Raw genomic sequence first — 115,343 nt, 5'->3', positions numbered from 1 at the left:
CAGACTCTCGACTACGCAATGATCTACTGGGTGAACCACAATATTATGAGGCATGTGGTGCATTTGCTGCATATAAGGCGAGTTAGCCATATGATGCATCATTGGATAATTATTCAAAGTAAAACCTCCCAAATCATTTATAGGGCATTCTATGCGATGGCCTACCCAAATGACTGGGCGTTTGACCTGAAATCTGTTCATTTGGTAAATCTGAATGAGGCAGAACACATGTCAATAGGTCACCTTGTAAAATCATTTCTTCCATTTGTCTTACAAATGGTGTGATACGTTCTCACAATCAGTCTGCCGGAGCTGTTGAATTTTGATGTTCTTTTCATCTCCATTTCAGATTTCATTAAGGTAGCAGGGGTAAGATAAGTCTTGTAAACCCCTTCTCGTGTTAAATAGATGTGTGACTAGCCCCGTCGGATCCTCCGGCGGGGTACTTTTTTTCTCAGTTTACCGGTTGATGGTATGATAGATGAATACATAATGCTAATAACGGAGGGATGGTTCGTGGACCTGAGTCTGCATCCGCTGTTCAGACCCATTCAGATGAATGGGACAGGTAGGCACACGTATTACATGGAGCAAATACCTTCTGCACCCCTGATGGCTCATATAGCTTGTTATTGGGAATCCGGTTTGATTCTACAGTCTTCTAAGAAACCTGATATCGATGGAGGTATAGTTCAGCCTGATATGTCTGTACCTGCCCGGGTATTGCCGGATGGCTGCACGGACATGCTGATTACATACGACTCGGTCAGTTTGTTGCATTCTTATGGTTACTGTGGCAACTATACGCATCCGTTTGCTGTACCAGGGCCGTCTGATGCGCCTGCTTCTGCCGATTACACATTTGGGGTGCGCTTTTTCCCAGGTGGAGCATATGTCTTTCACGGTTTGCCGTTGGAGGAATTTACAGATAGACGAATTCCGCTTCATGAATGTTGGCCAGTCGAGCTGAGTGAGCTTCAGGAGCGGATGGCTGGAACGAAAAGCTTTAATGAACGAGTACAGGTGATGAATACCTATCTGAGTCCGCTATCCTTGCAACCCAATACATATGAGCATGATTTGATGAAAAACGTGCTTCACCGCATTTTTAAGGATGGGGGCCGCATGAGCGTCAGTGAGTTGGCGATGCGAGAGGTTGTCAGTGAACGCCAGCTGCATCGGAAGTTTGCAGAATGGGTTGGAGTCAGTCCAAAGAGATTCAGCGAGGTTGTTCGTTTTCACCGTGTCCTGGAAAGTATTCATCAGGGGCACACGGCAGATGGGGTAGCGCTGGCCCTGAATCATGGTTTCTATGACCAAGCCCATTTGATTCGTCAATTTCGTAAGTTCTATGGAGAAACCCCGCTCACTGCTGCCAAAGAATATCAACAAATGTTGTCCGATTTGTACAATAACTCGGTTGTCCCTTCCGTTATACTGAATGGTGAGAATGAATAGTAAAGGAGATATCATATATGAATGGAACATTGCAAATCAGAGATCATCTGCTAAGTGAATTGGAGACGGGCGTGCGAACGGGGGCTAGCCTGATCCGCTTGATTCGTCCGGAGGACTGGGCTTACCGCCCGCAGGACAATATGCGTTCACTGGTGGAACTGGTCCATCATTTTATTCAGATTACGGCTTCGGACCTTGCGATTATGCAGGAGGAAGGCGAAGCAGAGGTAGGCGTGGTGGAGAATAGTCTGTCAGGGATCGAAGATATTGAAAAACTGGAGTCAACCCTCTGGGCCAATTTGGAGGCCTACAAAGCGTATATCCTTTCATTAAGCGAAGAAGATCTGCTGAACCGCTCAACTAAAGCATTCTATATGGAGCATGGTCATTTACAAGTCCAATGGCAGATTGAAACGCTAACGCATGTGTTCCATCACCGTTCACAGCTTTATAATTATCTCAAACAGCAGGGACATGAGTTGAACTTTTTCATGCTTTATGCGTAAGAATCTTAGAAAATGAGTTTGTGTGTCATTGGCTCCGCCGGATGATCTGGTGGGGCTTTTTGGTTTGTAAATCTAGCACCTCTATCAAAATGTACGTTATCACACGGTCACTTCACCGTTACATTCATAGATTTCATACATAGAATACGGTATCCAAGCCAAAAGGAGGTGATTTCCATGGCCATCCTTTTACCGCAACAATTTTATGCCTTAGGGGCTAGTGTGGGTAAATCGTATTATGAAAACCTTGCTGGAGGCACGAATGCCAGCATCACAGTGAACAATTTTGGTCCTTTTCCGGTAGACCTGGTTGTAACTCGTGTTAACGCTCCAGTGATTACGTATATGATCCCTACTGGCAACAGCCTTACGTTGTCTGTTGACTTGCTGCTCGTAGCTGCTCTGCTGACTACTCCCGCAGGTGCTTCAACAGGCACAATTCAAATCGCAACATCTGATTTCTAATGAAATCAGGGTGCTTTGAGAACCTCTGTCGGACATGTTGTCCGCAGAGGTTTTTTTCTTTTTTTATGGCTGCATCTGGGGTGGTAGTGATATTATATTAGGGTCTTTATAAATTTAATTAGTTGTTATAGGAATGTTTGATATTCTTATTTCAAACGAAAGGGAGATTATAATTTTGAAAAAGATGTTGTTGTACGTTTTGGGGTTGACCTTGTGTTTATTGTTTTTCATGCCTTTACACACTTCAGATGCAGCCTCTTCAATGAGGACCTTGGAGTTTGGGAATGGAGTAACTTATTATGGTGAAACCAAGAATGGCAAGCCTCATGGCTATGGAACGATGACCTGGAGTAAGAGCAAAACTTATAAGGGAAATTGGGTATCAGGCGAACGTTCGGGGTATGGTATCTACAAAGCTGTGACGAGTGACGACGACCGTGTTACAGACCTCAAGTATGATGGCTTTTGGAAGAATGACAAAAGGGAGGGAAAAGGAGAATTGGAGATCAGAGAAATATCCTACGAAGCGGTTATGCTTGAAAATCGTATTCAGAAAGGGACATTTTCCAAGGATCAGTGGATTTCAGGATATGATGTTCGTCATGGAGAATATGACCCACCTTATTATTTTGCGTATAAGGATTCAAATATAAGTCTTAAAATACTGGGCGATGCCGGAAATATTTTAGACGGATTGAAGAGCGGTTATTTCTCCTCATTTACATACCAAAAAGGAAAAGTATATAGAAATGTTGGCGTTGGGGGTGAATTCAGCCAGAAGCAGTTTAATTCTTTTATCAAAAGTGTAGAAAAAGAAATTAAGCCTTATATCAATCAATTTGAGAAACTGGCACAGAAATTATAGCTATTAATCTTGAGTGATGTAACTTGTGCAATCATATTTTTGTTTACAAAGGCTGCAATTCGAGTAATTTATTGTAGAAGTAGTAGTATACTGATGTTGTGAAACAGGAGGTTATTGGATTATGGATAGAACAAATGAAACCGATAGAATGGAAAGAACAACGTTTCTTGAAACGGAGCGGCTTGTATTCTCGATTTGGAATGAAGAAGACCGTGCCCTGGCATTTGCTCTATGGGGAGATCATGAGGTAACGAAGTGGATCAGCAGCAAGGGATTTTTGAGTGAGGATGAAGTAGAAGCTCGGCTGACGCAAGAAATAAAAAGGCAGGAGGAAGTGGAGGTGCAATACTGGCCTTTCTTTGAAAAGGAATCGGGAGTGTTTGTCGGTTGCTGTGGCTTGCGCCCGTATTCTCCGGAAGAAAACATATATGAACTGGGATTTCATCTTACCAGAGACTACTGGGGCAAGGGTTATGCGATGGAGGCTTCACGAGCGGTGATTGATTATGCATTCGAAGAATTGAAGGTTAAAGCGCTGTTTGCCGGGCATCATCCGGACAATGAGGCATCCCGTCACATGCTGTCCAAGCTGGGTTTCCAATATGTACGCGACGAGCGCTATGAACCGACAGGATTGATGCACCCGTCCTATTTGCTGAAAAGGGAGTAGAATCCTTTGCACATTCAGGCCAGCTCAAAGTCTTTAAATGTATAGCCTGAATGGATGGATAGAAGCGGTGACCGGAATTATTTGGTAAATGGGCTTTTCATCGTTTTTTTATTTCATTTTCAGCTTCTATTAAGGTAGCAGAGGTAAGATTATTCTTGTAAACCCCTTCTCGTGTTAGATAGATGTGTGACTGACCTCGCCGGACGCCGGTGAGGTATTTTTTTGTTTTATTTTATAAAAAATACATAAAACAAACACAAACAAAAATAAATGAGTTTATATATCTGTGTATCATTGACTTATAAAGATAAACAAAGGTATAATGAATGTGAAAAAAGGAACTTACTATGTACGTGACAGCCATTCTATTTTTAACCTAAGGAGAGAATGATGATGAACGTGACCCTTACCAAAGAAACTACGCAGGCTGCTGGATTCCATATCCCATTTGTCCGTGAGATGGCGGAGATTACTCAACATATGTGGAAAAATGGATGGGATGAACGCAATGGCGGCAATGTCAGCTATTTGCTGGAGGAAGAGGACGTTGCCCAATATATTGATATCAACCATGTGATCCGCAAGATCAAACCTGCCTTTTCGACGCAGGAGCTGGCAGGCAAGTATGTTATCGTGACCGCTTCGGGCAAATATTTCAAAAATGTGCTGGCTGATCCGGAGAGCAATCTGGGATTGCTGCGTGTCTCGAAGGATGGACAGGAGCTTGAGGTGCTGTGGGGTCTGAAGTCGGGAGCGAGCCCGACGAGTGAATTGCCTACGCATTTTATGAGTCATATCGAACGTTTGAAAGTGGACCCGAACCATCGGGTTGTCATGCATAACCATGCGACTCATGTGCTGGCAATGACCTTTATCCATGATCTGGATGAGATGAAGTTCACAAAGACGCTGTGGCAGATGTGTACGGAGTGTGTAGTCGTTTTCCCGGATGGCGTTGGCATTATTCCGTGGATGGTGCCTGGATCGAATGAAATCGGACGAAAAACGGCTGAAAAAATGAAGCAATATCACGCGGTCATTTGGCCGCAGCATGGGATATTTGGAACGGGCACAACGGTCGATGAAGCTTTTGGCCTGATTGAGACCATTGAGAAGGCAGCCCAGGTATATATGCTGGTTGCAGGTCATGAGATCAGACAGCGAATTACGGATCAGCAGCTAGCTACATTAGCTCAGGCTTTCGGTGTCACTCCACGTCCTGGTATATTGGGCACGGAGGTTTAACAAATCGAGATCGTATAAAAGAAAGAGTTCCAACACAGCCTAATATGAATGGTCTTTGGTTTATTAAACCGAAGGCCATTTCCTTTTTTTCGGCGAACAAACGCCGTTTTGGTTCAAAAAAGTTCAAAAATCTAATAAAGCGCGGCTTTGTTATCGATTATTGAATCGTAGAATGCATTATCACACGCTGGCGAAATTCAGGTGAAATGACTTATTGTCAATGCCTCAGCGATTTTGCATAATAACAATGCTTCACAGATGATTGATGGAAGGAAGTTATGATCATGCTTGGCAAAATGAAGAGAATCTTAATAGGCAAGCCTATGAAATCGGCTGAATTGGATGCAGAAAAATTGGGGAAATGGAAGGCACTCGCCATCCTGTCCTCCGATGCCCTATCGTCCGTTGCCTACGGTACGGAACAGATCTTACTGGTGCTCATTGCGGCCGGAGTCGCGGCCTTGTGGTACTCTGTTCCAATCTCCATCGCCGTGTTGGGATTACTCGTCATTTTAATTTTTTCCTACCGCCAGACGATTTTTGCTTATCCAACAGGAGGCGGCGCGTATATCGTTGCCAAGGATAATCTCGGTACGGCTCCGAGCCTGATTGCCGGAGGATCTTTGCTGGTCGATTATATTCTGACGGTTGCGGTAAGCTCGTCTGCAGGGACCGATGCGATTACATCTGCCTTTCCGATGCTTCATGATTACAGCATAATCATTGCATTGATTATGATTGTGTTTCTGACGATTATGAATTTGCGGGGAGTGACGGAATCTGCTTCCGTGCTGGCGATCCCTATATATCTGTTTATCTTTTCCATTGCGATTCTGATTATATCCGGGGGCATCAAATTTCTCGTTGGTGGCATGGAGGCTGCGGCCCCTGAATTCGGAACGACGATGTCTCATGTGAGTCTGTTTCTGTTGCTGAAGGCATTCAGCTCGGGATGTTCCGCTTTGACCGGGGTTGAGGCAGTGAGTAACGCGATTCCAAACTTTAAGCAGCCTGCCGAGAAAAATGCAGCAGGAACCTTGATGCTGATGGGATGTATACTGGGAGCCATGTTTATCGGTATCACGTTACTTGCTTATGGTTACGGGGTAAAGCCTGATCCCAAAGCCACAGTCATTTCCCAGATTGCCGAAGCTACGTTTGGCAGGGGTACAATGTATTTTATTATTCAGGGTGTAACGGCACTGATCCTGTTTCTGGCAGCCAATACGGCGTATTCCGCTTTTCCGCTGCTGTCCTTCATGATGGCAAAAGATAAATATATGCCGCATATGTTTATGGTTAGAGGAGACCGCCTCGGCTTCTCGAACGGTATTATTTTTCTCAGTGTAATGTCTGCCCTGCTGGTTGTCGGATTCAAAGGAAACACGGAAAGCCTGATACCGCTCTACGCAGTGGGTGTGTTCATTCCATTCACGCTGTCGCAGCTGGGCATGATGATTCGCTGGATCAAAGTCAAACCGTCCGGCTGGGGTGTGAAGCTGCTCGTCAATACAATTGGTATGCTGACCACTTTGTCGATTACATTGATTTTTATTTTCACCAAGTTCACGCAAACATGGGTTATCTTTATTTTCCTGCCGCTCGTCGTCTATGTATTCATGCGCATTCACCGTCATTATTGCAACATCGCAGATGAATTGCGGATTGATATCAAGCTGGAGAAACCGGTGAGAAAGGGCAATACCATCGTTATTCCGGTGGCTGGCATTACACGAGTCGTGATGAACACGATCAGTTACGCGCAGACGATGTCTGACCAGGTGGTTGCCTTGTATATCGGGTTTGATGATGAAGCGATTCGTAAAATGGAGCAGAAGTGGGAGGAGTGGAATCCTGGCGTTCGTCTGGTTGTGATTAAATCGAGATACCGCAGCATTATGGGGCCGCTCAAGAAATTCATTGATACCGTGGAATGGAAAACCGCCGAGACGGACCATATCACCATTCTGATTCCACAGTTCATCACCAAGCATTGGTGGCAAAATGTACTGCATAACCAGACCAGCTTCATGATTCGTGCCTATCTGATCAACTATAAAGATGTGATTGTGACGACTGTACCGTATCATCTCAATCGTTAAAAGGCTTCATCTACAATAGGCAATGGCATGAGAAAAGTATGTGATTTTCTTACTATTCATCCATTTTATTATAAAATTTAAACTGAACATTTTGCGTTTACATTAAATATCCAGTTTTATGTAAAATTTATTGAGTTTATATCAAATTTTTGTTCATCTTCTCTTTACAGACAAAACTGCAGGAACATTCCCGAACCAAGGGAGTTCTTGCGGTTTTTTGCTGTTCACTGACCCTGGTTTGAAGTCTATTTAAAGTCCTTTGTTTGGTAAAGCCACTTGTCCACGATTAACGCTGCGTTGATTCAGAACGGATGCTGCTGTGACAGTTGGCTTTTACACTAGATAACGTGGGTGATAAGTTCACACACCGAATGCGTAGATCAAGGGGGAAGAAAATCCGATGAGTGAGCTTGACAACCGGATCGGCTTGCCTGCTGCCAGACGGCGCGTAACCAATACGAGTCAGCGCCGGACAGCTTCGCTGCGTGTGCAGCGGATACGGGAGAACATGCTGGCCTATGGTTTCCTGGCACCATCGCTGCTTTTATTCGCAGTGTTCCTGTTTTATCCGATGTTTAAATCGGTGTACCTAAGTATGCATTCCACGGACCCTACCGGACAGATTGCAGCTTATGTGGGGCTAGACAATTTTAAGGCGGTATTCCAGTCCGGATTGTTCCTGCAGGGGATGAAAGTAACGCTGTTGTTCGTTCTGTTTACCGTGCCAACGGGCATGCTCGCTGCTCTGATTCTGGCGGCACTGACCCACAACCGATTCAAGGGGATGCGCGTGTTTCAGTTTGTATTCTCTCTGCCTGTGGTGTTATCTGTTGGTTCTTCGGCGGTCATCTGGAAGTTTCTGTTCCATCCGACCTTGGGCATGCTGAATTATTTATTAGGAAAAGTAGGAATTGACCCGATTCCCTGGCTAACCAGCCCGGATTGGGCGTTAATATCGATTTCCATCATGACGATTTGGATGAATCTCGGATTCAATTATATTATTTTGTCCAGTGGATTACAGGGCATCCCGGAAGAAATTTATGAGAGCGCAAAGATTGATGGCGCAGGTCCTTTGCTTACTTTTCGCAAAATCTCGATGCCACTGCTGTCGCCAACCCTGTTTTTCGTGACCGTAGTATCGATCATTGGTGCGTTCCAATCATTTGGTCAGATCAACATTCTTACCCGGGGCGGCCCGATGGACAGTACCAATGTATTCGTCTATTCCATCTATCAGGAAGCATTCGTTAATTTCCGATTCGGGACGGGCAGTGCGCAGGCACTTATCCTGTTCGCGGTGATTATGCTGCTGACCCTGATTCAGTTCAAATGGGTGGAAAGGAAAGTGCATTACCAATGAGAACACCATGGACGAAAACATTGCTGTATGTGTTGCTTACAATTTGTGCGGCGCTTGTGCTGTATCCGGTGCTGTACACCTTTTTCATGGCCGTGATGACGCCGGAGGATGCCAGTGCGTATCCGCCGCACATCATACCGCGGTCCATAGACCTGTCCAATTTCGCTGAAGTATTCGATATCGTCCCGATTGGTTCATTTATCGGTAATACGTTCCTCGTTGCAGGACTGACGATGTTAGGTCAGCTTGTTACGGCGAGCATGGCGGCCTATGCATTCGCGAAAATGGAGTTTAAGGGCAAGAACATCATCTTCAGCATGTTTGTAGCCACGATGATGATTCCTTGGGAAGTCACCATGATCCCAAACTACTTGACGGTGCGCAGTTGGGGCTGGCTTGATACGTATCAAGGGCTGACCATACCGTTCCTGGCAACGGCGTTTGGTACATTCCTGCTGAGACAATTCTTCATGCAGCTTCCGAAAGAGTTGTTTGAAGCGGCGAAGATCGATGGCTGCGGACACATCCGCTACTTCGTATCCCATGTTCTGCCACTGTCCCGTCCGGCACTTGGAACACTGGCGATCTATTCATTCCTGAGTATGTACAACTCATATCTGTGGCCATTGCTCGTCACGAATACGCCGGAGATGAGGACGGTACAGATCGGGATCTCGATGCTGGAGTTCCAGGAATCCACCGCATGGAATCTGGTGTTTGCCGGTACGGCTATGGTGATTCTGCCATCGCTTCTGCTTCTGGTTTTCGGTTTGAAACAGCTTGTCCGCGGTATGGCAGCAGGCGCGCTGAAGGGATAGTAGGAGTAAGGTTTGTTTTAAGGATTTAAAAGGTTGGCGGTTTGGATACCAGGAGCGAATAAACAAGGCTCACTCTTGAAATAAGATGTTGAGAAGATATACCACGGTAGTAGTGGAGGGGACGAAATCGATTCTGAAGAAGCGAAGCGTTCGCCTTTATCTCCGGATTTTCCCCTTTGAAGGGGAATGAAAAAAAATCCGGAGATAACAGCGATCGAAAGAACGATTCGTAACCGTAACGGCCACTCCGTGTCATCTCCAAGATTTTATTTTGAAGTGAGTCCCAAAAAAGGAGAGCGATTATGATCGGGTTTCGTTTGAAAAAAAGAGGTACATTTGCACTGATGCTGGCTGCACTGATGTTGGTACTGGCCGCTTGCGGCGGAAAAACCGAAACGACAAGCACAACGAGCGGAGCGCAGGCGGATGCCGCAGCTGCTGAACCGGTACAACTGACATGGTGGCATTCGATGTCGGGCGCAGGGGAGAAAGCCATTAACCAACTCGCTTCCGATTTCAACGCAAGTCACCCGGACATTCAGGTAAAGCCGATCTATCAGGGGAAATACGATGAGAGCCTGAACAAACTCAAAGCTTCCATGGGCTCGGACAGCGGCCCGGACATTATCCAGGTATATGAGATTGGCAGCAAGTTCATGATCGACTCGGGCATGATTACGCCAGTACAGCAATTTATTGATAAAGACAAGTTTGACTTGTCCCAACTGGAACCAAACATCATCCGTTATTACACCATTGACGGCAAATTGAATGCAATGCCTTTTAACACATCGAACCCGATTTTGTACTATAACAAGGACATGTTCAAAGCAGCCGGTTTGGACCCGGAGAACCCGCCTAAGACATACGAGGAGTTTGAGCAAGCAGCCAAAGCACTGGCGAAAGACGGTAAACCCGGCGCATCCATGGCGATCTATGGCTGGTTTATGGAACAATTCTTCGCGAACCAGAATGCAGATTATGTAAACAATGGTAACGGTAGAACCGGCGCAGCGACTGAATCCTTGCTGAACTCCGAAGCTGGCGTGAAGACTTTGACATGGTGGAAAAAGATGATGGACGAGAAGACCGTCTCCAATCTGGGACGTAGCACAGACGATACGACCGCTGCATTTACTGCGCAACAAATCGGCATGACGCTGGATTCTACCGCTGGATTGCGCAAAATTGTAGAGGGTGCTGGTGGCAAGTTTGAGCTGGGAACAGGCTTCCTGCCTCGTCCTGCTGATGCCAAAGAAGGTGGCGTCGTGGTTGGTGGCGCAAGCTTGTATATCATGAACAACAAATCCGATGCTCAACAGCAAGCCGCTTGGGAATTCATCAAGTATCTGGCAACACCTGCGGTACAAGCCAACTGGAGCGTTGCGACAGGATACTTCCCTATTACGACAGCAGCCTACGATGAGCAAGTATTAAAGGATAATATGGCGAAGTACCCGCAATTCCAGACAGCAGTCGACCAATTGCACGCTTCCGCGGATTCGACAGCAACATCCGGGGCCGTTATGGGTGTATTCCCCGAAGCCCGTCAAATTGTCGAAGGAGCGATCGAGACGGTTCTGAATGGACAAGGAACTCCACAAGACGCATTGGATGCAGCAGCGAAGCAAATTACAGACAAGATTGCACAGTATAACAGCACGGTGAAGAAGTAACTTATTGCTTGAAAGAGGATAAACTTCAAGCTGGGTTTAGCAAAATTGAAATGTATAGCTTAACTTAGGGTGTTATAACGAAGTGAGATGTATGCGATGGTCAATCCTGACTGTCGCATCGTTTTGCTGTGAAAAGATCTAAGAGCAGAATCGCTTAAAGGCGAATTGTAGATAGGGATATCTATCTATAAATGTCGAATACAGAGATTTGAATCTTTTATATGTTAGTTAAAGTTACTCAATATAGGCTGTTATACACAGATTTTTGATGTAAAAGTGATGGAAGTGAAATTAGATAGTTGTTATGTACTACTTTTTTACGTTTTTTTATTTCTACTTATATTCTTTTGTGATGTATATGTTCTATTTTATATCATATGAAAAGAATATTGTTTACACGTAATAATACTTCAGTTATCTTATATTCGAACTAATGTCCAAGCTTAATGAACAAATGATTACGAATTTAAAACATGGAGGTAGGTAAAAGATGCATGTTCTGCAAATAAAGAGGTGGCTCAGGTTGTTTCTGGCTATGGTCCTGCTCATCACAGGTGCCATTCCGGCTGGATTGTTCAGCAGTAAGGCAGCCGCCGCGGATGAGCCGTTAACGGTTGCTCAGGCAATTGCTCGCAGCAATGATGGATTACCGGCGACGGTAGAAGGGTACGTGATCGGATATTTTAACAATAATTCCAAAAACCAACTTCAATCCTCACCCCCGTTCAGTGGAGGAAGTAACTTTGGATTGGCGGACAATCCAGGTGAAACAGACTTAAATAAGATCATGTCTGTTCAAATCCCTAGTGCTACTTCAATACGAAATACGTTTGGATTGGATAGTAACCCCGATCTTCTTGGCAAGAAAGTTAGGGTAACGAATGGAACACTAGCTTCCTATCTCGCTCTTCCTGGCCTCAAATATGACTCCACTTCAACAACCTTCCAACTAATCGATGAGACTCCTGTAACCAAAGTGGAAAATGTAACAGCCAATCCTACTTCAGGCGCAGTTCCAACAGGGACCAAGGTGGCCTTGGAAACATCTACTGTCGGTGCAACTGTATACTACAAGCAGAATACGGACGCTAATTATCTTCCCTACACCGTGCCCATCACGGTAAATGAGGCAACGCACATTGAAACCTACGCGGCTAAAGAGGGGATAGACAATAGTGATGTTACAAGTTTCGATTACACCCTCGTCGACACAACTCCTATTCCAATCTCTGAGGCAAGAAAAGCAACTGAAAACAGCACCGTTACCGTTCAAGGTATTGTAACCTATAGTGAATTATCTGGTGTATTCAATCTGTATATTCAGGATAACGATGCCGGGATCGTTGTGCGCGGCAATGCTTCTGGTGTGGAAGTTGGAGACCGGATAGAAGCCTACGGCCCAATTACGATCTACAACGGCCTAGTCCAAGTTGAAGCAAGCAAATCCGGATTTCAGGGTGGCTATATTCGGACTGTCGAAAAGTCACAGGATCTACCTTCACCTGTATCGCTCAACTCATCCCATTTTGCTCCGGGTGCGGGGGGGAGTAAGGGTTCTGGAGGGCAGTATGAAGGGATGCTTGTCGAAGTAAACAATATTCAAGTGACAAAAAGCAACACGCCCACTTACACGGCGACAGATGAACAAGGCGGGGAAATGCTGATTTATGCTAAAAACAGCCCGTCTGCTCTCTCCGTTGGCAAATCGTATCATAAAGTGACAGGAGTCTTGACTTACCATTCCACTTACGGTCTGGAGTTGATTCCTCGAACGGCGTCGGATATTCTGGAAGATCTGCTCTCCGTAACAGCGAGCACACCTTCCGGTGGCATTGTGAAAGGAACGGAAGTTACGTTGACTTCTCCATATGTTGGTGCCCAAATTTTCTATACACTGGACGGTTCCGAACCAACTGTGAATTCCATGAAATACACACAGCCTATTACGATTAATCAAGATCAAATCATTAAAGCTGTTGCCACTGCTGATAGCAGAGTAAGCACCATTTTTTCTTTTGAGTATACTGCGGTGGATCGGGTGGATGGTGTACGTATTCACGAAATTCAGGGGGCAGGCCATTATTCCATCTATGATGGATTGAATGTACAGAATGTAGATGGGATTGTTACATCTCTAGTTAACGCAGATTCATTCTATATTCAATCCATTCCTGGTCAGGAAGATGGAGATCTTGCAACTTCTGAGGGGATTTTAATCTATAAGAAAGATCATGGAATGAAAGTCAAGGACCAGGTAAAGGTTGCCGGCAAGGTGAAAGAGTATGCAGCAAGCGCAACAGACCTGCCAACCACTGAAATTGTAGCTTCTGAGATCACGTTGGAACAACCAAATGTTGAATTGCCACAACCCGTAATCATTGGAAAAGGTGGCCGCGTAATACCGAATGTCATTGATTCGGATGGATTGAGCGAATTCAACCCGGACGTGGATGCCATTGATTTCTATGAAAGTCTGGAAGGCATGCGTATTCAGTTAGATAATGCTACTATTCTTGGACCTTACTCCTACAATCCTGGATTAGCAGTGACGGTAGACAACGAACCTAATAATCCATTGAAGACTCCGGCAGGAGGATTAATCTTACGTGGAGACGGAACAGGAGAGTTTGAAAGTTCACTTAATCCTCAACGCTTGTTCATTAATAAAAAACCTTCTCAAGCTGTGACCACGGGTGATAAATTTACAGGTCCGATTAATGGTGTGCTTTCTTATTCGAGTAGTAATTATAAGGTCACGTTGGAAGGCGACTTGCCTCCGATTACGTCCAGTGGTTTACAACAGGCAACAACCTCAATTGAACCGCAACAAGACAAGCTGACCATTGCGACGTTCAATGTAGAGAACTTCAGTAAAAAGGATGCAACACGTGGAAATAAAATCGGCAAGATTATCGTTAACAATCTAAAAAGCCCTGATATTATAGGGATCATGGAAGTTCAGGATAACGATGGCGATACAAATAGCGGAAACACAGATGCGAGTGAAAGCTTCAAAACGCTTCTGGATGCAATTAAAAGTAATAATGGACCAAGCTATCAGTATACCGATATTGCGCCGCTAAATAATATGGATGGTGGAGCAACCGGAGGCAATATTCGTGTAGGTTTCCTGTACAATCCTGAGCGGGTATCCTTAAAAGCAGGTACCAAAGGAGATGCAACAACAGCATTGGCCCTTGATGCAAGTGGAGATCTGTCTCTGAATCCAGGACGAATTAAACCGAATAATGCTGCATTTGAAACTTCAAGAAAACCGCTCGCGGCAGAGTTTGATTTTAATGGTGAACGTGTAGTTGTTATCGCTAACCATTTCAACTCCAAAGGTGGGGATTTAGCTCCAGTTGGTAATGTCCAGCCTGCAACCCGCAAAAGTGAAGTGCAACGTGCGCAGCAAGCGACAATCGTCAATGAATTTGTAACTGAATTAATCGAAAAAGACCCTGAGGTGAATGTCGCTGTGCTTGGAGACTTCAATGACTTCCAGTTCTCCAAAACATTGAACATTGTTGAAGGCAATGAGCTGGACAATCTGGTAAACAAACTGCCAGAGGACAAACGTTATTCTTACATCTATGACGGAAACTCTCAGACACTGGATCACATTCTGGTGAGTAAAAATTTGTCCCAAACTGCTGCTATCGAAGCTGTTCATGTAAATGCTGATTTCGAAGACTCGCATGGACGCGTCAGTGACCATGATCCGCTGCTCGCGCAGCTAAGTATTGGAAGCACGGCAGAAGAGGGCGACTTTAACCTGCGAGTATTGCACACCAATGATACCCATGCGCATTTGGATAACATTCCGCGCCGTGTAACAGCGATTAAAGAAACACGCAATGATAACACCCTGGTGCTGGATGCAGGGGACGTCTTCTCGGGTACATTGTATTTCAATCTCTTTAACGGTCTGGCGGATCTGGAGTTTATGAACATGATCGGATACGATGCCATGACCTTCGGAAATCATGAGTTTGATAAAGGTCCTAGTGTGCTCAAGGATTTCGTTGAACAAGCGAACTTCCCATTCGTGAGTGCTAATATTGACTATACGAAGGATGCGAATTTGGGTGGCCTGTACAACAGTAACATCGGAAATCCAGGCGAGAATTCCCAAATCTATCCGGCTATTATTACAGAAGTAAACGGCGAAAAGGTCGGAATCTTTGGTTTGACGACACCGGATACCGTATCCCTGTCATCGCCGGGAGATGATCTGACGTTTAAGGATTACAAGACAAGTGCTCAAGCGACAGTGAAGATGCTGCAAGATGAAGGTATCAATAAAATTATTGCGCTGACGCATCTGGGTTACTCGGAAGACCTGAAGCTGGCAGAAGCGGTGGAAGGCATCGACATCGTGGTCGGTGGTCATTCACACACCATTTTGAACAAACCGGTGGTTGTAGATACTCACACTGATCCGACGCTTGTGGTACAGACAGGTGAGTATGATGTTTCATTGGGTCAACTGGATGTCGCATTTGATGAAGCAGGCGTATTGAAAACATGGAACGGCAAGTTGCTGAACCTGGATGCGAAGGATGCCTCTGGTGCATACGTCTACGCCAATGATCCGGAAGCAGCGGAGAAACTGGCAAGCTATGCCGAACCTCTGGCCGAGTTCAAAAAAGAAGTGATCGGTAAAACGAATGTACTTCTGGATGGAGAACGCGGCACTGTGCGCAAGCAGGAAACCAACCTCGGGAACCTGATGACAGACGGCATGTTGGAGAAAGTGAAATCCATCGTGAAAGAAAACGATGTTAAAGGATATGTTGCGATCCAAAACGGTGGAGGCATTCGAGCTTCATTCCAAGCAGGAGATATCACGTTGGGTGATCTGCTAACTGTAATGCCATTTGGCAACAACCTATCTGCGGTGAAAATGACAGGTAAGGAAATTACGGCTGCGCTAGAAAATGGCGTGAGTGGTGTGGAAACAGGAGAAGGACGCTTCCCGCAAGTTTCAGGTATGCGTTTCTACTACGATTCCACGAAGCCAGGCGAAAAAATTGATGCGACAACGAATACGGTGACCCAAGTAGGTCAACGCGTGGTCAAAGTACAGATTAAGAATGCGGACGGCACTTACACAGATATCGATCCAAACGGATACTACATCGTAGCGACGAACTCGTTTATGGCGAATGGCGGAGACTTCTACCGCGCCATGAGAGCGGCGAAGGATGACAACCGTTATTATGAGCTGAATCTGGTCGACTATGAAGTCTTCCATGAACATCTGGACCGTATAGGTACAGTAAATCAGACAACAGAAGGACGCATTACCGATCTGAAGGGTTCCCCTCTTCCGGGTAATGGAAATGGAAGTACCCCTGGTAACGGTGGTGGAAATAATGGAAGTAATCCGGGCAGTGGTAATAGTGGTGGAGGTACAACGACACCGACTACACCTGTAACACCAACGGATCCTACAACTCCGACCACTCCTACAACACCATCCGTTCCAGGTAATGGGAACGGTGGAGGTACTACACCAACGAATCCGGGTGTGATTTTGAAAGATATCGGCAACCACTGGGCGGCAGCTGCCATTGAGCAGGCCATTTCCCGGGGAATTGTGAATGGGTATCAGGACGGTAACTTCCGTCCGAATGCTCCGGCAACACGCGCCGAGTTCATTGTGATGCTGGCAAGAGCATTTGAACTTCCAGCCAGCACAAAGGCGTTGACGTTCAAGGATGCTTCCAAAATTCCGGCATGGGCACAGTCCTTTATTGCTCAGGCTGTGGACCAAGGAATCATCAGTGGATATACGGATGAGACGTTCCGTGCATCCGGCAAAGTATCGCGTGTGGAAATGACCGTTATGCTTGTAAGAGCATTGGGTCTTCCCGTTGATTCGAAATCCACATTAACCTTTGCAGATGCGAATAAAGTACCTGCATGGGCCGTACCTTACATCGCGGCTGCATATGATGCAGGACTGGTGAAGGGCACAGGCAAGAACTTGTTTAATCCGCTCGCTGAAGCAACTCGTGCTGAAGTTGTGACATTACTGATGTCAGCAAGTGAGCTACAGTCCAAGCAATAAGATCGAATCATGTGCCACCGGAGCAGAGCAAAAACGCAGTTTTATACTGCATGGCTAACTCCGATATTCAAACGAAAACGGCTTGCAGACTCTCATCTGCAAGCCGTTTTTTTACTAATTAATGACTGTTCATTTTCACTAGAGGAAGGTATAGTAGACAGGATTATAATGAAGGAGTGTTGACATGCAAGATCAACCGGTTTTAATCGCACTACTGGCTATCGCCGCAGGTATTTTCAGTTTGTTGGGTGGGATCAACAATTGGGATTGGTTTATGAGGAGTTTTCGAGCAGGTCTCTTTGTAAAAACGATTGGACGCCAGGGTGCAAGAGTGGTGTACGGTATTCTGGGAATTGTGCTGATAACCATTGGCGTATTATTGTTGCTGATTGGGTAAGCGTAGAAAAAGAAAAGAATTTGCAAAGCCTGAGTACATAATTCAGTTTCACAGCATTTAAGATGATAGGTAAAAGAAACAAAAAAGTATGTTCAGCTTATCCTTGAGATTTTCGAAGTTAGTTAGGGTGTGTCCTCAAATTCATTTAGGTAAGCTATATGATGATCTAGGTTAGCGTTTTAAAAAGTCTTGAAGCCCAAGTCGACTTATCCTGGGTAATGGGTAGACGGTTTTCTAAGGAACTCAGGACGCGTTATTTTGCCTGAAGGTCCTCTCTTTATAAAGTAAGGAACATCAGACACGTTATTTGCTAAAATCCATGAGGAAAACACTGCAAACGACTATTTTATTCTGACATAACGTGTCTCAGATTCCTTAGATTTCTGCAATCACTTCAAATTCTCGAATAAGACGTCTCCGATTCGTTAGCGCTCGCACCATGCTCTGCTCCAACAGAGAGAGAGAAGCTGACCCCGAATCCCATCTGGAGCGAAGCTTTTCATTTGGTTTCAGGTACACTTCGGCTTTTAGCATGTTTGAAGGCACGCCCTAGTAAAAGTTACACTAAAAAAAGCCCACCGAAAAAATTTCGGTGGGCTTTTTACCAAATTCAGGTTTATCCATCTCAATCTGGTTTAATTATCTTTTAAATCTTCTATGGAATTGATGTCCATATAGGTTGGTACAACCAGACCTGTTTTGGCACCGTCCATATTTGGACCGAGATCATCGATCTGATCCTTATACTTGTTGAAATAATCGGCAGAGGTGAGTGGCAACCATGCGGCTGGAGTTGCATCCACATCACCGTTGGCAATACCAGTCCACATTGGACCAATCTCTACCTGCAGGGAGGTTACTTTGTAACCCAGTTTTTCTTTCAGAATGTACTCCAGCAAGTTGGTACTTGCAATCTCGGAGTCCCAGGCTACGTAACTCAGTTTAATGGAATCTCCATTCACGGGGGTCAGCCCTTTGGTCCATTCAGCCACTTTGTCGCTATGTTTCTCGGCAAAAGCTGCTGCGGCTTTTTGGGGGTCTTCGCCATCCTGAATGGCAACCATGATTTCACCCATGTCCTCAGGTGTCCAAGAGAAGCGATCCAGGAATTCATATGCGACAGGTTTGTCTTCCTTTAACCCTTTGCGGGCAATGGTATGAATTTGTTCTGCTTCACCGTAGACACCTTCTGGATCGTCCAGATATTTCAGGTCATATGCGTTGAACATCCAATGCGGTGTCCAACCGGTAACAATAATCGGTTCTTTATTTTTAACGGCTTTATCCAGCGTAGCTGTCATTGCCGCTCCTGAACCTTCAACCAGCTTCCAGTCAGACAAACCGTATTTCTCAATAGCACTTGCAGTGGACTTCATAATTCCGGCACCTGGATCGATACCGATAATTTGGTGATCCACTTCATTACCCACATTGGCATTCGCTGATGGAGTAGAGGAAGCAGCTCCTGTTTCCAAGTCTGCAATCGAATTAACATCTGTCATGTACGCAGGAACAACGAGCCCTGTGCGTACACCGGTCATGTTGGCCCCCAGGTCATCCACCTGGTCTTTGTAACGTTCCCAGTAGTCAGCGTGAGTCAATGGCAGCCAGGCTGCTGGTGAGGCATCTACGTCGCCTGTGGCGACACCCGTCCACATTGGTCCAGCTTCAACTTGCAGGGCGTTAACTTTATAGCCAAGTTTGCTTTCCATGACATATTTCAACAGGTTGGTACTTGCGATCTCGGAATCCCAGGCTACATAGCCAAGTTTAAATGCATCACCGTTAACGGGTGTCAGACCTTTGGTCCATTCGTCAATCTGGTCTGCATGTTTCTCAGCGTAGTCTTTAGCAGCTTCTTCTGGTGATGTACCATTTTGGATGGCACTCATCATTTCGCCCATTTGATCTGATGTCCATTGGAATCGGGACAGGAATTCATAAGCAACCGGGTGATCCTCTTTCAAGCCTTTACGGGCAATGGTGTGAATTTCTTCTGCATCACCAAAAGATTTTTGCGGATCTTCCAGATATTTCAGATCATATTTGTTGAACATCCAGTGTGGAGTCCAGCCTGTAATAATGATCGGTTGTTCTGCTTTAATCGCTTTGTCCAGTGTGGCAGTCATCGCTGCACCAGATCCTTCAATCAGGGTCCAGTCTGTCAGATGATAATCTTCGATGGCTTTGGCAGTGGACTTCATAATGCCTGCACCCGGGTCAATACCAATGATCTGATAATTGACTTCTTCACCTACAGCACTAGCTGGTGTGTTGTTACCTCCGGCAGAAGAACTATTTCCACCAATGAAGTATTGTGAGAACCCTGCTACGAGTACAACCAATACTGCTGCGGCAGTAATCCAGGCTGTTTGCTTCGTTGAGAACCGGGAGCTCTTTTTGCGGCCTGGCATAAACAGATTTTGAGTGAAGCGGTCAAGCACGATTGCCAGTACCACGACAGCCAAACCTGCTTCAAAACCTTTACCAATCTGCAGCTGTGTTACAGCACGATAGACTTCCGCACCAATACCCTGTGCACCGATCATGGAAGCTATAACAACCATGGACAGCGACAGCATGATGGTTTGGTTAATCCCTGACATTACGGTAGGCAATGCAAGTGGAAGCTGTACTTTAAACAACTTTTGCATGGATGTGGAACCAAAAGCATCCGCTGCTTCAACCAGTTCGCCAGATACCTGCTTAATTCCGAGGTGAGTCAGACGAATTGTAGGCGGAATCGCGAATATAACGGATGCGATAACACCTGGAACCACACCAAGACTGAAGAAGGTTACCGCGGGCAGCAAGTAGACAAATGCAGGCATGGTCTGCATAAAGTCAAGCAATGGTGTGATAATCTGGGCTGCAGTTTTGCTGTATGCGAGCCAGATACCAACAGGCACACCGAGCAGGATGGATATCAATCCTGATGTAATAACGAGGCCAAGTGTGTCCATTGATTGGGACCAGTATCCGAGGTTATCTACGAGCAAGAAACCGATAACCGTAAACAGGGTCAGTGGTAATCGGCCAACAAGATATGCGAGTACACCGAGTATTACGATAAACAGGAGCGGATGGGGGAGCATGAACAGCCCGGAGAAAAATCCGACAACCTCCTGAATGACAACGGAAATGACTTTAAATAATCCGGAGAGCGAGGAGCTCATCCAGTCAACTATCGATTCAATCCACGATGCTAGTGGTATTTTGGGAATCATTCGCAAGTTCCTCCTTTACTGCAACTTCACCGCTTAGTGCGCCAAGCAGGGCACCGCGGACGATAACACCTTGCAGACGGCCAGTTTCGCCAACAACAGCGAGTGGCACATGGGCTGAACTTACAATTTCGAACAATTCATGAATCAGGGTATCCGGTGACACAGTTGGTCCATCCGTGATCAGAATGTCGTTCAACACTTTGTTTTCGCGCATCGCACGGGTTGCATCTTCAGCTGTAATGACACCAAGCAGTTTGATCGAACGGTCAATGACAAACAGGTTGGAAATACCACGTTCGCGCATTAATTCGAGGGCAACACGAGGACCACGGTCTAGCGTAATCGTTTCAGGACGTCTCATAACATGAGCTGCGGTAAGGACCTTGGACAAGTCCACGTCTTCGACGAAGCGGGCCACATATGAGTTGGCCGGTTGAATCATGATTTCTTCCGGAGTACCGATCTGCACGACTGCGCCGTCCTTCATGAGGGCAATACGATCGCCGATGCGCAGCGCTTCGTCCAAGTCATGGGTAATGAAAATAATGGTCTTTTTCATTTTATCCTGAAGCTCAATCAGTTCGTCCTGCATATCACGGCGAATCAGTGGATCTAGTGCACTGAATGCTTCGTCCATTAACAGGACTTCCGGGTCATTAGCCAGCGCACGGGCCAAACCTACACGCTGCTGCATACCGCCACTTAACTCATCCGGCATTTTATCTTCCCATCCCTTGAGGCCAACCAGTTCAAGCGACGTTTTTGCTTTTTCCCGACGTTCATTTTTATCTACCTTTTGAACTTCGAGTCCATACTCCACATTATCAAGAACGGTACGGTGCGGGAATAACGCAAACTTCTGGAATACCATGCTGATCGTTTTCCGACGCACTTCGCGCAATTGTTCTTTGTTCATTTTGCGTAAATCTTTACCATGGACAAGAATCTCTCCGGATGTCGGTTCAATCAGACGATTAAACATCCGAACAAGCGTCGACTTACCACTTCCGGACAGCCCCATGATGACGAAAATTTCACCTTCCTGAATCTCCATGTTGACCCGGTTGACACCAACCGTTATCTGTTTTTCTTTGGCCAACTTTTCTTTGCCCCAACCTTGCTCCAGTAATTGCAGACCTTGCTCGGTTTGGGGGCCAAACAGTTTACTTACATTCTTTACTTCAAGTATGGTCATGTTTTCACCCCTTCTGATGTGTTGTGCACTTCGAACGGCTTTCAGCATCCACAAGCCCATACACTTGTGCGCCCAGCCACGAAATCCGGTAATTGTTGCTTCGCTTCCCGTCTTTCTGGGTAACGTTTTGTATTCTAACAATACTTAACCTGTATAGCAACTGAATAAACAGTACATAATGTTCGTACAGTAAAAACTGTACAAAGTTTTCCGTCCATATGCTCTGTCATTCTCCTTATTCTGGCTAAGAAGACACCTTTACTTTTGATATCGCTTTTTCTACAATAGAAAATGTGCTGAATCTAAGCAGTTTTTTTTGGTTAAAAGATAGTCGTAGGCGTTTGCAACTTGGTAAAGCTCCCATGATATACATTGGGTAACCTAAAGCCTGTTGGCATATAGGATGTCCTGCCGGATACGTTCCCATGTAAGCAGGATCTTAAACAGTTGCAATTATTTTGCCGAGACTGGGAATGTTCAGAATGGAGGTTGCAAGCATGAGCTTGGACCATTTACAAGAGGAACAGCAGGCCACCGTTCTTAGAATCCGTAAACGCGTCATTGAAGCCATTGGGCGTAATATGGATCTCTACGGCGTTACGCTGTCCACGGGACACTTATATGGATTGCTTTTTTTTGCAGATAAACCTATGACCCTTGACGATATGGGCCGGGAAATGGAAATGAGCAAAACGAGCATGAGTACCGGCGTACGTACACTGCTGGATCTAAAAATGGTAAATAAAGTATGGAGCAAAGGCTCCCGGAAAGACCTATATGAAGTGGAGTATGACTGGCATCAGACGTTTACGGATTATTTTGTGATTAAATGGAGAAAAGCCGTGGAGAGTAACCTTCAGGTACTGCGCAAATCCATTGAAGAAATGAATCGTTTGATTTCTGATCTGGATGAACAAGCAGATGCTGAACTTCTTCATATCCTTAAGGAAGACAAGCATAAGGTGCTTCAAGCAGAGGCCTACTACAAATGGCTGGACCGCTTGATTGATACTATGGAAGATGAGGAAATATACAAATTGGTTCCAAAAGAAGAAATCAAGGAACATTAATAACAGCAAAGCAAAGGGCCCTTTCCAAATCGGAGAGGGCCTCTTTTGTCTTGGTTAGTTATGCACTTGTACATTTCTAATGAAGAAATACGCACGCATTAATCTTAGTTTATGCTTTGCAATTGTCCAATTAATCCCACATGGGATAAGGTCACAAGTTGCTGAACGATCTGTTCCAGTTCATCCATGATCTGATGACGTCCGATTGGAGTCCAGGATCGTGCGGACCAATCGGATATATCGTGCACGCTGCCTCTCAACACGGCCGGAGAGCGATTCCAGGCGGTAGTTTGTTTCATGCGCCGAAGCAGTTTCTCACTCACAGGAGAAGTGGAGACGCGATGTATGAACAGATGATCCGTGTCCAGCATGGGGATGCTCTCTGCCGCATACTCGTCTGACATTAAATCTGTTGATATGATCTGTGCAGGCTTTAGTCCCAGTTCACCGTAAACAAAGTGATGTAATGGATGCTCGGCATTTTCCTGGATCCGAATAGACTGATTCGTCACTTGCATAAGCATAATACGTTCTTGCCCGAAGTGGTGCTTCAAACGAAGTCCGATGTCCAAGCTGCGAAGCTCCAGCTGCTTGAAATTCTGCAAGGCCTGCTGCTCCCGTCCGACCAATTCAGCCAAGCGTAAGTGATTTTCTTTCCAGTCATGGGCCTGATCCAGGATGACAGTAGGTGCAATACTTTTGAGCTTATCGTAAAAGGGTTTATGATAGAAGTCACCGATAATCAGGTCCGGCTTGGCCTGACGTAATTTCTCCAATTGTGCGACTAGCCGCTGCTGCTGCTCGACTTCATCAAGCTCCCGATCAGGGAATCCATCCATTATTGCTACGGGGTGCAATCCGAGTGAAGAAAGGTTCTCATGAAGTCCCATCAAGGAGGCCGTAGCGACGCGAATTTGGTCTTTTTTCATATATAGGCTGGGTGCGATCCCCAAGCTTTGTTTGAATTTGCGGCTAAAATAATATTCATTGCCATAGCCAACAGATACGGCGACGTCTTTAAGTACGCACGATTCCTGTTTGAGCTGTTTTTTGGCTTCGTCAATCCGTAAGCGATTTAGATAATCGGTAGGAGACATGCCTTTGGCTTTTTTGAAACTGCGAGAATATGAGCTTGGCGTCAATCCGGCAATTTTGGCTAGTTGATCCATGCTGATGCCTTCACTTATGCACCGTCGCATATACATAATACTGCGTTCAAGTGCTGGGTCGACCTTCTCATCATTTTCCTCAAGCCGATTCTCCGAGAGATACTGCAAAAGCTCGTGGAGCTGGCTATGTATACTGATAAAGTGATCGGGCTGAATGCCGCGATAGGCTTCAACCAATTGTTCAAATCGTGCTCTGGCTTGTTGGGCATGGCGAACCCTCAGTCTGCCTGTCTCCCAATCCAGCGGGAAACCAGAGGAGGAGGTCATTTTCCATTGGCCGCGCACTTGCTGCAAACAGACCGTATCCATACTAAGGAGTATGAACTCCGTAACAGCCGAGCGTGCAGCTGCCTCAATCGTTGTTCCTGGCTTCAGAACGTACAGTTGATTGGCTTCGGCGGTATAGACCGTATCGTTCAGGACCAGGACACCGTCTCCTTGTAAAATAAGACAGAGCATGGGCCGGGACACCGTCTTGCCTTGCACACGGAAATGCTCCCCGCGCCGTAGACGGCACATGGAAGAGAGGAGCGGTAGAGATGAGGTTTCAGAAATGAAGGGAAGCTGTTCAGTCATACGGACCATCCTTTTGTCTTATTTTCTTAATGATAACAATTATCATTCTCATATGGAAGATGTTTTTGAAAAATAGTTTTGCACATGACAAAAAGAGGATAACCAGAGCCGTGATGGCTTAGGGTTACCCTCTTTCTTTGTTTTGGACAAGAATATTGAGATGGCTATGAGCCATCATTAACATGCGTGGGTTAGTTTGGCACGACCAACAGGATATCATCCAGGAAAACGTCGCTTAACACCTTTTTGCCTGTGCCATTGGCCTGAACATGATATAGACGGTAGAGATCATTTGCGTTGATATAGAACATGCCCGGAACATCGTCATGAAGCTGGAACGTTGCCCATTCCTCTCCGGCAAGCTTGGTTACTTTGAGAGCTGTGCTCACGGAATAAAGACCGTTGGTACCGGATAGATATGCAAGCGTTGATGTTCCGTTGGTCAACTGTGTTGTTACGAAAGTGACGTTGTTCAAATTCAGATTGGCAGATTTGGATACCTTGTTTCCGGCGATGGTTTTGGCATACGCCTTTTTGTCTGCATCCACAACGACAACCTTATCCGTACCCAGTGAACCAACTTCCCGGATGCTCTTGCTATGAATCTGAAGTGTTTTGCCGGAAGTAGTTAATGCAAAGGCTTTACCTGTTGAATAATCATAATCCTTGTTGCTGTCCAGCTTGATGCCTTTGTTATACACATAAAGATTGTTGCCCCAGCCGCCGGCATAAACAGCGTTCACATCGAGCTTTGCTTTTGGATTAACGGCTGTACCCTTGCCTGTATTGTAGTTTACCTTGTACATGAGAATGGCGTTGGTAGAGTAAAACTGCTCGTACGGGTCAGTGTTCACCATAAGTTGCAGTTCGTTTTTGGCAATATTCATAAAATAACGACTTTCTACTGCACCAGCAGCAATCCGCTCTACGGCTCCGCTGCCGTTGGAAGCTTTGGATACAATCCAGGGCTTTCCATTAACAAGCCCGTTATAATATACACGGCCTTTCGTTACGGCGAGCAGGGGGAAATCAGTATCCGCTTTGTCCGCAATTTTGGTGGCAGCCGAAGCTTCGCTATTGCCATTCCCACGATAGATTGCGCCTTTGGAATCCATATAATAAATGAACTCACTATCCGTAAAGTAGCTCAACACATCTGTCGCATACGTTTCAGCCGAATCGCTGGAACCGTCATTGGGAAAACGAAGCAGCGTTGTGGAGGAATCGGAACGGGTGTAATAGAGATAAGATCCCGCCGCAGCAAGGCCATCTCCTTCGAAATCAAGCAATACTTCCGTGGTTCCACTACCGTCACCAGATACTTTGTACAATACACCGTCGGAATCATAATATACCGTAGTTTGGCTGAGGGAAGCTGCATGAGCACCGGCTCCGCCTCCAAGCATTGCCGCAGCGACCAGTGTAGACAGCAGCAGGGTGCAAACCGTGCGTTGCATGCGTGTAAACCAATTGTTCATAAATCAATCGTCACCCTTCTTCTTTATGTATGTAATAAATACCTTAACACCTTAAGTTATATCGGTAAACTATGGAAAATATGTTATACATCTTAGCCTTCGTAATCAACGTTTAAGATGCGGCAAAAAATTAAAACACCGCGCGCAAGAAGATGCACACGGTGCGAAACTTAAATCTGACTTTCAGCGAGCTGCTGACGGCTGTTCCACAAGGTGACCAGACGAAGCAGAGCGAAACTGATGAGTAGAAGCACGGCTCCAACTAAAATCAACATGAGTGGACTGATAAGAAGCATGCCGCTCGCCTGTCCACCTATCAGGGCGAGCAATGGAATCACCACCAATCCTCCCAGTTGATAGGCCTCCTGAAATCCACGTACCTTCGCCGAGATCAGGACATTCAACAGAATGACCACAAGACTGCACGCTGGAACAACCCACAGAACCAGAATGATCCAGTTCAGATTGGGGAACATCCATGCTCCGAACATCGGGTACATCAGGATATTGGCAATGATTCCGTAGATGATGAATGTAGTCCAGGATAATATCAGAGAAGGAATAAGAGCTGCTAACACCTTGCCTTTAAACAAAGTATCCATACTCATCGGAGTGAAGAGAAGGCCTTCCAGTGTCTTGCGTTCCTTCTCGCCTGCAAAGCTGTTGGCCGTGAGAATGCTGGATGCCATCACCGGAATGATGAGAAACAGCGGTGCGAACATGTACAACGCCAGGTAATAGACAATACGATGATTATCCGTAGGCATCGAAGCAAGCTGTGGAATCCGCCCGGCATGGGTTAGGCTATCCAGCGTATCAAGCAGGAAGCTCATATTGCCGAGGGAAGCAAGCTCCATCCTTGAGGCTGCCCAAATGAGTATCCCAGGCATGATGATCCCGATAACCAGCGGAACGATCAACATGGGCAGCCAGAGCTGTACGCTGGCTGTAATGGCTCGAATATCTTTACGAACAAGTGCACGTATGGCTTGTCGGTTATTCATATTGGTGTGCCTCCCTAATGGCAAAATAAATGCTCTCCAGATCATTGCCCATAATTCGAGCCTGATAGACTTGTCCATGCTCGGTCAGTTGTCGAAGTAGCAATGGAATATCTTCACGGGCTTGAAGCTGGAATACCGCCTTGTTTGCGGAGATCATCTCCGGTGTATATTCAGTTACCGTTTGCCAGCCATTCGGCATGATCGCTTCAACTTCAAGCCGGGGTGAGGTTAGGTAACGGTTGATGATCTCCTGCTCCGTACCTTCCTCAACCTTGCGCCCCTTTTCCATAAAAATATACCGATCACACACGGCCGATAGCTGGGATAGGACATGAGACGAAACGAGAATCGTCATTTGTTCCTCTTGATTTAACCGGCGAATGATACGAAGTACCATCTGAATCCCGTCCGGATCAAGCCCATTGGTCGGCTCATCCAGAAAGAGAATGGAAGGGCGATGCAGCAGCACTCGTGCCAGACCTACGCGTTTCTTCATACCTGTGCTGTAGGTGCCCACTTTTCGATACTGATAATCCTGCATTTCGAACAGATCCACGAGCTCGTCTATCCGGGCTTTGGCATGTTGTACACCGAATGCTTCAGCGAAAAATATCAGGTTGTCCCGTCCGCTCATATTTTCATACAATCCGCTCTGCTCCGTTAATGTTCCGCATATAGCCAGTACGTTCTCCGTCTCACGAAAGGGGTCCAGGCCGTTAATGCTTACTTGCCCACCCGAAGCGCCGAGAACGCCATTCATAATGCGAATCAGGGTGGTTTTGCCTGAACCGTTAGGCCCAATTAACCCGGTAACGCTGCCTTGTTCAACCGTGAAGCTGACATCGTTCAGTGCCTGATGTACTTTAAATTGCTTGGAAATGTTACGAACTTCAATCATGTTCCTTCACCGTCCGATCTGAGTTTGGAGATTATACGTTCAGATGAGTCATATCGTTCAAATGATGGACCGAAAATTAAAATTTCTCCGTCTTTAGTCCCAAACACAGCAAGCAACTTTACCCTAAAGTCCGGCGAAATCGGGTCTCAGGTTTGTTTTCACCCTGGTCTTTACCATGTATTCTGATAAAAAGGGATGCACTATCCCGTTTCATTGCCATCCATAACGTGGTAATTAGATTTAAGGCCTCTTACATATTATGAACGCCTGAATATTCATCTAACGCCGGTCTTGGTTAGCCAAGGCCGGTTTGACGTCGTCACTTGGTGATTCCATTGATGGATCGCCGCATTTATTGCGATTACATAATTGATTTCGTCTAACACATCATATGCACACACATCTTTTGGAGCATGTGATGTGTTTGGACCCAGAGGAAGGTGAGCAAAATGACAGCATCCAATGAGTATCGCTTTCAGGTGAATCTGAGCGGCATGATTCAGATTTTATCAAACCATCTATACAGCAGCCCCAAAGTCTTTTTACGTGAACTAATGCAGAACGCGACTGATGCCATTACAGCTCGAACAGAGGCGGAACCAGGATATCAGGGTGAAGTACGTGTGGAACTGACCGGAACAGGTGATCAACGTACGATGATGGTGGAGGACAACGGTATTGGCTTGACGGAAGCGGATATCCATGAGTTTCTGGCGATGATTGGTCAATCTTCAAAGCGTGGTCAGCAGGCGTTGCTGGATGGAGAGACTTCGTTTATCGGACGATTCGGGATCGGATTATTGTCTTGTTTCATGGTAAGCCATGAAATCGTCATGCTCACACAATCCGCGAAGGGTGGACCTTCGATGGAGTGGCGGGGTAAGCCGGATGGTACCTATACGATTCGGCAATTGGAGACACAGCTGTCTCCGGGAACGAAAGTATATCTTCGCTGTACGCCGGATGCAGCCCATTATTTCGAAACGGAATATGTGAAGGAAGCCTTGTTCTTTTATGGAGCGCTACTGCCTTATCCAGTCATCCTGCATAGTGACGGTGTTCAACATATTGTAAATAGCGAGTCACCGATCTGGTTGATGGAGCCTGAGCTTGCACGTGGACGCAGAGCGGAAGTGTTGGCTTTTGGTGAACGATTACTTGGAGAGAAGTTTCAGGATTTTATTCCACTGACGACGGCTTCGGGGCGTACAGGGGGCATTGCTTTTGTTCTACCGCATGCTGTCAATCTGAATGCCAAGCGTTCCCATCGAGTGTATCTGAAGAGAATGCTGATATCGGAGAAGGCGGAAAATATATTGCCGGACTGGGCGTTCTTCGTGAAATGCCTGATCTGGACAGACGAGCTTCAACCAACGGCTTCGCGGGAACACTTTTATGAAAATGAAAAGCTGGAAGATGTACGCTTTGAACTCGGTGATGCCCTGCGTAAGGGATTGGCCGACATGGCTGAGAGCCAGACGGAACGGCTGCAGAAGCTGATTCGCCTGCATGCACTGTCGATGAAGGCACTGGCTGTGCAGGATCAGGAGTTCTATGCCATGATTCACCGCTGGCTGCCGTTTGAGAGCACCCGTGGTCATCGGGAACTGGGCGAGCTGATGAGTGAGGGAGAGACGTTGTACTTCACTACCACGGTGGATGAGTATCGTCAGATTCATCATGTCGCCTCAGCCCAATCCTTGCTGGTCATTAACGGAGGATACATCTACGACAGTGATTTGATGGCCATGCTGCCATTGGCGGTGCAGGATGCACAGACGGAACGATTACAGCCGGATGAAGTATCCATGAGTTTCACCGACGTGCCGCCGGCTGAACGGAATCAGTATTATGATGCCTTGCGCCTAGCTGATTCTGCTTTGCAACGTTTCCGCTGCCGTGCAGAGGTCAAGGGGTTCAAGCCGGCCGATTTGCCGGTGCTGTTCACGCTCTCGCAGGAATCTTCTACGCTGCGTGCATTGGAAAAAGCAAGTGAGGAGAGTACAGAGTTGTTCTCTTCTGTCCTTGGATCATTGTCATCCGGCATTAGTTCCGCAGGTTATTCGACCCTGTACCTAAACATCAGCAATCCAATTATTCAGCGGGTGCTGACTTCACCAGATGCCCAAATGACGCCAATTGCCATTGAAATGTTGTATGTCAACGCGTTGATGATGGGGCATTATGCCATGAATCGGCAGGAGCTCGAGGTGCTGAATCAGGGCATCGTTCGTTTTATTGATTGGGGTTTGCGTGCGAATACAGATCGTAAGGGGGATGCCTGATGCAGACCGAAATGGATTTTGAGGATTTGATGGATGAGGCCTATGGCCTGCCTAATGGAACAGCAAAGCTGGGCATGCTGGAGGAAGCGGCAAGAGTCGCCGATGTGAATGGCATGGAGGAAGAGGCGTACGAAGCACGTTCAGAGATCGTGGAGACAGCGACATTTTGCGGTTATCCGATGAAGGCACTGATTGCTTTTTCCTGGCAGCTGGGCAAGTTTGATCAACAGCCTGAACGCTATGACGAAGAAACGTTAATGTGGTCGTATAAATGGATTTTGGGCGAACTATCCAGCTTCCCGGAAGTGTCACGCGACAAAATGATGGAGCTGCTGGAGGACTTCGGACGTCGCTTTAAGTCATTTGGGTACAGCGAGCGTTCGTATTGGTATTATCGGTTCCGCATATCCATGGATCTTGGGGATCTGGAGGAGGCTGGAAACAGCTACACGAAGTTCAGAAGCTTGGATCGTGACTTTATGAGTGATTGCGAAGCCTGTGAGCAGGACGAGATTATGCGTTACTGGATACTTGTTGGAGATGATGAGAAGGTGCTGGAAGCGGCGAAGCCCATCTTGAAAGGGCGGATGAGCTGTGCCGAAATTCCGCACCTGACCTTATCGGAGATTTTGATGCCACTATACCGACTTGGGAAGACGGATGAAGCTGACAAATATCAGCCCAAAGGCTACCGCCTGATCAAAGGACATAATGACTTTGTGCAGAGCTTTGCCGAGCAGATGGATTACCTTGCACGTACCAACCCGGCCAAGGGTATTGATGTACTGGAAGAATGTCTGGTTCTCGCCATGGATCATGAAGATCCGTTTGCCAAAATGATGTTTTATGCCAGAGCTGCCCAGCTACTGCGCCGCTGGGCTGATGAGTCTCCAGAATACCGATTGCGGCTTCCTGCTTCATTCCCTTATGAAGGAGATCCGGGAGATTTGCATAAACTGGCCGATTATTTTGCGGCGTATGCCAAATCAGCCGCAGACAAGTATGACCAGCGGAATGGCAATCAACATGTTTCGTCGATGTTGGGCGAGGTATAGTTAGAATATTTCACTAAAGCAGTAACGAACTCATCCACCTTAATAGGCAGTATTATGTAATGGCCACCGCCCCGAACCAAAACAGGCTTGTTCAGAAGGAGGGTTTCCTCCTTCGAACAAGCCTGTTTATCTTTTTTTATAACGTGAATATGAGGTGGTTATTCAAGTTATTCAGGAGTCACGGTTGCAGGCGCCGGTGTATCTTCGGCCGGATCCTCATCTACGGAGGTTTCGGGCTTCGGCTGCTTTGCCAACAGGTCAGCTACAATCTTGTCGGTTGGCTGTGTAAACAATTGGTACATAATTGAGGCTTCTTCCTGACGGATCAGTGGTTTGCGAGAGAGGAAGTCAACCGATCCATCCTCCAGCACCTTCACTTCAGGACCGTGGATACCAAGCTTAACCATCATTTGAATTGCAGGCACAGCCCAGGCATCTGTCTGCCCAGCCAGCTTCACATCCTCGAACAGTTCATTTGGGTATTGAAGCTGGAGAGATCTCCAGATCATCACCATGGCTTCCTGACGGGTAATGACCTGATCCGGCTTGAACTGTTTCTCATCCGCACCCGTGATCATGCCAGATTCATAACCAAGCTGAATGTAACCCGCAGCAGGATGAGTAGCCCAGTCGGTATCCGCAGGTGGTGTCGTTTTGCTGGCTTTCAGTCCGCTCATTTTAAGGACGTCCTCAATGAATTCAGCCCGTGTAACGGCATTTTTGGGTTGAAAAGCTTCACTTGCATCATTGGTATAGTATCCAAGCGATTGTAATCCATAGATGGCTTCAGCATAAGGGCTGTTCTCACGAACATCCCGGAAACCTTGAGGCTTTTGCCCTTTTTTCTCATAGCCCATTGGGTTGAGATAAGGCTCTTTCATATAGATGGTTCCATCAGCATTTTCCTTGAAAGCCGTGAACTGACCTGTTAACTCATCCTTGAAGAGATTTTCTTCAACCTGAATCAGTGTACGTGGGCCGAGGAAGACGTCGGAAATGCTTAATTGTCCGGGTTCTGTGCCGCCATCTTTCAGGGAGCTGACAATGGTGCTCAGCCGCAGATCCGCGTAAAGCCCAGCGAAGCGTTGCAGCTCATCCGCAGATTGAAATGTATGTTCCTTGAACTTGACTGGTTCCGCATATTGCGGGAAGAACGTCTGAATAAAGGCCGGATAGAACAGATTACGAAGTGCTCCTGTCTGGTTGTAGGTAAGGAAGACGCCCGTGTTTTGCTCAGGAATTAGGAACAGATAAGAGCTGAATCCGATCAGGTCGCCAGCTTTGGTCATAATTTTGGAACTGCTGCCTGCACCCGGAAGCTGAAAAGCAGCTTCGAATCCATAAGTCGTATCTGGTAGCAGCGGATGAATGGAAGAACGGTATTGTTCCATGCTTTTTACCGTAGATTCCTTCAAAATACGTTCGTTATCCTTCACACCATCATTTAGGAAAGCAATCATGAAATTCCCGATATCCTCTGCCGTTGAGAGCATGCCGCCTTGAGGCATAGGTGTTGGGGAAAGGGTATACAAGCCAAGTGGATTATGAGCCGCATCATAGGCTGTTGCGAGTTGGTTCTTGAACTTGCCGTTCAGCATAAAACTGCTGTTATCCATACCCAGAGGTTTAAAGATATGTTGCTGCATATACGTTTCGAACGGTTCGCCGCTGACATTCTCCACAATCATGCCAAGCAGCAGGAAGGAGAAGTTGTCGTACATGTAGGCGCTACCAGGTTCTCGAACGACAGGTGGCATATGTAACTTGGCATAATCCTCCATCGATACAATTTTGTCGAAGTCATTATGGATGTCTTCCTGCTGTGGGTCGCGAATCTCGAACCCGGTGGTGTGTGTGAGCAGATTCTCCACTGTTACAGGTTTGTCAAAAGGGTTATCGAATTCCAGTCCTTTTACATAGGTCTGAAAGTCGGCTTTTAAATCGACTTTGCCTTGCTCCACGAGCTGCATGACAGCGGCTGACGTAAATGTTTTGGAGACCGAGGCGATACGAAAGGTGGTACTTTTTGGATCAACCGGTGTTTTGCTCTCCAAATCGGAATATCCATAGCCTTTCTCTGCTACGACTTTTCCATCTTTGACAACGACTACGGAAGCGCCAACATATTGGGCCTTCGCTTCAGGGGAATCGAAAAATGTATCGAGAAAAGCTGCAGCGGAATCAGTAGTCAGCGCTGTTGCCTTCCCCTTTTCATTGACCGCAGCGGGTGCGGTTTCCGCCTGAACGGCGGGTGCCCATAGACTGAGGGACAGGACAAACGCCATGAACGCCCCGGTTATGGAGGTGAGCCTGAAGCGGGTGCTTCGATTGGATAAATGCATGCAAACACTCCTTCTAAAGAAAATTTTGTAAAAAGAACTCTCCTGTTTATTACTGCTTACGGACACGATCGGTTTCAAGATCGTAGATTAAGATGTGTACATCACAATAGAATTGAGAAACAATGAGCCAAATACAGCCAGAAGAGGCGGGTATTCAGGATGCATCTGCACATAGTCGTGGTTCACCTTGACCCGCTGATGGAGGAGTACAGCGGACATAATAAGCAGCCAGGCCCAATTGCTAATTAGGGAAGAACATACACACCACGTTTCGCTTCAGGATTATCGTGTAGTTTCATTCGGCATGCCAGATCTGCGTCGACTATGGGTGAAGAGAAGTCCGAATACAGAAGAAGAGAATGCGAGTTATCCGGCATATATCCCATTGTGGTAAAGAGTGTAACTTCACAATGGGATAGGCCGGTAGGGGGTGTTTTTAGACGGATGGTGTCTTTATAAATTCAATTGGATTCGTGCCCGGTTCAAGCAGCAGCGGAATGGATAGAGAGCTTACGCTATCGTGTTCATCCATCTTAAATGTAAATGTGACCTTCAGGCCAAACAGGGTAAGTTCTACGGAAAAAGTATCATTTCCTGTGTATTCCATAGGCATGTCAATGGCATTCAAGGTGGCTTGTAGCCCATCATTCGACTGTTGAATAACGATTTCGCCGTAACCCGGATGTGTATAGCTGCCCGCATAAGCATGGATAGGACGATCATGGGGGTGAACCTGGGTTTCGTCTGGTTTTTCCTCAACAGAGGTTTCTGAAGTAGTTGGTGTTTCTATGGTATCTGTGGCTGCTTCAGATTCATTCGATTCTCCAGCCACTAATTTGGCTAATCTCCCGCTCCAATCCACAGGTTCCACTTCAAGCAAACGATCAATAACGTTAAAAGAAATCGTGTAGGGAAGAATGCTCCCATTGGTATTGCAAAGGACCACAACACCGATCTGTTCCTCTGGTAAAAAGGCGACCTGTGAAGCGAATCCATCGATTGCTCCGCCGTGATGAATCATGGCGTGTCCGCGATAAGAATCAATCATCCAGCCCAGACCGTACGTGCTAACAGGCAGCTCTTTGCTGTGGAATGGTGAAGTACAAGCCATTTGCGGGCTGTGCATAACAGCCAACTGTTCTTTGGAGATCAGTTGAGCCCCATCCTGTTGCCCTTGATTCAATTGAAATTGCACCCAGGCGATCATATCGACCAGATTGCTGTTAATGGAGCCAGCGGGGCCTACGGCATCTATTTTTCGAAAAGGTATTCGTGTACTCTCTCCGTTTTGATCCATATAAGGGAAGGCGAAGTCAGGTTGATTCTGCATCTCATCGACAGAGAGGACACTTGAATTCATACCGAGCGGATTAAACAGAGACTCCTGAACAACATTCTCCCATGAAGTTCCTTTGAGTTGCCCCACCAGATAACCAGCCGCCATATACATCAGATTCTGGTATTGCCACTTGTTCCGAAAGTCTTCATTTGGCTCCAGATACTGAAGCGCGTTTACGAGTTCTTCTCTGCTCCGTGATGAGTTGTACCACATCATATCGTGCCTTGGAAGTCCGGAGCGATGACAGAGCATATCACGGATGGTCAGACGTTCTGTGGTTACGGGATCGAACATTTTGAAGTCTTTCAAATACGTTCGAACAGGCGTGTCCCACTTCAGAACGTCCTGATCGACGAGCAGGGCAGCTGTTGATGCTGTAAAGGCTTTGGTACTGGAACCGATCGCAAATAGTGTATTGGGCGTAACTTCGAGCTTGGACTCCAGGTCGCGATAACCGTATCCTTTTTGCAAAATAACTTCATCCTTATGGATGACCGCTACTGCCACACCTACGCCTTTCCAGCGTTGAAGCTGCTCTTCCACAAGATCATCCAATCCATTCAGCAATGAGTGATGATAGGTTGTATTCATTATTTTCCTCCAATTTGAAATAGAGTTGTACCTCAATTAAGCTACATCATAGCGGTATGTAATTGCATTGGTTGAGTTGTTATCTGTATTTACTATGAAGAATCTGGTTGAATTTAACATCCTACCCGAGACCGATTTTGTTACCAAATAGAGTATTGTGGCATTTGAAAAAAGGGAATGCTTGTCAAACTAGTCCGCATATATCGAACAAGTCCCTCATAACATGTACTAATCAAGTAGGGGTTCTGCTGTACGCACAATCCTGAAGTGAAAACATGTGCTAAAGGGGATGATGTCATGCGCCGAATATCATGGATGCTTGCCATGGTATTGGTCTTATCGACCTTACTTGCCGCCTGCGGGAAGAAGGATGCGGCAGCCGTGGTCAAAGATCTGAACGAAGTCGTAGGAGAAATGGAAAGTTATCAGGGGGCAGGCGTCATGACGCTGCATACCGGAGATACGCCGCAGCAGTACAAGGTCGAGGTATGGCATCAAAAGCCTTCGTATTATCGTATCGCGTTAACGAATGCCAAAAAGGATGTAACGCAAATTGTACTGCGTAATGATGAAGGCGTATTTGTCCTGACGCCGAGCCAGAACAAAAGCTTCCGTTTCCAGAGTAACTGGCCGGATAATCAAGGCCAGGTTTACCTCTACGAGACGCTGATCCGCAGTATAACAGGTGATTCGACCCGCCAGTTTGCCGATGAGAAGGAAAGCTATGTATTCGATGTAGCTGCCAACTACAATACACATGCATTGGTCAGACAGAAAATATGGTTAAACAAAAGCGATTACGCACCGAAGCAGGTAGAAGTATCTGATTCGAATGCCAATGTGGTCGTGGATGTGAAGTTCGATAGCTTCAAATTTGGTACCGAATTTGAGAAAGACGCGTTTGACATGCAACGTAATATGACGGCTGCTTCAGAAAATGGTGGCAAGGCCGGTACGGACTCAGGCGCGGCTCCTGCTGGGGATGGCAAAGAGGCTACCAATCCTCAAGCTGCAACAGAGGAAGGTTCTGCATCGAATCCAAGCGGAACCGTTAGTGATGGACAGACCGGTGTGAGCGATAACGCCGAGCAGCAAGGTTCGGAAGATCCAGCCAGCGGGCAAGGCACGGAAGAACCGACATCGGCAGAGCCGGACGGCACAGGCAGCTTCGGGGTTATTCAGCCGACCTACGCCCCAGAAGGAGTCAAGCTGAAAGACGATCAGATCGTGGAAGGATCAGGAGACTATTCGGTTATGCTCCGCTATGAAGGAACGTATAATTACACGATCTTTGAGGCACGGCCGCAGGACAGAGCCGTATCGCTTGCCCCATCCCGTGTTCTGGATCTTGGATTCACCCTTGGAATGATAAGCGGAGATGCGTTGCAGACACTCACATGGATGTCAGATGGAGTGGAGTACAGGATTACAAGCGCAGATTTGCCAGATAACGAGATGATTCAGATTGCGACCTCCATGCAGGAAGAGTCAGGGAAATGATTTGGAAAGTATAGTCGTCCTAACATAAGGAATGCTAAGAAGCATCGGAGATGATTTCTCCGGTGCTTTGCTGCATACACAGGTCAATGTTCCTGTTTTATTTCCGTAATTTGCAGGATTTGATTTCGGTTGAAGTGATTAGTATCAACAGGCTATGATCCTGCGTAAGATAAGCAAGGAATAGGTCCGGTGCATTCAATAATGCAAAACACGCTTCTACGCGGGAGGAACCGGGTAAATAATACGATATAAGCAGATAAGTAAGTTATGGAGAGATGAATATCTCATTCATGGTCTCGCTTATAGGTCTTATTCTGCGTTTGCTCCCGACTCGAGGATAGTACTCCTGTATGTGTTTTGGTCTGCAGATCTTTCGTTCATTTGACAGTCACATGCTTGAGCATTACGATGGAGTCTGACGTGAGCCGGATTAAGATGATTAGAGAAGGTGACTTAGCGTGCAAGAACAATATCGGCCGACCCAAGCGGAAATCAATTTGGATCATTTGCGCAACAACGTAGAAGCTTTCCGTGAAGCATTGCCGCAAGGCAAGAAACTGCTCGCCTGTGTGAAGGCTAACGCCTATGGACATGGGGCAGTGGAGACGGCCAGGGAACTGGAACGAGTTGGTGTGGATTACTTAAGTGTAGCTTTTCTTGACGAAGCGCTTGAATTGCGACAACACGGAATTACCCTTCCGATTCTGGTATTGGGCTACACGCCGCCAGAAGGCATCGCTGAAGCATGGAAACATGATGTAACCATTACGCTGTTCAGTAAGGAAGTGCTCGACGCCATTCAACATTTGGAGACGGGAATTTCCTCTCGTAAGCTAAAGGTGCATATCAAAATTGACAGCGGCATGGGCAGGCTTGGCCTGCTGCCTGGCGACGAGGCACTTGCTTTCATTCAGGAAGCAGCCAAGCTGAAGCAGGTCATGCTGGAAGGTATGTTTACTCATTTTGCCAAGGCGGATGAAAAAGACAAGACCTATACACTGGAGCAGTATCGACGGTTCCAAGGCGTGGTTGATGCGTTGCGGGATCAGGGATGTGTCATCCCGATTATACATACGGCGAACAGCGCCGCTACCATTGATACACCGGAATTGTCGGATGATATGGTTCGTGTAGGAATCAGCCTGTACGGATTATACCCGTCGGCAGAGGTGAATCATCAGGTAGTGAAGCTTTCCCCGGTATTGACACTGAAGACGAAGGCGGTTCTGGTCAAAACGCTGCCGCCCCACTGGGGTGTCAGCTACGGAACCCGTTATGTAACACAAGGGAACGAACGAATAGCGACCCTGCCTATCGGCTATGCAGACGGATTTTCAAGAATGCTGTCAGGTAAAGCACAAGTGCTTGTACGCGGCCGTCGTGTTCCCGTCGTCGGTACGATCTGCATGGATCAGTGTATGGTGTCGCTACAATCTTTTGCTGCAGAAGCAGAAGAAATTCAAGTCGGCGAAGAGGTTGTTCTCATCGGTCACCAATCAGGTGCAGTTATAACTGCAGAAGAGGTGGCATCTCAGCTCGGTACAATTTCCTACGAAGTGATCTGCATGATGGCGCATCGAATCCCTCGGGTCTATACCCGTAATGGAGCAGTAATCGCCAGAATCAACCCTCTTTTGACATCCTGACAGCTCGACTGGACGCTATTTCCAATAAACTTTTTTTCAGAACAGAAGGAAAACTGTCGGAGCATCTCGAATTATGAATGATGACTGGGATGAAAAATCCTGAAAAGAGATGTTTGGTCTGTACGAATAATGTTCCCCGTGTTTATAATGGAGTACAGCATACTTGATATACTCGGGGCATATATATTCCTTTGTATAAAAGTTCTGGAAAAACGTAATACTGGTTCACAATGGCGAAAGGTTTGTGGGGGTGGAAGAAAGGTGGCCAACTTGCAGAACACCAAGCGGATCATGATCAGTTTGCCTGATTATCTTTTGCAGGAAGTGGATGGCATCGTAGCGCTGGAGAATTCCAACCGCAGCGAATTGATTAGGCAGGCCATGAAGCTGTATTTGACGGAGCGTAAGAAACGTTACATCCGTGAATCGATGCAGCGAGGGTACATGGAGATGGCGAAGATTAACCTCACCATGGCATCCGAGGCCTTTCACGCGGAGGAAGATGCGGACAGCACTCTGGACCGCTTAGTTAGCGGGGTGTAGACATTGATCGTAAAACGCGGTGACGTTTTTTTTGCGGATCTTTCTCCCGTTGTCGGTTCCGAGCAAGGTGGAGTCAGGCCGGTTCTGGTTATCCAGAATGACATCGGCAACCGGTTTAGTCCTACTTGTATTGTGGCGGCGATCACCGCCCAGATCCAAAAGGCAAAGCTGCCGACGCATGTGGAAATTGATGCGGCGGCACACGGCTTTGACCGGGACTCGGTTATTTTGCTCGAACAAATACGGACGATTGATAAGCAGAGGCTGACCGACAAGATTACCCATCTGGACGAGGAGACCATGAAACTGGTCAACGAAGCCTTACAGATCAGCCTGGGTTTAATCGATTTTTAAGGCATCAGGCAGTTGTTTCTTTGTTCTGCCGTGCCGCCCGTAGACAATGGATGTTCCTTGCAGGAACACACAATTTCAGACAGCAATCAAAAGAGCGTACAACAGCCTAACGGCTGGGGTACGCTTCTTTTGATTAAAGCTTCATGAAAGCGTAGAACATTTAGAGTCTTTTCGTTATAATGATACCTGAGAAACCGTTTACGTTAATTAACATATATAGAGGTGGAGGAGACATATGAGCATTTATATTGACCAGGAGAAACTTCAATTTCATCTACAGACTCAAAAGGCAAGCTACGTATTCCAGGTGCTGCCTTCGGGATATTTGGTACATTTGTATTATGGCAAAAGACTGCGTGATACCGATCTGAGCTGGCTTCATGTGCGTACGGAGCGGGCCTCATTCAGCCCGAATCCGGTACCGGATGATCGGACGATCTCCTTCGACACGTTGGCGCAAGAGTTGCCAGTATACGGTACGAGTGATTTCCGTAATCCGGCAATCCAATTGCAGCTTGAGAACGGTTCAACCGTTTCGGAATTTACGTATACAGGCCATCGACTGATCAAAGGAAAGGCAGCACTTACCGGGCTGCCGGCAACTTATGTTGAATCTGACGATGAAGCGGAGACACTCATCGTTGAACTGGAAGACCGTGTTGCAGGGATCAAGATTGAACTTAGCTACACGGCCTTTACGGCATTTAATGCGATTACGCGTTCCATGCGTATCGTTAATGAGAGCGCTGCCTCGGTGAATATTGCACGTGCGCACAGTTCTTCCGTTGATTTCCCGCATGCCGATTACGAATTACTGCAGCTGTCAGGAGCATGGACGCGTGAACGGGACATCGTTCGCAGACCGCTGGCTTCCGGCCTGCAAGGCATCGAGAGCCGTCGCGGCTCAAGCAGTCACCAGCAGAACCCGTTCATTGCTCTGATGACACCGGGTACAGACGAAGATCAGGGTGAAGTCTACGGGTTCAGCCTTGTATATAGCGGCAGCTTCACTGCACAGGCGGAAGTGGATCAGTTCCACACCACTCGTGTATCGCTGGGAATCAATCCGTTTGAGTTCGGCTGGAAGCTGGATTCGCAGGAGTCATTCCAGACGCCTGAGACGGTCATGGTTTATTCGGATGCAGGTCTGGATGGGATGTCTCAGTCGTATCATCAACTGTATCGCGAGCGCCTTGCACGTGGCAAGTTCCGTAATGCAGAGCGTCCGGTTCTGGTCAACAACTGGGAAGCGACCTATTTCGGCTTCAACGCTGATAAGATTGAGCAGATCGCACAGGCAGGGAAGAAGCTTGGTATTGAACTGTTCGTACTGGATGATGGATGGTTCGGACATCGGGACAGTGATAATTCCTCACTCGGTGACTGGATTGTGGACAAGAACAAACTGCCACAAGGCCTGGATGATTTGGCCAACCGGGTAACCAGTCTGGACATGCAGTTCGGACTATGGTTCGAGCCTGAGATGATTTCGCCGGACAGTGAATTGTACCGTGCTCATCCGGACTGGTGTCTGCATGTGCCGGATCGCCGCCGTACGGAAGGGCGCCAACAGTTGGTACTCGATTTCTCCCGTCAGGATGTGCGAGATGAGATTGTACGCATGCTAAGCGATGTGCTTGGATCTGCCCCGATCACTTATGTGAAATGGGACATGAACCGGAATATGACGGAGGTAGGTTCTGCATTGCTGCCAGCAGACAGACAGCGTGAGACTGCGCACCGGTATATGCTTGGATTGTATGAAGTCATGGAACGGATTACTTCAGCGTTTCCGGATATCCTGTTCGAGAGCTGTTCAGGTGGTGGCGGCCGTTTTGATCCAGGTATGCTGTATTACATGCCGCAAACGTGGACCAGCGATAATACGGACGCGATATCCCGTCTTCGTATTCAGTATGGTACAAGCCTGGTATATCCGGTAAGTTCAATGGGGTCACATATCTCAGCGGTTCCCAATCACCAGGTTAATCGAATTACTTCTCTAGAGATTCGTGGACATGTCGCCATGTCCGGTAACTTTGGATACGAATTGGATTTGACTCGATTCACAGAGGAAGAGAATGCCATTGTGAAGGCTCAGGTTGAGCTGTACAAGGAAATTCGGGGAACCATTCAATACGGAACGTTCCGGCGCTTGCTAAGTCCGTTTGAAGGAAATGAAACGGCATGGATGTTTATTTCACCAGATGGCAGTGAAGCCGTTGTATTCTACTTCCGTGTGCTGTCTGAACCCAATGCACCGCTCCAACGTCTGAAGTTGAAGGGCCTGGATCCTAACGCGGATTATCGCCTCAAAGGCGGCTCCGAGACGTTTACCGGGGATGCGCTGATGTATGGCGGGATCTCCGTAGGTCGTGCATCGGGAGACTATCTGAGTGAAATGTTCCGATTCGAACGGGTCTAAATAAGTTGAACTACAGATTATTTACACGGATACTACGATGACAGAACAACCTTCCAATCGCTGTTATCCCCAGATTTTTTTCGATTCCCTTTTCTTAAGGGGAAAATCCGGGGATAAAGGCGAACGCTTCGCCTTTTCAGGTTTTTTTCTGTCCTCTCCGTCATCGTGTAAATGAGTAGTTTCACTTATTTAGAGTTCAATTGCATATAAAGTCCTAATGAGGAAGACCGAACAGCGTCGCGTTGACGTTTTTCGGTCTTTTTTTGACGTAATGGGGAAGGCTGGAGGAAGACGTAATTCTGTCAGAACTTGTAACCTGGACGAATGCTGGAAATCTGAACGGGATTTTGTGATAATATAGGGGAGAGGAATCTGCATGAATGCAGGTTCGATACTGTGATTACAGCAGCAAAGCTGCCCTGAACAAGCTTCAACTGAACGATTCAGGAAGGAAAGAGGGATTTATTTGTCTGAACAGGAAACGGTTCTGGAACCCAATGAAGAAACAATAAAGGCAGAACGCCATGAACGAATCATCAAACAGGTAGCCAAGGAACTGTCACTGTCCTTGAAGCAGGTCCGCACAACGTCGGAGCTTCTGGACGAAGGCAATACGATTCCATTTATCGCCCGCTACCGTAAGGAAATGACTGGAGAGCTGGATGAGAACGAGCTGCGGCTCATTGAAGAACGCATCGTATACTTGCGTAATCTCGAAGACCGCAAAGTGGAAGTCATCCGTATTATAGAGGAACAAGGCAAGCTGACCGGAGAACTGAAACAGTCCATCACCCAGGCAGTTAAGCTACAGGAAGTGGAGGATTTGTACCGTCCGTTTCGTCAGAAGCGGAAAACCCGTGCCAGTGTAGCGAAGGAAAAAGGTCTCGAGCCACTCGCTGTATGGATCTGGGGTCAACCTAAGCAAGGGAATGTCCTGGAGGAAGCTGCGCGTTATATCAATGCTGAACTTGGGGTAGACGATGCAGAGGTCGCACTTCAAGGGGCCAAGGACATCTTGGCTGAAAATATCGCAGATGATGCTGCTATTCGTGCCTGGATTCGTCGATATACACTCGATCATGGCATGCTGACTTCGGAAGCGAAGGATGCGGAGCAGGAGTCTGTATATGAGAACTACTATGATTATCGTGAGTTAGCCAAAAAAATGCCTCCTCACCGCATTCTCGCCATTAACCGCGGTGAACGTGAGAACATTTTGAAAGTGGGTCTGGACGTACAGCCTGAACCGGCTCATCGTCATATGGAAGGGCAGATCATCAAGGGTGCATCTGCGGTTCAGGACATTTTGCGTGCTGTGATTGAAGATGCTTACAAACGATTGATTGCCCCTTCGATTGAGCGTGAGGTTCGGGCAGAACTGACGGAAAAAGGTGAAAACCAAGCGATATCCGTATTCTCGGCTAATCTTCGGAATTTGCTGCTTCAGCCACCAATTCATTGCAAACGTGTGCTTGGTGTCGATCCTGCCTATCGTACCGGCTGTAAGCTGGCCGTGGTTGACGATACGGGCAAGCTGCTTGAAGTGGCTGTTACGTACCCAACGCCACCACACAACAAGAAGCGTGAAGCTGCCGAGGTCTTCCATCGGATGATCAAGCAGTATGATATCGGATTGATTGTTATCGGTAATGGTACAGGGTCACGTGAGACGGAACAGTTTGTTGCCGAGATCATTCAGGAGAACGGGGACGAAAGTCTCGTGTATCTAATCGTCAATGAAGCTGGAGCGAGTGTGTATTCTGCATCCAAGCTGGCCCAGGAAGAATTTCCGGATCTTGACGTTGCTGAGCGTAGTGCTGCTTCGATTGCCCGTCGGGTGCAAGACCCACTGGCTGAGCTGGTCAAAATCGATCCAAAAGCCATTGGTGTAGGTCAATACCAACATGATGTATCCCAAAAAATATTGGAAGAAAGCTTGAAGGCTGTTGTGGAATCCGCAGTTAACCACGTAGGTGTGGATGTGAACACGGCTTCACCTTCACTGCTGTCATATGTGGCTGGTGTAAATGCCACTATTGCCAAAAATATCGTGAAATACCGCGAAGAGAACGGCCGATTCACGAATCGTCGCCAGCTGCAGAAGGTGCCGCGTCTGGGTGCCAAAACCTATGAGCAATGCGTAGGCTTTATGCGGATTGGCGAAGGGGAGAACCCGCTGGATCGTACACCGATTCACCCTGAATCGTATAAAGTGGTTGATCAGCTCTTTAAAGAGCTTCAGGTTGAGCTGGACAAGCTTGGTAGCAAGGAACTGTCTGTTCTTCTGTCTGAGCAACAACCGGAACAGCTGGCTGTGAAGCTGGATGTGGGTGTACCTACACTGCGTGACATTCTGGACAGCTTGCAGCGTCCGGGTCGTGACCCGCGTGAGGAAATGCCGCTACCGATCTTCCGCACCGATGTACTCAAAATTGAGGATTTGGTGGAAGGCATGGAGCTGCAAGGCACGGTTCGCAACGTAATTGATTTTGGTGCATTTGTCGACATCGGCATCAAGAGTGACGGGCTTGTCCATATCTCACAGCTGAGCAACGGTTACGTCAAACATCCGATGGATGTGGTATCTGTCGGGGATAATGTAACGGTTTGGGTGATGAATGTGGATACCAAAAAAGGCCGTGTCGGCCTCACGATGAAGAAGCCTGCTTCTTCTCAGCAGTCTTCCTAATCCAGCACAATGCTCGGAGAACAGCCTTCCCTGTAAGGGGAAGGCTGTTTGTTGTCAGCTATAATACTACTATTGCCCGTACTGTATTCTTCGAAGGGATTTTATGAAAGAAGTGAGAGCTTGAAGTGGACGAAAGAGAGTGGTGTCAGATGCTTAAAGTTCGCTGTCCGCGCTGCGCGGGGTGCCACTTGTCGGTTTGTTTCGGTAAAAGAACCAACATTCGTTCAGCAGCTTGATCTGTCTGCTGTCCTTTTTATGAAATGCACGCATCAGTTGATTGCAAAGCCATTGAGGCAAGGGTATCTCCTCCTCTTGCATAATTCATCTGTACGTTAGCATATGTGGCAATAGCCTGGACTGTGCGGATTAACCAGTGAGGAACACGGAAAATTCAATTTCTATACGGATATGGATTATAGGGCGAAAAAAAAGCACAACTCCCGCTTTTAGGAGATGCGCTTTTGGTTCCATCCTGCATGAAAAATAAGTCTATAAGTGGATTAGAGTGATTCCATCTCTTCTTCATACCATTGCTCTAATTGAGCCTGAAGCGCCCGGATTTCAGTGAGCAGGGAAATCAGAGGATATTCACTCTCTCTAAGTGTTGCGAAGCTTTGTTCAAGGGCATTGATATAATCAAGGCCTCCAATAATGGAGAGTTGCTCGTCCAGAAGGTCAAGATTGTCACATTCAGCGATTGCCCAAGGCAGAACAGGTACATCTGCTGCGGTAAGTTTGTCAATTTCTTTGTGCAGGCGCAGGTTGAGCGCACTGAGTTGGTAAGCGTAATCGGCGGGCATTTCCACAAACTGCAAGTGCTGTTCCTGCTGCAGGATGACGTAGCGCATTGTAGGCATAACGAGTAATAATCTCCCCTCATACATTCTACTTGACAGTGTAGCCTACGAAACGGTTAAAATTCAAGTATTATGGCGGAAAAACAAACGGCCCAAGGGGAATGAAAGGAGGGAAAACCGATGGAAAATGAGGAATTGCAGCAATGGATTGAGCAGGTGTCGCTGGATCATTTCGGGGTTCCGTTCACTCACGAGGCGCTGTTTAACCATCGTCTGACCACGACTGGTGGGCGTTATATGCTCAAAAGTCACCGAATAGAGATTAATCCTCATCAGCTCGAAGCCTATGGGCGGGAAGAGGTTGAGAAAATCATCAAGCATGAGCTGTGTCACTATCATCTGCACATCCGTGGACGCGGCTACCAACACCGGGACCCGGAATTCAAAGCCTTGTTGCAGAAGGTGGGCGGTTCGAGGTTCTGTCAGTCCCTTCCGGATGGAAAGGGCAGAAAGCCACTACCGTACCGTTACAAGCTGGTGTGCAAGAGCTGTGGCACGGAATATTTGCGTAAACGCAAAGTGGATCCGAAGAGGTATCGCTGTGGTCGATGTGCGGGCAAGTTAGGAATTCAGAGTATCTAAAGCTTATTAAGAAAGTCATCGGAGGCATGTTGACTTGGAATATTAATCATGATAAATTTAGGATATTCAAGATCAATATTCCCTGATAGCTCAGTTGGTAGAGCACTCGACTGTTAATCGAGTTGTCACAGGTTCGAGCCCTGTTCGGGGAGCCATTCTTGGAGAGATACCCAAGTGGCTATAAGGGGACCCTCTGCTAAGGGGTTAGACTGCGTAAGCGGTGCGAGGGTTCGAATCCCTCTCTCTCCGTTCTGATTTACTTCTCTGTATAAGGGATGAGAACCCTAAAGGTTCGTCGAAGCATACGCTTCGTAAGGAATACATCGCAGTCTCGAATGAAGTGAGAGTATCCCTCTCTCTCCGTTCTGAACAAAACATAATCCCCCTTCTCAAGAACCATCAACGGTTTGTGAGAAGGGGGATTTTTGATGTATCGTCATTTTACTAATGTACACGAATGCCTAATTGCCACCCTACAATGAAATGCCTAATACCTCGTACAAACCCTTCTTGCCGGCTTCCGTGACTTCAACCGAACGGCTGCCTGCCTTCTGACGGGTCCAATCCAGTTCAGACAAGCGGCGCCCGAGTTCGTCTCCCAATACACCGGAGATATGATGACGACGTTCACTCCAGTCCAGACATTTGCGAGCCATAGCGCGACGCGATCCGGCTTTAACTTCAAGTATGATGCCAAAAGAAGTGAACCATTGAATTCCTTTCTCTGTAATGTGGTAATCCTTGGCCTGCTCATCCTCAGGTTCTTCGAGATAACCATCCCGCAATAAAGCTTCGCACAACGATATCCCCAATTTTCCGGCCAGATGCCCATAACAGGTTCGAGCAAAGCTCAAATGTTGAAGCTGATCAGATTGTTTGAGGGACCTCACTTGAACTGGTGCAGCGATACTACCCATTGTCTCAATCAGAAAAGCAACCTCCTTGCCTGCAAGTCGATAGTATCGATGTCTTCCTTGCTGTTCAACGACGAGCAGCCCGCCTTCGACCAGCTTCGCGAGATGACTGCTTGCCGTTTGGGGGGTAACACCCGCCATGTAAGCAAGTTCGCCTGCAGGAAGTGCACGACCATCCAACAAAGCTTCCAAAAAATTAGCACGACTGGGATCTGCAACTAACGACGCAACAGCGGATATATTCGGATATGCATTCATACTTCGATGATACCTGAACTATTGGTGTATTACAATTCAATGTGTATGAATGACGATCCACGACACCCATTGGATGGATTGAAGAATGGAGGAAGAAGCAATGTATACAAATGACATAACGAAAGAAGGTCCTGAACCAGAGAGTCACCGAGGCTCAAACCGAGAGTTGATGCAGCATGAGGTGATAACTCCAAGTATTTTGTACTATGGCACACCTGTATTGTTACTGAGCACGTTAAACGAAGAGGGGACAACAAATCTATCTCCACTTTCCTCATCCTGGGCACTCGGCGACTGCTTGGTACTTGGAATCGGTATTCAGGGCAAAGCCTTTGAGAACCTGAACCGACGCCCTGAATGTGTAATTAATTTGCCCGATGCATCCATCTGGGAGCAGGTTGAGATACTGGGACGTTATACGGGGAAATATCCCGTTCCTGAAGAGAAAAGAAGTATGGGGTTTGAATTTTGTGATGATAAATTTGCTGCTTCTGGACTGACACCTCAAAATTCAGTTCTGGTTGAGCCGAATAAAATAGCGGAGTGTCCACTCCAGATTGAAGCCGCGGTACAACACATACGTATTCCCGAACACACGCCATTCATGGCGATTGTGGAGGTAAAAGCGTTGAAGGTACATGCTCATCACCGCCTGCTATCAGATTTGAACAAGATTAACCCAGAGAAATGGAATCCTTTAATTTATAATTTCCGACATTATTATGGACTTGGAGAGCGGCATGGGGAGAGCTTTCGGGCAGAGAAGTGATGTATTAGGATACTAAATTAGCATACGCAATCCATAAGTGATACAAAATATACGAAGTGGGGCCAGTTGGGGCACCGCTTCTTTCGGCCTACATTGAGAATTATTTAGGAGTTCGTCCGGTGAATGTATAAGTGCGGCTATTTTATTAGTCAAGGATTGGGTAAATAGTAAAGAAAGATACATGTAAGCATATACATAAGAGAGGTGATGAGCATGGAAACGGAATACTTGATGCGTGTACTCATAGCTGGCATATGCGGCGTGTTGATCGGATATGAGCGCAAGAACCGAATGAAGGAAGCGGGAATACGTACTCACTTTGTTGTTGCTGTGGGTGCAGCATTAATGATGATTGTATCCAAGTATGGCTTTCAGGATCAGGCAGGCTGGGTGAATCTCTCGCTTGACCCATCCAGGATTGCAGCACAGGTGGTCAGTGGGGTCGGCTTCATTGGAGCCGGGATGATCTTCACACAGCGTCATACGGTCCGAGGATTGACGACAGCGGCGGGAATTTGGGCGACTGCAGGAATGGGACTGGCTGTTGGTTCGGGATTGTATTGGACAGGTGCGGGGGTAACGCTGCTTATTGTTCTGGCCCAGATGCTGCTGCATCGGCCGACACGCTGGTTGGTATCCGCGAGAACAGAGACGTTGACCATTCGACTGCTAAAGGAAGGGGACACCCTCAAAACCGTTTTGGCTTTGCTGGGACAGGAAAAAATCTCGGTAATCGGATTCAAAACAGAACAGCAAACAAGCACAGACTCCGGAGAGGAGACAGTGCTTGAATTCACTCTGCAACTGCCCGGTTCATATCGGGCCGAGCAATTGATTATTTTATTGCAGGATGTGCCTCACGTTCGATCCGTTGATATGAGGTGAGCCAGGCCATCGCTAGATCGCTAGCTCCTCGTACCGAACATGACGAAAAACGATTACTGACCGCCTTCAATGACGGACTCCGGCTGGGAAACAGGCGTGCCTTCAAGAACACAATGAATGGCATGTGCGACACCATGCTCTACATTAGTCAACGACACAGCTTTGGCAAGCGCCTTAATCTCCGGTTCAGCATTGCCCATGGCAATACCGAGTCCTGCCATTTTTAGCATGGATACATCGTTGAAATTATCACCAATGGCAGCTGTATCTTCCATGGAGATGTTCAAATGCGCAGCCAGTTTGGTTAAGGCATTACCTTTGGATACATCAGGATGCTGCATTTCGAAGTTGTGTTCAGAGGATACCACCATGGCTACATCGGAGCGAGAAGCAAAGTATTCGCGTCCCTGCTGCAATTGAGCGGGGTCCAATGAAAAGGCCATAATATTGTAAATAAAAGCTTCGGAAGGGATTTCTTGATGGGAATTAACGCGATGGTAATCTTTCTTGTCATAGTGCTTCTTAACAGCTCGAATGAGGCGTTCAATATCCTCCCCTGGACTCGAACCCAGAATGCGATCCATTTCAGCGAGCATCGCCTCATGACTGCTTATAGGGGCGTAGATTCCCTGTTGTGTGGAGGCCTCGTAGTAGCAATGATGATCTTCCAGCCACTGCATGACGGATGCGGCCGTTTCACGCTCAAGTGGAAGATGGAACAGGCGCTTACCGTTGGCATCATGGATGGTAGCTCCGTTGGAGCCGATGACTGGTGTGTTAATTCCGCCTTCGCTGCTTATCATTAATACGTCGGAATAAACCCGTCCTGTAGCGATCGTAACCTTCAATCCTTCTTGTTGCGCCTTATGGATTGCAGCTGCGTTTTCCGGGCTGATCTGACTGTCTCTGTTCAATAGGGTTCCATCTAAATCGGTAGCAAATAATTTCATATGTTACAACTCCTTTTCAATTGTAGGTTCAGGGATGAGAATCTCCACTTGCTGTTCGGTCAAAAAGGTTCGCCAATCCTGGGAAGGCCATTGATCTGTAATTAACATATCAACGAGTGACCAGTCCGCAAAACGATAACCATAACGCTTATCAAACTTGGAATGGTCAGCGAGTACAATAACCTGTTTCGCAGCTTGCATCATTTTGTGCTTGATCTTTCCTTCTTCTTCGGAAGCGCTGAAGCCGTCCATCGTAATTCCGCCAATGCCGATAAATGCTTTGTCTACATAATAGTGGGAAAGAGTTTCGATTACGGAAGTGCCATAGACATAACGCTGCTCTTTATCGACTTTACCGCCAAGCAAACGTATCTCGACAGCCGTATGATTGGAGAGAAGTTCAGCTGAGTAAATGGAATTGGTAATGACGGTACAGGATTTGCCGTTCAGATTTTCGGCACAAGTCTGCACTGTAGTGGAAGAATCCAGAATAATGTGTTCGCCTTGGCGGACGATCGCAGCGGCTAGTTTGCCAATAGCTCTTTTTTCATCGGAAATGTGGAGCAGACGATCTTTATAAGATCGGTGCTCAACTGGTGGAACGGGGAGAATTGCACCGCCGCGTGTTCGGATGATGGCATCCTGTTCTTCGAGCTTGATCAGATCCCTTCGAGCCGTGTCCCGGGAAACGTCAAACAGGGATACAATATCCTCAGCTGAAATGCGATTGTGTTTACGTAAGTGCTCAATAATCAGCTGCATTCGTTCTTCCTGAAACAAACGTGCCGCCTCCTTATACGTAGCTGACCGTGTTTATAACTGATAGGTTAATTATAAGTACTAATAATGATATTTGCAATATTATAAGTGAATGTAAGTGTATTTAAGTTTTTTGATATTAATTTTACAAATTACGATGATTACGGTGATAAATATGTGAAAGAGATTTTGGAGTGAGTAGGCTCTTAAGCTCATGAAGAGGGGTAAAAAGGAGAGGATAAAAAAATCAAAAAAAAGTGTTGCACATTTTATTTAGCCTGTGATATACTCATTCTTGTCGCCAAGAAAGACAACTTGTTAATAAGGCCCGTTGGTCAAGGGGTTAAGACACCTCCCTTTCACGGAGGTAACAGGGGTTCGAATCCCCTACGGGTCATTATCTTCACCACCTCAGGGATGTACAATCCTGATGAGGAATCCTCATAAAGTCATAGCTCCTGAACAAAAGAGTTACGCATGGCACATCCGGTGAAGTTACAGCAAGAGCCATTAGCTCAGTTGGTAGAGCACCTGACTTTTAATCAGGGTGTCGAAGGTTCGAGCCCTTCATGGCTCACCATTTTTACAATTAAATATGCGGTCGTGGTGGAATGGCAGACACGCTATCTTGAGGGGGTAGTGGGTGTATACCCGTGGAGGTTCGAGTCCTCTCGACCGCATCACAGCAACAGACGTTATAAGATAGACTCTCATGATTATTCATGGGAGTCTATCTTTGTGTTATGAGAAATACCAGAACGTATTCCTGGGATTAAAAGGCTGAGGATTCAGGAAGGTTGTGGTATAATTTAGGTACATGTATTGATTATTACGGTTGGAAGGCGGTTCTGTATGCAGTCGATCTATGAGCGAATTGAACACCTGATTGCCGAACGAGGAATGACCAAGAAGGCTTTCTGCCAACAGCTGAAGATCAGCACGGGCAATCTGGGTGACTGGAAACGCGGTAAATCTATTCCGAGTACGAATAAACTAATCGAGATTGCTTCGTTTTTTGATGTGAGCCTGGACTGGCTCATGATTGGCCGTCCATCCAAGGAGGCGATGGTGCGGGAAAAACGGGAGGATTATTTTTTTGACGTGTTGCGGCAATTGAATTGCCAAGAAAGCGAATTATCGACTGTGGAACAGTCTTTTATCAGTGAATATATTGAGTTTACCCGTTATCGCAAATCCAAGGAAAGCAAAAATTCAGGCGACTTTCGTTACAATGGAGAAGATAAGCCGGTAGCGGATGAATCGGTGCACCGGAAAGATTAAGCACTTCTCTTCATTACAATTTTTATGTAATATAATGCCATAATTGGGTTTGATCATTTGTTCGGCAATGAATTGGAGAGACGTAAAATTTTTAAGTGATTCGGATAGGAGGAAGTTCTGTATGCAGTCGATCTATGAGCGAATTGAACATCTAATTGCCGAGCGAGGGATGACCAAGAAAGAGTTCTGTAAACAACTGAAGATTAGCACAGGTAATCTGGGTGACTGGAAACGAGGCAAATCTGTCCCGAGTACGAATAAACTCATTGAAATTGCTGCGTTTTTTAATGTGAGCCTGGACTGGCTCATGATTGGCCGTCCATCCAAGGAGGCGATGGTGCGGGAAAAACGGGAGGATTATTTTTTTGGCGTGTTACGGCAATTAGATTGCCAGGAAAGCGAATTATCGACTGTGGAACAGTCTTTTATCAGTGAATATATTGAATTTACCCGTTACCGCAAATCCAAGGAAGGCAAAGATTCAGATGACTTTCGCTACAAGAGAGTAGATACGCCCGAAGACGATGGCACGATATAGCTCCAATTGCGATGTGATCGGCTAGCTCGGATAAGCTTAAAAACCTCTGAACAGATCCGAATCCATTCGGTAAGCTGTCCAGAGGTTTTTGGTTTTTTAGAACAGTGTCATTATGAGTTTTCGAATGGCTCATCGGACCGAATTAAAACCGTTATTTGCGGAAAGCCAGCATTTCTTTGCCCAAAAGATCGGGTCGAAGAGTGTTCCAAATCTGTAGGCACTGCTCCTGAAGTTCCCAGGCTGCCATTCCGAGCAAACGAACACCAATCCCGCCTGTAGCGAGCAAGCTGGCCCCGGCAAGCATGCGACCATCTGGGGGAAGAATGGACCGTACGGACTCCAGCTGTGCTGCACCCAAACCAGGGGCAATCATCCATAAAGCCGCAGTGTGGGTGTAGTCTAACAACGCTGCGGATGATTTCGGATCATCGGATTCTGGTTCGAGCCCAAAGCGATCCCAGACGGCCAATTGCTTCCCTTGCCAAATTTCTGTCAGACTGCGATATCGCTTGAACTGAAAGGCTTCCCCTCGATGAATTCGCCCAGCGGACCAGATATCCGCATACGCAAGTACTGCTTGTTCACCCAGCTCGAAGGTCGTGGTGAGTGAGGATGAGCTGCCTTTAAACGGAATAACACATTCAGGAAAGTACTCCAGCACCGCTCCTTGTTCCAGTCGGAAGTGATGGTTCACAGATGACGGAACAGTAGGTGTGGGATGAAGCCTCGTGGCTGATGTGCTGCTTAGCATTACGTGAGTGTTCTGGCACAACTGCCACTCGGATCGATAATGATCACCGTTCAGCACGCCTGGAGAGACGTCTGAAGTGTATATACATAATTCATCTCCGCCACCCGGAGGTCGAAAGGATCGACTGAACCGGAGAGGGGCGCTATAATACCGATCAGTCATGACGGTGCGCCCGCCTTGAAGAACGAAAGTGGCCCGAAGCTCGCTGCGGCGTATCACGGCCTCTCCGGCACTGCAATTCAGTCCGTGTTCAACTCCATGTAGAGAGGAGGATGAATTAGTGGCTGTGTGTCGTACCGTGCTCATGGGTGTGCGTATGCAGATGCGCAGCGGAAGCATCGTCATCCATATATTGATGTTCAAGCCAATGGACAATTTCGGATACCCCTTCACCGCTCATCAGGTTTGACATCACATATGGCCTTCCTTCACGTACCCGTTCGGTATCATCCTTCATCACTTGCAGACTTGCGCCAACATAAGGAGCAAGGTCGGTCTTGTTAATCAGCAGCAGGTCTGAGCGTGTGATACCCGGACCGCCTTTGCGAGGCAGTTTTTCACCCTGAGCCACGTCAATAATATAAATGAATACGTCCGCCAGTTCCGGGCTAAATGCAGCAGAGAGGTTGTCGCCACCGCTTTCGATAAAGATCAGCTGCAGGTCAGGAAAGCGTTCAATCAATTCATCAACGGCTTCGAAATTCATTGAGGCATCCTCTCGAATAGCGGTATGCGGACAGCCCCCTGTTTCTACACCGATAATACGTTCCGGTGCGAGCGCGTTCTGACGCAGCAAAATCTCGGCATCCTCTTTCGTGTAAATATCATTGGTAATAACGGCCAGGCTGTAGCGTGTGCGCAATGCCTTGGACAGCTTCTCCACGAGGGCTGTTTTTCCTGAACCTACCGGTCCGCCGATTCCGATTCGCATCGGGCGACTCCGATCAAATACCTTACGTTCCCATCCTGCATGATGCGTATGATTAGCTCCTCCACACATAACAAATTCCTCCTTGGTTTTGAATTAAATATAGTCAGGACATGAATAGACGGGCTGGCAGACTCTCATGCCTCATGGCATAGATTTCCTGGGCAATACCGAAGCTGTGCATATCTTCCGGGTCGTTATCCCGGATTTGAGACCATTCTGAATCAATATCGTTCAAAAGTTTCTGAATAAGCATCTGTGCCTCGGTTTGCCCGATGGGTAGAAGGCGCAGAGCACTATTAACATAAGCGTTAACAGAGGTGTACAGATGTCCAGTGACGGCTTCGTCCAGTCCGATTTCCAGTTGATAATTGATGTAGCCGTGAATCGTTGTGATGCCGCAAAAGGCACCATGATCCTTTATGGCTTCATCAATTAGTGTGAAATCCATCCATGGGTAAAGTGACCTCGCGAGCTTGAGTAATCGCTTCCCCATCTTGTGTCCGCTTTCCCGCAGCTCCCTGGGGGTCCGCTGTGCGTGTACGCGTTTGTCATAAAGGGCCAGAAGGGCGGCGTCCTGTTGCTCGATGGCTTGGTAGACACCTTTAATGGCGAGACCATCGATCCGCACGAGGCTGGAATGAAGCTGGCCGCGAATGAATTGTTCAAGCTGGGCGGTGGTCCGTATCCTGCCATCATGAGTGTATGCCTCCAGACCGAACGAGTGGGAGAACCCGCCAATGGGCAGGGCTGAATCCAGCAGTTGAACATAACGGAGCAGTTTCGTGCCGCTGTGCATCATCATGCGTGTCCCCTTCTTATGTGTGTAAATTACAATCCAAATCTAATATAAATTTTTTAAAAATATAAGATGAACAAGCGGTTTACACGAGAACGTAGAGGGCAGAAAAAACCTGGAGAAGCGTAGCGCTCGCCTAAAAGATTTCTAAAAGAAAGCTACGTCGAAAGCATACGCTATCACAAGATTTCTCCCTTTCAAAAGGGATCAAAGAAATCTGGGGATAACAGCGATCGGAAGGTTGTTCTGCCAGCGGAGTGATCAAGTGTAAGCGGAACAGTTCTACTTATATTTTGCTTTTTTATATTAGATGTCAAAACATGAAATAGCGTTGAGCCATTGGCAATTCATCCGCAGGTTCACAGGTGAGGAGTTCACCATCGGCCCGAACCTCATAGGTTTCGGGATCGACTTCGATGACGGGTGTGACGTCGTTATGGATCATGTCCTTTTTGCTTACTGAGCGGCAGCCTTTGACAGGTTCTACGCGTTTGTTCAAGCCCAATGTCTCCTTGATTCCTGCATCTGCTGCGGCTTGGGAGACAAAAGTGATCGACCCTTTGGCAATTGCGCCGCCGTAGGCACCGAACATTGGTCTACCGAATACGGGCTGCGGCGTAGGGATCGAGGCGTTGGGGTCACCCATCTGGGCAAAGGTGATCATGCCGCCCTTGATGACCATCTCGGGCTTTACTCCGAAATAGGCCGGGTTCCAGACGATCAGGTCTGCGAGCTTGCCTACCTCTACGGAACCGACGAGATGGCCTATACCGTGAGCAATTGCCGGATTGATCGTATATTTGGCAACATACCTTTTGATCCGATCGTTATCGGAGGGGGAGCCTGAGGTCAGTTCAAGCTTGCCTCGCTGCTTTTTCATCTTGTCGGCGGTTTGCCAGGTACGAATAATCACTTCGCCAACCCGGCCCATCGCCTGCGAATCCGAACTGATGATGCTGAATACACCAAGATCATGCAAAATGTCTTCGGCCGCGATCGTTTCGGGACGAATCCGTGAATCAGCAAAGGCAACATCCTCAGGGATGGACGGGTCCAGATGGTGACAAACCATCAGCATATCGAGATGTTCTTCTACGGTATTGCGTGTGTAAGGACGTGTTGGATTGGTTGAAGAGGGGATGACGTATGACTCTCCGGCAGCGCGAATAATATCCGGCGCGTGTCCGCCGCCAGCACCTTCCGTATGGTAGGTATGGATCGTGCGTCCGTTAATGGCTGCCAGTGTATTTTCTAGAAATCCGGTCTCGTTCAGCGTATCGGTATGAATGGCTACTTGAACATCATGCTCTCCGGCTGCGGTCAGACAGGCATCAATAGCGCTTGGCGTTGTGCCCCAATCTTCATGCAGCTTCAGTCCAATGACACCGGCTTCAATCTGTTCAATTAATGGGGCGGTGCTGGAACTGTTGCCTTTGCCGAGATAACCGATATTCATGGGAAATGCCTCTGCGGACTCCAGCATGCGGTGGATATGCCACGCTCCGGGTGTACAAGTTGTGGCTTTAGTTCCGGTTGCAGGTCCTGTACCGCCGCCGATCATGGTTGTTACTCCTGAAGATAATGCCGTTTGAATCTGTTGTGGACAAATAAAATGAATATGGGTATCAATACCTCCCGCGGTCACAATCATGCCTTCTCCGGCAATGATTTCGGTCGATGCGCCAATAACCAGCGCGGGATCAACTCCGTCCATCGTATCGGGGTTACCGGATTTGCCGATTGCGCAGATGAGGCCATCGCGGATGCCGATGTCTGCTTTTACAATCCCCCAATGATCAATGATGACGGCGTTGGTGATGACTGTATCAGGCGTACCATCACTGCGAAGGGCAGATGTGGACTGACCCATTCCATCACGAATAACCTTGCCCCCGCCGAATTTGCTTTCATCCCCATAGACCGCATAATCATGCTCAATCTCCGCCCATAGTTCCGTATCTGCCAATCTGACGGCATCCCCGGTCGTCGGCCCGAACATGGACGCGTATTGTTCCCGGCTCATTCGTTTCATATAGGGTCCCCTCCGTTCTGCACAGGGGGTGCGAAGGCCTTCAGAAATGCTTCCAGTTTCTGTGGATCAGGTGGCTGATCTGCCGAACCCTCAGTTAATCCGTTAAATCCATAAATCTGACGTTTGCCGCCAAATGTGGTGAGTTCGACCGGTTTTTCTTCACCGGGTTCAAACCGGACAGCAGTGCCTGCCGGAATATGCAGGCGGTGGCCGAAAGAGGAAGGGCGATCGAAGTCCAACGCAGCATTGACTTCATAGAAGTGAACGTGAGAACCGACCTGAACGGGACGGTCGCCGCGGTTCAGTACAATCAGACGCACGGTTGAGCGATCGGGATGACAGACGATCTCATCATCCTGTTTTAAGCGATATTCACCAGGGATCATGGAGTTCTCCTGCCTTTCTCAGCGTATAGGTTCATGGACCGTGACCAGTTTTGTTCCGTCAGGAAAAGTGGCTTCCACCTGTACCTCAGGGATCATATCGGGCACACCATCCATGCAGTCTTCACGTGTCAGGATCGTGCCGCCGTATCTCATCAACTCTGCGACACTCATGCCATCGCGTGCGCGTTCCATAAGTTCGGAGGTCAATAATGCGATTGCTTCGGGAACATTCAGTTTAAGTCCGCGTCCTCTGCGTTCGCGGGCGAGGTTAGCGGCCACGGTAATCAGGAGTTTTTCTTTTTCCTGTTCAGTCCAGTGCAAGGCAATCCGACCTTTCCCTTAGATAGTCTATATCGTCATGGATCATGTTATATGTTAAATATACTCACACAGGGTGGACCCTTTGTCAATATGGTTCTAATTATATTAGCAGTATGCATGAAACGAGTATGCAAGAAATAAAATTGTGTAAGCATTATTGACACGGTGAGTGTGACCCTCCATAATTTGGATCAACGAACATTTCGGACGTATATGACCTTAATGTTCGTCAATAGACTAAAAAAAGGGAGTGTAGGCTATTGAAGAAGAGGTCGATCAAGTTATGGAGTGTTTTGCTCGGTGCAGTCATTGCGTTGACAGGGTGTGTGGAAGGTGGCTCGCCGCCTGAGGCATCGGGTTCCAGTGGGACGGGAGAACCTGCTTCGTCCGGAGATACGATTAAAGTAGGTGTTCTTCACTCCCTGAGTGGAACGATGGCGATCAGTGAAGTGTCGGTTAAGGATGCGGAGATGCTTGCCATTGAAGAGATCAATGCAGCGGGCGGAGTTCTGGGTAAACAGATCGAGCCTGTGGTCGAGGACGGCGCTTCCGATTGGCCTACATTTGCGGAGAAAGCAGGGAAGCTGCTTCAGCAGGACAAAGTAGCCGCTGTATTTGGCGGATGGACCTCTGCGAGTAGGAAAGCGATGCTTCCGGTGTTTGAACAGAACAAGGGTCTGTTGTTTTATCCGGTGCAATATGAAGGATTGGAATCATCACCCAACATTTTTTATACAGGAGCCACAACGAATCAACAGATCGTACCGTCTGTAACCTGGTTGCTGGAGAACAGGGGCAAGAAGTTCTACCTGCTGGGTTCAGATTATGTGTTCCCGAAAACGGCCAATCAGGTCATTAAAGCCCAGCTGGCAGCTGAAGGTGGCGAAGTGGTAGGCGAAGAATATACACCGCTGGGGCATACGGATTACAGTACGATTATTAGCAAAATCAAGGCTGCCAAGCCGGATATTGTATACAACACGCTGAACGGGGACAGCAATGTCGCCTTTTTCAAACAATTGAAGGATGCCGGGATCTCTTCGGAGCAGTTGACCACTCTGTCAGTAAGTGTGGCGGAGGAAGAAATCCGAGGGATTGGTGCGGATGTGCTGAAAGGGCATCTGGCTTCGTGGAACTATTATCAGACAACAGATACTCCTGAAAATAAAACATTTGTAGAGAAATATAAAGAAAAATATGGAGCTGATCGGGTGACGGCCGATCCGATTGAAGCGGGATATGTGGCGGTTTATCTGTGGAAAGCAGCTGTGGAGAAAGCTGGATCAACTGATGTTGAAAAGGTGAAGGAGGCCGCCAAAGGTTTAGAATTCGATGCGCCGGAAGGAAAAGTGACGGTGGATGGAGAGAACCAGCATATCTACAAAACGGTGCGGATTGGCGAAGTGCAGGAAGATGGACAGTTCAAGGAGTTGTGGAACTCGGGCGCTCCAGTCAAACCTGATCCGTATCTGAAAACGTACGAATGGGGTGCTTCCCTTAGTAATAAATAGCAAAGGCATCTCACGTCAAAACTGCTAAAAAACCGACGAGGGTGAGACAACACACCCTCATACAACATTACGGTAAAGCGTTGATGTGGAATGGAAATGGTGTCTTGTACCCATTTTTAATTCAGATGTTCACAGCATGAGGAGGGAAAGGCGATGGATATGTTTGTCCTGCAACTGTTCAATGGGTTAAGCATCAGTTCCATCCTGCTGCTGATTGCTTTAGGCCTCGCAGTTACGTTTGGACTGATGAATGTCATTAACATGGCTCATGGTGAATTGATCATGATCGGCGCTTATGCTACGTATGTGACGCAGAACCTGTTCATTTCGTACGCTCCGCCAGCGTGGTTTGATGTCTACTTTATTGTAGCTTTGCCTATCGCCTTTGGTGTGGCGGCTCTTATAGGCTGGTTGCTGGAAGTGGTGCTGATCAGACATCTGTATGGGAGGCCGCTCGACAGTCTGCTTGCGACATGGGGCGTAGGTATGATGCTGCAACAATTGGCCCGAACGATATTTGGAGCACCAAATGTAGGAGTATCCAGTCCGGCTTGGCTTAATGGAGGTCTGACCATCGCGGACGGCATTGTGTTTCCGTACAAACGGATTTTCATTATTGTGCTGGTTGCGATTGTGTTGTTGTGTATGTACTTGTACATTTATCGGACTTCTTCCGGGAGACGGATGAGGGCGGTGATGCAGAATCGAAGTATGGCGGGCTGTCTTGGGATTTCCACCAGACGAGTGGATGGCATGACCTTTGCCATTGGTTCGGGCATTGCCGGGATCGCTGGATGTGCCTTGACGCTCATTGGCCCGATTGGCCCTTCACTGGGTACGTATTATATCGTGGATGCATTCATGGTGGTTGTGCTGGGCGGTGTCGGGAAACTGGTAGGGACCGTGTGTGGTGCCCTCGGGATTGGCATGTTCAATACGTTATTCGAAACGTATACCTCCGCCTCCATCGGTAAGGTGTTGGTATTTGTCTGTATTGTAGCTTTTCTCCAATGGAAGCCGCGCGGGCTCGTTGCCATACGGACCCGGAGTCTGGATTAATGCGAAAAAGGGGGTTATGTAATGTCTGCACTTCTCAAGACGGGTAGTCTGAAAATGAAGATCATCTGGGCCGTTGTCCTGATCATGATGTGTCTGGCTCCGCTTATTTCCACGGAATTCCGGCTTAGTTTGTTGGCGAAATTCCTGGCCCTGGCCATTCTGGCGATTGGTCTGGATCTAATCTGGGGATATGGAGGGGTGCTTAGTCTGGGGCATGGCGTATTCTTCGGACTTGGCGGGTACGCCATGGCAATGTATCTGAAGCTGCAGGCCAGTGGTACAACACTTCCGGACTTTATGGGATGGAGTGGTCTTAGTGGTCTGCCGTGGTTTTGGGAGCCATTTAGGTCATTTCCGGTGGCGCTATTGCTGGGCATTGCTCTTCCGGCATTACTGGCCTTTGCCTTGGGGTGGTTCACGTTCCGTAACCGGATCACCGGTGTGTATTTTACAATCCTGACCCAAGCTCTAGTCCTCATTACAGTGACGTTATTCGTTGGCAAACAGGAATGGACGGGAGGGACCAATGGTATAACGGGATATAACGCCATCTTTGGTTTTACCCTACATTCGGCAGGGACAACGATTGCTCTCTACTATATAACGCTTGTCGTACTGGTGCTCGCCTATCTGCTTTGTCGCCGGGTGGTGAACAGCAGGTTCGGTCAGGTGCTTGAAGCTGCGCGCGATGGGGAGAATCGGGTTCGCTTTCTTGGATATGACCCGGCAGGTTTCAAAACGCTGGTCTTTGCCCTTTCCGGAGCGCTGGCAGGAATTGCTGGTATGTTATTTGTGCTCCAGGTAGGGATCATCTCGCCTTCGATGATGGGAATCGTGCCTTCAATTGAGATGGTGTTATGGGTTGCATTGGGCGGTCGGGGGACGCTGATTGGTGCGGTGATCGGAGCTGTGGTGCTGAACGCGGCCAAAACGGGTATCAGTGAAGCTTATCCGGAAGGTTGGTTGTTTGTCATTGGAGGGCTCTTTGTAACCGTGGTCTTGTTCATGCCGAATGGACTTGTTGGTGTGTACCGTCATGTCGTGCGCTTGCTGAAACGGAGAGGAGAGGTTGTGCATGTTCCAGTCAGTCAGGAGAAACCAAAAGTCTACTGAGGTTCCGGTAGTGCTGGTTGCTGAGGAAATTACGGTGGCATTTGGCGGTTTTGTTGCAGTCAAAGGCATGAATCTGAAGCTGTATGAACATGATCTGCATTTTCTGATCGGACCGAACGGTGCGGGGAAAACGACAATGCTGGATGTCATTTGTGGCAAAACCAAGCCTGTGTCCGGTACGGTGAAGATGGCGGATGGTGCGGATCTGACACGCCTGAAGGAGCACCAGATTGTTCGGAAAGGGGTAGGGCGCAAGTTCCAGGCCCCATCGATCTTTGCTGGGCTGACCGTGCAGGAGAACCTGACGCTGGCTGCGGAAACTCGTCGTTCTCCTTTACAGGCGCTAGGCATTCAGCGGTATTCGAAAATAAGTCCTGCGATGGAGCGGATTACGCACCAAATTGGTTTGAAGGAACGTGTGGATGCACGTGCAGGGGCCTTATCCCATGGGGAGAAGCAGTGGCTCGAGATTGGCATGCTGCTGCTGCAGGAACCCCGTGTATTGCTGCTGGATGAGCCGGCAGCGGGAATGACGGATGAAGAGACACATAAAACAGGCCGCCTATTGCAGGAGATTGCACGAGAACGGTCTGTTGTGGTGGTGGAGCATGATATGGAGTTTGTGCGCGAGTTTGCAGCCAAAGTGACGGTGATGCATGAAGGCAAGCTGCTAAAGGAAGGTACGATGGCGGAAGTGCAGGAAGATCCGAGAGTGGCTGAAGTGTATCTGGGCAAAAGGAGGGATGAGCATGCTGTCGCTGCAACGAATTGAATCTGGTTATGGGGAAAGCAATGTGCTGCGCGGCGTAAATCTGGATGTCCGGCCGGGTCGGGTGGTATGCCTAATGGGGCGCAATGGTGTAGGGAAAACCACCTTGATGAAAACATTGATGGGTCTTCTTAAAACGCGGAAGGGAAGTGTTCAGTGGAAAGGTCAGGAACTATCCACCCACGACCCGGCCAGGCGGGCCAGGGCGGGAATTGGATATGTGCCACAGGGACGAGAAATCTTCCCGCAGCTTACGGTAAAAGAAAATCTGTTGCTGGGTCTGGAGACAAGCAGCTCAGGAGTGAAGACGTTCCCGGAGGATGTGCTGGCCATGTTTCCGGTGCTTGCCACAATGTATGGAAGGCAGGGTGGTGATCTGAGTGGCGGTCAGCAGCAGCAGTTGGCCTTTGCCCGCGCGCTGGCTTCAAGGCCTGGTCTGCTGCTTCTGGATGAGCCGACAGAAGGCATCCAGCCTTCCATCGTAGAGGATATCCGGCAGGTTATTTTGCAAATTAAAGCAAAAGGTGAGATCTCCATCTTGCTGGTAGAGCAGAGTATTGATTTTGTACGCGGTGCTGCAGATTATATCTATGTAATGGACAAAGGGGCAATTGCACTGCAAGGAACACCGCAGGAACTGGATATGTCGCAGTTTGAGCACCATCTGTCTGTGTAGCTAAGGTTCGTGGTGGTAGGGAGAGTTCAGGCGTGCTTGTCCAGAATGTTGGAGTACTTCGGATATAGTCTTCGGATGCAATCCGGGCAGATATCATGGGTGAATTCAGCATGAGTATGCTTCTCCAGATAACTCTCAACTGAATTCCAGCTGTCCTGTTCATCCTTAATCTGTTTGCAGACAGCACAAATGGGAAGCAGTCCGCGCAACGTGCGCACTTCGGACAGAGCTTTCTTCAATTGGCGTTCTGTCTGTTTCTGTTCGGTAACATCCGTGTGTGCAATCAGTGCGAGATCAGACAGCAGGGATGGGTCGGCCTGAATCAATGGGGTGAGTTCGAGACGGAACCACCGTTGTTCGTTGTGGGCCGTTTGAACGAAGATGTCATATGTATGACTGTCTTTAAAAGGTGCAGTGATACTTTTCAACTCCTGAACGATCTTCGCATTCTTTGCTTGTTCCTCGCGTAATGTCCACCCCTCTATTAAACGAAGGTAATAAGATGTTTCGGGTATGGTGCTGGAGTGGCTGGATACGCCCGGTTTGGGAAGCAGTTGCCCGAGTCCTTGTTGCCAAGCCGTATTGCAGCTGCGGATGATCCAGTTATGGTCTACGATGATGAGCTGGTGTTGCATGGACTGGAACGATAATCTCTCCAGATCGGATATTAAGTACCTCATGAAATGAGCTCCTCCTTGGCAGAAAACTTATCTTAAATCATCTGGAATTTCCAAAATATCGGCGACCTGGTTCCTGAACCGGGTTGCTTTGCGTGTACCGTGGATGAGATTGGACAGACGGTATGGCGGGATGTCGTACTGTTCACAAAATGTCTTTTGGTCGACCTGGAGCTCGGTTAGTCTTCGTTTGATGGCCCATCCGAAAGGAGTCACAGGTTTCTTTTTGTTCAAAAGGGTTCACCCCTCAGTGGAATATAGTATTCAGCCGGTTATTCTTGATGTAGAATATATAGATATGCGAGCTGTATAATTTATTATATACGTATTTGCGTCATCTAACAATTAAAAAAGACGGAAATAAGTGTATTTTATTATGTAAAATGGCGTAATTACGTTAAATAGACAAAATAAATGACATGAAAAACACGCCAGCGATGAGGTGCGGCGTGTTTTTCATGTTTTACTGTATGAGGAGGTGAGTTGTATGGGGGTGAAGGGGTAGAGATCAGGCCCTATAGGCGTGAAGTCCTGCTCCAAGCATATGGAAGCTGGGGAATAATGTTTTCATGGACATTGAGGCTGGTTGTACCAGTCCATCCGCAGCGGAGGCGCTGACGGTATGCCATTCATGCTCCAGGTCTGCGGCGAGGCGAACCAACAGGTTCTGGGTTGTATCGGGAGTGAGGGGAATCACCTTGGAGGCTTCGGTTATGCAGGCACTCATGGCTGAATACAGATAACCAAGGACTGCCTCCTCGACAGGGATTTCGAGGTGGTGGTTAATCCAGGCGTGAACAGTGGAAAGGCAGCCAACGGATTCATACTTAGCCAGAGTCTGTTCAAGCTCGCTAAAATCAATCCAGGGGTGGAGTGCACGAGCCAGCTTAATCAATCGTTTTCCCATTGTAGAGGCATGTTCTCTGAGGCTTGCTGGGGTGCGCTGGACATGAACGAGTTTGTCGATAAGGGCTGTACGCCACGCGTCATTATGATCTGTGGCGGTGTATATGCCTTTAATCGCCATACCTTCCAGACGCACGATACTGGGGTGCAATTGACAGCGCATGAATGATTCTAGATCTTCAGCACTGCGAATGGTTCCTTCAGTAATATGGGTATCCATACCAAAAGAATGGGTGAACCCTCCGACCTGGATAGAGGAATCAAGCAGTTTGACGTAATCGAGCAGCTTATTCCCACGGTTCACAATCTTTCGCCTCCTACGTTCGTTAAATGTAATGTAAAATAACATTTATACTCTGTTTTAGTTCGTTTTAAGTTCGTAAATCCGAATTATATGATATATATGTTCACATAAATATCCGCTTTTTGTCAATAGTTTCTGGGTTTTAAATTTAAAAATCTTTATTATGTTAATTTATATTACAATTTAAGTTATCTTGTTTAAGGTGAATGGAGTAATTGTTCCTTATAAAGGAAGTAGAGTGATCCGCCTGCTCGGATATAAAAACGGGATCAATTTTAATCATATGTGCTTTTTAGGAGAAAATGACGAGATTATACGATTTTTGGAAGGGAAAGCGCAGTTAAAATGATAATATTAAAAATGCTTTACATTTAAACTTGAAGCGGGTATAATCAATTCTGTTGCCGATTATTTACGACATGCGGTCGTGGTGGAATGGCAGACACGCTATCTTGAGGGGGTAGTGGGTGTATACCCGTGGAGGTTCGAGTCCTCTCGACCGCATCATAAGAACGATTAAGAAGAAGCTTCCCATACGGGGAGCTTCTTTTTTATGTTTTTTTACAGTAAAGATGAGTCCAGACAAAAAAAGGTCACCCGTTTCCCTGAATGCATGCTCATTCTGTCTGCAGGGTTCGGATGGCCTTGAATTGTTATTTAAGCAATTCTTTGATGTCTGCTTCAATTTTATCAGGTGTTGTTTTGGGAGCATACCGTTTCAAAACACGTCCGTTCTGATCCACAAGGAATTTGGTGAAGTTCCATTTGATGGCTTTGGAGCCGAGTACGCCAGGTGCTTCTTTGGTTAGATGCTGGAATAGAGGATGAGCGCTTGAACCATTCACATCGATCTTCTCAAACATGGGGAAGCTGACACCATAGTTCATCTGGCAGAACTCGGCAATATCATCAGAAGAGCCTTTTTCCTGTGCAAACTGGTTGCTTGGAAAACCAAGAACTTCAAATGGGGAATCTTTGAACTTATCCTGGAGTTCTTGCAGACCTTTGAATTGAGGTGTAAGGCCGCATTGGCTTGCTGTATTCACGATAAGCAGTACTTTGTCACGATAGTTGGACATCTCAACTTCCTGACCGCGAAGGGTGTTTACTTTGTAGTCGTAGACTGACATGAAAATCGCCTCCATTTCATATTCTTCTATCATTTATTATATTGATTGCAATTAAATATTGCAAAATTAATATTGTTTTTTTAACGCTATTTGGACCTCTCGTGTATGAACTGTGAATGTTTTGCTACCTGAATTTCGCTAAAGAGAGAATTAGAGAGCTTTGAAGAGATGGGTGGAGAATGGATGTGTTGTAAGCGCTATTATTGATGTGAAATGGCAAAAATCCGTCGATTCGGTGATCTGCGCAGACTTTACACCGATATGGCACGGGTGTATGATTCATATCGTAATTCCAATTTCAATTAAATTTTACATGAAAAACGAAACAAACGATAATATCGCTCTGATTAAGGAACATAATGGAACGATGTTTTAATCGCTGAGTTTCCATTCATTCATGGGTGGGAAACGGGGGAACCAACAGGATGAACTGTCCAGGACAGTAGGCATCCATGGGGTGAATTTTCCGGTGACAGCCGGAAATAGGGCGACTCTCGCGCCCGAATCCGTCAGCTAACCTCGTAAGCGTTAAAGGGAGAGGCAACAAGCCGTACGCTGGTTCATAGTGTCTTTTTGCTATGGATTATTGAAGAAGCGTCCGGGAGGCCTTGGTCCCCCACGCTTCTTTTTTGTTGTCTTTTCACGCCAAGGGAGGAACGAATGATGGATAAAGAGATGATCTTAGTGACTGCTCCAAATGAAGCAGGACGTAAATTTATCAAATTGCTGATGTACAAAAAAATGCCGTTTGCCGTTCTGACCAACAGTGCAGGGGAAGAGCGCAGGCTCCGGAGAATTGGTGTGGAGCATGTCATTCGCATGAACACGGCTGCAGCTCAGAAATGGTTTTTGCCGCAAGGCAGTGTAGGCAATGTTTTTATTTTTGAAAATAGCCTAAACCTGACCTGCCGATATTTGCAGATCTGCCGCTCCTGGACATCCAAGTCCCTGTGTGTCATTACAGAACAAAGCCACCCCAAAGGGATCTATCGGGGAATGGGAGCAGACCGTATCGTATATTCCTTGAATGGGGAAGTTGGGTTTCTGCTTAATGGTTAGTGGTACTATTCCTGTGATTGATCCAGTGTCAGCTGCCTGTTATAATTGAAATCATAAATATACGGAATATTGAGGAGACTCATGCATGATGGTGGGTCTTCTTTTTTATGGTTTGGGAAATGGGGAAATGAATTTCCTGTGGCTAACGAGGAGGAATAGGCGTGCCGGATGTACGTGGAATACAATGGTTGTTCTTTGATGTGGGGGATACGCTTGTGGACGAGTGGGAGCCGGTGGATGATATTATTGGTCAGTTCGTTCGAGAAGCTTGTGCGCTTGGTTATCAGGTGGAGATGCAGACAGTACGAGAACTATTTGCCGCCTCCTACCGAAATTACGAGCAATGGCCGATGAAACTGGCTATTCGTACCCTGATCAGCGATGAGCGGCACCGGGAACAGATACAGGAGAAGCTGAAGTTCCGCAAAGAGCTTGAACGCCCCTTCGCGTCAGCCGACGCTGTTCTCCAGACGTTGTCGCAACACTATAAGATTGGCATCATTGCCAATCAGAGCCCGGGGACGGAAAATCGGCTGGATAGCTATGGTTTGCGTAAGTACGTGGATGTGCTGGCCTGTTCCGCTGAAGAAGGAGTGTCCAAGCCTGATCCTGAATTGTATGCTGTAGCTCTGAAACAAGCGGGATGTAAACCGGAGGAAGCGGTCATGATCGGCGACCGGATTGATAATGATATTATTCCGGCTAAGAAGCTGGGTATGCACACGATCCGAATTTTGCAGGGGTATGGCAGGTTCCAGCCGGAGCTAGCAGATGCAGACCGTCCAGACTGGACGGTTGAATCACTGGATGAACTACTTCCCTTGTTGATGGTAACTCAAAATTGATAAATAAACTAAAAGCGGTATTTAGAGCTGATCTCTAATCGGTATGGATCAGGTTGGATTAGGCTGCTGCTAAAAAATATAAAAGGCTGATCATCTCAAGGGATACGTTACTTGAGTTGATCAGCCTTTTTGAGTTAGACAAAATACGGATTAGTTTTCTTTAACCTAGAACAACCGAATGGTCTGGATGATCAGATACACATTCAGGATAACGATAACTCCGGCAATGATCCAGGAGATGATTTTGAGCCACAGCTTGTTAGCAAAATCCCCCATGCTTTTTTTGTCACTCGTAAACATGATCAGTGGAATAACGGCAAAGGGGAGCTGCAGCGACAACAGAACCTGGCTCAGAATCAGCAGTTCTTCTGTTCCGTGCTCTCCGGCAATAGCTGTTACGATAACGGCCGGGATGATTGCAATCAGACGTGTTACCAGCCGACGAAGCCACGCCGGAATACGAATGTTCAGGAAGCCTTCCATTACAATCTGACCGGACAGTGTGCCGGTGAGTGTTGAGTTCTGGCCTGAAGCCAGCAGGGCTACACCGAACAGGATGCTGGCGATGGTGGTTCCCAGCAAAGGTGTCAGCAGATGGTAAGCATCCGTAATTTCCGCAACCTGGGTCATGCCTGCACTATGGAACACGGCAGCAGACACAATCAGGATGGCTGCATTGATGAACAGGGCCAGTGTTAAAGCGATTGTTGAATCCATGGTGGTATACAGAATCGCTTCTTTTTTACCCTTAGTTGTCTTTTCAATCTGACGGGTCTGTACGATAGAAGAATGCAGATACAGATTATGGGGCATCACGGTTGCGCCAATAATGCCGATGGCGATGTAGAGCATGGCTGGATTTTGCAAAATTTCGGCACTGGGTACAAAGCCGTGCATGACGCCGCCCATATCCGGTTTGGCGAGAAAAAGGTCAATCCCGAAGCAGAGGGCGATGGTAGCCATCAGCACAATAACGAGCGATTCCAATGCGCGGAAGCCTTTATTTTGCAGCAAAAGAATGACCAGTACATCGACAGCGGTAATAATGACGCCATATAACATGGGAATGTTGAACAACAGTTTGAGCGCGATGGCTGAACCAATAACCTCGGCAAGGTCGGTGGCTGCAATTGCAAGCTCACACAATATCCATAACACCATCACGACAGGCATGCTGAATCGTTCGCGGCAGGCTTGCGCCAAATCCCGTCCTGTGACAATCCCGAGCTTACCAGCGAGAGACTGTAACACAACAGCCATCAGGTTTGAAATCAGAATAACGGACAATAGGGTGTAGCCGAATTGTGAACCACCTGCAATATCAGTTGCCCAGTTCCCGGGATCCATATATCCAACGGCAACCAGGTAACCCGGTCCAACAAAAGCTAGGAACTTTTTCCACCAAGCAGCGTTCTGAGGCACCTTCATGGAGCTATGGGCTTCCCCGAGAGAGGGGGCCATACCCGCAGCCAATGGTTCATTGGAAGGAGCGTTGAACGGATTTTTTTTACTCATAATATAATCACCCGACTTTGAAGTATTGATATTCTATATGAAGAGGAACGATGTCATTCCTTTGATTAAATTTGAACATTGAAATCAAAATGAAATCAAAATCAAAAAACGTAATTAAACTACTTTCGATATGTCTAAACGTTTATGTTGATACTTACATTGTACTCCTTCAATTATTTTTGTCTAGTGCAACTTTTGTGTAGAAGGACAAGATTTACCGGAGAAGGAGTTGTGCCTTAGTATATTACCCAACCCTTAATAAATAACCAATGTGCATCTCACGTGCATGAAAATAATAAAGATGTAAAAGCTGAATAAGGAACAACATGCGTTTCAAAATAAGCCAGAAGTTTAAATTGAATAGTAGGCATTAAAAAATTTGAAGGTGAAGGAGAGATTTTTAATGGAAGCTTTATATACAGCAACAGCGACAGTTAAAGGTGGACGTACAGGTTCGGTGGCTTCTTCGGATGGTGTGCTCAAGCATGATCTGAAAATGCCAAAAGAGCTTGGAGGCCCTGGTGGTGAAGGTACCAACCCTGAACAGCTCTTTGCAGCTGGATACGGTGCATGTTATGAGAGTGCCCTCGCCAATGTGGCGCGCAAAGCAGGCGTGAAGTTGGAGAATGTGGTGGTAACCAGCAATGTATCCATTGGCAAAGACCCTGCGGATGACGGTTTCCAGCTGTCGGTACGTTTGGATGTGAGCATGCCTGGTGTGGATCACAGTCAAGCCGAAGATCTGGCGCGCAAGGCACATGATTTCTGTCCTTACTCCAAAGCAACACGCGGCAATATTGATGTGGTACTTAATGTAGTTTAAGACCTGACTCCTAGGAGTAGAGGGAACATATAGAGCAGGGTATCTTTGGATACCTGACGTTCGATTACAAGACCCTGCTGGCCATCGGCAGGGTTTTGTATTGTATAATCCCGTTGGAATGCAGGAGATTGCATGGTGGACAGCGTACTATTTTACATAATCTACTCTTGCTTGATGTCATACATTCGAATGAGGGGGGAACAATATTGAGTATTGAAGAGATGATAGAACGACGATTTGTATGTACCAAATGCAGGGGGACGGACTGCAATATTAAGGAAGTGTCCATGTCAGGAGCTGGACTTAGCAAAATGTTCGATATTCAGCACAATCATTATCTCTTCGTCGCCTGTTCTTCCTGTGGATATGTTGAAGTATTCGATCCGGATGTGTTGAAAGGGAAAAAACAGGGTCAGGTGGGTACCATTCTTGATATTCTATTTGGCGGGTAAATGTGCGTGAGTTGACATCGAACTAAAATTTCTTTAATATGACTTAGTACTAAGAAGTGTCATTGCATGAACCAAATTTGAATTAACAGGTGATATCCATGTCTTATAGACCGCGTATTGCAAATTTAGAACTAGCTAGTGGCAACAAGGAAGACGGATTGTATGAATTTAAAATGAAATTGGTAGACGGTACACAATGCCGTGTATTCTACTCCCATTCCCCGGAATGGAAGCTGACCAATATCAGCCGTCTACAGAAAACGCCTTGTCCGGTATGTCGCAAAGATTTCATTTGCAAATGCATGGACCAGTGGGCTGGTGACCTTCATCAACAGATGATCGACGACCAATGGATGGAAAAGGCAATTGCCGAGTAATTGCCAAAACAGATACGAGCGTGGGCACAGAGCCTGCGCTCTTTTTCTTTTTTTCGTTACACCTAAATAAAATGTAAAAAAAGCGACCGAGATAACTCGAAAACGGGTAATTTACTCTAATAGCACAACTATGAGGAGGCCACGATTATGACTGCAAATCAAACGGATCAGCATCAGGGACACCCGATTGTGCTTGTGGACGGAGTGTGTCATTTTTGCCAAGGCTTAACGAAGTGGATTATCAAGCGTGACCCGGAGGGGAAATATCATTTTGCATCACTTCAATCGGATGTAGCGAAAACATTGCTGGAGAAGGGCAATCTGTCCACAGACAGCATGGATACGTTTGTACTCATTGAGGATGGGAAATATTATACGCGTTCCACCGCAGCGCTGCGGCTGGCCAAAGGATTGAAATTCCCTTATCCATTATTGTACGGGCTAATTATTATACCGAAATTTATTCGCAATGCAATATATAACACGGTAGCTCGCAACCGATATCGCTGGTTCGGTAAAGATGAAGCGTGCATGCTGCCTACACCTGAAATGAAGGAGCGTTTCCTTTGAATAACTGAAGTGTAACATATTGTATCAGGGCGATTGATTAATAACGGGAATAATTGGGTAATGAGTACGGATCAATTCTATTTTGGGAGGCAAATAACTTGAAGAAGTGGACTACATTAATTATTGGGGCATTATTGGCAGTAAGCATGACCGCTTGCGGAAGCGATGCAGATAACAGTACAGCAACGCCGCCAGCTGGCAACGAAACGTCTAACGAGGGCAATACAACTGCGGAGCAGGAGACAAAGATCCCAACATTGGACGAGTTAATTGAAAAAACGAATGCAGCGACAAAAGACATGAAAAGCTTCACTACCGAAGCCAATATTGATCAAAATTTGAAGCTGGTGTCTGGCGAACAGTCCCAGGATCAACAGGTGAAAACATCGCTGAAGATGGATATCATCAAGGACCCGATGATGATCTATCAGGAGATGAAGATGGAAATGTCCGGACAGGAAGCGCAGAATGTGAAGCAGTATATCACTTCGGATCATATTTATTCCCAGGTGGGAGAGCAATGGGTCAAAATTCCTGACGATCAAACGAAACCATTGATTGAGCAAATGCAGTCAAGCATGAATCCGGAAGGTGAGCTGGAGCAATTCAAAAAGATTGCAGAGGACACCAAGATTACGGAAGAAGGCGACAACTATGTCATTAACGCTGATGTATCCGGTGATAACGTGAAGGAGCTGGCCAAAGCGGTCATGGAGCAAAACGGATCGGACGCCCAGACTCAAGCCATGCTTGATCAAATGAATATTACCAGCATGAAAATGAAATATATGATTAACAAAGAAACCTACCTGCCTGCAAGTACGGATGTCGACATGGTGATGGAGATGGAGCAGGAAGGACAGAAAATTTCGATGGACATGAAAATGACCAGCACGTTCTCCAACCATAATGGCGTGGAAGAGATCAAAATCCCGCAAGAAGCCTTGGATAGCGCTAAATAAGAAGCGAGCCGTTTGAGTGGGGTTCATATTCTCTGATGAGAATATAGCCTAGTTAAAGCTAAGCTACGGTGAGGTGGATTTTCTGGAGAAAGCACTTCAGAATATGAATTTGTGTGAACCGATAGGTTCGATGCATTTCATTCAGGGGTGTTTTTCTTTTTTTTTGTAGCATTCTGGTCAGCGTTTAAGGTGTTATAGTATAGTCAATGTAAGCGATTCGATTTAGAGTTGATGGAAGTTGAGGGAAGGCTATTTCAGGCAGGAGGTCAAAGAAATGATTGAATATGCACATATCCACCATGTGAGTCTGGCTGTACGTGATCTTGAGGTTGCGAAAAAATTCTATTCCGGTTTGCTCCACATGCAGGAGATTGAACGGCCGCCTTTTAACTCCACAGGCACATGGTATGCCATTGGTGATCAACAGCTTCATCTGTTACAGCATCCGCAGGGACATACGCTTCGCACGGCTGGTATCGATACAACGGATGGACACTTTGCGATCTGGGTGAAGAGTTACAAGGAGACTTTGGCCTGGCTGGAACAGCAGGGAATTGAGTATGAGGCTAGACCAGATAGTGTTGCCGGTTTTTCACAGATATTTGTGTTAGACCCTGATCGCAATATTGTAGAATTTGATGCACCTTATCATTCTTGATCGGATTATCGTTTGAATAAATCCCTTGCTCCTCCAGAAATTGTATGCTATATTATCCATACATTCATAGCACGTGACGGAAGCACCGTCCATATACTGCATAATTTTTGCGGTTATTGGACGGTGCTTTTTTGTGCTTTTTTTGCAGGGAGGGAAGAAGAATTGATTGTTCTAAAGGCAGTGCTGGCTTCCAAAGACAGAGAGTATATCAGCGCATGGCTTGATTTTGTACAAGGCAGTTCGTCTGGCTCCAGTATACGTTTCACCGCTTTTTCACAATGGGAACCATTCAAAGACCATATGGACGAACAGGAAGGACGGGAACTGCCAGATCTGGTTATTGCGGAACCTGATTTTCTGAACAACTGGCTGAGTAACGGTGGCGAAACCTCGGGTGTCCCATGGCTGATGCTGAGTGAAGGACTGGATGAGGTGGATGAGGATAAACGGCTGATGAAATATCAACCATTGCCTGCCCTAATGGACGCTGTTCTCCATGCTTGTCGGCAGCCACGTCGGAAGAAGACTCATCGTCCGGGACAGGGGGCGCTCTCTATTGGAGTTGTATCAGCTTCCGGCGGGAGTGGCAAGACTGCGGTGGCGATGCATATGGCAAAGCAACTGGGGGTTGCGGGATATGCTGTTCTGTATCTCAATCTGGAGACGCTGGATAGCTCAATGCCGTTTCTGGAGAAGGGTCTGTCCAGAAGTGCACAGCTTATACCTGATGCAGAAACGGGGCTGTCACGTCTGCTTTATGATTTGAAGGTGGGCAGGAAGGAATCAGGCAAACAGGGACAGGTGCAATCTTCCTCCAAAGGAGTCGACGGATACGTGCTTCGTCACGAAGCGCTGAAGTCGGATGTATTCTGGCCATTATCGAATCGGAAGGAACTGTTGCAAATGTCCCGTGAGGATACGAAGAGCCTGATCCGGTATTTGGCGGACTGTGGGCAATATGATGTGCTCATTCTGGATGGGGACTCAGGCTGGGACGGGCGCAGTGAGGGGATTTTCGATGCTGCCGATGCATTTGTGTGGCTGGTTGAGGATGACATCTCTTCTATGCACCGCTGGGGTCAATGGATGCAGCATATGAAACGCACCAAACCGGATCTGTATGAAAGTGTAATTGACCGTGCCCGGTTCATTGTCAACAAGTATCGGGACAGCGTCATCAATGCCCTGCCAGGGCCTGATCTGCATCTGGATGCTGTGCTGCCGTATATCCCTTCCTGGAAGCAGCTGAGTCAGGAGGAAGTAATGCTCAGCTCACCGATCTTTCAACGGGAAGTGAAGAGACTATGCGCCATGATCGTGCAGGATGGAGACGAAGAACTGAAGCAGACGGGACGGATACAGAAGGGTGATGGGTGGTCATTATGACGGATTCATCCAAGATGATACTGGACCGTGAAGAGCAGTTTCAAATCATGCGTCGTGAGGTCAGAGCAGGTCTGGATTTAACATCCTCTGCTGGAGATGATGAACTGTGGCAGGGGATTGAGCGTAAAGTGCTCTCTGACCCGAAGCTGGATGATCTGACCTCCGGGGAGCGTCATACGCTGGTGCAACGGTTATTTGATTCCTTTCGAGGGCTGGATATTCTGCAGCCATTAGTGGATCATCCCGAAATTACAGAGATTATGATCAACAGCCACAGGGAGATTTTCGTTGAGCAGGAAGGTGAAGTGAGACAGATCACGTTGGAGTTTGAGTCCAGGGAACGACTGGAAGACATTATTCAGATGATTGTATCCGGGGTGAACCGGATTGTGAATGAGTCTTCTCCAATTGTGGATGCACGGTTGAAAGACGGGTCGCGGGTCAATATCGTGCTGCCTCCGATTGCGTTGAAAGGTCCGACCATGACGATTCGGAAATTCCCGAGTGAACCAATGAAGATGTCCGATCTGATTGATAAAGGTGCCTTGCATGAGGAAGCGGCAGAATTGCTGCAGCAGTTAGTGCGCAGCAAATACAATATTTTTATCGGCGGTGGAACCGGATCTGGGAAAACCACTTTCCTAAATGCATTATCTCAATTTATCCCGGCGGATGAACGGATCATTACCATTGAGGATTCTGCTGAATTACAGATTATCACGGTACCCAATCTGGTATCGCTGGAGACGCGGAATGCCAATACCGAGGGCAAGGGGCAAATATCCATTCGGGACCTGATCAAGTCATCCTTGCGGATGCGCCCGAATCGAATTGTTATTGGTGAGGTGCGGGGAGCAGAAGCGCTGGATATGTTACAGGCCATGAACACTGGACATGATGGCTCGTTGTCCACGGGACACGCAAATACGATCTCGGATATGATCAGCAGATTGGAGACCATGGTGCTCAGTGGAGCGGATCTTCCCATTGCAGTTGTCCGGCAGCAGATCAGCTCGGCCATTGATATCTTTGTACATTTATCCCGCTTACGGGACCGTTCACGTCGGGTGACCGAGATTAGTGAAGTGATTGGCATGCAGGACGGAGAAGTACTGCTGAATCCACTGTTTCGTTTTCAGGAGATCGAAGAAAAAGAAGGCAAAATTATTGGGGGACTTGTTCAAGTTGGGACGCTGAGACAAGTGGACAAAATTCAGATGGCAGGGCTGGGAGACTGGCTGAGCGAGTACATAGAATGCAATAATGATAAGTTAATCAAATCGGGTAACAACGTAAATTAGTTGATTTTATTGGAAGGTGATGAATTTGGGCGAGGCCAGACAGGCGTTAACGGACTACACCGTATATACGCTATCCCAGAGACAGCGGATGGTCTGCATGCTGATTAGTGGTTTGTTGTTCTTTGGCGTCGGTATCCTGTTCTATCATCATTGGTTGGCCGGACTGATATTGGCTGCGGGGTGTATATGGGTACCGAAACATTGGACCAAAGTGCTGCTGGAACGCAGAAGAATGACACTCAGTTTACATTTTAAGCAGGCATTATATGCGTTGTCCTCCGCGCTGGCTGCGGGAAAATCAGTAGAGAACGGTTTTAAGGAGTCAGTAGAGGATCTGCGCATGCTGAATCCTGAGGCGGATACAGATCTCATTCGTGAATTCACTATTCTAAGGACGCGGATGGAGTATGGTCAGCCCATTGAAGAGGCACTGCAAGATTTCTCGGATCGCGCCAAAATTGAGGATATCACAAACTTTGCCGATGTGTTCATCACTTGTAAGCGAACCGGTGGAGACCTGGTCGAAGTGGTGAGGCGAACCTCTGCGGTGATTGGTGAGAAGCTGGATATTCAGCAGGATATCATGGTAGCGGTGGCGCAGAAAAAGTTTGAATCTAAAGTGATGTTTGCCGCTCCGTTTATTTTTCTGATTTTTCTGAACTTTACGGCCAAGGATTTTATGGAGCCGTTATATAGCGGGATGGGATATATGATCTCCAGCGGGGCATTGGCGTTACTTGCCTGCTGTTATTTGTGGATTACACGCATTATGGATATCAAAGTATAAGGAGCTGACACGATGCTGCTTCCCGTTATTTTCGGAGGGGTGCTCGGAACAGGGTGGCTGGTGCTTGATCGAACGCGAGGGCAGACCTACCGACATCTGCGCAAACTGGATATGGAAGGATTACGTCTGAAGAAGCTGCATGGCCCCTTTTTGTTTTTACTGGACAAGTTCGAGGTGGGCCGCAGATTGCCTGTAATCATGTTCCGCATGCAGCACGCCATTCAGAAAATGTATGGCATACAGCATAGTGGCGAGAAAACAATGCTCTACTGTGCTGAAATGCTGACTTATTCGTGGCTGATGTTGCTCGTAAGCTGCCTTTTGTCGCTCGTTGGGGATATGGGGCTTGGCGGCATGGTAGGTGGACTGGCATTGGGTGTTGCACTGCCCTTTGCACTATATAAAGACCTTAACACCAAAGTGCAGCGAAGAGATCAGGACATACTCATGGAGCTGCCGGAGTTATTGAACCGAATTGTCTTACTGGTTGGAGCAGGGGAAACGGTACAGCGTGCCATTGTTCACTGTGTAGCCAGTCAGGGAGAACGGGATCATCCCCTCTACAACGAGCTACGAAAGACGGTTGGGGATTGGAATAATGGTTATTCGTTTCAACAATCGTTTGAACAGTTCAGTCGTCGCTGTGGTGTGCAGGAAGTGACGATATTTACAACAACCGTGCTGCTGAATTTCCGGCGAGGGGGAGGTGACTTTGTACTGGCGCTGCGGGATCTGTCCCATGTGTTATGGGAGAAACGCAAGGCCGTTAGTCGGGCTAAGGGAGAACAGGCTTCTTCCAAACTGGTGTTTCCGATGGTGCTGATCTTTTTTTCGATTGTGGTGATGATTGGAGCACCGGCTTTTATGATGATGAATATGTAGGAGGAATTGGGATGCTGGACTTAATGAAAAGCAAGGTAACTGGATTTTGGAAGGAAGAGGATGGGCTTGGCACACTGGAGCTAATTCTGATCATCGGCGTTATTATCATTATTGCATTGATATTCAAGAATCAAATTTCAGCATTAATTACGAGCCTGCTTAGTAAAGTGGACACGAAAAGTAATGAATTTTTCCCGAGTAAGTAGATTGAAAAAGGAAGAAGGGAGCTTCACCATTGAAGCCTCCCTGGTCTTCCCTATCGTGTTGTTTATTCTCGTGTTGCTTTTATTTTTCTCCATGTACATGTATCAGAAGACATTTCTGAACCAGCATGCGTATGCAGCTTCTGAACGTGCAGCCTACAGCTGGGACAACAGCCACAAGCAGGCGATGACGGGTGAAGTTGTGGCTGGGGAACATGACAACTTGTACTGGAGATTGACCGATGATCGATTGCTCGGAGCACTGTTTGGTTGGGCGGGAGCGGACAATGAGGTTATTGTTGCTGTACCGGCGGGAGAAGGCGGAAGCCTTTCGGAAAAGAAACTGTCCCAAGCGGCACAAGGCATGCCTTCTGGGATGAATGGAACGATTGAATACCAGAACTCGCTGATCCAGCGAAAAGTAACGACCAAGCTGGAGCAGGTGATTTCCTTACCGCTGCCTTCTTTTTTATTTGATTCAGGTAACAGTGTATTAACACAGGGATCATCTGCGGTTGTAGAGCCGACGGAATTCATCCGAACGGTGGATCTGGTCCGTTATTATGCAGCCAAATTCAAAGGCAAGGGAGGAGCCACAGCCAGTACTGCCGCTGAAGCAGGACAGGTTGTGCAGCATTTTGGCAAAACCAAAAAATGAGGAAAGGAGGAGGAAACGCTGTTCAGAAAAAAAGACGGTGAATCAGGAGCTGTAACCGTGTTCTTGATCTTGATTTTGGCTGGAATTTTTATGTTTGTTTCCATTTTCATTGATTATGCACGTATTGCTGCTTTCAAAGTACAGGCAGAACGAATGACGCATGCGGCGATGAGATCCGTGATGTCAGCCTATGACACGTCCCTGCGGGAGTATGGTCTGTTTGGATACGGTGACAGCAGTGGTGAGGCCATTATGGCCAAGGTGCTGAATGATAGTGTGAAGCCCTCGGCTGTAAAAGATGGATTTCCTATTTTGGATATCCAATGGGATACGACTTCACTGAGCATGGAGCGTGAGTTGGGCAGGTACGATATTTTCAATCGCCAGATTCAGGAGGATATGAAATATCGAGCGCCAGTTGATTTTACCCTGGAAGTAGTCAATCGTTTTAAGCCAATGTCGGAAGAGATGAAAGAAGCTGCTCATACCGTGGATTTGCTCAAAAAATTGCAGAAACTGTATGACAAACGTGAGGAGTTGCTGGACGAAGCAATAGCCAATCAGACGGAGTCGGCTGAAAAGCTGAAGGCTCTTCCGGCTTTGATCATGAACCCGCCTTCCTCTGCGATATACGATGAGATGCTGAGAGACACACCAGAGACAGCCGCTGAGGTAGCAGCACGATATGCGGATTATCTGAACAAGAAACAAATGGATGAAGGACTGCCCTTCAACCAGCAATCGTATATGCTGGAGCTGGCTCGTTATCGTACAGGCGCAGGGAGTGTGACGACAGGCATAAGCATGATCATACAGCCAGCAATGCAGGTTCACCAGACGAAATTGGAGGAAGCACAAGTCAAGATTGAAGAAGCTCGCAAGATCAATGAGGAAATGAAGCGGGTAATCGCCGAAGGGGAGAACCGTTCACAGAATGCCAGTTACGAAAAAGTTGGCAACTCAACGCTGCCTGGGACGAGCCCTCCGTCTACCGGATCGGGTAGTGAAGCGAAAAGTACACGCTCCCTTGCCTCGGAACTTGTAAGAGCTGACACGCTGTTCGATCAGTTAAACGCACGTATACGCTCGCAAAATTCGGATTTTACCAATGTCAGAAATGACAGCATGGAGCTTAATACGCAGCTTCGCACTGTTACGGTGATGAGTGGTGTTTCCATTAAACCAGCGGTTAGGCAGGCTAGTCAGGTAACGGAACGATACATGGACACTTACGTGAGAAGTGGACCCTCCAATGTCATTCTTCAAAGTAAACAGCAGCTGGAGAGCGGTCGCGGATCTGATGCCCAGCGTAAAGCAAATGACAAGGAATCCAAAGGGAAGTTGAAGGATGTTAAACGGATTTTGTCGCAGATTGAAAAGGGGAACTCCGGATCAACGGAAGCTTTCAAACAGCTGGAAGAGTACTACAACGCCAACATCGCTTTTAACAAAGCGAGCCGGGAGGAAGCCAAAAAGGCAGAGATTGCTGGCGATCCGTATGAATCTGGTGGTAACGCCATGAACGGAATGGACAGTTTATTCAGCGGCATGTCCGGTCTGCTGGATAGCCTTGGCGATGAATTGTTCCAGAATGAGTATGCACTGGCGTATTTTAATTCAATGGATTTTGGACAACTGTTCAACTGGACTGAAGGTAGCGGAGATTCTGGTGAAGTATTCAAACTGGAGAATCAGGAACTGGAATACATCGTCTATGGTTTTCATAATCCTTCGGGCAACATTGCTGCTGCATATGCGGAGATCTTTGGTATGCGTCTTGCCATTCGAACAGCAGAAGGATTAATTGAGAACAGCAAGCTCGGGAATCCGCTTCTTGTACTATCTGCTGCCATTTTATATGGAATTACAAACGCTATAGCAGATATGGTGAAATTGGCTAAAGACGGTAGTGTGGAATTGTCTAAATATATCAAAGTCAAGCTTACCTACAGGGATCATCTCCGTTTGTTCCTTTTAATGCATAGCAACAATGAACGCAAAATGTCCAGAATGTTGGCTTTGATCAGGTTAAATACGGGCGTGAACCCGGACGAGAAGCAGACCTATGCCTCGGGAAACATGCGCAGCAGTATCAAGCTGTGGTTTTTGCCGGGAGTCACCAGAAGTATAGGTGCTGTCATGGGTAGTGCTGACCAGGTAGAAGATGGGCGATTTTTCATTGATCGGAAGGCCGATTATTCCTATTAAATAATCCGGGTCGTTTCGGTGGAGGGATTATGGATAAGCAGCATCAGCAGGAAAAAGTTTTGGCATCTTTGCACAAACGACTAACAAGAATAAACAGACTGGAAAGATTGAAATTCCTGAATAAGCAGACACGTTTTCTCCAAAAGTTGCGTTCTCCAAAAAGGGAACAAGGCAGCATTGTTTTGGAAGCCTCACTGGTTTTGCCTGTATTTCTGTTCTTTGTCATGTTCCTGATTTATATCGTACAGATGACTTTAGTATCGACAGCGTTGCAGAGCACGGCAGGAGAAGCGGTAAAGCAGTTATCCACTAAAATATATCCGGTCTCTCTTGTATTCACGCCCTCTGATTCCGCTGGTAGTGGAGGCTCGGAGGGTGGATGGAAAATACCTGAGCTGTCACTGACGGAATGGGCCGAAGAGTATGCCTCTTCACTACCAGAACCGCTAAGCGATTGGGTGCGTGCTGCAGCTGCCAGAGGTGAACAACCGTTACAGGAGATCAAGACATCCGTACTTGAGACCGTGCTTGATCCGACTGTTAAACCGCTACTTCAGCCATTTATTAATACTTCTGTGCTGGATATTGAACGTGTTCATGTTAACGGTATTTCCATACCTGATCTCAAAAATAAAACGAATCCGTACTTCCGGCTTGAACTGAGCTATGAATTGCCTGTTAAAGTCCCCTTCCTAGGAAAATCTTTACGCATTCAAGCGGCAGCAGCAGAACGGGTATGGATCGGAGATACCGGAGAAGGTTCCAGCAGCAGTGGAGGAGACGCGGATTCCGCAGGAGCTGCAACCATTTTATCCAAACCGGATCCGGCATACATAGGCAACAATGCGACGATTAAGGTTAAAGTGGAGCCCGGAGCTACAGCGAACTTGACGATATTTTACAAGTCCGGAGAAAGTTCGGCCAAGCATATTGGATGGGCGACTGCCGATGAAAATGGTGTGATCGAGTGGAATTGGTTTGTAGGAACACGTACAACGGAGGGCACATGGACGTTTGTTGTGGAGACAGCGGATGGTGCCAAGACGGTTACTGAGTTTAATGTAGCTTCCAGAAAATAATTAAAGGAGATGATGGAGGTGCAGTGGTTTTACCTGGCCTGTGGTCTTTATGTGATTGCAGCTTTTGTTACAGATGTTCGTTCGATGAAAATTCCAAATCGTTTAACTTTACCAGTGACTGTCATGGGAGTACTTGCCCATATTATCTGGGGAGGATGGGAGGGGGTTCTGTTCTCAGCAGCCGGGTTCGCGGTTGGGTTCGGTGTGCTGTTCCTAATGTATATGATCGGTGCAGTGGGTGCCGGAGATGTGAAATTGTTTGGAGGCATTGGCGCCTGGACTGGGCTGGCCTTCGGCGTTCACGTTATTATTTACTCCGTTTTGTACGCAGGGGCAATTGGATTAGTCATTCTCTTGTTCCGCAGGGATTCAGCGAAGCGGGTACGGGCCATGGCAGGAAATCTTGCTGGTTTCTTCATGCTCGGTTCGCTCAAGCTGGTCAATCAGGAAAAGACATTAAAGTTTCCTTTTATGCTGGCTGTATTGCCCGGATTCATTAGCGCCTATCTCTACATGTCTTAATAAGATGTAGGAATTGTGGATTATAGCTTGTTAACGGAAAGAGAGGATTGACATGTATGGATTAACGAGAGATTTCATTCGAAACGGCGGATCGTTTATGGTTTTGGAGAAAGCGGAAGGGCTGCGTATGGACGAACTGAGCCGTGTGCAGATGGGTATGCTGTCTTCCAATCAAATTCCAAGGCTTCTTCCCGTTCATATCCGCGAGGTGGATCGAAATGTAACGTTACAGTATGACATTTCAGGGTATAAGATGTTACCTCAGATGTTAAAGGCAGGAAAAATCAAATTGCGCGTATTATATGGTCTATTGTTTCAGTTGGCAGACACATTTACGGAATGTAGACAATATATGTTGGATTCACGTAAATTACAGATTCAGGAAGAGTACATATTTATTAATGGTTCACTGGAAATAGGAGAACTTGGATTGGTATACATCCCGATTGTCGATGCGGTTGAGGTTGATCCGACCCCTCAGCAATTCCGCGAACTGGTTATCCGGCTAATGGCCCATGTTCAGGAACTCCAAGGCGAAGGGATTCAGCGTGTCCTCCAGCTATGTGACAGTGAACAATGGGATATCAGACAGCTGCGTGAACTTTTGCTTGAATTATATGCAGATGAGCAGAGTGGTTCAGGCCAGGCATCGTTTATGTCTTCGCGTGGGTCATCCGGGTCAACTGACAGTGAGTTAGGAATGCCAATCTCTGCAATTCCAGAGCGGGGAAATGAGCCGTTTTCAAAGAGAAGTGGGCAAGATCATCAGTATCGTCAATCGGATGGAAATAGTGAAGCTGAGCAGCAATTGAAATCATTCCAGCAACCACGAGTAACTACTATAGAGGATGACAAACCGCCTAACAAACACTTTTCAGGATTTTCCGGCAGACGTTCACCGATAGAGTCTTCATTGCAATCAAAAGGTGTTACGAATCCGTCACAGCGCCAAACATTTGATTCATTACAGGACGATGACATGGAAAAGGACGAAAAGCAAGCATCCTCCAAAACGACTTATATCCTTCTGGGCTGTATGATTGCCATGGCGCTGGTATGGAGATTCATCTATATGGAACAACCGGGTCAGACACAAATGATTCTATCCGCAGCATTAAGTGCTGGGTTGCTTGGTATCGCGGGTTGGGCGTGGGTGACTAAAGGGGAATTCGAAAATTCGAAATCCAATCTGCTACGCAAAAAGATTCCGAATGAAGAATATGCAGATGGCGAATTGCAGGAGGGCTCATCGAATAGGCGATCTGCTTTATTCGGCTTGGGCAGAGGCAAAGATAAACAAAAGGAAAGCGAAGAAGAGATGTTTCAGGAGAGCTGGCGTTGGAACGCATCTGAAATGTCACCAGAAGGTAATGCATATGCACAAGGTTACACGAGTAAACAGAGGTCTGGTGATATGCAGAGTCAAAGTGCTCAATCAGAGCGGGGGCATTCTTTTGAATCCAGGTCACCTGTAGCAGGGAATTCTCGCTTTCAAAATCTGCATATACCATCCGAGGCTTCTGATGAACCTTTCGTTCAGCATGCTATCGAAGCCACTGCTGCAACATCGGAGCTCTTCCATCATCATGCGGCGGCTGATGCAACTGTAAACTTGCAAAGTGTTGCTGGCGGAAGCATTACAGGAGCAGGTCCAGTTGCACCTTCTTTTTATCTTGAACGCAGGTCAGCAACAGGGGACAAAAATGAACGGATGGATGTCTGTGGAGCATCGTTTGTTATTGGCCGATCGGCGGACATGGTCCAGTGGGTAGATTCAGCAACCGGTGTGTCCCGTGCTCATGTGGAATTGAGCCGGAACAAATCGGGCTATGTCATTAAGGATTTGGGTTCTGTGAATGGAACCATTCTCAAGGGCAATGTCCTTGCTCCGTACAAGGAATATCCACTGGAAGATGGAGATACCTTTACGTTGGCTGAGTCTGTTTACACGTATCGATCAGTCGGATAGACCCCGGTGTTTCAGATCTTCCAGTGCTTCGGTCAATGTAGGGAAGGTAAACTGGAATCCGTGATCCAACGCTTTTTGCGGGATAACCCGCTGTCCCTGAAGCAGCACGACAGAGAGTTCTCCAACCAGTGTTTTGATCAGAATTCCGGGTACGGGGAACCAGTGTGGACGATGATACACCTTACCTACCGTGCGTCCGAATTCATCGTTGGTTACCGGGTTGGGCGAAGAGGCGTTCACCGGACCGGAGATTTCTTTATTTTGGATTGTGAAATCAATCAAACGCACAATATCCATAATGTGAATCCAACTGGTCCACTGTTTGCCACTTCCCACCCTGCCCCCAACACCAAGCATATAAGGCAGTTTCATTAATGGAAAAGCCCCTTTTTTATGACCAAGTACGAGGCTAACGCGGATTTTTACAAGTCTCACATGTTTGATGGCATCAGCAGCAACTTCCCATTGTTCAGAGACACGGGATGGGAAATTCATCGATTTATGTGGGCTGTTCTCATCAAATGTTTCTGTGGGAGAGGTGCCATAGATTGCCATGGCAGATGCCTGTACGACCACCTCCGGTTTGTGCTCCAGTGAATCTACCAATTTGGCTACGCGAGCTACAGTAGTCACTCTGGATTCAACGATCTCCAGTTTCGCCTTGGTTGTCCAACGTTGATTCAACGTTTCCCCGGCAAGATTCACCAAGGCATCCATTCCTTCGAGCAAATGAGGCTGCTCCTCCACCTGTTCCCAAGAGATATAGGTAAGATTTTGGCTGGGATTATGTAAATTCGGCAGTTTGCGTGTAATAACTTTCACATGATGGCCTGCCTGAAGCCAGTAATCAACGAGCGCTCCTCCGACAAAACCGGTACCTCCACAAATCGCAATCTTCATCTTGGCGACCTCCTTGTTATTTTGACTGTACTGACATGTATTACTGGATCGACAAACAGCCCCGATGGTAAGCACTGCCTTGCTGAGGATGACTTACCTGACGGAGCATGTTTGCACATATGTAAGCGAAATACATGTTCGGCTGAATTCCATTTTCTATTTATTCATTAGATGTTTATAAGGCGAATAGTCAATGTGGTTTTTCTCCAGAAATTTCACCAGAAACTTATTATCCCGCTTCGGTGTGGCTATAATGTATCCTTTAATGCAATGATCTCTGGATACTTCAGGTGCATTATTTTCGTACGCAATTTTACCGATTTCTGCTGCGATGGAATGTTTGGCGATATCTCGAAATGGGCCGGGAACAGGCTCTACAAGCTGGTCGAGAAAAGCTTTTGCTTCATCTGTCCATAAATGACGGCTGGTTTCAACCCAGTGGTTCTGCCAATCGAGTTTGGACTTCCCGTCTGCCTTCGGAAGCACTTTCAAAAACTTGCGCATCATAAAAAATCCGCCAACACACATACTTCCAAGCAAAAGAACGGTCCAGAATGCGATTGTGTTCATAAACCAATTGCTGGGGGAACTGCTGGTCAACGTCAAAGCGTAGGAGCCGAAAATCATTGCGGAGTCACCTCGGATTATTGATTTTCACGGAAAGACGGATTCCGCCCACCCATGTTCCAATTACAGCTGTAAAAAATAGCCTATATCCCGAATTATAGCGCATTTCTAGATTTATTTCGATAATCGCGTTAGAATAAGGGATAATTCAGAAAAAGGGGGATTAATGATGCTTAAAATCGGCTCCCATGTGTCCTTTTCGGACAAGGGATTATTGAGTGCAACGAAGGAAGCGTCCTCGTACGGTTCCAGTTCGTTTATGATATATACGGGTGCACCGCAAAATACCCGCCGGAAGCCTATTGAGTCCATGTTTATTGAGGAAGGCAAGCTTGCGATGCAAGAGGGCGGAATGGAAGATATCGTTGTCCATGCGCCATACATTATTAACCTAGGATCATACAAAGAAAACACGTATGAGCTGGCCGTAAGTTTCCTTCAGGAAGAGATCCGTCGTACACATGCGATTGGTGTCAAAAATATCGTGCTGCATCCTGGCGCATTTACGGACAAGGATGCACACTACGGCATCGGACGTATTGCTGAAGGCTTGAATGAAGTGCTGGACGGTGTAAAAGAGACGGATGTGAATATCGCTCTGGAAACAATGGCCGGCAAAGGAACTGAAATGGGCCGCAGCTTCGAAGAAATTGCTCAGATCATCGAGAAGGTTACACACAATGAACGCCTTACTGTATGTATGGATACATGTCACATTCACGATGCGGGTTATGATATCGTGAATGACCTGGACGGTGTTCTTGAACAATTTGATCGTACGGTAGGGCTTGACCGCATTGCCGTAATGCATATTAATGATAGTAAGAACCCTGTGGGTGCGCACAAGGACCGTCATACACCGATTGGCTCCGGCTGGATTGGTTTTGAGGCAATTAACCGCATCGTGCATCATGAAGCTCTGAAGGGCCGTCCGTTTATTTTGGAAACGCCTTGGATTGGTAAAGATGCCAAAACGCAGCGTCCAATGTATGAAGCGGAAATCGCGTTGCTTCGCGGGGATGTTGCTGGTCGATTTGGCCCCGAGTTCCTGACAGAAGTGGAACAACTGCATCATTTCTTCAAAGGAAAAGAGATTGAGTCCCGTTCGTACGTTCTGGATGTTTGGACGCTGCTCAAAAATGATGCCAAAGCCAAAAAATCCGACCCGCGTGAACCGTTGGAACGTCTGTATGACCTCGTGGCTGAAGCCGAATTGTTCCCGCATTTGAATGAAGAACAACTGAATCATCGCTTGATTGCCTGGCTTGCAGGAAAAGAACTGCTGGTCCTGGCATAGTTGAAGGAGGAAGAATAACCCGATGGAGATTCACGCTAAACAAGTACGTCCTGATGTTAAAAACCGCGCCGATCGGGCGCGGATGCTCATTTCCTGTCCGGATGGACCCGGAATTGTTGCTGCAGTTTCCCATTTCCTGCACCAGCATGGTGCAAACATTGTCCAGTCGGACCAGTACACCATGGACCCGGCTGGCGGCATGTTTTTTATGCGGATCGAGTTCGATCTTCCACAATTGTCGGCGAACCTGCCCAAGCTGCAAGCAGATTTTGAAGAAGTGGCAAGCCGTTTCAAAATGGATTGGAGTCTTTCCGCGGTTAGCCGCAAGAAGAAACTGGCCATTTTTGTATCCAAGGAGGATCACTGTCTGGTTGAGCTGTTGTGGCAATGGCAGGCTGGCGATCTGGATGCAGACATCGCACTCGTCGTGAGCAATCATCTGGATATGAAGGACTATGTAGAATCATTTGGCATTCCTTATCATCATATTCCGGTTACAGCGGATACGAAGAAGGAAGCGGAACAGCGCCAACTTGACGTCATTGGTAATGATATCGATGTAATCATTCTTGCGCGTTACATGCAGATCATTTCCCCAATGTTCATTGAGCATTACCGTAACCGCATCATTAATATTCATCACTCGTTTTTGCCTGCCTTTGTCGGCGGTAAACCGTATGCCCAAGCGTACAACCGCGGTGTCAAAATTATCGGTGCGACGGCTCACTATGTTACGGAAGAGCTGGATGGCGGACCGATTATTGAGCAGGACGTACAGCGTGTAAGCCACGGGGATGATGTAACCGAGTTGAAGCGCATTGGACGTACCATTGAGCGTGTTGTTCTTGCCCGTGCCGTCAAATGGCATGTTGAAGACCGTGTACTGGTTCATGAAAATAAAACCGTTGTATTTTAAGCTAATGCTTTAATACTGCGCAAGGTTGATTCGGAAAGATATATACTTCTATTCCTAAAAAAAGAAAAGGCGATTCCCTATTCGTGTCTGAACGGGGGATTGCCTTTTTGGTTGTGTCGCCATATATAACCGCACAAACCAACGACCACACCAAATAACAGATGCCCTGCCAGCCAGTAAAGGATCGCTTTTACATCATACAGATCAGGCACACGACTCGACAGCTGGGAGAGCGGAATATACAGCAGGGAAGAGAGTGCGCCAATCAGGACGCCTTTGGATATTGGATGACCCGAACGCTGAATCCACCATATGTACAAGATGCCGAGGATTATGGAAACGATAATATGAAGCACAAATTCGATGTATTCAGGTAATGTTGGCGGGAGCCAGGGAACAAAATCGATGTTCAGCAGCAGGGTATAGACTTTTACACCGGTGTAAGTCTGCATGGCCTTTAAAAAGAATCCAAGTACAAAACCTGATGTAATCCCTGTTAAAACCCCGGCTTTCCAGGGTAATATGTGCTTTGACGACTTTGTTGACTTAGCAGAATGATTCAGCATAAGCGAATCCTCCTTTTGATATGAAGTATAGCCTGATGTGCACAAAAGTCCGATTTTCCAATCATGATCAAGGATCATTATATGCAAAATCAACTTCAATATCTAAAAAGAGTATGGTTTTCCGCTTAAAGGTTATACTTCATCCGATGGATTTGCGATGCTGGCTGAGCTAGAAGATATACTGAAATGCTCAGTATGACACTCTTTTTGCGCAACTGGAAACAAATCCCTCGTCACAAACAACCGAATTTTCCCGATCTTCTAAAAGAAGGTTATGGAAAACATTCACGCCAAGTGATACAATACAAAAGTGAATAAGTCAAAATGAAACACTCAAGCGGATTCACTTATTGTGAAATTCGGTTTGCTTGTATGATGAGAGGGATTCGCTTGCGCAACCCGACTTATCTAAAGACATGAGGAGGACAAACCATGACTGACAAGAACGAAGCGATTCAAAAGGAAGAAAACAACACCATCGACAATCTGTCAATCACTACCGTACGTACACTGGCGATTGATGCAATCGAGAAGGCAAATTCCGGACACCCGGGAATGCCTATGGGCTCCGCTCCAATGGGGTACCAACTTTTTGCAAAAACGATGACACATAACCCGGACCACCCAACTTGGGTTAACCGGGACCGTTTTGTCCTGTCCGCAGGACATGGCTCCATGTTGCTGTACAGCTTGCTTCACCTGAGCGGGTATGACCTGCCTATGGATCAACTGAAACAGTTCCGTCAATGGGGAAGCAAAACGCCGGGTCACCCGGAATTCGGGCATACTGCAGGTGTTGATGCAACAACTGGACCACTGGGTCAAGGTATTGCAATGGCTGTAGGTATGGCTATGGCTGAAGCTCAACTGGGCGCAACATACAACAAAGACAAATTCAACGTAATCGACCACTACACGTATGCAATCTGTGGTGACGGTGACTTGATGGAAGGCGTATCCCATGAATCAGCTTCCCTGGCTGGACGTTTGCACCTGGGCAAATTGATCATGTTGTTCGACTCCAATGACATCACATTGGATGGTAAATTGAACCTGTCTTCTTCTGAAAGCATTGCGAAGCGTTTTGAAGCTTATGGCTGGCAAGTGCTGCGCGTTGAAGATGGTAACGATCTGCCTGCAATCGAAAAAGCGATCCAAGAAGGTCAAGCAGATACACTGCGTCCTACACTGATCGAAGTTAAAACTGTTATTGGTTATGGTAGCCCGAACAAACAAGGTAAAGGCGGCCACGGCGGTACTCACGGATCTCCACTGGGTTCAGACGAAGCCAAATTGACTAAAGAATTTTACAAATGGGTTTACGAGGAAGATTTCCACGTACCAACTGAAGTTCGCGAACACTTTGCACAAGTGAAAGATCGTGGTATCTCTGCAAACAAAGCATGGGACGAGAAATTGGCCGAGTACAAAAAAGCATTCCCTGAGCTGGCAGCTCAATTCGAAACAGCAATCAATGGCGACCTTCCAGAAGGTTGGGATCGCGATCTGCCTAAATATGCAGCAACAGACAAAGCGGTATCCACACGTGTAGCATCCGGTAATGCGCTGAACGGTTTGGCTCATAACGTGCCACAACTGACAGGCGGATCTGCTGACCTGGAAAGCTCCACAATGACTCACTTGAACAATCTGGAGAACTTCTCACCAGAAGATTATTCCGGTCGCAACATTTACTTCGGTATCCGTGAATTCGGTATGGCTGGAGCAATGAACGGTATGGCACTGCACAGTGGTGTGAAAGTATTCGGAGGTACATTCTTCGTATTTACAGACTATCTGCGTCCAGCTGTTCGTCTGGCTGCTCTGATGGGTCTGCCTGTGACGTATGTTCTGACTCACGACAGTATCGCTGTTGGTGAAGACGGTCCTACTCACGAACCAATCGAGCAATTGGCATCCCTGCGTATCATTCCTAACCTGACGGTTATTCGTCCGGCTGACGGTAATGAAACTTCTGCAGCATGGGCTTATGCGCTTGAGAACAAGAGCAATCCGGTTGCACTCGTACTCACTCGTCAAAACCTGCCGATTCTGGAAGGTACCGTTGAAGGTTCCCGTGAGAACGTGAAACGTGGTGCGTATGTTGTCTCTGATGCAAAAGAAGGCAAAGCTGTGGCCCAAATCATCGCAACAGGTTCCGAAGTGCAACTGGCTGTCAAAGCCCAAGCAGCACTTGCTGAACAAGGTATCCAAGTTCGCGTAATCAGCATGCCGAGCTGGGATCTGTTCGAGAAACAGGACAAAGCATACAAAGAATCCGTCCTGCTTCCGGATGTTAAAGCTCGTCTGGCGATTGAAATGGCTCATCCAATGGGCTGGGAAAAATATGTCGGCGACCAAGGCGACATTCTCGGAATCAGCACATTTGGTGCATCCGCGCCTGGCGACCGTGTTATCCAAGAGTATGGTTTCACTGTGGAGAACGTGGTTAGTCGCGTGAAAGCATTGCTGTAATAGCTTTGAAAAATGCTGCCAGGAGGGACAGTTTAATTTCTGTCCTGCCGAGTAGCAAGTGATTTCCGGCAGAGAATGGGCGGGTAACCGCCCTGATCTGTTTTGCCTTTTGTTTTCATTAACTTCAGGGGGAGCGGGTACGCATGTCACAGTTTGATCAAGTCAGTGTAGTCAAAGAGGCCAACATTTATTATGAAGGCCAGGTAACGAGCAGAACAGTTATTTTGGGGGATGGCAGCAAGGTGACTCTGGGCATTATGCTTCCAGGCAATTATGAGTTCGGCACAGATTCCCGTGAGATTATGGAGATTCTGTCCGGCGATCTGAGAGTATTGCTTCCCGGAGAAGCAGATTGGCAAGAGATTCAAGGTCAAGCTACGTTTCACGTGCCTGCCGAATCCAAATTTAAACTGGAGATACGCAGCGTTACCGACTACTGCTGCTCGTACCCGGCGGAATAATACAAGAAGGGTAACCAGAACCGCGACTCGCGGATTCGGTTAACCCTTTTTGCTTCTTAAACTCTTACGACAAAGTTCGGGCTGCAAGCTTGTCAGTCCTGTGGATTTGAAGTATCCTTAGGCTAAGTTGTTTCGAATGGAAAACGGAAAAAAATACGCTACCGATATCAGGAGGTTTTATAGATCATGGCAAAAAAAGTGAAGTTTGACTACAGCACAGCTCTGCAATTCGTCAATCAGCATGAAGTGGACTATTTCGCTGAACCGATTCGTTTGGCTCACGAGCAGCTCCACAACGGAACAGGTACAGGATCGGATTATCTGGGCTGGATCGACCTGCCTACCGCTTATGACAAAGAAGAGTTCTCCCGTATTCAAAAAGCGGCTGCCAAAATCCAAAGCGATTCCGAAGTACTGATTGTTATCGGTATTGGTGGATCATACCTGGGTGCTCGTGCAGCGATTGAAATGTTGACACACTCTTTCTACAACAACCTGCCTAAAGAAAAACGCAAAACGCCTGAAATCTATTTCGCAGGAAACAATATCAGCTCCACATATGTAACTCATTTGCTGGATCTGGTTGAAGGCAAAGATTTCTCCGTTAACGTCATCTCCAAATCCGGTACTACAACGGAGCCAGCAATCGCATTCCGTATTTTCCGTGCAGCATTGGAGAAAAAATACGGTAAAGAAGAAGCTCGCAAACGTATCTATGCAACAACAGATAAAGAGCGCGGCGCACTGAAAAAACTGGCGAATGAAGAAGGCTATGAATCCTTCATTATCCCGGATGATGTAGGTGGACGTTACTCCGTTCTGACGGCTGTAGGTTTGCTTCCAATCGCAGCAGCTGGCATTAGCATTGAGGAAATGATGCAGGGCGCGGCTGATGCTTCCAAAGAGTACAGCAACCCGAACGTAGCTGAGAACGAAGCATATCAATATGCAGCTGTTCGTAACGCGTTGTACCGCAAAGGTAAAGGAACAGAAATCCTCGTGAACTACGAGCCATCCCTGCACTTTGTATCCGAATGGTGGAAACAGCTGTTTGGAGAGAGTGAAGGTAAGGACTATAAAGGGATCTATCCTGCATCCGTTGATTTCTCGACTGACTTGCACTCCATGGGTCAATTCATTCAAGAGGGTAGCCGGAACATCTTCGAAACCGTCATTCAGGTTGCTGAAGTATCGGAGCATATCTCGATCGAAGCGGATCCGGATGATCTGGATGGTCTGAATTTCCTTGAAGGTAAAACGATGGACTTTGTTAACAAAAAAGCATTCCAAGGAACACTGCTTGCACACACCGATGGTCAAGTACCAAATCTGATTGTGAACATTCCAGATATGTCTCCATATTCTTTCGGATATCTGGTATACTTCTTTGAAAAAGCATGCGGCATTAGTGGTTACCTGCTCGGAGTCAATCCATTTGACCAACCAGGCGTGGAAGCTTACAAGAAAAATATGTTCGCTTTGCTGGGCAAACCAGGCTTTGAAGAAGAGAAAGCAGCGCTGGAAGCGAGACTTTCCGAATAATTCATCGGTCTGCTCATATAGCTAAATAAGGTAATGTAATTACATTCGGGGAGTCTTTGTCAAAGCAATGGTTCCCCGGATGTTAAACCAAGGCAGTTCGTCCGCGTCCGCGCGGGGAACTGCTTTCTTGTAAAATGGATCAAATTGGAAAGTTGGATAGGAATGATTGAACGTTATCGCACGGTTCGAGGACCGGGCAATCTGGAAATTGTAATCAAGAAGTCGCGATTTATCGGTCATATTATGCCGGTCACGACGGAAGAAGAAGCCAATGCGTTTATTGATGAAATCAAGAAAAAACATTGGAATGCCACTCATAACTGCTCGGCTTACATGATTGGTGAGCGGGATGAGATCCAGAAGCAATCCGATGATGGGGAACCAAGCGGAACCGCGGGGAAACCCATTCTTGAAGTGATCAAAAATCAGCAATTGAAAAATGTGGCTATCGTAGTTACACGTTACTTTGGGGGAATCATGCTTGGAGCAGGTGGGCTAATTCGCGCTTATACGGATGGAGCAGTTGCAGCCATTGAAGCGGGGGAAGCGGTTACCAAAGTGCTTCATCGTGAAGTTTTTGTTGAACTGGATTACACATGGCTGGGCAAAGTGGAAAATGAATTAAGGAGCCGGGAAGTCCGTACAGGTGAAACTGGATTCACCGATAAGGTTACGTTGACTTGTCTTCCGCCGGATAGTGAAGCCGAGGCATTTGTAGCCTGGATCACAGATTTGACGCAAGGGCAATCCCGGATCACGGAGGGACAGCGGCTTTATTTTATTGAAGGGGAATAAAATATATGGCTAGAAGAGCAGTCGAACAGGAGTTGTCGAGGGAGCGGATACTGGAGGCGGCGAGGCATCTTTTTATTACCAAAGGATACCGCGCCATTTCGATGCGAAGCATCGGCCAGCATCTGGGCTATAGTCATGGGTCGCTGTATTATCATTTTAAAGAAAAGGCGGAGCTGTTTTATGCCATTGTGGTTGAAGATTTCAATCATCTGGGGCATCTGCTGCTGCAAGCCATGGTCAGGCCAGTCGTGGTCGGCGTGAGCAAGGTGGAACATATTATGATGGAGTTTATTCGTTTTGGTTTGGAGAATCCGTATCAGTACGAGATCATGTTCATGATTCGGGATGAGGAATTGCTATCGTATTGTCGTACGGAGCAAGGAAGATGCTTCGAATTGTTTGCCTCTATTATTCGGCAATACATGAATGAAGAGGGTTGCACAGAAGAGGATATTCAATGTGTACCACGTACGCTGTTTTTGTCTATGCACGGATTCATATCATACTATATTCAGGATCGTTTGACCTTTTCAGAGATTGAATCGGCTGCGTTATCTCATGTCAAAGTACTCTGTCGAAATCTCCAACACCAGCCTGGCGTCCAATAAGGCGCTTTTGTCGCACTCCTATACTTCAGGGCGGTGAATTGTCATAACATTAATTCTTTATAACGTTGTCTCGCGAAAGTTTTTAAGCGAAGAAGACCAAGACAGGCGGATTACATCCCGGAAATAGGATGGACCGCCTGTTTGTTTTATTATTTTGATGAAGAATAGTTGGACATGGGTGTAAATGAACTATCCTTCCATGATTTTAAGGAAATATTTCCGTTGACGGGGACCGTCAAATTCGCAAAAATAGATGCCCTGCCATCTGCCGAGCACTAATCTGCCCTCATGTATGATCACCGTTTGTGATGGTCCGGTTGTGATCGATTTCAAGTGAGATGCCGTATTCCCCTCAGCATGGCGATATTCGGGATGCTCCCAAGGGTACACTTCGTTCAGACGAAGCAGTACGTCATGTTTGACATCCGGGTCAGCATTCTCGTTAATTGCAATGCCTGCTGTCGTATGTGGACAGTAAATCAATACCGTTCCATTTTGCACACCACTTTCACGGACAACCTGCTCCACTTCCCGCGTAATATCTTTCATCTCATCCCGTCTGGATGTCGATAAATTCTTCGTATATAACATATTGCTCCCACTCCTTTTGCTTCAAATTAGTCCTCTAGATTGTACCTTAACCATTACATAACAAACAAACCAGGAAGCTTGCGGATAACAGCGATTGGAAGGTTGTTCTGGCTGCGTAGCGGGCAGGAAATTTTTTATTAATTCCATCACATGGCTGCCCCAATTTTATTCCATAAAAGCATTGACGATTAGCACTGCAAACTGGTAAAGTATCAGATAAGCAAAAAAACCAAGTAGACTAATGGGAATAATGTTGAAGTAATAAAATCCAACTTAGGAAAAAGGTTGTATGGAAGCAGGAAGACTGCCGACCGGACATAGAACCGGAGGCTGGGAGGGAATGCAGCAATGAATACCGTTCTTCGTCATAAGGGATGGACTTGGGGATTCCGTAGTACCGTATTGTTATATTTTATCGTACTCATTGTACTTCCAATCATCGGTGTGTACGTCAATTCCTTCTCAGAAGGATGGAGCAACTTTATCCAAAGCATCATGGACCCTATTGCGTGGAAAGCCGTGCTCTTAACGATCCGGCTGGCCGTTATCGCAACGGTGATTAATGTTATTCTGGGAACCATGATAGCCTGGGTGCTAACACGTTATCGCTTTTTCGGGAGGTCATTCCTTAACAGTCTGGTAGATCTTCCTTTTGCATTGCCTACCGCCGTTGGTGGACTGATGATTATGCTGCTCCTAGGTCCGGTCAGTGCCATCGGAAAACTAGCGGAATCTATGGGGTTTGAAATTGTGTTTCACCAGCCTGCGATTGTGATCGCGATGACCTTTGTTACGTTTCCTTTTGTCATCCGTGCGGTGCAGCCTTTACTTGAAGAGATCGATCCTTCGGAGGAAGAGGCATCCTACACGATGGGAGCATCGAAGGCGCGCACGTTCAGGCAGGTCATTCTACCGTCCATGGCTCCGGGCATGATTAGTGGGGGGATGCTTGCATTCTCCAGAGCACTGGCCGAATTTGGCGCTGTTGTGCTGGTGGCAGGCAATATCCCGGGAAGAACTTTGACGGCTTCCGTATTCATATATGGCGAGATCGAAAGTGACAATCCAACCGGTGCCGCTGCGGTATCCGTACTGCTCTTAACACTCTCTTTCCTGATCCTCTGGCTCATTAATCTGGTGCAGATGCGGGGGAGAAGACGATGAGGCGACTATTAATCGGACTGACGTTTGCGGTGTTCATTGTACTGCTGATCATCCCGCTTGGACGAATTGTTATTGGTGCATTTGAAGACGGGGCAGGAGGTTTCCTGGAAGGGCTGTTGCGTCCTGAGGCGCTGCATGCCCTGATGATGACAGGACTTGTTGTACTTGTCGTCACGCTGTTAAATACATTGTTTGGCGTAATGATGGCTATCTATCTGGTCCGCGCCGGATGGCTGAGTGACCGGGTAAAAGGGCTGCTGAACAGCATCGTGGATCTGCCCTATGCCGTATCCCCAGTCATCGGCGGATTGATGATTGTATTGCTGCTGGGACCCAACAGCATTATGGGCGCTTTTTTTGAAGGGATAGGATTCAATGTGGTGTATGCCTTCCCGGGCATGGTCATAGCAACGTTGTTTGTCACTTTTCCACTGATGGTCCGAGAGGTGATGCCTGTTTTGCAGGAGCTGGGATCTCAGCAGGAAGAGGCTGCATCAACGCTTGGTGCATACGGCTGGAGAACGTTCTGGAGTGTTACCTGGCCTTCCATTCGTTGGGCGGTAGTATACGGTCTTGTGTTGACGGTTGCCCGCTCGCTTGGAGAATTCGGTGCGGTGCTGGTTGTATCGGGTAACATTATGAACAAAACACAAACGGCAACAACGCTGGTATATCAGGATGTTGAGAATTTTAACGTTGCTGCCGCAAATGGTGTGGCATTGGTACTGGTTACCTTTTCCGTCGGTCTCCTGCTTATGATGGAATGGGCCAAGAAGCGAAAGGAAGTGCATTGAGATGCATGTGGAAGTCCGTGATCTGAACAAACATTTCGGTGATTTTCATGCGGTAAAAGATGTCTCGTTCGATATTGCCAAAGGCCATCTAATCGGTTTGCTAGGCCCCAGCGGAGGTGGGAAAACGTCCATTCTGCGTATGCTTGCGGGGCTTGAGAACCCGGGTTCCGGGGAGATTCGTTTTCACGGAAAGGTCGTAAACCATCTGCCTCCGCAGGAGCGTGGGATCGGATTTGTATTTCAGAACTATGCCTTGTTCAAACATATGACAGTATTTGATAATATCGCCTTTGGACTCAAGGTCAAAAAGACTCCCAAAGCTCAGATCCGTGATCGGGTCATGGAGCTTGTGGAGTTGACGGGATTGAAAGGTTTCGAACAGCGTTATCCGCATCAGTTGTCTGGTGGACAGCGGCAGCGTGTTGCTTTTGCCAGAGCATTGGCCCCGGAGCCACAGCTACTATTGCTGGATGAACCTTTTGCCGCCATTGATGCCAAGATCCGTCAGGAACTTCGTTCATGGCTGAGAGAGCTGATTGAGCGGGTGGGCATCACTTCGATTTTTGTAACCCATGACCAGGATGAAGCGATTGAAGTTGCCGACGAAATTATGATTATCAGCCAAGGACGGTTAGAACAGAAGGGCACGCCATGGGATATTTACAAAAACCCGGAGACACCTTTCGTTGCTACATTTATCGGGGAATCTACCGTCGTGGAGGATGCTTCACAGCTCAAGGGCTTTGAACATGCGGTGGAAGGGGAACGCACACGTGCACTGATTCGGCCTGAGTATATCGAGATTGGTTTGAAAAACGAGTTTAGCATGCTGTCCGCTACTGAAAAGGGTACCGTCAAACACCTTCATTTCCGTGGAAGTGAATGGATGGTAGAAGTGGAAGTTGAGGGGCATAAACTCATTACGTATCGTTCTCTGGAGAAAACAACCTTGCAAGTCGGTCAACAGATTCGTGTGCTCGTGCATCGTGCTTATCTGTTCAATGATACCCATAGCTGGGTTGTTGAGAATCGGTTGAAAGAAGATCCAATGCCAGTCATTATCTAATCAGAAGATCATTTGATTCAGTAAAGTTTTAGAATTTTGGAGAGAGGTGCTGCCCATGCAGACGAGGAAGAAGAAAGCCATACCTATATATGTTGTCCTCATGCTTCTGCTCGTCTGCATGACCGTTGGATGTAGTAAGCAGGAGGAAGCGAGCGGACAGAACGGAACCTCGACAGGCGACCAATCTAACACATTGGTTATCGGTGCTTACAGTGTAGCCAAAGATGCCGTTGGAGAGTTGCTGCCCGAATTCCAAGCGGTATGGAAGGCGAAGACCGGACAGACTGTGCACTTCCAGGAATCCTATGAAGCCTCCGGCACACAAGCCAGAGCGATTGTGGGTGGATTCGAAGCTGATGTAGCGCTTTTGGCAATGGAAAGTGATATCGACAAGCTGGTCAAAGCCGATCTGGTCAGTTCCAATTGGAAACAGGCACCGAATGATGGCATGATCACCCGTTCGATCGTCGTTCTGGGTACAAGGGCAGGCAACCCGCTGGGGATTCGCGATTTTGAAGATTTGACCAAGCCGGGTGTTAAGGTGCTCTATCCGAATCCGAAGACGTCAGGCGGAGCCCAGTGGGATATTAATGCCATCTATGGTGCAGGATTGAAGCTGTCTGAGGAGCAAGGAAAGAAAGATCCTGCCGTGGCTAAAGCCTTTTTGGAAAAGGTGCATGAGAATGTCGAGTCATTGGATAAGAGCGGTCGTTCTTCAATGGCGGCATTTGAGTATGGCGTGGGGGATGTTATCGTCACGTATGAGAATGAATTGCTTGCCCGGATAGCGAAGGGTGTAAATTATGACATCGTGGTTCCCAAAAACACGATACTGATTGAAAATCCAGCGGTTGTCGTAGACAAATATGCGGATAAACATGGCAACCGTGAATTGGCTGAGGCCTTTATAGCGTATCTGCGTACGCCGGAAGCACAGCGCATTTTTGCCAAGCATGGTTTCCGTTCGGTAGACCCTGAAGTGTTTGCAGAAACGAAGTCCTCGTTCCCTACGCCTGAAGGTCTGTTCGATATAAACTACCTCGGCGGATGGGATAAGGTACGCAGCACACTGTATTCCAAACGAGGCGTATGGTACCAGGTGTTGGCAGGGTTATAGTGTTTGCGATCCCAACCTTCATTTCACTCTATCCAGTGAGGTGGAGGTTTTTATATTATCAGGGAGAACACCGACCCATCCGCTCGGGGACGGGATGAAGAACCGGAGTGGATGGAAGTTTCGCCAGGCCACTTTGTATCCGGCTATCGGGACAGGATATAATGAATTAGGAATATCCATGGAATAATGATATATAGTGACAGGAAGGTGTGAGTTGGATGAGTGCTGAGTTTAAGTTGTCCCAAAATACAGCCATTCGGCTGGAACAGGCTCGTGGCAAAGGCATGTCGGATGCAGCTTTACTGGAGGCGATACAGGCCAAAGATGTGGCTGCGTTCGATGCCGTGTCTGAGGAGCACTACAGATATGATGATTTTTTCTCCTATGCGGACGAGCATGGCGAGAATCTGGAAGGTGCGGTTAAAGACGGCTACCGGATTACCTTTAATACTCGTGGTGGTCTGGGGATCTACTTGCAAAAGTCTTTCGGATTACTGCCGGAGCAAGATTTCACTGTTGGTGAAGGCATCGTAACCGGGTTAAAATTAAAAACAGAACAGGCAGATGTACTGGCCAAACGCCTTGCATCGAATTGGGTTATTACTGAGTCAAAGGAAGTGCCTGAAGGTCAGGAATTGACGTTGAAGCTGAGGGCTTTGATTTAGCTGATAGTGAAACAAAGGATATGAAGTTGGACTGCTAAATGTCAGACAACAGAGACGGTCCCGTTTGCAGTGAATAACTGCGCGGGAGGGTCTTTTTTTTGCAAAAACAGAGGTGGGAGATTACAATTTACATATCATGAATCAGATGGAATATAAATTGGGATGCATTGCTTCCGGGATAGAGAGGGGACTTTCATAATGAATCAGCTAACATTTCTGGGAACCGGGGATGCGATGGGTGTTCCGCGGGTGTATTGTGATTGTGACGTCTGCACAGAAGCACGGCTTACGGGAATCAACCGCCGCAAACGCTCTTCTGTTTTGATCCATGGAGATGGCGAGCACGAACCTTTCATGATTGACTGCGGACCGGACTGGAGGTCGCAGATGGAAGACCTCGGGATGCGGATGGTGCAGACGCTGCTAATTACTCATGCGCATTTTGATCATATTGGAGGCTTACCGGAATGGGCCGATGCCTGTCGCTGGTTGGGTGTAAAAGGGCAGTTGTATGCACCACGGGAAGTAATTGCGACCATCCAAAGTCAGTTTCCATGGCTTGGTCGCCATATGGATTTTCTGGAAACGGATGATGATATCGAGCTTGGTGGATGGAAGGTGTACTCCTGGAAAGTTTGCCACGGTCATAATGGCTATTCGTATGCGTATCGACTGGAACGTGAAGGATACACCTGGGCGTATTGCTCGGATGCCATTGATTTGAAGGCTGCGGAGAAGCAGCCATTGTACGGATTGGATCTGCTGATCCTCGGAACGAGCTTTGTTCATGAGCTTGCGGAATTCTCCACACGTTCGGTGTATGACATGGTTGAGGCGCAGGAGCTTTTGCAGGAGTTGAAGCCGGGTCAGACTTATTTTACACATATGTCTCACGACGTGGATGTACGACAGAATTATAATCTGGATCAGGGAATTACGCTGGCACTTACCGGTCTGCAGGTGAAGCTGGGAGAATAGGATAACCATCCTAAAAATAAATTCAGAAGAGCGTATCCTTTGCCGGAGGTTCTTCGTTTACATAGTGTAAAGCAATTACAGCAAGGGAATTGAAGCAAGATCAATCAGGAACCAACAAAGGGGGGCCCCAAACATGGCCTTTGTGAAGTCCGTGGATTGCAGAATCAACAGACCACATGATGATAAACCGATTGAACCATATAGCCATTACAGTGTCCAAACCGGATATACGTTAGAGCAAACGATTGAAGCTGCGCTGCCGAACCTGCTGGGCTCATTGTACGCCTACTGCATGTCATTAACTGGTTCAGTCTGGGAGACGGAGGATCTGGTTCAGGATACCTGTGTTAAAGCACTATCCTCTTCAGCTACCCGAAGAACGGGAATGACAGAGGACATGAACTGGGAAGCCTATCTCATCCGTGTTGCACGCAACACCTGGATTGACGCCATACGGAAGCGTGAGAACTTGGCGAGCAAACTGGAAAGCATGAAGCCATTTATGCAAGAATTTGAGGAAGAAGAGCGATTCGAGGAAGTGGAGTCCGCTGTTCAGATCCTTGTGAATGAACTGCCACCGTGGCAGCGAGCGATATATATGTTACGTGATTTGATGGGATACACAACGGTAGAGACTGCTGAACTGTTGGACACGACGGAAGGAGCGGTCAAAGCCGCCTTGAATCGTGCCCGTTCTGCACTGGCTAAAGTGAGACACAGCCTGAACGAAGCGGATTCTGATCAGACAAATCAAGCGGATGAGAATCAACAAAATCGGGAGGAACTGCGCAGTTATTTACTGGCATTCCGCAGCGGTGATACAGCCCGTTTAATTGATCTATGCCTGAATCAGACCGATGATCCGATGGCTGTAGCGGGAACGATTTTGCAGCAGACTCTGCCGTCTCAATCGATGCAACCAGTGATGTACAGTTATTCAAGCTCCGGTACGAATTCCATGTCGTATGGGGGAGGATATACGGTCAGCATGGTTGCATAAACCGGGGAGGCAAAATGCATGAACGTGGTACCTTATGTTGTTGAACAGACAGCCCGCGGAGAGCGGAGCTATGATATTTATTCCCGTTTGCTGAAAGATCGAATCATTATGGTATCCGGGGAAATTGAGGATCAGATGGCCAATGCGATCGTGGCCCAATTATTGTTTCTGACCGCAGAGGACCCGGAGAAGGATATCCAGATGTATATCAACAGTCCAGGTGGTTCCGTGACCGCCGGTTTCTCCATCTATGACACGATGCAATTCGTGAAGCCTGACATTTCCACGATCTGCACAGGCATGGCGGCGAGCTTCGGTACGATTCTGCTGGTTGGTGGAACAAAAGGGAAACGACTGGCGCTGCCGAACAGTGAAATCATGATTCACCAGCCGCTTGGCGGTACGCGAGGGCAGGCATCGGATATGCTGATTCACGCGAACCGGATTATCCAGCACCGCCAGCGCCTCAACAAGCTGCTTGCCGATCATACGGGACAGCCAATGGAGCGGATTGAAAAGGATACTGACAGAGATTATTTTCTGACTGCGGCAGAAGCCGTGGAGTATGGACTGGTGGATAAGGTCATATCCAGTCCGTAGGCTGCTTGCAGATAACAGAAACGCTGATTAGTATAACATAATAGGACAGAGTAAACGCAACAGCCCGAAAGGTTATTTAGTGCCTTTCGGGTTTGTTATGTTTAGTTTTTTTACTGGTATAGCGAGTATATCTTTTAGCTTTTGGACGACAGGCTGGAGCTGACCTCAGCAACGTGCCATCAGGTATTTTCAGCCAGCGCAATAAGTCTGCTCATGCCCTCCCGGATCTGCTGCTCGTGAGCATAAGAGAAGGAGAGACGCAGTTTGCGACTGGCGTCCGCATCGGAAGGATCGAACACCGTTCCCGGCACAAAAGCAACGGAATGCTCCATGCATCGGTGAAGCAATCGCCCTGTATCAACGCCTTCCGGAAGCTCTGCCCAGATGTTAAGTCCACCTTCGGGGCGAGTCCAAGTCCAATTGGTTTGTTGAAGGCACTGTTCCATGACTTCCATCCGTAGCTGAATGGCGGTACGCAGCTTGGACAGGTGCTGGTGCATGCGTGGCGACTGGAAATAACGGAGGAACAGCTTCTGATTCAGCAGAGGTGATCCGTTATCCGTCAGTGCCTTTACAGCCTGTAATCCCGGCATGAACCGGGGACGGCACATAATGGCGGCAATCCGCAGACCCGGCACAACATATTTGCTATAGCTGCGAATATAGAGCGTATGCCCTGTTGTATCGTATGTGAAGATCGGCGCCGGAGGCTTTTCTTTGAAATAGATATCGTAAGTGCTGTCGTCTTCCACCAGGAAACATCCGTACTGTTCCGCCAGTTCAGGCAATTGTTTGCGTTGCTCGGTTGGAATATTGATGCCCGTAGGATTCTGGAAGGTCGGCGTCATATAAAATACTCTTGGTTTTTCTTGCTTCATAAGGCGTTCAATCTGTTCCAGATCGTAGCCGTCAGGATGAATATCGGTAAAAATCAACTTTGCACCCTGTTTGCGGAAAATCTCCATCGCAGGCCCATACGTAGGCCTCTCCATGAGTACACGGTCACCGGGTCTGACGAGACTTCGAGAGATGACATCAATGGCCTGCTGTGCACCGGAAGTAATCAGCACTTCATCGGCTGAGAGATAGAAACGCTCCCTCGTCGTCAGATGGCTTGCCAAGGCAATACGCAGCTCCAGATCTCCCTGAATTGTGGAGTATGTGCCAAGCAGACGGGGATATAGATCCAGCAAATCCCGCATCAGCTCGCCCCAATATCGGTTTGGCAGCAGGGCGGGATCAATCAATGATTTAGAAAATTGGAATTCCGCCTCAAGGGATTGTACGCGGGCAAGTGAATCCCAATGCAGCCAAGCGGATACTGCCGGGTCATCGGCCTGGTCTGTCACGGGAGAAGGGTCAACAGGACTAACATAATAACCGGACTTATCCTTGACGTATACATTCCCGCGATCTTTTAACTCCTGATAAGCCTTGAAAACAGTGAGGCGATGAACGCCGAGCAGCTCAGACAGGCTCCGCACGGACGGCAGCTTCTCATTTTCTTTCCACTCTCCCGCTTCGATCCGTACAACAAGATAATGTACCACTTGCTCATATAGTTTCAGGCTGTTATCTGTCATCAACATGGCTTTGCCCACCCCGCTCACACTCCTTTTGAACTCCATTGTAACAGCAAATGAGAGCTAACTGTTCTGTTTTATTCATTCTGTTCTGTAGACGGTGCTATATGATGGAGAACAGATGAAGGAGGGGCTAGCATGGTTGGATTAGCATTTACCGTAATGTGTCTTATTTTTGGAACAACGTTTCTGGCGATTAAAATTGGCGTGGAGGCAGGCATGCCGCCTTTTCTGTCGGCCGGACTACGCTTTATTATTGCAGGTGCTCTAATGTTTGCATGGATGTGGATGAAAGGGAAAGTGAACCTGTCATTACTTTGGCGGAAAGAGATGCTTCTGACAGGGGCCGGACTGACGTTCGGAACCTTTGCGACTTTATATTGGGCTGAACAATATGTGAGCTCTGGTGTTGGCGCGATTCTGTCAGCAACAGGTCCGCTGATGATTATGGTAATGCAGACAGCATTGTTGCGTCAAAAAACGTCCGCACGCATGATTGCGGGCTGTCTGATCGGTTTTGCCGGGGTTATTCTCGTTGTATTGCCGGGTGTATCCATCGGTGCAAATTCCCTGTGGTTATGGGGGTGTATTGCCGTATTGGTGGGTGAAGTCTGTTACTCGGCGGGTGCATTGTACTCCAAAAAGGTCATTAACCAGTTTAAGGAGGCCAGTCCTGTAGCGATTAATGCGGTGCAGATGATGTACGGAGGATTGCTTTTATCCGCGCTCTCAGCAGTGACGGAATCATGGAGCACAACGGGACTGGATTGGGTGCCAGCGGTATCATCTCTGATCTATCTGACGGTAGTCGGTTCGATGGTTGGTCACAGCTTGTTCTACTGGATCATGTCTCGTACCAACCCGCTGTTTCCAGCAACCTGGTTATACATCTCCCCTCCGATTGCGGTTGGTCTTGGGGCGGTTCTCTACAATGAGCACGTAAGCTGGATTACGTGGATCGGTGTTGCGCTGATCGTTTCGGGTTTGCTGGCGATGAATGAGAAAGTGATGGGCTGGTTGCAGAAAGGAAAACGCAAAACTCTATTGGGTCAGACTTCCAATTCTATGGTAAAATAGGAAATATATATTTTTACGCAGGAATGAGGAGAGACATCACATTGAACAGACAGGGACTCGGTGTTGTGTTATTGTTTGCGGGAATTGTGCTCGTATCTTTGAACGACTGAATAGAAAAACAGCCCGGAATCCACAATCTACTGTGGTCTCCGGGCTGTTCTGTCTCTGAAGCATTTACTCTGCGTTCAGCACAAATTTCTCAATAACCTGCTTCACGCCGTCTTCGTTATTGCTCGCGGTGATGTAGTCTGCCAGCTCTTTCAGAGCAGGGATCGCATTGCCCATCGCTACACCCAGACCTGCAACTTCCAACATTTCATGGTCATTCCAGGAATCGCCGATGGCGATGCATTCGCTCAGTTCGCGGCCAAAGTGATCTGCCAGGAACGTAAGTGCATGGCCTTTGGTTCCCTCATGATGCATGATTTCAAGGAAGTATGGCTTGGATTTGGTGATGTGCACTTCAGGTCCGAGCAGTTTGCGCAAGTCAACTGCAACTTCGTCGAGGTAGTCCGGCTCATCAATGATGAGCAGTTTCGGTGTTTTTTGCTCGATCACTTTGATGAAATCCGGTTCGATATGGTACTGCGTACCGTTCAGCTTGGCGTAATCACGCAGCTTGTCGTTTTCTTCACGGGCATATAATTTATCGTCAATGTACGTTTGCAGGTGCAGATTATGCTCCAGGCAGTAGTCGTACAATTTGCGGGAAGCGTCCTGTGGAACGTAGCGCTCATAGAGTACTTTTTCATCCAGCAAGTTTTTCACCAAAGCGCCTTGATACGTAATGATTGGCACGTTCAGTCCTGTCTGACGAGCCAGTGCTTGTGCAGAAGCATAGGCACGTCCAGTAGCCAAAGTTACAACGACACCATGAGCAACCGCTTGTTCCAGGGCGGTCTGTGTTGCGGGCGTTACTTCCTTGTTGTCGTTGATCAGGGTATCATCAATGTCAATTGCGATTAATTTGTAGGTCATCTGTGTTTCTCTCCTTTTTATCTGTATCTATACCCGACTTAATCTATATCAGTTCAACAAAACTTTTTACACGAGAACGGAGAGGACAGAAAAAACCTGAAGAAGCGGAGCGTTCGCCTTTATCACCGGATTTTCCCTTTGAAGAAGGGAATCAAAAAAATCTGGGGATAACAGCGATCGGAAGGTTATTCTGTCATCGGAGTGGCAGGTGTAAACTTTCTTGGGTTGAACTTATATATCTACTCCTCCAGGAAAATAAGGCCAATAAAGTCCTCCAGCTCCAGGTTGCCGAAGTAATGTTTTACATCCAAACCCTCAAGTGCAGTACGTACCTCGGATTCCTCGTAACGCTTACCACGCAGCATATCTTCGATATCCGCTACATCGCCTACGCCGAAGAAGTCACCAAAGATTTTGACATCTTCAATGCGTCCATCTTTGATATTCATGCGCAGGTCAATGATGCCGACAGGGAATTTGCGTGTATGCTTCACATTACTCTCCGGTGACAAGCCGTAGTTCCAATCCCAGTTGCTATAACGCTCGGCGGAGATTTCCTTGATCTTGTCCCAATCTTTCTCCGTGAGTTCATATTGAGGGACGTCCTGTGGCTCCATGCGGAAAATGTGACGCAGCAGCTCGTCCCGGAATTGTTCAATGGTCAGATTGCTATCGATCAGATCACGAATGTTGGCAACCCGGCTGCGTACGGATTTGGTGCTCTTGGACTTGAACTTCTCGGGATTCACGTTGAGTGAAGCCTGGACGTGGTCGAGGTTCAGGTTAAACATCAATGTGCCGTGACTGAACATGCGACCGCGCGTGGAGAATTGGGCGTTGCCCGAAATTTTCTTTTCTCCGACTTGCAGATCGTTCCGTCCCGTCAGTTCGGCATTGACACCGAGTTCTTGCAGGGCTTCCACCACAGGCTGCGTGAATTTGCGGAAGTTGTGGAAGGATTGTCCGTCATCCTTGGTAATAAAGCTGAAATTGAGGTTGCCCAGATCGTGATAAACGGCTCCGCCTCCCGAAAGACGACGTACGACTTGAACACCGTTATCCTGAACATACTCAATGTTGATCTCTTCAATGGTATTCTGATGTTTTCCGATAATAATGGACGGGCGGTTGATGTAAAACAGCAAGTAGCTGTCATCCATCGGCAGATGCTTCAGGATGTATTCCTCAATGGCGAGGTTTACAGAAGGATCTGTAATGCCCTGGTTATCAACAAACAGCATGGTCATTCCTCCATTAATGTATGTGAGGGATAGAATATCCCTTATGTAGTGATGCTTTACGGAATCGAAATTCCTTCTCTATTGTAAACGAATTGTCGATAGGACACAAAGGAATTACAGCTCGAACGGGCTTGAACAGGCAAAACAGGATTGACCCCTGACTGTCACGACATCCATAATAAAAAGGACATGCAGAAAGGATGACGGATAGAATGACCGGTTTAATTGAAGTTTTCGGACATGGCGGTGATGTGGAGACAGCCGCTGCACGTTTTGGAGGGAATGCTGCGGATTTCCTTGATTATAGCGCGAACATTAATCCACTGGGTCCACCTAGGGAAGTGTTGGAGGCTCTGGAGCATGGATGGCAGACGGTACTTCGTTACCCCGATCCGGGTCATCGGGCGTTCAAATTGCTGCTCAGTGACCGACTGGGTTTAACCCCGGATCACATATCCGTGGGCAACGGGGCGGCGGAAAGCATGGCTCTAATCCTGCTTGGACTCGCGCCACGTAGAGTAGGCACGGTAGAGCCTGGTTTTTCGGAGTACAGTGCATTATCCAGACAATTTGGAGCAGAAGTCCATTATGTTCGAGGACGGGAAGAACTGGACTGGCGAGCAGAACCGGAGGATATCGAAAAGCTGATGGAACGGGTGGACTTGCTTTTCCTTGGACAGCCGAACAATCCCAATGGAGTGCAGTATCCGGTTGAGGTTCTACATCGGCTTGCGCGTAAAGCGGAGATCACAGGCAGCATATTGGTGGTAGATGAGGCGTTTATGGACTTTATTCCTGAGTCACAGCGGCAATCGCTTGCGCCCAGATTGAAAGAGTATCCCCAAGTGATCATCATTCGTTCGATGACCAAGTTTTACGCCATTCCAGGCTTACGATTGGGCTATGCGCTGGGTCATCCTGAGCTGATTCATGCCATGACTGAGAAGCAAGTGACCTGGAGTGTGAATGGGCTGGCGCTGATCGCAGGACAAGCCTGTCTGCGCAGTGGAGAGAATTTTGAACAGGAGACCATGGCACTGATGTCCTACGAGCGGGATAGATTAACGACAGGGCTGGAGACTTTGGGATGTAAGGTGACACGAGGGGAAGCGAACTTTATATTGGCAACTCTGCCAGAGCCGTGGACAGCGACATCCATGCAGGCTGCTCTCGGTGAACGCGGTATACTGATTCGGAGTTGTGCCATGTATCCGGGACTTGGGGAGCGCCATGTACGCTTTGCAGTCAAGGACGCGGAGGCTAACGGGCGTTTACTGGAGACAATGGAAAATGTAATGGAGCTTGACACGACAACCGGACTAGAGGCAGGGGGGCAGAACGATGGCACTGCCATTCTATAACGCTTATAAGCAATGCATGGATGTACAAACAGACTATAACGAATATAGATCTTCTGTGTGGCCGGGACTAAACATCTCTGTACATGAACGACATATTAAAGCTTCAAGCCCCTCTGTTGTAAAAGCACTTTCCAGTGCCGTGTATGGGGGCGGTATGATTGAATTGGACCGTATATTCAACATCTATGTGGACAGACATTATCGGTGTGACGATCCACCGCGTGATATTGCCGATCTATTGAGTGAATGGCAGGAGCAGCAGGATCAATGCGCCGGACTTCTGACTGCAGTTCAATTAGAGCACACGGCTATCCAGGAATATGAAAGCGATGAGTTCGGATTACTCTGCTGTACGACAGCAGGGGTATCCAACGCTGCACGGGCAGGTTCTGCAAGAACTGTGTTTGATGCTGCGGGGAATGAGATGGGGCATGAGACCGTGCCTCAGAACCTTGGGAAAAGCTCAGTTTCAAGCTACAAACCCGGTACGATCAATATCATGTTGTGGATGAACGGGCGAATGACCGCCGGAGCGATGGTGAATGCCATTCAGACTGCGGTAGAAGCAAAGGCCGCTGCGTTAGCTGATTTCGGTGTGATGGATTCCGAAAATGGGCTGACCGCAACTGGAACAACAACGGATGCTATCGTGCTCGCGGTAAGTCAGACTGAAGAAAATAAACCGCTCATCAGTTACGCCGGAACGGCTACGGTCATGGGTGCTGCGATCGGCAGGCTGGTATATGACACGATAACGGAAAGTTTGCAAGCCGCGCAGGAGTGGAAAGAGAGGAATAACAAGCAATGATATCTCTGCTGCATCAATGGGCTTCCTGGCCGATCTGGACGGGAATGGCCGGAGCCTGGATTATTATAGGGGCATACATACTGGATCGCTGCATCGGAGATCCACGCTGGATTCCTCATCCGGTGATTGGCATGGGCAAGGCCATCTCTACACTGGAGCGGGCGATAAGGTCGCGTGTGGACTCAAACCGGGCCCTTAGAAGGGCAGGAATTTTATTTCCCATTTTGATTGCAGGGGGAGCTTTTGCAGTGACTTGGGGATTGGTATATGTACTGGGCCTCATTCATCCTGCCATTGCGGTTGTGGCTGAAGTGGTGTTGATCGCAACCACCATTGCTTCCAAAGGTTTGAAGGATGCAGGCATGGAAGTCTACCGCCATCTAAGTCAACAGGATTGGCCTGCGGCGAGACGTTCACTGGGCATGATTGTAGGGCGTGACACGGCTCATCTGGATGAACCGGAGGTTGTGCGGGGAACGGTAGAGACGGTTGCCGAGAATATCGTGGATGCCATCGTTTCTCCACTGTTTTACGCCCTGATTGGCGGTGCACCGCTTGCCATGGCTTATCGGGCCGTGAATACGCTGGATTCCATGGTAGGTTATAAAAATGAAGAATATCTTTATCTCGGCTGGGCATCTGCCCGTCTGGATGATTGGGCCAACTGGATTCCCGCACGGCTTACCGCCCTGCTTTTGATTATAGGAGCCTGGTTCATGAAACTGGATGCGAGAGGGGCAGCGAGCATGGTATCCCGGGATGCACGGCTGCACCCAAGCCCTAACAGCGGTTTTCCCGAGTCAGCAGTGGCCGGAGCGCTGGGCATAAGACTTGGCGGTCATAACGTGTACCACGGAGTGGCTTCATTTCGCGCTTATATGGGCGAGCCGTCACGTCGGATGGAAGCAGAAGATATTGTACGAACAACAAGACTTATGTTTTGGTCAGCAGGTTCTTTTGTTTTATTATGTTGGCTGTTCACCCTAGGGATATGGGCTGCTGGAGGTGCACTGCTATGGATATAGAAGCTGGACATAGTGGAATACAAAGCCGAGAGATTATGTTGATACGTCATGGTATAACAGCGTGGAATTTGGAAAAAAGATATCTCGGGCATACCGACATCGGTCTGCTGCCAGAAGCAGAGCAGGAGCTGGCTCTGCTGCGCGAAGAGATCAGCCATGTCACATGGGACGCCCTCTATTGCAGTGATTTGTTGCGTTGTCAGCAGACACTCATACACATTGCACCGTCCCAAGTGGGACAGGCCAAGCTTGATGCCCGTCTAAGGGAGATTGACTTTGGTCAGTGGGAGGGATTGACCTATGACCAGCTCAAGGACAATCCACAGTACCGTGACTGGATCGATGCCCCACAAGAGGTGACGCCCCCGAAGGGCGAGCCATGGAAGGCATTTGCTGCGCGGATTGATTCATTTTTGGAAGAGAGTCTGTTGTCCTTTTCACCAATACTGCATTCTCGCAGCATGAATGTGCCAAAGGTAGCCGTGATTACGCATGGCGGTGTTATTCGTTATATGGTATCACGTCTCATTCCGCATCAAGGATTCTGGGATACGCAGGTGATACCAGGACAAGCGATAAAGATTCGGCTGGATGGCGATGGGGACAGCTGGGTTGGAACCAGATTGACTTTTCCATAAATCAGGTTGTAAGGATGTACAATATAACCTATAATCACAACAGAAGTGTGACTTAGCAAATGCATCATTAGAGAAGGGCCTTATGCCTTGCAATGGATGCAGGATGCTCACTTGAATGGTTAAACTATATTAGCGACCAAGGGTCCCGCGTGCATGCAGCAACGTTTCATGGTTTCTTATCAGACTATGAACAGCAAACGGGTGAAATAGGGAAGCCGGTGTAAATCCGGCACGGTCCCGCCACTGTAAATCAGGATGAATTCCTGTAAGTCAGGTTACCTGCCCTGGACGTACAAGCCGGTGTTCCTTCGAGGAAAGGACAGCGTTTCGGGCAGTTCTCTGTGCATGTACAGCGTTAAGCTGGCATGTGCTGATCGCCACATGCGAGACGTCATCCCTGATCCTGACCAAGGATTGGGGATTTTATTTTTTCGGAACACAAATTCAAGCGGAATTGGGACAGGAGCACTACTCACTAGAATGGATAGAGAAGGGGAGAATGAACACAATGAATTTCAAGACATGGAAAGGCATGGCGTCACTGCTGAGCGCAGCGATGCTGGCACTGGCTTTGGCCGGATGTGGAACAACAACAACGAATGAGGGTACAGGAACCTCGCAACCTGCACAGGAGCAATCCCAAGGACAGGCGCAGACAGATCTCAAAACACAATATCCACTCACGGTTACCGATGCTACGGGTGAATCGTTTACGTTTGACAAAGCACCAGCCAAAATCGTATCCGTATCTCCGGCTGAAACGGAATCCCTGTTCGCACTCGGATTGGACGAGCAGATCGTTGGAGTATCCGACTATGATGATTATCCGGAAGCAGCAACAGCAAAACCAAAAATGGGCGGTATATCAAAGCCTAACGAAGAGTCGATCATTGCAGCTGAAGCAGACATCGTATTTACAGGCATTTCCATGAGTGAAGACGCTGTGAAGAAACTGCGTGATCTGGGCATCACCATTTTCAAAACAAATCCCAAATCAGTGGATGATGTAATGACCAACATCGAAACATTTGGTAAAATCACGGATCATCAGGAAAAAGCACAGGAGATCATCACCCAGATGAAACAGGATGTGGCTGATGTAACTGAAGCTGTGAAGGCAGTTAAAACGGAAGAGAAGAAAAAAGTATACGTTGAATTCTCCCCGGGCTGGACTGTGGGTAAAGGTGAATTCATGGATGAATTGATCACACTGGCCGGAGGTACCAACATTGCTTCCGACAAGGATGGTTGGTATGAAATTAATGAAGAGAACGTTATTGCTTCCAATCCGGATGTGATTCTGTATGCGAATGACGTCATTGATGAAAATTCCAAAACATTGGATCAAATCATCAAAGCCCGCAGTGGCTGGGATCAAATCACGGCTGTGAAAAACGATGCAGTCATTGGCCTGGATGCGAACCTGCTGAGCCGTCCAGGACCACGGGTAACTCAAGGTCTGAAAGAAGTTGCCAAAGCGATCTACCCTGACCTGTTCAAATGAGTAAAAAGCTGGCAGTGTACGGAACGGCCGGAATTGTGCTGCTTGTGTTAACCGTGCTAATCTGCACGGGCATCGGTTCGGTTGCCCTGCCAGTCCGGGACATTGCGGGCATCTTGCTTCATCGCATTCCCTGGCTGGGCGACTGGATTGTTCCTGACTGGAATACAGCAGCAGAACAGATTATATGGAAGGTCAGATTTCCACGTGTACTGCTGGCCGTACTTGTAGGTGCATCACTGGCGATTGCCGGAACGGGATTCCAGGGGGTTCTTCGGAACCCTCTGGCTGATCCGTTTACGCTGGGCGTATCGTCCGGTGCATCGGTGGGTGCGGCTTTTCTGATTTTCTTCGGATTACAGTATGCACTGATTGGAATCTGGACCCTGCCACTGGTCGCATTTCTGACGGGAGTAATCACATTGTGGTTTGTGCTGGCCCTCGCTCGTGAGGGACCCAAAATACCAACACACAGCCTGATTCTGGCTGGGGTGGTCATGCAAAGTTTCCTGGGAGCAGTCGTCTCCTTCCTGTCGACGATGTCGAAACAGACCATCAATGAAATTATATACTGGACGATGGGGAGTTTGTCACTGCGTGGGTGGTCGTATACGGCCATCCTTTTCCCGTATTTTGTGCTGGGACTAATCTTCCTCTGGAGCCGTGCGCGTTCGTTGAATGTGCTTGCCCTGGGGGAACGTCAGGCCGCGCATATCGGGGTTCGGGTTGACGGATTGAAGTTGTCGGTACTGGCTGTGGGTACGCTGCTTACGGCAGGCGCTGTCTCCGTATCGGGCGTAATTGGCTTCGTCGGACTGGTCATTCCGCATATTCTTCGGCTCATCGTGGGACCCGATTATCGATTGCTGGTGCCTTTGTCCGCGATTGGGGGAGCGATCTTTATGGTCTGGGCAGATACGATTGCACGCACATTGCTGGCGCCGACCGAAATTCCACTGGGGGTAGTGACGGCCTTTGTTGGAGCGCCCTTCTTCGCTTATTTGCTGCATCGGAACAAAAAGCTGCGGAAAGGGATGATGCCATGAGTATGTTCGTGAGAACAGACCTTACCGCGAACCGACAGATGATTAAGGTCACAGGAGCTGGTAAAATGTATGGTAACCATCAGGCTCTGCATGTGGTCGAATGGCAAGTCAAAGAGGGGGAGTGGTGGGGCGTTGTTGGCCCAAACGGCAGCGGCAAATCGACTCTCCTTCAGCTACTTGCCAGAACCGAACATCCGAGCGCAGGCAGCATACAGATTGATGGACGGGATATCTCCTCCTACACCCGTAAAGAATTGTCGCGCATGATTGCGGTCTTGCAGCAGGATGGCCTGCCTGCGATTTCCTATCCCGTAAGGGATGTTGTCGAGATGGGACGTTACCCTTACCAGAACTGGCTCGGAAAAGAAACGTCGGATGGAGCAGCAATAGTCGATCGGGTGCTGGAGGAATTGGGTTTAAGTGACATGGCCGAACGGTCTTTGGATGCGCTTAGTGGAGGACAGCGGCAGCGGGTTGCGCTTGCCAAAGTCATGGCTCAGGAACCACGGCTGTTGTTGCTGGATGAACCAACCACCTTTCTCGATATCAAATATCAATTGCAATTTATGGAGTTATTATCGGCATGGCGTCAAAAAAATCATATTACGATTGTGGCGGTGCTGCATGATCTGAACCTGGCCGCACAATTTTGCGACCACATTCTGGCACTGCGGGACGGAACATGCGTAGGGAATGGTACACCTCATTCGTTAATGACGGAAGAGAACATTCGGGAGATCTTCCGGGTGAGTCCGGCGATGGTGAGTCATCCCGACAATGGATTGCCACAGCTGTTGCTGAGGCGGGAGAAGAAGTGAACGAAGCGGGGGTGACCCCGTATTTTTAATAAAGGAAGTGCTGGCTGTATGAATAATGAACAGGTGTTGGAACAGTTACTAGGTCGGATCGTGGGTCCTAATGAAGAAGTGGCGGCGGAAGCCTCCGCACATGTGGATGCATTGACGAAACCACCCGGCAGTCTGGGCAAGCTGGAACAGCTGGTTATTCGTCTGGCGGGAATCACGGGCAAGGCTCGTCCTTGCTTTGATCGCAGAGCTGTTATCGTTATGGCTGCGGATCATGGGGTGGTTGAAGAAGGGATTAGTGCTTTTCCTGCTGAGGTGACTCCACAGATGGTCCTGAATTTCCTGGCGGGGGGAGCGGCTGTCAATGTCCTAGCTCGCCACGCTGGAGCTGATGTAATCTGTGTGGATATTGGGGTGAATGCCGATCTGGAACATCCGAACCTGATTTCCCGCAAGGTCCGCAAAGGCACAGCCAACATGGCAAAAGGTGCTGCAATGACCCGGGATGAAGCGATTCAGGCCATTCTTGCAGGGGCCGAAGTCGTCGCGAACGAGGTGGCTAAGGGGACGCAGTTGTTTGTCACCGGAGAGATGGGCATCGGCAATACAACCGCTAGTGCGGCAGTGATGTGTGCAATAACGGGGACAGCTCCTGCTTCAGCAGTGGGTCGGGGAACAG

Annotated in this window: 106 protein-coding genes, 6 tRNA genes and 2 riboswitches (2 of these 114 cut by a window edge); of the genes, 79 read left to right on the top strand and 33 right to left on the bottom strand. The window is 47.5% G+C overall.

All coding sequences use genetic code 11. The annotated features are described in order from the left end of the window. Positions 1 to 117 carry the beginning of a DUF2642 domain-containing protein gene (locus Q0V21_RS15815; protein ID WP_301879640.1) on the bottom strand. The gene continues 156 nt to the left of window position 1, outside the view, so only the first 117 of its 273 coding nucleotides appear in the window; its start codon is at positions 115 to 117; the stop codon falls past the left edge of the window. A 399-nt stretch (positions 118 to 516) separates the two neighbouring features. On the opposite strand from Q0V21_RS15815, the gene Q0V21_RS15810 reads away from it, so the two are divergent. The 12 genes from Q0V21_RS15810 to Q0V21_RS15755 all read left to right on the top strand — a co-directional run bounded on the left by Q0V21_RS15810 (position 517) and on the right by Q0V21_RS15755 (position 17,641). Beyond that, positions 517 to 1,458 carry an AraC family transcriptional regulator gene (locus Q0V21_RS15810; protein ID WP_301879639.1) on the top strand — a complete coding sequence of 314 codons (942 nt, stop codon included), beginning with the start codon at positions 517 to 519 and terminating at the stop codon, positions 1,456 to 1,458. A gap of 17 nt (positions 1,459 to 1,475) precedes the next feature. Then, entirely contained in the window at positions 1,476 to 1,964 is a 489-nt protein-coding gene (locus tag Q0V21_RS15805; RefSeq protein WP_024630740.1) for a DinB family protein, read from the top strand. 177 nt (positions 1,965 to 2,141) lie between these two features. After that, positions 2,142 to 2,429, top strand: a complete 288-nt coding sequence (locus tag Q0V21_RS15800; RefSeq protein WP_301879638.1) for a hypothetical protein — start codon at positions 2,142 to 2,144, stop codon at positions 2,427 to 2,429. A gap of 184 nt (positions 2,430 to 2,613) precedes the next feature. Continuing rightward, positions 2,614 to 3,294: an MORN repeat-containing protein gene (locus tag Q0V21_RS15795; RefSeq protein ID WP_301879798.1), complete on the top strand. Its 681-nt coding sequence runs from the start codon at positions 2,614 to 2,616 to the stop codon at positions 3,292 to 3,294. 121 nt (positions 3,295 to 3,415) lie between these two features. Continuing rightward, on the top strand, positions 3,416 to 3,964 hold the full coding sequence (locus tag Q0V21_RS15790; protein ID WP_301879637.1) for a GNAT family N-acetyltransferase: 549 nt from the start codon (positions 3,416 to 3,418) through the stop codon (positions 3,962 to 3,964). A 393-nt stretch (positions 3,965 to 4,357) separates the two neighbouring features. Then, complete coding sequence (gene rhaD / locus Q0V21_RS15785) at positions 4,358 to 5,209, top strand: rhamnulose-1-phosphate aldolase (protein WP_301879796.1); 852 nt, start codon at positions 4,358 to 4,360, stop codon at positions 5,207 to 5,209. 284 nt (positions 5,210 to 5,493) lie between these two features. Continuing rightward, entirely contained in the window at positions 5,494 to 7,311 is a 1,818-nt protein-coding gene (locus tag Q0V21_RS15780) for an APC family permease (protein WP_301879636.1), read from the top strand. Positions 7,312 to 7,819: 508 nt separating this feature from the next. Continuing rightward, positions 7,820 to 8,674, top strand: coding sequence for a carbohydrate ABC transporter permease (locus tag Q0V21_RS15775; protein ID WP_443146434.1), 855 nt, complete (start codon positions 7,820 to 7,822; stop codon positions 8,672 to 8,674). Then, positions 8,671 to 9,492: a carbohydrate ABC transporter permease gene (locus Q0V21_RS15770; protein ID WP_301879634.1), complete on the top strand. Its 822-nt coding sequence runs from the start codon at positions 8,671 to 8,673 to the stop codon at positions 9,490 to 9,492. The genes Q0V21_RS15775 and Q0V21_RS15770 overlap by 4 nt, the downstream gene beginning before the upstream one ends. Positions 9,493 to 9,794: 302 nt before the next feature. Further along, positions 9,795 to 11,168, top strand: coding sequence for an ABC transporter substrate-binding protein (locus Q0V21_RS15765; RefSeq protein WP_285075167.1), 1,374 nt, complete (start codon positions 9,795 to 9,797; stop codon positions 11,166 to 11,168). A gap of 523 nt (positions 11,169 to 11,691) precedes the next feature. Continuing rightward, on the top strand, positions 11,692 to 17,244 hold the full coding sequence (locus Q0V21_RS15760) for a 5'-nucleotidase C-terminal domain-containing protein (RefSeq protein ID WP_301879633.1): 5,553 nt from the start codon (positions 11,692 to 11,694) through the stop codon (positions 17,242 to 17,244). A gap of 184 nt (positions 17,245 to 17,428) precedes the next feature. Then, on the top strand, positions 17,429 to 17,641 hold the full coding sequence (locus tag Q0V21_RS15755; protein WP_079350846.1) for an immunity 17 family protein: 213 nt from the start codon (positions 17,429 to 17,431) through the stop codon (positions 17,639 to 17,641). Positions 17,642 to 18,016: 375 nt separating this feature from the next. Here Q0V21_RS15755 and Q0V21_RS15750 read toward each other — a convergent pair whose 3' ends face one another. The 3 genes from Q0V21_RS15750 to Q0V21_RS15740 form a co-directional block, all read right to left on the bottom strand. After that, on the bottom strand, positions 18,017 to 18,175 hold the full coding sequence (locus tag Q0V21_RS15750) for a hypothetical protein (RefSeq protein WP_301879632.1): 159 nt from the start codon (positions 18,173 to 18,175) through the stop codon (positions 18,017 to 18,019). Between the two features lie 101 nt (positions 18,176 to 18,276). Beyond that, complete coding sequence (locus Q0V21_RS15745) at positions 18,277 to 20,868, bottom strand: glycine betaine ABC transporter substrate-binding protein (protein WP_301879631.1); 2,592 nt, start codon at positions 20,866 to 20,868, stop codon at positions 18,277 to 18,279. Then, positions 20,834 to 22,063 carry a quaternary amine ABC transporter ATP-binding protein gene (locus tag Q0V21_RS15740; protein ID WP_024630729.1) on the bottom strand — a complete coding sequence of 410 codons (1,230 nt, stop codon included), beginning with the start codon at positions 22,061 to 22,063 and terminating at the stop codon, positions 20,834 to 20,836. Before Q0V21_RS15740 ends, Q0V21_RS15745 begins: the two co-directional genes overlap by 35 nt. A gap of 497 nt (positions 22,064 to 22,560) precedes the next feature. Between Q0V21_RS15740 and Q0V21_RS15735 the strand changes: the two genes are divergently transcribed. Further along, complete coding sequence (locus Q0V21_RS15735) at positions 22,561 to 23,133, top strand: GbsR/MarR family transcriptional regulator (protein WP_079350844.1); 573 nt, start codon at positions 22,561 to 22,563, stop codon at positions 23,131 to 23,133. 104 nt (positions 23,134 to 23,237) lie between these two features. Here the strand turns inward: Q0V21_RS15735 and Q0V21_RS15730 are convergent, their stop codons facing one another. From Q0V21_RS15730 to Q0V21_RS15715, 4 genes are all read right to left on the bottom strand, one after another. After that, a complete protein-coding gene (locus tag Q0V21_RS15730) occupies positions 23,238 to 24,878 on the bottom strand; it encodes a helix-turn-helix domain-containing protein (RefSeq protein WP_301879630.1) in 1,641 nt (546 codons plus the stop codon). 191 nt (positions 24,879 to 25,069) lie between these two features. Then, on the bottom strand, positions 25,070 to 26,356 hold the full coding sequence (locus tag Q0V21_RS15725) for a DUF5050 domain-containing protein (RefSeq protein WP_301879629.1): 1,287 nt from the start codon (positions 26,354 to 26,356) through the stop codon (positions 25,070 to 25,072). Positions 26,357 to 26,526: 170 nt separating this feature from the next. Next, the gene (locus Q0V21_RS15720; protein ID WP_179283129.1) at positions 26,527 to 27,360 is read right to left on the bottom strand and encodes an ABC transporter permease subunit; all 834 of its coding nucleotides are present in this window, start codon (positions 27,358 to 27,360) and stop codon (positions 26,527 to 26,529) included. Continuing rightward, positions 27,353 to 28,258, bottom strand: a complete 906-nt coding sequence (locus Q0V21_RS15715) for an ABC transporter ATP-binding protein (RefSeq protein WP_301879628.1) — start codon at positions 28,256 to 28,258, stop codon at positions 27,353 to 27,355. The genes Q0V21_RS15720 and Q0V21_RS15715 overlap by 8 nt, the downstream gene beginning before the upstream one ends. Positions 28,259 to 28,707: 449 nt before the next feature. Between Q0V21_RS15715 and Q0V21_RS15710 the strand changes: the two genes are divergently transcribed. Both Q0V21_RS15710 and Q0V21_RS15705 read left to right on the top strand, forming a co-directional pair. Beyond that, complete coding sequence (locus Q0V21_RS15710; RefSeq protein ID WP_301879627.1) at positions 28,708 to 30,543, top strand: HSP90 family protein; 1,836 nt, start codon at positions 28,708 to 28,710, stop codon at positions 30,541 to 30,543. Then, entirely contained in the window at positions 30,543 to 31,598 is a 1,056-nt protein-coding gene (locus Q0V21_RS15705; RefSeq protein ID WP_079350838.1) for a hypothetical protein, read from the top strand. Before Q0V21_RS15710 ends, Q0V21_RS15705 begins: the two co-directional genes overlap by 1 nt. A 167-nt stretch (positions 31,599 to 31,765) precedes the next feature. Here Q0V21_RS15705 and Q0V21_RS15700 read toward each other — a convergent pair whose 3' ends face one another. Continuing rightward, complete coding sequence (locus Q0V21_RS15700) at positions 31,766 to 33,940, bottom strand: serine hydrolase domain-containing protein (RefSeq protein ID WP_079350837.1); 2,175 nt, start codon at positions 33,938 to 33,940, stop codon at positions 31,766 to 31,768. 436 nt (positions 33,941 to 34,376) lie between these two features. Continuing rightward, positions 34,377 to 35,870: a serine hydrolase gene (locus Q0V21_RS15695; protein WP_301879626.1), complete on the bottom strand. Its 1,494-nt coding sequence runs from the start codon at positions 35,868 to 35,870 to the stop codon at positions 34,377 to 34,379. 297 nt (positions 35,871 to 36,167) lie between these two features. On the opposite strand from Q0V21_RS15695, the gene Q0V21_RS15690 reads away from it, so the two are divergent. The 6 genes from Q0V21_RS15690 to Q0V21_RS15665 all read left to right on the top strand — a co-directional run bounded on the left by Q0V21_RS15690 (position 36,168) and on the right by Q0V21_RS15665 (position 45,027). Continuing rightward, positions 36,168 to 37,370: an outer membrane lipoprotein-sorting protein gene (locus Q0V21_RS15690; RefSeq protein WP_301879625.1), complete on the top strand. Its 1,203-nt coding sequence runs from the start codon at positions 36,168 to 36,170 to the stop codon at positions 37,368 to 37,370. A 458-nt stretch (positions 37,371 to 37,828) separates the two neighbouring features. Further along, a complete protein-coding gene (gene alr, locus Q0V21_RS15685; protein ID WP_285075153.1) occupies positions 37,829 to 39,016 on the top strand; it encodes an alanine racemase in 1,188 nt (395 codons plus the stop codon). A gap of 261 nt (positions 39,017 to 39,277) precedes the next feature. Next, complete coding sequence (locus tag Q0V21_RS15680) at positions 39,278 to 39,559, top strand: CopG family ribbon-helix-helix protein (protein WP_024630715.1); 282 nt, start codon at positions 39,278 to 39,280, stop codon at positions 39,557 to 39,559. 3 nt (positions 39,560 to 39,562) lie between these two features. Then, on the top strand, positions 39,563 to 39,913 hold the full coding sequence (locus Q0V21_RS15675) for a type II toxin-antitoxin system PemK/MazF family toxin (RefSeq protein WP_024630714.1): 351 nt from the start codon (positions 39,563 to 39,565) through the stop codon (positions 39,911 to 39,913). A 235-nt stretch (positions 39,914 to 40,148) separates the two neighbouring features. Beyond that, complete coding sequence (locus Q0V21_RS15670; RefSeq protein ID WP_285075152.1) at positions 40,149 to 42,338, top strand: alpha-galactosidase; 2,190 nt, start codon at positions 40,149 to 40,151, stop codon at positions 42,336 to 42,338. Positions 42,339 to 42,804: 466 nt separating this feature from the next. After that, the gene (locus Q0V21_RS15665; protein WP_301879624.1) at positions 42,805 to 45,027 is read left to right on the top strand and encodes a Tex family protein; all 2,223 of its coding nucleotides are present in this window, start codon (positions 42,805 to 42,807) and stop codon (positions 45,025 to 45,027) included. 153 nt (positions 45,028 to 45,180) lie between these two features. Here Q0V21_RS15665 and cmpA read toward each other — a convergent pair whose 3' ends face one another. Further along, a complete protein-coding gene (cmpA, locus tag Q0V21_RS15660; protein WP_090808144.1) occupies positions 45,181 to 45,324 on the bottom strand; it encodes a cortex morphogenetic protein CmpA in 144 nt (47 codons plus the stop codon). A 203-nt stretch (positions 45,325 to 45,527) separates the two neighbouring features. Then, the gene (locus Q0V21_RS15655; RefSeq protein WP_301879623.1) at positions 45,528 to 45,884 is read right to left on the bottom strand and encodes a hydrolase/acyltransferase; all 357 of its coding nucleotides are present in this window, start codon (positions 45,882 to 45,884) and stop codon (positions 45,528 to 45,530) included. A 120-nt stretch (positions 45,885 to 46,004) separates the two neighbouring features. Between Q0V21_RS15655 and Q0V21_RS15650 the strand changes: the two genes are divergently transcribed. The 3 genes from Q0V21_RS15650 to Q0V21_RS15640 all read left to right on the top strand — a co-directional run bounded on the left by Q0V21_RS15650 (position 46,005) and on the right by Q0V21_RS15640 (position 46,715). Further along, positions 46,005 to 46,466 (top strand): SprT family protein, encoded by a 462-nt coding sequence (locus Q0V21_RS15650; protein WP_079350831.1) that lies wholly within the window; start codon positions 46,005 to 46,007, stop codon positions 46,464 to 46,466. 79 nt (positions 46,467 to 46,545) lie between these two features. Further along, positions 46,546 to 46,621: transfer RNA gene (locus Q0V21_RS15645), tRNA-Asn, on the top strand. A 5-nt stretch (positions 46,622 to 46,626) separates the two neighbouring features. Beyond that, positions 46,627 to 46,715: transfer RNA gene (locus Q0V21_RS15640), tRNA-Ser, on the top strand. A 224-nt stretch (positions 46,716 to 46,939) separates the two neighbouring features. On the opposite strand, the gene Q0V21_RS15635 is transcribed toward Q0V21_RS15640, so the two are convergent. Beyond that, positions 46,940 to 47,638 (bottom strand): ArsR/SmtB family transcription factor, encoded by a 699-nt coding sequence (locus Q0V21_RS15635; protein ID WP_301879622.1) that lies wholly within the window; start codon positions 47,636 to 47,638, stop codon positions 46,940 to 46,942. A gap of 169 nt (positions 47,639 to 47,807) precedes the next feature. On the opposite strand from Q0V21_RS15635, the gene Q0V21_RS15630 reads away from it, so the two are divergent. Both Q0V21_RS15630 and Q0V21_RS15625 read left to right on the top strand, forming a co-directional pair. Beyond that, positions 47,808 to 48,407, top strand: a complete 600-nt coding sequence (locus tag Q0V21_RS15630; protein ID WP_301879795.1) for a flavin reductase family protein — start codon at positions 47,808 to 47,810, stop codon at positions 48,405 to 48,407. A gap of 213 nt (positions 48,408 to 48,620) precedes the next feature. After that, entirely contained in the window at positions 48,621 to 49,292 is a 672-nt protein-coding gene (locus tag Q0V21_RS15625; RefSeq protein WP_079350829.1) for an MgtC/SapB family protein, read from the top strand. A 53-nt stretch (positions 49,293 to 49,345) separates the two neighbouring features. Here the strand turns inward: Q0V21_RS15625 and Q0V21_RS15620 are convergent, their stop codons facing one another. Beyond that, positions 49,346 to 50,242 (bottom strand): Cof-type HAD-IIB family hydrolase, encoded by an 897-nt coding sequence (locus Q0V21_RS15620; protein WP_301879621.1) that lies wholly within the window; start codon positions 50,240 to 50,242, stop codon positions 49,346 to 49,348. 3 nt (positions 50,243 to 50,245) lie between these two features. Continuing rightward, a complete protein-coding gene (locus tag Q0V21_RS15615) occupies positions 50,246 to 51,022 on the bottom strand; it encodes a DeoR/GlpR family DNA-binding transcription regulator (RefSeq protein WP_024630705.1) in 777 nt (258 codons plus the stop codon). Positions 51,023 to 51,326: 304 nt separating this feature from the next. Here Q0V21_RS15615 and Q0V21_RS15610 point away from each other — a divergent pair. The 5 genes from Q0V21_RS15610 (at position 51,327) to Q0V21_RS15590 (ending at position 52,820) form a co-directional block, all read left to right on the top strand. Further along, a tRNA-Glu gene (locus tag Q0V21_RS15610) sits at positions 51,327 to 51,398 on the top strand. Positions 51,399 to 51,505: 107 nt separating this feature from the next. Then, a tRNA-Lys gene (locus tag Q0V21_RS15605) sits at positions 51,506 to 51,581 on the top strand. Between the two features lie 17 nt (positions 51,582 to 51,598). Further along, positions 51,599 to 51,681 (top strand) — tRNA-Leu (locus tag Q0V21_RS15600). Between the two features lie 172 nt (positions 51,682 to 51,853). Continuing rightward, a complete protein-coding gene (locus Q0V21_RS15595) occupies positions 51,854 to 52,282 on the top strand; it encodes a helix-turn-helix domain-containing protein (RefSeq protein WP_079350827.1) in 429 nt (142 codons plus the stop codon). Positions 52,283 to 52,403: 121 nt separating this feature from the next. Then, positions 52,404 to 52,820, top strand: a complete 417-nt coding sequence (locus Q0V21_RS15590; RefSeq protein ID WP_079350826.1) for a helix-turn-helix domain-containing protein — start codon at positions 52,404 to 52,406, stop codon at positions 52,818 to 52,820. A gap of 151 nt (positions 52,821 to 52,971) precedes the next feature. Here Q0V21_RS15590 and Q0V21_RS15585 read toward each other — a convergent pair whose 3' ends face one another. The 6 genes from Q0V21_RS15585 to Q0V21_RS15560 form a co-directional block, all read right to left on the bottom strand. After that, positions 52,972 to 53,733, bottom strand: a complete 762-nt coding sequence (locus tag Q0V21_RS15585) for an urease accessory protein UreD (RefSeq protein WP_301879620.1) — start codon at positions 53,731 to 53,733, stop codon at positions 52,972 to 52,974. 115 nt (positions 53,734 to 53,848) lie between these two features. After that, on the bottom strand, positions 53,849 to 54,571 hold the full coding sequence (ureG, locus tag Q0V21_RS15580; protein WP_024630701.1) for an urease accessory protein UreG: 723 nt from the start codon (positions 54,569 to 54,571) through the stop codon (positions 53,849 to 53,851). 34 nt (positions 54,572 to 54,605) lie between these two features. Beyond that, a complete protein-coding gene (locus Q0V21_RS15575) occupies positions 54,606 to 55,304 on the bottom strand; it encodes an urease accessory protein UreF (protein WP_024630700.1) in 699 nt (232 codons plus the stop codon). A gap of 307 nt (positions 55,305 to 55,611) precedes the next feature. Continuing rightward, positions 55,612 to 57,330, bottom strand: coding sequence for an urease subunit alpha (gene ureC / locus Q0V21_RS15570; RefSeq protein WP_285075146.1), 1,719 nt, complete (start codon positions 57,328 to 57,330; stop codon positions 55,612 to 55,614). Further along, positions 57,327 to 57,716, bottom strand: coding sequence for an urease subunit beta (locus tag Q0V21_RS15565; protein ID WP_301879619.1), 390 nt, complete (start codon positions 57,714 to 57,716; stop codon positions 57,327 to 57,329). The genes ureC and Q0V21_RS15565 overlap by 4 nt, the downstream gene beginning before the upstream one ends. Positions 57,717 to 57,734: 18 nt before the next feature. Further along, positions 57,735 to 58,037 carry an urease subunit gamma gene (locus Q0V21_RS15560; protein ID WP_024629311.1) on the bottom strand — a complete coding sequence of 101 codons (303 nt, stop codon included), beginning with the start codon at positions 58,035 to 58,037 and terminating at the stop codon, positions 57,735 to 57,737. A gap of 260 nt (positions 58,038 to 58,297) precedes the next feature. On the opposite strand from Q0V21_RS15560, the gene urtA reads away from it, so the two are divergent. From urtA to urtE, 5 genes are all read left to right on the top strand, one after another. Next, positions 58,298 to 59,548 (top strand): urea ABC transporter substrate-binding protein, encoded by a 1,251-nt coding sequence (gene urtA / locus Q0V21_RS15555; RefSeq protein ID WP_301879618.1) that lies wholly within the window; start codon positions 58,298 to 58,300, stop codon positions 59,546 to 59,548. A 153-nt stretch (positions 59,549 to 59,701) separates the two neighbouring features. Further along, positions 59,702 to 60,607, top strand: coding sequence for an urea ABC transporter permease subunit UrtB (gene urtB / locus Q0V21_RS15550; protein WP_024629313.1), 906 nt, complete (start codon positions 59,702 to 59,704; stop codon positions 60,605 to 60,607). 21 nt (positions 60,608 to 60,628) lie between these two features. Then, positions 60,629 to 61,720, top strand: a complete 1,092-nt coding sequence (gene urtC, locus Q0V21_RS15545) for an urea ABC transporter permease subunit UrtC (protein WP_301879617.1) — start codon at positions 60,629 to 60,631, stop codon at positions 61,718 to 61,720. After that, positions 61,683 to 62,492 carry an urea ABC transporter ATP-binding protein UrtD gene (gene urtD, locus Q0V21_RS15540; RefSeq protein ID WP_301879616.1) on the top strand — a complete coding sequence of 270 codons (810 nt, stop codon included), beginning with the start codon at positions 61,683 to 61,685 and terminating at the stop codon, positions 62,490 to 62,492. Before urtC ends, urtD begins: the two co-directional genes overlap by 38 nt. Beyond that, positions 62,470 to 63,165: an urea ABC transporter ATP-binding subunit UrtE gene (urtE, locus tag Q0V21_RS15535; protein ID WP_301879615.1), complete on the top strand. Its 696-nt coding sequence runs from the start codon at positions 62,470 to 62,472 to the stop codon at positions 63,163 to 63,165. The genes urtD and urtE overlap by 23 nt, the downstream gene beginning before the upstream one ends. A 26-nt stretch (positions 63,166 to 63,191) precedes the next feature. On the opposite strand, the gene Q0V21_RS15530 is transcribed toward urtE, so the two are convergent. The 3 genes from Q0V21_RS15530 to Q0V21_RS15520 form a co-directional block, all read right to left on the bottom strand. Then, a complete protein-coding gene (locus Q0V21_RS15530; protein ID WP_301879614.1) occupies positions 63,192 to 63,845 on the bottom strand; it encodes a nitrogen regulation protein NR(II) in 654 nt (217 codons plus the stop codon). 27 nt (positions 63,846 to 63,872) lie between these two features. Beyond that, positions 63,873 to 64,076, bottom strand: coding sequence for a hypothetical protein (locus tag Q0V21_RS15525; RefSeq protein ID WP_024629318.1), 204 nt, complete (start codon positions 64,074 to 64,076; stop codon positions 63,873 to 63,875). 274 nt (positions 64,077 to 64,350) lie between these two features. After that, positions 64,351 to 65,052: an urease accessory protein UreF gene (locus Q0V21_RS15520; protein WP_301879613.1), complete on the bottom strand. Its 702-nt coding sequence runs from the start codon at positions 65,050 to 65,052 to the stop codon at positions 64,351 to 64,353. A 421-nt stretch (positions 65,053 to 65,473) separates the two neighbouring features. Between Q0V21_RS15520 and Q0V21_RS15515 the strand changes: the two genes are divergently transcribed. After that, a tRNA-Leu gene (locus Q0V21_RS15515) sits at positions 65,474 to 65,556 on the top strand. A gap of 149 nt (positions 65,557 to 65,705) precedes the next feature. On the opposite strand, the gene Q0V21_RS15510 is transcribed toward Q0V21_RS15515, so the two are convergent. Continuing rightward, positions 65,706 to 66,182, bottom strand: a complete 477-nt coding sequence (locus Q0V21_RS15510) for a glutathione peroxidase (protein ID WP_024629320.1) — start codon at positions 66,180 to 66,182, stop codon at positions 65,706 to 65,708. A gap of 367 nt (positions 66,183 to 66,549) precedes the next feature. After that, positions 66,550 to 66,725: riboswitch (cyclic di-AMP (ydaO/yuaA leader) on the top strand. 117 nt (positions 66,726 to 66,842) lie between these two features. On the opposite strand from Q0V21_RS15510, the gene Q0V21_RS15505 reads away from it, so the two are divergent. Together Q0V21_RS15505 and Q0V21_RS15500 are read left to right on the top strand one after the other, a co-directional pair. Then, positions 66,843 to 67,241, top strand: a complete 399-nt coding sequence (locus Q0V21_RS15505) for an HAD family hydrolase (RefSeq protein WP_228469185.1) — start codon at positions 66,843 to 66,845, stop codon at positions 67,239 to 67,241. A 161-nt stretch (positions 67,242 to 67,402) separates the two neighbouring features. Beyond that, positions 67,403 to 68,086 carry an HAD family hydrolase gene (locus Q0V21_RS15500; protein WP_301879612.1) on the top strand — a complete coding sequence of 228 codons (684 nt, stop codon included), beginning with the start codon at positions 67,403 to 67,405 and terminating at the stop codon, positions 68,084 to 68,086. A 165-nt stretch (positions 68,087 to 68,251) separates the two neighbouring features. On the opposite strand, the gene Q0V21_RS15495 is transcribed toward Q0V21_RS15500, so the two are convergent. Further along, on the bottom strand, positions 68,252 to 69,547 hold the full coding sequence (locus Q0V21_RS15495) for an Nramp family divalent metal transporter (protein ID WP_079351045.1): 1,296 nt from the start codon (positions 69,545 to 69,547) through the stop codon (positions 68,252 to 68,254). Positions 69,548 to 70,004: 457 nt separating this feature from the next. Here Q0V21_RS15495 and Q0V21_RS15490 point away from each other — a divergent pair, with 457 nt between their 5' ends. The 16 genes from Q0V21_RS15490 (at position 70,005) to Q0V21_RS15415 (ending at position 84,438) form a co-directional block, all read left to right on the top strand. Continuing rightward, positions 70,005 to 70,424, top strand: a complete 420-nt coding sequence (locus tag Q0V21_RS15490) for an organic hydroperoxide resistance protein (protein ID WP_024629325.1) — start codon at positions 70,005 to 70,007, stop codon at positions 70,422 to 70,424. A 206-nt stretch (positions 70,425 to 70,630) separates the two neighbouring features. Beyond that, on the top strand, positions 70,631 to 70,876 hold the full coding sequence (locus Q0V21_RS15485) for a zinc ribbon domain-containing protein (RefSeq protein WP_024629326.1): 246 nt from the start codon (positions 70,631 to 70,633) through the stop codon (positions 70,874 to 70,876). Positions 70,877 to 70,974: 98 nt separating this feature from the next. After that, the gene (locus Q0V21_RS15480; RefSeq protein WP_024629327.1) at positions 70,975 to 71,253 is read left to right on the top strand and encodes a hypothetical protein; all 279 of its coding nucleotides are present in this window, start codon (positions 70,975 to 70,977) and stop codon (positions 71,251 to 71,253) included. A gap of 147 nt (positions 71,254 to 71,400) precedes the next feature. After that, the gene (locus Q0V21_RS15475) at positions 71,401 to 71,823 is read left to right on the top strand and encodes a thiol-disulfide oxidoreductase DCC family protein (RefSeq protein ID WP_301879611.1); all 423 of its coding nucleotides are present in this window, start codon (positions 71,401 to 71,403) and stop codon (positions 71,821 to 71,823) included. Between the two features lie 98 nt (positions 71,824 to 71,921). Continuing rightward, complete coding sequence (locus Q0V21_RS15470) at positions 71,922 to 72,785, top strand: DUF6612 family protein (RefSeq protein ID WP_301879610.1); 864 nt, start codon at positions 71,922 to 71,924, stop codon at positions 72,783 to 72,785. A gap of 274 nt (positions 72,786 to 73,059) precedes the next feature. Then, positions 73,060 to 73,443, top strand: a complete 384-nt coding sequence (locus tag Q0V21_RS15465) for a VOC family protein (RefSeq protein ID WP_301879609.1) — start codon at positions 73,060 to 73,062, stop codon at positions 73,441 to 73,443. 162 nt (positions 73,444 to 73,605) lie between these two features. Continuing rightward, entirely contained in the window at positions 73,606 to 74,829 is a 1,224-nt protein-coding gene (locus Q0V21_RS15460; protein ID WP_301879608.1) for a nucleotide-binding protein, read from the top strand. After that, positions 74,826 to 76,130 (top strand): TadA family conjugal transfer-associated ATPase, encoded by a 1,305-nt coding sequence (locus tag Q0V21_RS15455; protein ID WP_301879793.1) that lies wholly within the window; start codon positions 74,826 to 74,828, stop codon positions 76,128 to 76,130. Before Q0V21_RS15460 ends, Q0V21_RS15455 begins: the two co-directional genes overlap by 4 nt. A 25-nt stretch (positions 76,131 to 76,155) precedes the next feature. Then, positions 76,156 to 76,917, top strand: a complete 762-nt coding sequence (locus tag Q0V21_RS15450) for a type II secretion system F family protein (protein ID WP_301879607.1) — start codon at positions 76,156 to 76,158, stop codon at positions 76,915 to 76,917. 12 nt (positions 76,918 to 76,929) lie between these two features. Further along, a complete protein-coding gene (locus tag Q0V21_RS15445; RefSeq protein ID WP_301879606.1) occupies positions 76,930 to 77,799 on the top strand; it encodes a type II secretion system F family protein in 870 nt (289 codons plus the stop codon). 11 nt (positions 77,800 to 77,810) lie between these two features. After that, positions 77,811 to 78,005 carry a Flp1 family type IVb pilin gene (locus Q0V21_RS15440; protein ID WP_079350807.1) on the top strand — a complete coding sequence of 65 codons (195 nt, stop codon included), beginning with the start codon at positions 77,811 to 77,813 and terminating at the stop codon, positions 78,003 to 78,005. Next, complete coding sequence (locus Q0V21_RS15435; protein ID WP_079350806.1) at positions 77,983 to 78,660, top strand: TadE/TadG family type IV pilus assembly protein; 678 nt, start codon at positions 77,983 to 77,985, stop codon at positions 78,658 to 78,660. Before Q0V21_RS15440 ends, Q0V21_RS15435 begins: the two co-directional genes overlap by 23 nt. A gap of 57 nt (positions 78,661 to 78,717) precedes the next feature. Beyond that, on the top strand, positions 78,718 to 80,868 hold the full coding sequence (locus Q0V21_RS15430; RefSeq protein WP_301879604.1) for a hypothetical protein: 2,151 nt from the start codon (positions 78,718 to 78,720) through the stop codon (positions 80,866 to 80,868). Between the two features lie 29 nt (positions 80,869 to 80,897). After that, complete coding sequence (locus Q0V21_RS15425; RefSeq protein ID WP_301879603.1) at positions 80,898 to 81,947, top strand: pilus assembly protein; 1,050 nt, start codon at positions 80,898 to 80,900, stop codon at positions 81,945 to 81,947. A 12-nt stretch (positions 81,948 to 81,959) separates the two neighbouring features. Beyond that, the gene (locus tag Q0V21_RS15420; protein ID WP_079350803.1) at positions 81,960 to 82,469 is read left to right on the top strand and encodes an A24 family peptidase; all 510 of its coding nucleotides are present in this window, start codon (positions 81,960 to 81,962) and stop codon (positions 82,467 to 82,469) included. Between the two features lie 52 nt (positions 82,470 to 82,521). After that, on the top strand, positions 82,522 to 84,438 hold the full coding sequence (locus Q0V21_RS15415) for a DUF6382 domain-containing protein (RefSeq protein ID WP_301879602.1): 1,917 nt from the start codon (positions 82,522 to 82,524) through the stop codon (positions 84,436 to 84,438). On the opposite strand, the gene Q0V21_RS15410 is transcribed toward Q0V21_RS15415, so the two are convergent. Further along, a complete protein-coding gene (locus Q0V21_RS15410; RefSeq protein WP_079350801.1) occupies positions 84,427 to 85,338 on the bottom strand; it encodes a TIGR01777 family oxidoreductase in 912 nt (303 codons plus the stop codon). The genes Q0V21_RS15415 and Q0V21_RS15410 overlap by 12 nt on opposite strands. Before the next feature lie 156 nt (positions 85,339 to 85,494). Then, the gene (locus tag Q0V21_RS15405; RefSeq protein WP_301879601.1) at positions 85,495 to 85,965 is read right to left on the bottom strand and encodes a DUF2621 domain-containing protein; all 471 of its coding nucleotides are present in this window, start codon (positions 85,963 to 85,965) and stop codon (positions 85,495 to 85,497) included. Positions 85,966 to 86,134: 169 nt separating this feature from the next. Between Q0V21_RS15405 and Q0V21_RS15400 the strand changes: the two genes are divergently transcribed. Continuing rightward, the gene (locus Q0V21_RS15400) at positions 86,135 to 87,262 is read left to right on the top strand and encodes a deoxyribonuclease IV (protein WP_301879791.1); all 1,128 of its coding nucleotides are present in this window, start codon (positions 86,135 to 86,137) and stop codon (positions 87,260 to 87,262) included. Positions 87,263 to 87,284: 22 nt separating this feature from the next. Continuing rightward, entirely contained in the window at positions 87,285 to 88,178 is an 894-nt protein-coding gene (gene purU, locus Q0V21_RS15395) for a formyltetrahydrofolate deformylase (protein ID WP_024629344.1), read from the top strand. Between the two features lie 77 nt (positions 88,179 to 88,255). On the opposite strand, the gene Q0V21_RS15390 is transcribed toward purU, so the two are convergent. Next, on the bottom strand, positions 88,256 to 88,744 hold the full coding sequence (locus tag Q0V21_RS15390) for a hypothetical protein (RefSeq protein ID WP_301879600.1): 489 nt from the start codon (positions 88,742 to 88,744) through the stop codon (positions 88,256 to 88,258). 432 nt (positions 88,745 to 89,176) lie between these two features. Here Q0V21_RS15390 and tkt point away from each other — a divergent pair, with 432 nt between their 5' ends. The 5 genes from tkt to Q0V21_RS15365 all read left to right on the top strand — a co-directional run bounded on the left by tkt (position 89,177) and on the right by Q0V21_RS15365 (position 94,625). Next, positions 89,177 to 91,219 (top strand): transketolase, encoded by a 2,043-nt coding sequence (gene tkt / locus Q0V21_RS15385; protein ID WP_285075123.1) that lies wholly within the window; start codon positions 89,177 to 89,179, stop codon positions 91,217 to 91,219. A gap of 143 nt (positions 91,220 to 91,362) precedes the next feature. After that, positions 91,363 to 91,680, top strand: coding sequence for a pyrimidine/purine nucleoside phosphorylase (ppnP, locus tag Q0V21_RS15380; protein WP_024629347.1), 318 nt, complete (start codon positions 91,363 to 91,365; stop codon positions 91,678 to 91,680). A 186-nt stretch (positions 91,681 to 91,866) separates the two neighbouring features. After that, positions 91,867 to 93,222, top strand: a complete 1,356-nt coding sequence (locus Q0V21_RS15375; protein ID WP_079350797.1) for a glucose-6-phosphate isomerase — start codon at positions 91,867 to 91,869, stop codon at positions 93,220 to 93,222. A 162-nt stretch (positions 93,223 to 93,384) separates the two neighbouring features. Then, complete coding sequence (locus tag Q0V21_RS15370; protein ID WP_024629349.1) at positions 93,385 to 94,017, top strand: YigZ family protein; 633 nt, start codon at positions 93,385 to 93,387, stop codon at positions 94,015 to 94,017. 5 nt (positions 94,018 to 94,022) lie between these two features. Continuing rightward, the gene (locus Q0V21_RS15365; protein WP_301879599.1) at positions 94,023 to 94,625 is read left to right on the top strand and encodes a TetR/AcrR family transcriptional regulator; all 603 of its coding nucleotides are present in this window, start codon (positions 94,023 to 94,025) and stop codon (positions 94,623 to 94,625) included. A gap of 189 nt (positions 94,626 to 94,814) precedes the next feature. Here Q0V21_RS15365 and Q0V21_RS15360 read toward each other — a convergent pair whose 3' ends face one another. Next, positions 94,815 to 95,216, bottom strand: coding sequence for a secondary thiamine-phosphate synthase enzyme YjbQ (locus Q0V21_RS15360; protein WP_079350796.1), 402 nt, complete (start codon positions 95,214 to 95,216; stop codon positions 94,815 to 94,817). A gap of 348 nt (positions 95,217 to 95,564) precedes the next feature. Between Q0V21_RS15360 and cysT the strand changes: the two genes are divergently transcribed. From cysT to clpP, 8 genes are all read left to right on the top strand, one after another. Further along, positions 95,565 to 96,380 carry a sulfate ABC transporter permease subunit CysT gene (cysT, locus tag Q0V21_RS15355; RefSeq protein ID WP_024629352.1) on the top strand — a complete coding sequence of 272 codons (816 nt, stop codon included), beginning with the start codon at positions 95,565 to 95,567 and terminating at the stop codon, positions 96,378 to 96,380. Further along, on the top strand, positions 96,377 to 97,174 hold the full coding sequence (locus Q0V21_RS15350; protein ID WP_285075120.1) for a sulfate ABC transporter permease subunit: 798 nt from the start codon (positions 96,377 to 96,379) through the stop codon (positions 97,172 to 97,174). The genes cysT and Q0V21_RS15350 overlap by 4 nt, the downstream gene beginning before the upstream one ends. 1 nt (position 97,175) lies before the next feature. After that, entirely contained in the window at positions 97,176 to 98,240 is a 1,065-nt protein-coding gene (locus Q0V21_RS15345) for a sulfate/molybdate ABC transporter ATP-binding protein (RefSeq protein ID WP_024629354.1), read from the top strand. 55 nt (positions 98,241 to 98,295) lie between these two features. Then, the gene (locus Q0V21_RS15340) at positions 98,296 to 99,357 is read left to right on the top strand and encodes a sulfate ABC transporter substrate-binding protein (protein ID WP_301879598.1); all 1,062 of its coding nucleotides are present in this window, start codon (positions 98,296 to 98,298) and stop codon (positions 99,355 to 99,357) included. A 218-nt stretch (positions 99,358 to 99,575) separates the two neighbouring features. After that, entirely contained in the window at positions 99,576 to 100,022 is a 447-nt protein-coding gene (locus Q0V21_RS15335; protein ID WP_079350793.1) for a hypothetical protein, read from the top strand. Between the two features lie 198 nt (positions 100,023 to 100,220). Beyond that, on the top strand, positions 100,221 to 101,000 hold the full coding sequence (locus Q0V21_RS15330; RefSeq protein WP_079350792.1) for an MBL fold metallo-hydrolase: 780 nt from the start codon (positions 100,221 to 100,223) through the stop codon (positions 100,998 to 101,000). Between the two features lie 133 nt (positions 101,001 to 101,133). Beyond that, positions 101,134 to 102,000, top strand: a complete 867-nt coding sequence (locus Q0V21_RS15325) for an RNA polymerase sigma factor (RefSeq protein ID WP_079350791.1) — start codon at positions 101,134 to 101,136, stop codon at positions 101,998 to 102,000. A gap of 18 nt (positions 102,001 to 102,018) precedes the next feature. Next, positions 102,019 to 102,600, top strand: coding sequence for an ATP-dependent Clp endopeptidase proteolytic subunit ClpP (clpP, locus tag Q0V21_RS15320; protein ID WP_079350790.1), 582 nt, complete (start codon positions 102,019 to 102,021; stop codon positions 102,598 to 102,600). Between the two features lie 179 nt (positions 102,601 to 102,779). Here clpP and Q0V21_RS15315 read toward each other — a convergent pair whose 3' ends face one another. Continuing rightward, entirely contained in the window at positions 102,780 to 104,201 is a 1,422-nt protein-coding gene (locus Q0V21_RS15315; RefSeq protein ID WP_443146054.1) for an aminotransferase-like domain-containing protein, read from the bottom strand. A gap of 120 nt (positions 104,202 to 104,321) precedes the next feature. On the opposite strand from Q0V21_RS15315, the gene Q0V21_RS15310 reads away from it, so the two are divergent. Continuing rightward, the gene (locus tag Q0V21_RS15310; RefSeq protein WP_301879597.1) at positions 104,322 to 105,260 is read left to right on the top strand and encodes a DMT family transporter; all 939 of its coding nucleotides are present in this window, start codon (positions 104,322 to 104,324) and stop codon (positions 105,258 to 105,260) included. Positions 105,261 to 105,434: 174 nt separating this feature from the next. Here the strand turns inward: Q0V21_RS15310 and Q0V21_RS15305 are convergent, their stop codons facing one another. Together Q0V21_RS15305 and lplA are read right to left on the bottom strand one after the other, a co-directional pair. Further along, positions 105,435 to 106,238 carry a Cof-type HAD-IIB family hydrolase gene (locus Q0V21_RS15305; RefSeq protein WP_024629362.1) on the bottom strand — a complete coding sequence of 268 codons (804 nt, stop codon included), beginning with the start codon at positions 106,236 to 106,238 and terminating at the stop codon, positions 105,435 to 105,437. Between the two features lie 239 nt (positions 106,239 to 106,477). Next, positions 106,478 to 107,479 (bottom strand): lipoate--protein ligase, encoded by a 1,002-nt coding sequence (lplA, locus tag Q0V21_RS15300; RefSeq protein ID WP_024629363.1) that lies wholly within the window; start codon positions 107,477 to 107,479, stop codon positions 106,478 to 106,480. 212 nt (positions 107,480 to 107,691) lie between these two features. Between lplA and cobD the strand changes: the two genes are divergently transcribed. The 8 genes from cobD to cobT all read left to right on the top strand — a co-directional run. Continuing rightward, positions 107,692 to 108,840 (top strand): threonine-phosphate decarboxylase CobD, encoded by a 1,149-nt coding sequence (cobD, locus tag Q0V21_RS15295; protein ID WP_301879596.1) that lies wholly within the window; start codon positions 107,692 to 107,694, stop codon positions 108,838 to 108,840. Next, entirely contained in the window at positions 108,821 to 109,648 is an 828-nt protein-coding gene (locus Q0V21_RS15290; RefSeq protein ID WP_301879595.1) for an adenosylcobinamide amidohydrolase, read from the top strand. The genes cobD and Q0V21_RS15290 overlap by 20 nt, the downstream gene beginning before the upstream one ends. A gap of 44 nt (positions 109,649 to 109,692) precedes the next feature. Next, positions 109,693 to 110,673 (top strand): adenosylcobinamide-phosphate synthase CbiB, encoded by a 981-nt coding sequence (gene cbiB, locus Q0V21_RS15285; protein WP_079351041.1) that lies wholly within the window; start codon positions 109,693 to 109,695, stop codon positions 110,671 to 110,673. Next, the gene (locus tag Q0V21_RS15280; protein WP_079350786.1) at positions 110,664 to 111,311 is read left to right on the top strand and encodes a histidine phosphatase family protein; all 648 of its coding nucleotides are present in this window, start codon (positions 110,664 to 110,666) and stop codon (positions 111,309 to 111,311) included. The genes cbiB and Q0V21_RS15280 overlap by 10 nt, the downstream gene beginning before the upstream one ends. Positions 111,312 to 111,463: 152 nt before the next feature. After that, positions 111,464 to 111,612, top strand: a riboswitch (cobalamin riboswitch). Positions 111,613 to 111,819: 207 nt separating this feature from the next. Further along, positions 111,820 to 112,815, top strand: a complete 996-nt coding sequence (locus tag Q0V21_RS15275) for an ABC transporter substrate-binding protein (protein WP_301879594.1) — start codon at positions 111,820 to 111,822, stop codon at positions 112,813 to 112,815. Continuing rightward, positions 112,812 to 113,858, top strand: coding sequence for a FecCD family ABC transporter permease (locus Q0V21_RS15270; protein ID WP_079350785.1), 1,047 nt, complete (start codon positions 112,812 to 112,814; stop codon positions 113,856 to 113,858). Before Q0V21_RS15275 ends, Q0V21_RS15270 begins: the two co-directional genes overlap by 4 nt. Positions 113,859 to 113,860: 2 nt before the next feature. After that, positions 113,861 to 114,676: an ABC transporter ATP-binding protein gene (locus Q0V21_RS15265; protein ID WP_301879789.1), complete on the top strand. Its 816-nt coding sequence runs from the start codon at positions 113,861 to 113,863 to the stop codon at positions 114,674 to 114,676. A 48-nt stretch (positions 114,677 to 114,724) separates the two neighbouring features. Further along, positions 114,725 to 115,343: the 5' portion of a nicotinate-nucleotide--dimethylbenzimidazole phosphoribosyltransferase gene (cobT, locus tag Q0V21_RS15260; RefSeq protein ID WP_094939801.1), read on the top strand. 512 nt of this gene lie beyond the right edge of the window; 619 of the gene's 1,131 nt are visible here — the first part of the coding sequence; its start codon is at positions 114,725 to 114,727; its stop codon lies beyond the right edge, outside the window.

The sequence above is a fragment of the Paenibacillus sp. 11B genome (assembly GCF_030487755.1).
GTDB lineage: Bacteria > Bacillota > Bacilli > Paenibacillales > Paenibacillaceae > Paenibacillus > Paenibacillus vandeheii.
The sequence above is the reverse complement of the archived record's forward strand: the minus strand, read 5'-3'. Positions and strand labels throughout refer to the sequence as shown.

Coding starts and splice junctions, on each gene's coding strand:
- Q0V21_RS15585 (WP_301879620.1), bottom strand. CDS start 53,733: ATGACTGATCGGTATTATAGCGCCCCTCTCCGGTTCAGTCGATCCTTT.
- Q0V21_RS15725 (WP_301879629.1), bottom strand. CDS start 26,356: ATGAACAATTGGTTTACACGCATGCAACGCACGGTTTGCACCCTGCTG.
- Q0V21_RS15310 (WP_301879597.1), top strand. CDS start 104,322: ATGGTTGGATTAGCATTTACCGTAATGTGTCTTATTTTTGGAACAACG.
- Q0V21_RS15420 (WP_079350803.1), top strand. CDS start 81,960: ATGGAGGTGCAGTGGTTTTACCTGGCCTGTGGTCTTTATGTGATTGCA.
- Q0V21_RS15650 (WP_079350831.1), top strand. CDS start 46,005: ATGGAAAATGAGGAATTGCAGCAATGGATTGAGCAGGTGTCGCTGGAT.
- Q0V21_RS15410 (WP_079350801.1), bottom strand. CDS start 85,338: ATGAAGATTGCGATTTGTGGAGGTACCGGTTTTGTCGGAGGAGCGCTC.
- Q0V21_RS15695 (WP_301879626.1), bottom strand. CDS start 35,870: ATGAATACAACCTATCATCACTCATTGCTGAATGGATTGGATGATCTT.
- Q0V21_RS15595 (WP_079350827.1), top strand. CDS start 51,854: ATGCAGTCGATCTATGAGCGAATTGAACACCTGATTGCCGAACGAGGA.
- Q0V21_RS15475 (WP_301879611.1), top strand. CDS start 71,401: ATGACTGCAAATCAAACGGATCAGCATCAGGGACACCCGATTGTGCTT.
- Q0V21_RS15465 (WP_301879609.1), top strand. CDS start 73,060: ATGATTGAATATGCACATATCCACCATGTGAGTCTGGCTGTACGTGAT.
- Q0V21_RS15805 (WP_024630740.1), top strand. CDS start 1,476: ATGAATGGAACATTGCAAATCAGAGATCATCTGCTAAGTGAATTGGAG.
- Q0V21_RS15635 (WP_301879622.1), bottom strand. CDS start 47,638: ATGAATGCATATCCGAATATATCCGCTGTTGCGTCGTTAGTTGCAGAT.
- Q0V21_RS15730 (WP_301879630.1), bottom strand. CDS start 24,878: ATGACTGAACAGCTTCCCTTCATTTCTGAAACCTCATCTCTACCGCTC.
- Q0V21_RS15780 (WP_301879636.1), top strand. CDS start 5,494: ATGCTTGGCAAAATGAAGAGAATCTTAATAGGCAAGCCTATGAAATCG.
- Q0V21_RS15750 (WP_301879632.1), bottom strand. CDS start 18,175: ATGCTAAAAGCCGAAGTGTACCTGAAACCAAATGAAAAGCTTCGCTCC.
- Q0V21_RS15375 (WP_079350797.1), top strand. CDS start 91,867: ATGGCAAAAAAAGTGAAGTTTGACTACAGCACAGCTCTGCAATTCGTC.
- Q0V21_RS15670 (WP_285075152.1), top strand. CDS start 40,149: ATGAGCATTTATATTGACCAGGAGAAACTTCAATTTCATCTACAGACT.
- purU (WP_024629344.1), top strand. CDS start 87,285: ATGGAGATTCACGCTAAACAAGTACGTCCTGATGTTAAAAACCGCGCC.
- Q0V21_RS15435 (WP_079350806.1), top strand. CDS start 77,983: ATGAATTTTTCCCGAGTAAGTAGATTGAAAAAGGAAGAAGGGAGCTTC.
- Q0V21_RS15365 (WP_301879599.1), top strand. CDS start 94,023: ATGGCTAGAAGAGCAGTCGAACAGGAGTTGTCGAGGGAGCGGATACTG.
- Q0V21_RS15775 (WP_443146434.1), top strand. CDS start 7,820: ATGCTGGCCTATGGTTTCCTGGCACCATCGCTGCTTTTATTCGCAGTG.
- Q0V21_RS15765 (WP_285075167.1), top strand. CDS start 9,795: ATGATCGGGTTTCGTTTGAAAAAAAGAGGTACATTTGCACTGATGCTG.
- Q0V21_RS15590 (WP_079350826.1), top strand. CDS start 52,404: ATGCAGTCGATCTATGAGCGAATTGAACATCTAATTGCCGAGCGAGGG.
- Q0V21_RS15390 (WP_301879600.1), bottom strand. CDS start 88,744: ATGCTGAATCATTCTGCTAAGTCAACAAAGTCGTCAAAGCACATATTA.
- Q0V21_RS15370 (WP_024629349.1), top strand. CDS start 93,385: ATGATTGAACGTTATCGCACGGTTCGAGGACCGGGCAATCTGGAAATT.
- cysT (WP_024629352.1), top strand. CDS start 95,565: ATGAATACCGTTCTTCGTCATAAGGGATGGACTTGGGGATTCCGTAGT.
- tkt (WP_285075123.1), top strand. CDS start 89,177: ATGACTGACAAGAACGAAGCGATTCAAAAGGAAGAAAACAACACCATC.
- rhaD (WP_301879796.1), top strand. CDS start 4,358: ATGAACGTGACCCTTACCAAAGAAACTACGCAGGCTGCTGGATTCCAT.
- urtE (WP_301879615.1), top strand. CDS start 62,470: ATGCTGTCGCTGCAACGAATTGAATCTGGTTATGGGGAAAGCAATGTG.
- Q0V21_RS15720 (WP_179283129.1), bottom strand. CDS start 27,360: ATGAATAACCGACAAGCCATACGTGCACTTGTTCGTAAAGATATTCGA.
- Q0V21_RS15655 (WP_301879623.1), bottom strand. CDS start 45,884: ATGCCTACAATGCGCTACGTCATCCTGCAGCAGGAACAGCACTTGCAG.
- Q0V21_RS15755 (WP_079350846.1), top strand. CDS start 17,429: ATGCAAGATCAACCGGTTTTAATCGCACTACTGGCTATCGCCGCAGGT.
- lplA (WP_024629363.1), bottom strand. CDS start 107,479: ATGCTGTTTGTTGATAACCAGGGCATTACAGATCCTTCTGTAAACCTC.
- Q0V21_RS15325 (WP_079350791.1), top strand. CDS start 101,134: ATGGCCTTTGTGAAGTCCGTGGATTGCAGAATCAACAGACCACATGAT.
- urtD (WP_301879616.1), top strand. CDS start 61,683: ATGTTCCAGTCAGTCAGGAGAAACCAAAAGTCTACTGAGGTTCCGGTA.
- Q0V21_RS15330 (WP_079350792.1), top strand. CDS start 100,221: ATGAATCAGCTAACATTTCTGGGAACCGGGGATGCGATGGGTGTTCCG.
- cbiB (WP_079351041.1), top strand. CDS start 109,693: ATGGCCGGAGCCTGGATTATTATAGGGGCATACATACTGGATCGCTGC.
- ureG (WP_024630701.1), bottom strand. CDS start 54,571: ATGTGTGGAGGAGCTAATCATACGCATCATGCAGGATGGGAACGTAAG.
- Q0V21_RS15445 (WP_301879606.1), top strand. CDS start 76,930: ATGCTGCTTCCCGTTATTTTCGGAGGGGTGCTCGGAACAGGGTGGCTG.
- Q0V21_RS15405 (WP_301879601.1), bottom strand. CDS start 85,965: ATGATTTTCGGCTCCTACGCTTTGACGTTGACCAGCAGTTCCCCCAGC.
- Q0V21_RS15530 (WP_301879614.1), bottom strand. CDS start 63,845: ATGAGGTACTTAATATCCGATCTGGAGAGATTATCGTTCCAGTCCATG.
- Q0V21_RS15790 (WP_301879637.1), top strand. CDS start 3,416: ATGGATAGAACAAATGAAACCGATAGAATGGAAAGAACAACGTTTCTT.
- Q0V21_RS15565 (WP_301879619.1), bottom strand. CDS start 57,716: ATGATCCCTGGTGAATATCGCTTAAAACAGGATGATGAGATCGTCTGT.
- Q0V21_RS15625 (WP_079350829.1), top strand. CDS start 48,621: ATGGAAACGGAATACTTGATGCGTGTACTCATAGCTGGCATATGCGGC.
- Q0V21_RS15440 (WP_079350807.1), top strand. CDS start 77,811: ATGCTGGACTTAATGAAAAGCAAGGTAACTGGATTTTGGAAGGAAGAG.
- Q0V21_RS15735 (WP_079350844.1), top strand. CDS start 22,561: ATGAGCTTGGACCATTTACAAGAGGAACAGCAGGCCACCGTTCTTAGA.
- Q0V21_RS15630 (WP_301879795.1), top strand. CDS start 47,808: ATGCAGCATGAGGTGATAACTCCAAGTATTTTGTACTATGGCACACCT.
- Q0V21_RS15740 (WP_024630729.1), bottom strand. CDS start 22,063: ATGACCATACTTGAAGTAAAGAATGTAAGTAAACTGTTTGGCCCCCAA.
- Q0V21_RS15305 (WP_024629362.1), bottom strand. CDS start 106,238: ATGACCTACAAATTAATCGCAATTGACATTGATGATACCCTGATCAAC.
- Q0V21_RS15770 (WP_301879634.1), top strand. CDS start 8,671: ATGAGAACACCATGGACGAAAACATTGCTGTATGTGTTGCTTACAATT.
- Q0V21_RS15480 (WP_024629327.1), top strand. CDS start 70,975: ATGTCTTATAGACCGCGTATTGCAAATTTAGAACTAGCTAGTGGCAAC.
- Q0V21_RS15455 (WP_301879793.1), top strand. CDS start 74,826: ATGACGGATTCATCCAAGATGATACTGGACCGTGAAGAGCAGTTTCAA.
- Q0V21_RS15505 (WP_228469185.1), top strand. CDS start 66,843: ATGATGGATAAAGAGATGATCTTAGTGACTGCTCCAAATGAAGCAGGA.
- Q0V21_RS15270 (WP_079350785.1), top strand. CDS start 112,812: ATGAGTAAAAAGCTGGCAGTGTACGGAACGGCCGGAATTGTGCTGCTT.
- ppnP (WP_024629347.1), top strand. CDS start 91,363: ATGTCACAGTTTGATCAAGTCAGTGTAGTCAAAGAGGCCAACATTTAT.
- Q0V21_RS15495 (WP_079351045.1), bottom strand. CDS start 69,547: ATGGCCCCCTCTCTCGGGGAAGCCCATAGCTCCATGAAGGTGCCTCAG.
- clpP (WP_079350790.1), top strand. CDS start 102,019: ATGAACGTGGTACCTTATGTTGTTGAACAGACAGCCCGCGGAGAGCGG.
- Q0V21_RS15415 (WP_301879602.1), top strand. CDS start 82,522: ATGTATGGATTAACGAGAGATTTCATTCGAAACGGCGGATCGTTTATG.
- Q0V21_RS15350 (WP_285075120.1), top strand. CDS start 96,377: ATGAGGCGACTATTAATCGGACTGACGTTTGCGGTGTTCATTGTACTG.
- Q0V21_RS15425 (WP_301879603.1), top strand. CDS start 80,898: ATGGATAAGCAGCATCAGCAGGAAAAAGTTTTGGCATCTTTGCACAAA.
- Q0V21_RS15800 (WP_301879638.1), top strand. CDS start 2,142: ATGGCCATCCTTTTACCGCAACAATTTTATGCCTTAGGGGCTAGTGTG.
- Q0V21_RS15620 (WP_301879621.1), bottom strand. CDS start 50,242: ATGAAATTATTTGCTACCGATTTAGATGGAACCCTATTGAACAGAGAC.
- Q0V21_RS15715 (WP_301879628.1), bottom strand. CDS start 28,258: ATGATTGAAGTTCGTAACATTTCCAAGCAATTTAAAGTACATCAGGCA.
- Q0V21_RS15510 (WP_024629320.1), bottom strand. CDS start 66,182: ATGTCAGTCTACGACTACAAAGTAAACACCCTTCGCGGTCAGGAAGTT.
- Q0V21_RS15490 (WP_024629325.1), top strand. CDS start 70,005: ATGGAAGCTTTATATACAGCAACAGCGACAGTTAAAGGTGGACGTACA.
- Q0V21_RS15400 (WP_301879791.1), top strand. CDS start 86,135: ATGCTTAAAATCGGCTCCCATGTGTCCTTTTCGGACAAGGGATTATTG.
- ureC (WP_285075146.1), bottom strand. CDS start 57,330: ATGAAACGAATGAGCCGGGAACAATACGCGTCCATGTTCGGGCCGACG.
- Q0V21_RS15705 (WP_079350838.1), top strand. CDS start 30,543: ATGCAGACCGAAATGGATTTTGAGGATTTGATGGATGAGGCCTATGGC.
- Q0V21_RS15265 (WP_301879789.1), top strand. CDS start 113,861: ATGTTCGTGAGAACAGACCTTACCGCGAACCGACAGATGATTAAGGTC.
- urtB (WP_024629313.1), top strand. CDS start 59,702: ATGGATATGTTTGTCCTGCAACTGTTCAATGGGTTAAGCATCAGTTCC.
- Q0V21_RS15745 (WP_301879631.1), bottom strand. CDS start 20,868: ATGATTCCCAAAATACCACTAGCATCGTGGATTGAATCGATAGTTGAC.
- Q0V21_RS15345 (WP_024629354.1), top strand. CDS start 97,176: ATGCATGTGGAAGTCCGTGATCTGAACAAACATTTCGGTGATTTTCAT.
- urtC (WP_301879617.1), top strand. CDS start 60,629: ATGTCTGCACTTCTCAAGACGGGTAGTCTGAAAATGAAGATCATCTGG.
- Q0V21_RS15280 (WP_079350786.1), top strand. CDS start 110,664: ATGGATATAGAAGCTGGACATAGTGGAATACAAAGCCGAGAGATTATG.
- cobD (WP_301879596.1), top strand. CDS start 107,692: ATGACCGGTTTAATTGAAGTTTTCGGACATGGCGGTGATGTGGAGACA.
- Q0V21_RS15340 (WP_301879598.1), top strand. CDS start 98,296: ATGCAGACGAGGAAGAAGAAAGCCATACCTATATATGTTGTCCTCATG.
- Q0V21_RS15360 (WP_079350796.1), bottom strand. CDS start 95,216: ATGTTATATACGAAGAATTTATCGACATCCAGACGGGATGAGATGAAA.
- Q0V21_RS15575 (WP_024630700.1), bottom strand. CDS start 55,304: ATGATGATGCACAGCGGCACGAAACTGCTCCGTTATGTTCAACTGCTG.
- Q0V21_RS15795 (WP_301879798.1), top strand. CDS start 2,614: ATGTTGTTGTACGTTTTGGGGTTGACCTTGTGTTTATTGTTTTTCATG.
- Q0V21_RS15335 (WP_079350793.1), top strand. CDS start 99,576: ATGAGTGCTGAGTTTAAGTTGTCCCAAAATACAGCCATTCGGCTGGAA.
- Q0V21_RS15700 (WP_079350837.1), bottom strand. CDS start 33,940: ATGCATTTATCCAATCGAAGCACCCGCTTCAGGCTCACCTCCATAACC.
- Q0V21_RS15290 (WP_301879595.1), top strand. CDS start 108,821: ATGGCACTGCCATTCTATAACGCTTATAAGCAATGCATGGATGTACAA.
- Q0V21_RS15275 (WP_301879594.1), top strand. CDS start 111,820: ATGAATTTCAAGACATGGAAAGGCATGGCGTCACTGCTGAGCGCAGCG.
- Q0V21_RS15710 (WP_301879627.1), top strand. CDS start 28,708: ATGACAGCATCCAATGAGTATCGCTTTCAGGTGAATCTGAGCGGCATG.
- Q0V21_RS15690 (WP_301879625.1), top strand. CDS start 36,168: ATGCGCCGAATATCATGGATGCTTGCCATGGTATTGGTCTTATCGACC.